The 88063-nt window shown below is 44.7% G+C and carries 64 protein-coding genes, 3 tRNA genes and 1 pseudogene; 44 read left to right on the top strand and 24 right to left on the bottom strand.

Annotated features, from left to right (window positions below; translation table 11 throughout):
* Positions 1–92: 92 nt before the first annotated feature.
* Both F7D47_RS05870 and F7D47_RS05865 read left to right on the top strand, forming a co-directional pair.
* Positions 93–404 (top strand): helix-turn-helix domain-containing protein, encoded by a 312-nt coding sequence (locus F7D47_RS05870; protein ID WP_008656559.1) that lies wholly within the window; start codon positions 93–95, stop codon positions 402–404.
* Between the two features lie 82 nt (positions 405–486).
* On the top strand, positions 487–795 hold the full coding sequence (locus F7D47_RS05865; RefSeq protein WP_008628594.1) for a helix-turn-helix domain-containing protein: 309 nt from the start codon (positions 487–489) through the stop codon (positions 793–795).
* Positions 796–1167: 372 nt separating this feature from the next.
* Here F7D47_RS05865 and F7D47_RS05860 read toward each other — a convergent pair whose 3' ends face one another.
* Together F7D47_RS05860 and F7D47_RS05855 are read right to left on the bottom strand one after the other, a co-directional pair.
* Positions 1168–1542 (bottom strand): hypothetical protein, encoded by a 375-nt coding sequence (locus F7D47_RS05860; protein WP_153085610.1) that lies wholly within the window; start codon positions 1540–1542, stop codon positions 1168–1170.
* Positions 1539–2762 carry a site-specific integrase gene (locus tag F7D47_RS05855; RefSeq protein ID WP_153085608.1) on the bottom strand — a complete coding sequence of 408 codons (1224 nt, stop codon included), beginning with the start codon at positions 2760–2762 and terminating at the stop codon, positions 1539–1541. The genes F7D47_RS05860 and F7D47_RS05855 overlap by 4 nt, the downstream gene beginning before the upstream one ends.
* A gap of 434 nt (positions 2763–3196) precedes the next feature.
* Between F7D47_RS05855 and F7D47_RS05850 the strand changes: the two genes are divergently transcribed.
* Both F7D47_RS05850 and F7D47_RS05845 read left to right on the top strand, forming a co-directional pair.
* Positions 3197–5821 carry a glycoside hydrolase family 88 protein gene (locus F7D47_RS05850; protein WP_153085606.1) on the top strand — a complete coding sequence of 875 codons (2625 nt, stop codon included), beginning with the start codon at positions 3197–3199 and terminating at the stop codon, positions 5819–5821.
* A 96-nt stretch (positions 5822–5917) separates the two neighbouring features.
* Complete coding sequence (locus tag F7D47_RS05845; RefSeq protein WP_194252588.1) at positions 5918–7738, top strand: pectate lyase; 1821 nt, start codon at positions 5918–5920, stop codon at positions 7736–7738.
* A 78-nt stretch (positions 7739–7816) separates the two neighbouring features.
* Here the strand turns inward: F7D47_RS05845 and F7D47_RS05840 are convergent, their stop codons facing one another.
* The 3 genes and pseudogenes from F7D47_RS05840 to F7D47_RS05830 all read right to left on the bottom strand — a co-directional run.
* Complete coding sequence (locus tag F7D47_RS05840; protein ID WP_153085603.1) at positions 7817–8485, bottom strand: hypothetical protein; 669 nt, start codon at positions 8483–8485, stop codon at positions 7817–7819.
* Positions 8486–8765: 280 nt separating this feature from the next.
* A complete protein-coding gene (locus tag F7D47_RS05835) occupies positions 8766–10331 on the bottom strand; it encodes an ATP-binding protein (protein ID WP_153085601.1) in 1566 nt (521 codons plus the stop codon).
* A gap of 505 nt (positions 10332–10836) precedes the next feature.
* Positions 10837–11166, bottom strand: a pseudogene (locus F7D47_RS05830) (transposase); the annotation flags it as partial.
* A 152-nt stretch (positions 11167–11318) separates the two neighbouring features.
* Here F7D47_RS05830 and F7D47_RS05825 point away from each other — a divergent pair.
* The 11 genes from F7D47_RS05825 (at position 11319) to F7D47_RS05770 (ending at position 37285) form a co-directional block, all read left to right on the top strand.
* On the top strand, positions 11319–15059 hold the full coding sequence (locus F7D47_RS05825) for a glycosyl hydrolase family 95 catalytic domain-containing protein (protein ID WP_153085600.1): 3741 nt from the start codon (positions 11319–11321) through the stop codon (positions 15057–15059).
* A 231-nt stretch (positions 15060–15290) separates the two neighbouring features.
* Positions 15291–18701: an Ig-like domain-containing protein gene (locus F7D47_RS05815; protein WP_153085598.1), complete on the top strand. Its 3411-nt coding sequence runs from the start codon at positions 15291–15293 to the stop codon at positions 18699–18701.
* Between the two features lie 434 nt (positions 18702–19135).
* Positions 19136–22372 carry a SusC/RagA family TonB-linked outer membrane protein gene (locus F7D47_RS05810; RefSeq protein ID WP_153085596.1) on the top strand — a complete coding sequence of 1079 codons (3237 nt, stop codon included), beginning with the start codon at positions 19136–19138 and terminating at the stop codon, positions 22370–22372.
* 18 nt (positions 22373–22390) lie between these two features.
* The gene (locus F7D47_RS05805; RefSeq protein WP_153085594.1) at positions 22391–24328 is read left to right on the top strand and encodes a RagB/SusD family nutrient uptake outer membrane protein; all 1938 of its coding nucleotides are present in this window, start codon (positions 22391–22393) and stop codon (positions 24326–24328) included.
* Between the two features lie 64 nt (positions 24329–24392).
* A complete protein-coding gene (locus F7D47_RS05800; RefSeq protein WP_153085591.1) occupies positions 24393–25991 on the top strand; it encodes a DUF5123 domain-containing protein in 1599 nt (532 codons plus the stop codon).
* A gap of 71 nt (positions 25992–26062) precedes the next feature.
* Positions 26063–26560 carry a PD-(D/E)XK nuclease family transposase gene (locus F7D47_RS05795; protein ID WP_153085589.1) on the top strand — a complete coding sequence of 166 codons (498 nt, stop codon included), beginning with the start codon at positions 26063–26065 and terminating at the stop codon, positions 26558–26560.
* A 57-nt stretch (positions 26561–26617) separates the two neighbouring features.
* Entirely contained in the window at positions 26618–26935 is a 318-nt protein-coding gene (locus F7D47_RS05790; protein ID WP_153085586.1) for a hypothetical protein, read from the top strand.
* Positions 26936–28213: 1278 nt separating this feature from the next.
* Positions 28214–31489, top strand: a complete 3276-nt coding sequence (locus tag F7D47_RS05785) for a SusC/RagA family TonB-linked outer membrane protein (protein ID WP_153085585.1) — start codon at positions 28214–28216, stop codon at positions 31487–31489.
* 24 nt (positions 31490–31513) lie between these two features.
* Positions 31514–33223 (top strand): RagB/SusD family nutrient uptake outer membrane protein, encoded by a 1710-nt coding sequence (locus F7D47_RS05780; protein WP_153085583.1) that lies wholly within the window; start codon positions 31514–31516, stop codon positions 33221–33223.
* Positions 33224–33466: 243 nt separating this feature from the next.
* Positions 33467–35473, top strand: a complete 2007-nt coding sequence (locus F7D47_RS05775; protein ID WP_153085581.1) for a glycoside hydrolase family 28 protein — start codon at positions 33467–33469, stop codon at positions 35471–35473.
* A 21-nt stretch (positions 35474–35494) separates the two neighbouring features.
* Positions 35495–37285 (top strand): glycoside hydrolase family 43 protein, encoded by a 1791-nt coding sequence (locus F7D47_RS05770; RefSeq protein ID WP_153085579.1) that lies wholly within the window; start codon positions 35495–35497, stop codon positions 37283–37285.
* A 112-nt stretch (positions 37286–37397) separates the two neighbouring features.
* Here F7D47_RS05770 and F7D47_RS05765 read toward each other — a convergent pair whose 3' ends face one another.
* From F7D47_RS05765 to F7D47_RS05755, 3 genes are read right to left on the bottom strand one after another with little or no spacing between them, the layout of a single operon-like run.
* Positions 37398–38846 (bottom strand): glycoside hydrolase family 57 protein, encoded by a 1449-nt coding sequence (locus F7D47_RS05765; RefSeq protein ID WP_153095768.1) that lies wholly within the window; start codon positions 38844–38846, stop codon positions 37398–37400.
* A gap of 37 nt (positions 38847–38883) precedes the next feature.
* On the bottom strand, positions 38884–40152 hold the full coding sequence (locus tag F7D47_RS05760; RefSeq protein ID WP_117587346.1) for a glycosyltransferase family 4 protein: 1269 nt from the start codon (positions 40150–40152) through the stop codon (positions 38884–38886).
* 18 nt (positions 40153–40170) lie between these two features.
* Positions 40171–42114 carry a glycogen debranching enzyme N-terminal domain-containing protein gene (locus F7D47_RS05755; RefSeq protein WP_153085575.1) on the bottom strand — a complete coding sequence of 648 codons (1944 nt, stop codon included), beginning with the start codon at positions 42112–42114 and terminating at the stop codon, positions 40171–40173.
* 212 nt (positions 42115–42326) lie between these two features.
* Between F7D47_RS05755 and F7D47_RS05750 the strand changes: the two genes are divergently transcribed.
* The gene (locus F7D47_RS05750) at positions 42327–43031 is read left to right on the top strand and encodes a Crp/Fnr family transcriptional regulator (protein WP_022121646.1); all 705 of its coding nucleotides are present in this window, start codon (positions 42327–42329) and stop codon (positions 43029–43031) included.
* 77 nt (positions 43032–43108) lie between these two features.
* Here the strand turns inward: F7D47_RS05750 and F7D47_RS05745 are convergent, their stop codons facing one another.
* The 3 genes from F7D47_RS05745 to gap all read right to left on the bottom strand — a co-directional run bounded on the left by F7D47_RS05745 (position 43109) and on the right by gap (position 46279).
* Positions 43109–44038, bottom strand: a complete 930-nt coding sequence (locus tag F7D47_RS05745) for a diacylglycerol/lipid kinase family protein (RefSeq protein ID WP_022121645.1) — start codon at positions 44036–44038, stop codon at positions 43109–43111.
* 107 nt (positions 44039–44145) lie between these two features.
* A complete protein-coding gene (gene miaA / locus F7D47_RS05740; RefSeq protein ID WP_153085574.1) occupies positions 44146–45114 on the bottom strand; it encodes a tRNA (adenosine(37)-N6)-dimethylallyltransferase MiaA in 969 nt (322 codons plus the stop codon).
* A gap of 133 nt (positions 45115–45247) precedes the next feature.
* On the bottom strand, positions 45248–46279 hold the full coding sequence (gap, locus tag F7D47_RS05735) for a type I glyceraldehyde-3-phosphate dehydrogenase (protein WP_006846296.1): 1032 nt from the start codon (positions 46277–46279) through the stop codon (positions 45248–45250).
* A 353-nt stretch (positions 46280–46632) separates the two neighbouring features.
* On the opposite strand from gap, the gene mscL reads away from it, so the two are divergent.
* Positions 46633–47061, top strand: a complete 429-nt coding sequence (gene mscL / locus F7D47_RS05730; RefSeq protein WP_153085572.1) for a large-conductance mechanosensitive channel protein MscL — start codon at positions 46633–46635, stop codon at positions 47059–47061.
* 45 nt (positions 47062–47106) lie between these two features.
* Here the strand turns inward: mscL and guaA are convergent, their stop codons facing one another.
* From guaA to F7D47_RS05695, 7 genes are all read right to left on the bottom strand, one after another.
* Positions 47107–48717 carry a glutamine-hydrolyzing GMP synthase gene (gene guaA, locus F7D47_RS05725; RefSeq protein ID WP_022121641.1) on the bottom strand — a complete coding sequence of 537 codons (1611 nt, stop codon included), beginning with the start codon at positions 48715–48717 and terminating at the stop codon, positions 47107–47109.
* A 74-nt stretch (positions 48718–48791) separates the two neighbouring features.
* A complete protein-coding gene (locus tag F7D47_RS05720) occupies positions 48792–49541 on the bottom strand; it encodes a nucleotidyltransferase family protein (protein WP_153085569.1) in 750 nt (249 codons plus the stop codon).
* Between the two features lie 76 nt (positions 49542–49617).
* Positions 49618–51162 (bottom strand): RapZ C-terminal domain-containing protein, encoded by a 1545-nt coding sequence (locus F7D47_RS05715; RefSeq protein ID WP_118085972.1) that lies wholly within the window; start codon positions 51160–51162, stop codon positions 49618–49620.
* Positions 51146–51361, bottom strand: coding sequence for a hypothetical protein (locus F7D47_RS05710; RefSeq protein WP_006846290.1), 216 nt, complete (start codon positions 51359–51361; stop codon positions 51146–51148). The genes F7D47_RS05715 and F7D47_RS05710 overlap by 17 nt, the downstream gene beginning before the upstream one ends.
* Before the next feature lie 365 nt (positions 51362–51726).
* Positions 51727–53355, bottom strand: coding sequence for a chaperonin GroEL (groL, locus tag F7D47_RS05705; RefSeq protein ID WP_006846289.1), 1629 nt, complete (start codon positions 53353–53355; stop codon positions 51727–51729).
* Positions 53356–53444: 89 nt separating this feature from the next.
* Complete coding sequence (locus tag F7D47_RS05700; RefSeq protein WP_006846288.1) at positions 53445–53717, bottom strand: co-chaperone GroES; 273 nt, start codon at positions 53715–53717, stop codon at positions 53445–53447.
* Positions 53718–53867: 150 nt separating this feature from the next.
* Positions 53868–55211, bottom strand: a complete 1344-nt coding sequence (locus tag F7D47_RS05695; protein ID WP_117586678.1) for a sugar phosphate nucleotidyltransferase — start codon at positions 55209–55211, stop codon at positions 53868–53870.
* Positions 55212–55643: 432 nt separating this feature from the next.
* On the opposite strand from F7D47_RS05695, the gene F7D47_RS05690 reads away from it, so the two are divergent.
* The gene (locus F7D47_RS05690) at positions 55644–57071 is read left to right on the top strand and encodes an undecaprenyl-phosphate glucose phosphotransferase (protein ID WP_194253034.1); all 1428 of its coding nucleotides are present in this window, start codon (positions 55644–55646) and stop codon (positions 57069–57071) included.
* A gap of 303 nt (positions 57072–57374) precedes the next feature.
* On the opposite strand, the gene F7D47_RS05685 is transcribed toward F7D47_RS05690, so the two are convergent.
* The gene (locus F7D47_RS05685; protein WP_228113355.1) at positions 57375–58184 is read right to left on the bottom strand and encodes an alpha/beta hydrolase; all 810 of its coding nucleotides are present in this window, start codon (positions 58182–58184) and stop codon (positions 57375–57377) included.
* Between the two features lie 264 nt (positions 58185–58448).
* Here F7D47_RS05685 and sppA point away from each other — a divergent pair, with 264 nt between their 5' ends.
* From sppA to F7D47_RS05655, 6 genes are all read left to right on the top strand, one after another.
* On the top strand, positions 58449–60233 hold the full coding sequence (gene sppA / locus F7D47_RS05680; protein WP_153085567.1) for a signal peptide peptidase SppA: 1785 nt from the start codon (positions 58449–58451) through the stop codon (positions 60231–60233).
* Between the two features lie 65 nt (positions 60234–60298).
* The gene (gene lpxK / locus F7D47_RS05675; protein WP_119229665.1) at positions 60299–61474 is read left to right on the top strand and encodes a tetraacyldisaccharide 4'-kinase; all 1176 of its coding nucleotides are present in this window, start codon (positions 60299–60301) and stop codon (positions 61472–61474) included.
* On the top strand, positions 61359–62168 hold the full coding sequence (locus tag F7D47_RS05670; RefSeq protein WP_082231209.1) for a purine-nucleoside phosphorylase: 810 nt from the start codon (positions 61359–61361) through the stop codon (positions 62166–62168). The genes lpxK and F7D47_RS05670 overlap by 116 nt, the downstream gene beginning before the upstream one ends.
* A 23-nt stretch (positions 62169–62191) precedes the next feature.
* A complete protein-coding gene (gene thiL, locus F7D47_RS05665; protein WP_117727746.1) occupies positions 62192–63304 on the top strand; it encodes a thiamine-phosphate kinase in 1113 nt (370 codons plus the stop codon).
* Between the two features lie 111 nt (positions 63305–63415).
* Positions 63416–63488: transfer RNA gene (locus F7D47_RS05660), tRNA-Phe, on the top strand.
* Positions 63489–63622: 134 nt separating this feature from the next.
* Positions 63623–65026 carry a glycoside hydrolase family 28 protein gene (locus tag F7D47_RS05655; protein WP_153085566.1) on the top strand — a complete coding sequence of 468 codons (1404 nt, stop codon included), beginning with the start codon at positions 63623–63625 and terminating at the stop codon, positions 65024–65026.
* A gap of 25 nt (positions 65027–65051) precedes the next feature.
* On the opposite strand, the gene tsaA is transcribed toward F7D47_RS05655, so the two are convergent.
* Positions 65052–65732 (bottom strand): tRNA (N6-threonylcarbamoyladenosine(37)-N6)-methyltransferase TrmO, encoded by a 681-nt coding sequence (gene tsaA / locus F7D47_RS05650; RefSeq protein WP_153085565.1) that lies wholly within the window; start codon positions 65730–65732, stop codon positions 65052–65054.
* A 112-nt stretch (positions 65733–65844) separates the two neighbouring features.
* Between tsaA and F7D47_RS05645 the strand changes: the two genes are divergently transcribed.
* From F7D47_RS05645 to F7D47_RS05565, 17 genes are all read left to right on the top strand, one after another.
* Positions 65845–66720: an FAD-dependent thymidylate synthase gene (locus F7D47_RS05645; protein WP_153085564.1), complete on the top strand. Its 876-nt coding sequence runs from the start codon at positions 65845–65847 to the stop codon at positions 66718–66720.
* A gap of 333 nt (positions 66721–67053) precedes the next feature.
* A tRNA-Ser gene (locus F7D47_RS05640) sits at positions 67054–67138 on the top strand.
* Positions 67139–67319: 181 nt separating this feature from the next.
* Positions 67320–68222, top strand: a complete 903-nt coding sequence (locus F7D47_RS05635) for a radical SAM/SPASM domain-containing protein (RefSeq protein ID WP_228113354.1) — start codon at positions 67320–67322, stop codon at positions 68220–68222.
* Between the two features lie 8 nt (positions 68223–68230).
* Complete coding sequence (thiD, locus tag F7D47_RS05630; RefSeq protein ID WP_153085562.1) at positions 68231–69052, top strand: bifunctional hydroxymethylpyrimidine kinase/phosphomethylpyrimidine kinase; 822 nt, start codon at positions 68231–68233, stop codon at positions 69050–69052.
* 41 nt (positions 69053–69093) lie between these two features.
* Positions 69094–69774, top strand: a complete 681-nt coding sequence (locus tag F7D47_RS05625; RefSeq protein WP_153085561.1) for a thiamine phosphate synthase — start codon at positions 69094–69096, stop codon at positions 69772–69774.
* A 106-nt stretch (positions 69775–69880) separates the two neighbouring features.
* Complete coding sequence (locus F7D47_RS05620) at positions 69881–72454, top strand: endonuclease MutS2 (protein ID WP_153085560.1); 2574 nt, start codon at positions 69881–69883, stop codon at positions 72452–72454.
* Positions 72455–72646: 192 nt separating this feature from the next.
* Positions 72647–72720 (top strand) — tRNA-Thr (locus F7D47_RS05615).
* A gap of 208 nt (positions 72721–72928) precedes the next feature.
* Positions 72929–73543 carry a DUF4199 domain-containing protein gene (locus tag F7D47_RS05610; protein WP_006846268.1) on the top strand — a complete coding sequence of 205 codons (615 nt, stop codon included), beginning with the start codon at positions 72929–72931 and terminating at the stop codon, positions 73541–73543.
* Positions 73544–73578: 35 nt separating this feature from the next.
* Complete coding sequence (locus tag F7D47_RS05605) at positions 73579–74550, top strand: glycosyltransferase family 2 protein (RefSeq protein WP_153085559.1); 972 nt, start codon at positions 73579–73581, stop codon at positions 74548–74550.
* Positions 74538–75017, top strand: a complete 480-nt coding sequence (locus tag F7D47_RS05600; protein WP_118200465.1) for a DUF6452 family protein — start codon at positions 74538–74540, stop codon at positions 75015–75017. The genes F7D47_RS05605 and F7D47_RS05600 overlap by 13 nt, the downstream gene beginning before the upstream one ends.
* Position 75018: 1 nt before the next feature.
* Positions 75019–75663 (top strand): DUF6048 family protein, encoded by a 645-nt coding sequence (locus F7D47_RS05595; RefSeq protein WP_118140433.1) that lies wholly within the window; start codon positions 75019–75021, stop codon positions 75661–75663.
* Between the two features lie 21 nt (positions 75664–75684).
* The gene (locus F7D47_RS05590) at positions 75685–76704 is read left to right on the top strand and encodes an FAD:protein FMN transferase (protein WP_153085558.1); all 1020 of its coding nucleotides are present in this window, start codon (positions 75685–75687) and stop codon (positions 76702–76704) included.
* A gap of 6 nt (positions 76705–76710) precedes the next feature.
* Positions 76711–77385, top strand: coding sequence for a Crp/Fnr family transcriptional regulator (locus F7D47_RS05585; protein WP_119226870.1), 675 nt, complete (start codon positions 76711–76713; stop codon positions 77383–77385).
* 95 nt (positions 77386–77480) lie between these two features.
* Positions 77481–79568 (top strand): M3 family metallopeptidase, encoded by a 2088-nt coding sequence (locus F7D47_RS05580; protein WP_153085557.1) that lies wholly within the window; start codon positions 77481–77483, stop codon positions 79566–79568.
* Positions 79569–79572: 4 nt separating this feature from the next.
* The gene (locus tag F7D47_RS05575) at positions 79573–80025 is read left to right on the top strand and encodes a deoxycytidylate deaminase (RefSeq protein WP_119226871.1); all 453 of its coding nucleotides are present in this window, start codon (positions 79573–79575) and stop codon (positions 80023–80025) included.
* A 45-nt stretch (positions 80026–80070) separates the two neighbouring features.
* Positions 80071–81798, top strand: a complete 1728-nt coding sequence (locus F7D47_RS05570; protein WP_153085556.1) for a S41 family peptidase — start codon at positions 80071–80073, stop codon at positions 81796–81798.
* A 3-nt stretch (positions 81799–81801) separates the two neighbouring features.
* Complete coding sequence (locus tag F7D47_RS05565; protein WP_153085555.1) at positions 81802–82347, top strand: 5-formyltetrahydrofolate cyclo-ligase; 546 nt, start codon at positions 81802–81804, stop codon at positions 82345–82347.
* Between the two features lie 18 nt (positions 82348–82365).
* Here the strand turns inward: F7D47_RS05565 and F7D47_RS05560 are convergent, their stop codons facing one another.
* Positions 82366–82656 (bottom strand): DUF721 domain-containing protein, encoded by a 291-nt coding sequence (locus F7D47_RS05560; RefSeq protein WP_153085554.1) that lies wholly within the window; start codon positions 82654–82656, stop codon positions 82366–82368.
* A 4-nt stretch (positions 82657–82660) separates the two neighbouring features.
* Positions 82661–83758 carry a DNA replication/repair protein RecF gene (gene recF / locus F7D47_RS05555; RefSeq protein ID WP_153085553.1) on the bottom strand — a complete coding sequence of 366 codons (1098 nt, stop codon included), beginning with the start codon at positions 83756–83758 and terminating at the stop codon, positions 82661–82663.
* Between the two features lie 210 nt (positions 83759–83968).
* Here recF and F7D47_RS05550 point away from each other — a divergent pair, with 210 nt between their 5' ends.
* The 3 genes from F7D47_RS05550 to F7D47_RS05540 are packed head-to-tail and all read left to right on the top strand — an operon-like array spanning position 83969 to position 85606.
* Positions 83969–84664, top strand: coding sequence for a tetratricopeptide repeat protein (locus F7D47_RS05550; protein WP_153082383.1), 696 nt, complete (start codon positions 83969–83971; stop codon positions 84662–84664).
* Positions 84665–84692: 28 nt separating this feature from the next.
* A complete protein-coding gene (gene ribH / locus F7D47_RS05545) occupies positions 84693–85169 on the top strand; it encodes a 6,7-dimethyl-8-ribityllumazine synthase (RefSeq protein ID WP_006846254.1) in 477 nt (158 codons plus the stop codon).
* Positions 85170–85225: 56 nt separating this feature from the next.
* Positions 85226–85606, top strand: a complete 381-nt coding sequence (locus F7D47_RS05540) for a hypothetical protein (RefSeq protein WP_006846253.1) — start codon at positions 85226–85228, stop codon at positions 85604–85606.
* A gap of 222 nt (positions 85607–85828) precedes the next feature.
* Here the strand turns inward: F7D47_RS05540 and F7D47_RS05535 are convergent, their stop codons facing one another.
* A complete protein-coding gene (locus tag F7D47_RS05535; protein ID WP_118067151.1) occupies positions 85829–86056 on the bottom strand; it encodes a DUF4248 domain-containing protein in 228 nt (75 codons plus the stop codon).
* 14 nt (positions 86057–86070) lie between these two features.
* Positions 86071–87192 carry a replication initiation protein gene (locus F7D47_RS05530; protein ID WP_153085552.1) on the bottom strand — a complete coding sequence of 374 codons (1122 nt, stop codon included), beginning with the start codon at positions 87190–87192 and terminating at the stop codon, positions 86071–86073.
* Positions 87193–88063 lie beyond the last annotated feature (871 nt).

Raw genomic sequence — 88063 nt, 5'->3', positions numbered from 1 at the left:
TGCCTTATCTTTGCACTCACAAACGTGGAGCACAGCATATGCGTGGAGCTTTGCGACATATAACATAGTATTAACTTAGAAAAAAGAAAAGTATGGGATTCATCGTATTCGAGGAAGAGGCATTCAACTATCTTGATGCCCAGTTGGAGAACTTCGTGAAGCGCATGGACAGAATCCGTGAGCGCAGTGAGGACAAGACCATGAACAAGTGGCTCGACACGCAGGACGTGTGTCAGACGCTCAACATCTGCCCACGGACAGTGCAGACGCTTCGGGACAACGGAACTTTGGCTTATACGCAAATCAGCCACAAGACCTACTACAAGCCGGAGGACGTGATGGCTATCGTAGCAGTAGTGGAGGACAAGAAAAAGGACATGCGCTTTCGCAAGCGCACAGGTTAGGCTGTCAATATACAACAGCCACTTAATCCAAAGCAGCAAGTAAACCGAGTAACGTAAGTATCAACAATAAAACGAGACAACTATGAGCAATGAAGTAATGACAAGAAACAGCGAGTGGATGAACCACATCGTGAACCACCTCAACCGAATGGTTGACAATTTTGAACGTGCCGTGATGAACTACCGCCCCATGCTTGGCGGTGAGCGGTTCATGACGGACAAGGAGCTTTGTGCCAGGCTGCAACTGAGCCGAAGAACCCTGCAGGACTACCGAAACAACGGTGTCATCCCGTATATCCAGCTTGGCGGAAAGATACTCTACCGCGAGTCCGACATTCAGAAGATTCTGATGGCTAACTATCGTGAGGCGTACAGAATGAAGGGTGTGTAGGAGAAATACATGTCCTTGATGAGTGTGTGAAATGAACAAGGCGACAACGTATAACTTACCGAGTGTGGCTGTTATAGGTTGTCGCCTCGTTTTATTGGCTATACCGAGTTGGTCGTGTTTGCCGGGTATTCTCCGTATGGTCTGTATAAATCTAATACCATGCTAAAACACACTGCGGAGGTTCGCCCAAGTGGCTGGAGGCGCAAAGCCTCCAAGGAACGTTGCGGAAACATCTCTGAAAAAGAAAAAGTTGCCAATATCCCAAAAGGCATTTACCTGTTATGCCCCTCTATGCCCTTGCTGCAATCTTTGATACGACAGTGAATCAGTAAGTCAGTGCGTCAGTGGAAATCCATATATTCGAAACTTTGCTTAGCTGACTACATCCGTATTCCCATAGAGTTGTATAATAATGGCACTATTTTTCTCTTTTGCTCCGTATAGTCTCTTTGTAATCTCGTCACGAAACGATTTCGCACCATGCGAGTTGATACGGAAACAAATGGCGACTACCATCGGGAAACTATACAATGTTTGCCAAACACCTTTGGAAAGTTCTTGCCTTTGTTGGACTTCCGACATAAACAACATACCTTCTTTATATATGGTTCGTATCACAGAATGGAGTTTCTGAGCTGTGACATAAAGCATATCTATCAACTCGTTTTCACTCATCCACAAGTCCTCCAAATTGGACGGAATGGAAAGCATTCCATTTCCGTCCACGGTGATAGTTGTTCTTTTCATACCGCTCCTCCCATTGCAGGCAGATGCCCCTTGATTCTACTTTCAAAGACAGATATATCATGTTCAAGCTTGGTGCTTGTCACCTTTGCGTAAATCTGCGTTGTGGTGATGTTCGTATGACCGAGAATCTTGCTAACACTCTCTATCGGCATGCCATGTTCAAGGGCTAAAACTGCGAACGTGTGGCGTGAGACATGGAATGAAATTCGCTTCTTGATGCCACACATTTTTGCAACCCTCTTTATTCTTTTATTCACCATGTCGAGCGAGCCGATGGCAAACAAATGTTCGTCTTTTCGGAATGGTTTGTATCGCTCTATAATCTGCAAGGACGACTCCATCAGTTTTATCTTGAAGGGGACACTTGTCTTTTGACGCTGCGAAACAATCCAAGGAGCACCGTTTATGTTGACGATGTTATCTTCAGTCAGATTCTTGATGTCAATGAAAGAAATACCAGTCCAACAGCCAAACAAAAACAGGTCTCTCGCAAAGGCAAAGTTAGGGTTCTCCAGCTTTATCCCAGCAAACATGCTCAGCTCCTCTTCCGTCAAGAACTCACGTTCCTTGTGGTCTGGATCAACGTGATACATGGCAAAAGGATTTCTTGGAATCTTGCCATTGTAGTGTGCTGCCGTCACGATATGCTTCAGCGGTATGGAGTAAATCCAAATGGAGGATTGCGCAAGACCTACCACGTTCTTCAAGTACAGGCAGAAATCGTGGATAAATTCCTCGGTCAACTCATTCATGGACATATCGCTGCGCTTGTACTGATATTTGATGAAATCCGCAACATACTTTCTCACTGTAAGATACTTGCGATAAGTTCGTACAGCTCTGTCCTTTCCCACACGTTGTGAGAAGGCTGCATTCTCCTTGTCAAAGGCTCTGAGCAATGTCTCGTACTCCGTGCCGATTCCTTGATAGGCGTTTCTCACCATTTCAGCGGTAACGAATGCCTCACGGTCTGAAAGACGTTGGTAGTGCTTGGTTATTTGAGCCTTGATGTTGTCAAGTGCAAAGTTCACCTCCTTGGCTTCCTTGCTCTTGCCGATGGCTCTGTTGCCCTTGGCATCCCAAATAGCCTTGGTAACGCTCTGCTTGCAACTGAACTGTGCGATAGTTCCGTTGATTGTCACTCGTCCCATGATTGGGACAATTCCGTTTCTCTCCTTGCTTCCATTTACATAGAAGACAGTCTTAAAAGTACTTCTCATAATTCCTTACATTTTGTTTGTGCAAAATTAAATCATGAGAGTCGCATGACGAAATCAAGACCTGTGCAGAATGGAGAAGTCTGAACCGAGACCGTTAAAAAGACTTATTAGGGCGTTTCTTTGAGGTAATGATTTGAAAGCGTTTCCACTTCTCAAATCTGCTTTTTCCGCAGTTTCTCGCCAATGCCACTTAAAGCCAACGACTACCACAACCACTTGAAACTCAAAATAAAAGCTCAAATCTGCTATTTTTTGCCTTTTGAGGCATTATTTTTCCTTAAAACATTTAATTTTAACATTACCAGCACCTGTTTTACAAATAAAATTCGTATCTTTGCAGCGATGTGTTAAACGTCAGACCCAACAAACGAATAAAACAGATCAATACAAACGAATTCATAAATACAAATAATCATAAAACTAGAACAAAGACAATGAAGAAATTCTTTAAGACCTTACTCGTTGCTCTGCTTCTCATCCCATCCTGCGCTTGGGCCGACGGATGGAACGATGCTGAATATCAGCGCATTGAACAGAGCATACAGTTGCCAGGCATCAAGCAGGCAGCTAAGAAGTATGCTATTTCTGCCTATGGAGCCAAGCAGAACGCTTCGGCTGCACAGAACCAGAAGGCTATCAACAAGCTCATCGCCCTCGTTTCTAAGAAAGGTGGCGGTACTGTAGTCATCCCGAAGGGTACCTGGCGCACAGGAGCCATTGAGATGAAGAGCTTCGTAGAACTGAATCTCGAAGAAGGTGCCGTACTGCAGTTTGCCTTCGAACCGAAACTCTATCCGCTGGTACGCACCTCATGGGAGGGCATCGCATGCTGGAACTATTCTCCATGCATCTATGCCTACAAGGTTACCGACATCGCCATCACTGGTAAAGGTACCATCGATGGAGGTGGTAACAACGATACATGGTGGCCAATGAACGGTAATGCCAGATTCGGATATAAGGAGGGCGTAACCAAGGAACACCAGAAGATGGGATCACGTGCCAGACTGCTGAAGATGGCTGAAGACGGTGTGCCTTTTGACGAACGCAAGTTCGGCATGGGACAGGGCCTCCGCCCTCAGCTCGTCAACTTCGTACGCTCTGAGCGCATCCTCATCAAGGATGTCAAGATGATCAATTCACCTTTCTGGGTGATGCACCCTCTGCTCTGCAAGAACATCACAGTAGACGGCGTAACCGTATGGAACGAAGGACCTAACGGAGACGGATGCGACCCTGAAGCATGCGAGAATGTACTCATCCAGAACTGTATCTTCCACACCGGTGACGACTGCATCGCCATCAAGAGCGGACGAAACAACGACGGTCGTCTCTGGAACCAACCATCCAGAAACATCATCATCCGCAACTGCCGGATGGAAGACGGACATGGTGGCGTAGTCATCGGTTCCGAGATTTCAGGCGGATGCGAGAATGTATACGCCGAAAACTGCGAGATGGACTCTCCTCATCTGGAGCGCATCCTCCGCATCAAGACCAACAACTGCCGCGGCGGACTCATCCAGAACATCCACATGCGTAAGGTTACCGTAGGCCAGTGCAAGGAAGCCGTGCTCAAAATCAACCTCGACTATGAGCCAAAAGAGGCTTGCTACCGCGGATTTGAACCTACTGTGCGCAACGTGAGCATGGAAGATGTTACCTGCCAGAAGAGCAACTACGGTGTGCTCATCATCGGTGGAAACAAAATAGAAAACGTATACGATATCCATGTTAAGAACTGTAAGTTCGATGGTGTCATCAAGCAGCCTGTCAAGATGACCGGCAAGACCCGCGATGTGAAGTTCGACAACCTCATCATCAACGGTTCCCTGGTTCTCAACAAGGAAGACCGTCCTTACCAGACCTATTCAGAGTGGCTCACCCACAGCGAGATGCAGCGCACTCCCCACCCATACAACCTCGACTTCAGCCCGAAGAAACCTCGCTGGAGCTACGTGATGGGCATTGAGATGGAAGGCATGCTCGACACCTACCTCCACTACAAAGACGGAAAGAGCACCTTCAAGGGAGCTGATGCCGAAGCCAACAACGAGGCTATCATCAACTACCTGAAAGAATATCCAGCCAAGATGATTGACGAAAAAGGAAACATCACAGGCTACCAATATGAGGATTTCAACCTCGACAATGTGCGTACAGCGAAGTTCATCCTCCGCATGCACAACCTCTTCCCTAGCAAGAGCAGCGAACTGGCACTGAAGACGCTCTTCAAACAGCTTCAGAACCAGCCTCGCACCAAGGAAGGCGTTTACTGGCACAAGGCTATCTACGCCAACCAGGTATGGCTCGATGGCATCTTCATGGGGCTGCCTTTCTACTGCAACTACGCCGTACAGAACCTCAAGCCTAAGAAGGCGAAGAAGATTCTCGACGATGCGGTAGACCAGATTGTGAAGACCGACCTGCGTACCTACGATGAGAAGACCCAGCTCTGGAAGCATGCATGGGACGAAACCCACAGCCAGTTCTGGGCAAACAAGGAAGACGGAAAGAGCCAGCATACCTGGGCAAGAGCCCTCGGATGGTACGTCATGGCAATGACCGAATGCCTCGATGCCATGCCTGAAGATTATGCTCGCCGCGGCGAAATCATCACCTTATTAAATAAGGCAATGAAGAGCGTGGTGAAATATCAGGATAAGAAGACGGGTGTATGGTACGATGTGATGGATGTAAAGGATCCTCGCAACTACCTCGAGAGCACCGCTTCAAGCATGTTTGCCTATGTTCTCCTCAAGGGTTACCGCAAGGGATACCTCGGCAAGGAATATCAGGAAGCAGGTATCAAGGCTTATGAGGGAATCCTGAACAACTTCATCCAGGTAAATCCTGACAAGACCATCAGCCTTACCCGCTGCTGTGCTGTCAGCGGACTCGGTCCTGGCCCTGGTCCATACGTCAAGAAGCCAAACTTCAAGCGCGACGGCAGCTTCGACTATTACATGAGCGAACCTATCCGCGACAATGATGCCAAGGGCGTAGGTCCTTTCATCTGGGCTAGTCTGGAAATGGAAATGCAGGGACTGAATAAGTAAAACTTAATTAATAGTTTAAAGTTAATAGTTTACAGCGGCTTAGCCGTATAGCAAGATTGCCCTATAAACTATTAACTATAAACTGAATTCTCACCGATGGAAAAGAAAATATTTACAACAATGGCAGCAGCACTCATGAGTGCTGCTGCTTTGGCACAAGCTCCAGCCTTTCCGGGCGCAGAAGGTCACGGAAGATACGTTACCGGCGGAAGAGGCGGAAAAGTAATCCACGTAACTAATCTCAACGATAAGGGTACTGGCTCTTTTCGTGCTGCAGTCAGTGGCAACAGCAAGAAAATCATCGTCTTTGATGTGGCGGGCGTCATCCCTTTGGCTTCTGACCTAACCATAGGCGCCAACACCACCATCCTCGGACAGACAGCTCCTTCACCAGGAATCACCCTGAGATATTACACCGTTCGCCCGGAAAGCAACTGCATCATCCGATTCATCCGCTTGCGACGAGGTCAGGAAAAAGACATCAATGATGGCGCAGATGCTACTTGGCAACGCAACGAGACGGGAATCATCTTTGACCACTGCTCTTTCAGCTGGAGTATAGACGAGGTAGCTTCTTTCTACGACAATAATAATTTTACCATGCAATGGTGTACCATCGCAGAAAGTCTTACCAATCCGGGACACTCAAAGGGTGCCCATGGTTACGGAGGTATTTGGGGAGGAAAGCTCGCCAGCTTCCACCACAACTTCCTAGGGCATCTGATGAACCGTGGTCCCCGCTTCAACGGTGCCCGTTACGGATGGACCGGTTACACTAGCAATCAGGACTACGCTACCTACAAATGGAAGAACCCCGTCCAGGCAGAGAATGTAGATTTCCGCAACAGCGTCATCTATAATGCACAAGGAACCTGCTATGGTGGTCCTGGAGGAGGACAGATCAACATCGTCAACAATTACTATAAGGCAGGTCCTAGTCAGAGTTTGAAAAGTACAACCCAGAACGGCATCAAGGTAGATGTAAGCACTGGCAAGGAAAGAGGAAACCAAGACCGAATTACCCTGGTAACCGTATCCACCAGCAGTAATTCAGACAAGAAGCATCCTGAGTTCTACGAAATGACCAGCAGATACTTTATCAATGGCAACACCACGGAAACCACCAAAGGATCTGTTACAAAAAACAAAGACTGGAAGGGCGTAAGCTATGACAAGGGTACTTATACTTACAATGATGAAATTTATTCAGCCGATAAGAATAATTTTTATGGTGATGCAGTAGAACATAAGACCATCAACGGAGTTTCGTGCGTCAAGATCAAAATGGACGAACCGGCTCCTACAGGCGTGATTACAACTCATACAGCCGATGAAGCTTTCAGCAAGGTATTGGCTAACGCCGGAGCTTCACTCTTCCGCGACGAGATTGATGCCCGCTACATGGAAGAGGCCAAGACGGGAACGGCACAGTATAAAGGAAGCATCACCCGTTCGCCTGGCATTATAGATAAGGTATCAGACGTAAACGGTTATACGGAGAAGACCTTCGCAACCGGTAGTCGTCCTGAGGGATTTGACTCAGACAATGACGGAATCCCTGATGATTGGGAGACAGCAAACGGCTTGAATCCGAACGATGCGAGCGATGCGCTCACCTACTCTCTTGATGAGAAAGGTTACTATACCAATCTAGAGGTCTACGCTAATTCGCTGGTTGAGGACATCATGAAGCAAGGAAATGCTGACGCAGAGAACAAGGTAGATGAATACTATCCTGCATGGAAGAATCCTACAGGCATCTCACAAATCACCGGTTCCAATCCAAGTGAGTTGGTCAAAGTAACGTATTACAGTCTCAACGGCACCCTCCTTTCTGCTCCTCAAAAAGGAATCAACGTCCGCAAGATGTTGTTTAAGAACGGAAAGACCGTAGTGGATAAGGTAATAAAGGAATAAAACAAAACTTCTTATAAACAAAAAGGGCATCCCCTCCATTTGGGAATGCCCTTTTGTTTTATCTGTTTACACAATCTGTTACTTTACATACTTCTTACCGTTCTTGATAATCAAGCCCTTTGCAGAAGAAGAAACCTCCTGACCAGCCATGTTGTAGGTCTTACCATTCTTCTTGGCAGCAGCAGCGCTTACTGAAGAGATGCCGGTAGATGTAGAAGGAACGAACTTAACACCATGCAAAGCAATATCTGCACCAGATTCTTTATCACCCTCTTTAACACCAGTGAATACTACTGTATATTTCTTAGCAGCATCCAATTCAAGAGATGCAACTGCAGTAACATTAGGCTCAGAAGAAGCACTAATCTCAACAGCAGCGCTACCATCATTTGGAGTAGCAACTACATACAAATCTCGAGTTTCACCTGAACTTGTCGTTGCACCATAAGCAGTAAGACTTGTCAAACCAGTTACATAAATACTGAAAGTCTTAGCAGGGTTGCCCTTCTTTAAATCAAGACCAGGCTGCTTATATGTCTCTTCTTCACCAGTCTCCGGATTAATACTACCAGTCTTAGTTGTTGCGGTCTTTCCACTACCTTCAGCAATCCAGCCCTCAGCAATACCAGCAGTAACATTCTCCTGATTTGTAATAAACACAGTAGTCTTGTCAAAAGACTTAAAAGTCTGAGCATTAACACTAGCAGCCAAAGCTACGGCTGCGATAAGAGTAAAGAATTTCTTCATAATCGTTTTATTTTAAGTTTATAAATTAAATTTAGTTGATGAATAACTGTATTGTAGTTTAATTCATTTGCTAGTTTATTTCGGTGGCAAAAATAATAAATCATTTTGAGAAATGAAGAAAAACATGAACCAAAATAAACTAAATCTACGAAAACGATTACGTAAATTCAAACGTCAAGTACCAGGATATAAGAGAGTTTTAGCTAGCAGACACCAAACGGGCTGAAGAGATAGCAGTCCCTTCAGCCCGTTGCAGAACTATATACTAAAGTACAGTATTTTATCCTTTCTTTATCTTCCAATCACTAATTGTCCGCTGATTACTATCGTAATTAACACCAATTTTGAACAAGCGTTTACCATCTGCAGAATATGGAATCAGATATCCCTTTTCATCTATCTGTTTGATTGCTTCTTCGGCAGAACCATCATACTTCAATTCGAAAACAAATACAGCATCAGGCATATACACCACTGCATCAGCCCTGCCTATTGCACTATCCTCCTCTACCCTCATGTGTGCTCCCATCAGGTTGAAGATAAGATAGAACACCGTCTGGAAATCCCGTTCGTTCTTATTGCTCAAACGGTTGGAGATGCTGGCAAGATACGCTTTCAATCGAATCATTGCTCCCTCTACATCTCCATCATAAAGCATTTCCAGGAAATCACCCACCAGGCTGTTATTATCCAAAGATATTGGTGAAAGATAGTTAGGTGCAAGACTCTTGAGCATGCCAATCTTTACCTCCCTGTTAGGATATTCCAAAGTATAACGATGCAGCATCGGATTATACTTCTTGATGGTGAGATAACCGCTCTGATAGAGCAACGGAAGCGCAGAAGTCATCATTTCCGGCGAAACATCAAAGTCATCCACATCACATGATTTCTTCTCAATATCCATCACATTGACGTGATACTTCTGCAATGTCTTAATAAGATAAGACGGAGTACCCGAGCCAAACCAGTAAGGAGCAATCTTTCGTGCATTCAGTGCCTTTACCAGACTGAACGGATTGAAAACATCCTCTGATTTCTCACTGAAATGATAACCGTCGTAGAATCTTGTCAGCTCTGCCAGGCACTCCTCATACGTCATACCCAGGTCTTCTCCCAATGCCTCAATATCCGGTTTCATCTGAGTGGTAAGTTCCTTTTTGCTGATACCGCAGATAGCCGAATACTGGTCGAACATGCTGATATTGTCGAGGTTATTCAGTTCGCTGAAGATGCTGAGCTGCGAGAACTTGGTGATACCCGTGATGAAGGTAAACTCCAGGTATGGGTCGAGCTTTTTCAGAGGACTGTAGAAGTTCTGCATGATACGGCGGAGGGGCTGCAGGTTCTCCTTCTCATGTACCACATCCAGCAATGGGGCATCATATTCATCGATGATGACAACCGCCTTTTCGCCCGTTTGCTCATAAGCACGCTTTACGATACCATCCAGTCTTTCATTAGGATATTTTTCACCTTCTCCCTTACCGTATAGCTTTTCATAGGGCAAAAGCTGTAGATTCAGATAACTGTTCAAAGCATCAGCATCAAAGTGCTTGGCACCGCTCATATCAAAATGAAGCACAGGATGCTTCACCCAATCCTTCTCATAATCAGCTATTGCCAATCCCTCGAAGAGTTCCTTTCTACCCTCGAAATAAGCTTGAAGAGTAGAGGCAAAGAGCGACTTTCCGAATCGTCTTGGACGACTCAGAAAGACATACGACATCTGTTTTTCTCTGAAATCCACGATATATTGGGTCTTATCTACATAGAGATAACCTTTCTCACGGAGTTTTTCGAATGTCTGTATCCCCACAGGGTATTTATTTACTATTTTTGCCATAATCTTACAAACTTTACGTTTTGCGCGGCTAAATTACAAAGAAAATCTGAATTAACCAAAGAAAATATCAAATAACTTAACTTTCACTTATCAAGAAATGAAAGGAGATAAGGAAGTACTATAAAGATAGCAAGAGAGTGCGCCATAACTTATGACGCACCCTCTATATATCTTACTGAACTTTAGCAAGTATTGCCCCACACGCCCTGGGCTAGGAGCTTTTGGGCCTTCAGCCCGTTCTTGAACCACTTGCGAAAGTTCTGTGATTTATTATTATAATTTGGTTTGAATTTCGTTAGTTTTCGCCTGCAAAAGTACAACACAATTTTCATTTGGCAAAAGGAAAGAGAGATAAAAAGGCGGAAATGTACGAAAACGATTACGTAACTTTTGCACCGAAACCGAAACGAAAATACCTTAAATAAAAATAATAAGTGTATTTTTGCACCAACAAACTTAAAAATGTAAACATTAGTGTCCCGTTAAAATTGGGACGAGTTTAATATTAATCAAATAGCCCCGGAATGAGGGGACCAAATTGCTCTTTGACATCATTGGAATAAGTCTTATCGAACAGTTCCCTGAGCGGTGTTTTGTCCGTCAATGATATGCTGAGGATTTGCAAGACCTCGTAGGCCGAGCGTTTCAACTTCATATCGTGCTGGACAATCGCCACAAGGCAGTAGGCAGTAATAGCAGCCGCTATCTGTATTCTGACAGCGTTCTCGGTAGTTCCCCAGAACTTTTTGATCTTGAGGTGCTGCTTGAGCCACTTGAAGAACAGCTCTATCTGCCAACGGTTCTTGTAGAGGTCGGCTATCTGCTGGGCTGTCAACGCAGCCGTGTATTTGGCTGCAAAGTTACGAATTCAAGTCCGTTGACTCTAGAAACTGCTCATAAAAGACTTATTTTCAACGATTTCAAAGAACGATTAGTCCACTTTAACGGGACGGTAGTGTAATCTAAAAACAATTAAAAAGTAAAATTATGAAAAGAATGATGAGTCATTTATTCCATGTGGCTCTGATGCTTTTGGCTTTTACCTTTGCGAATCCTGTTATCAGCCATGCGCAACAGACAGCTGTTGCGTCATGGGTGTTCTCGGAGGGATGGGAAAGCTCAAGCAGCGGAACTGTTGTGACCTACACTCCGGATGGCAGCGGATGGCAGGCGATAAGCAATACCGCATGGAAAAGTAAACAACCGGTGTTTCTGCCGAACACATGTTCTGGAGTACGGACCAACTATAAGCTTTCGCTGAAGACAAGTGACGGCAAGTGGGAGGTAAAGCAAAGTTCGGACAGCTATGTCTTGCGTCTGAACACAGCTTCGATAGATAAATTTACACAAAAGGAAAACTATGGTGATGCCTCAACACATGACCAATATTTCGAAGTGAATTTCCCTACTGTAAACCTGAACAACGTGAAACTTAATTTCGCTATAGGCGACGGCTCAAGTAGCTCCACACATTTTGGTGTGGCGTATTCCGTTGATGGAGGGACGACATGGACAACACTTGATGACTATGTCAGCGGCAGTCATTGGAATAAATATAATGATGCTGTTTACTCTCTTGATGCCGACAATAAGGAGAATGTCATAGTGAGACTCTTTATTGTCAGTGCCACGAAGAAAAGCAATTACAATCTGAAATATGTAAAGGTGCTTGCTGACGACCATGAAGCACCGGCATTCGTATCAAGCCGTCCAAAGGATAATGAGGATAATGTCGTGACAACAGGAACCATTGCTTTGAACTTTGACAAGAGTGTGCATGTGGCGGATGGGGCAGCGGCAACGCTTACGAATGCAAATACAAACAGTGTTGTCAAGCTTGCTCCAACAGTAAACGGCAATGTAATTCGTTTCATCTATTCTGCTCTTGACAAAAGTGCGAAGTATAACTTTGAGCTACCGGCAAATACAATAAGTGACCTTTCTGGAAATGTGCTTGCGAAAGCCTTGACGTTCAGTTTCATCACCGCCGATACCGATCCGATACCTGCTCCTACAATAGAAAGCAAGAATCATTTGTGGTACAACAAGCCAGCAGGCTATTGGGAAGAAGCTCTACCGTTGGGAAACGGTCGTCTTGGTGTTATGCACTCCGGTAGTGTCGCATGCGATACGCTCCAGCTCAACGAAGATACATTCTGGGACCAGGGACCGAACACGAACTATAATGCAAATGCTTTTGGAGTACTCAACAAAGTACAGCAAGGCATCTTCAATAAAGATTATGCTTCGGTACAGAATCTTGCTGTTACGAACTGGATGTCGCAAGGCTCGCATGGAGCAAGTTATCGTGCAGCAGGTGTTGTCTTGCTTGGCTTCCCGGGACAGCGTTTCGATGATATGGAAAGTGCACAGACTTCGGATGCTGTTGATGCACAAGGCTATGTTCGCTATCTTGATATGAATACTGCAACAAGCAATGTGGAGTATCATGTGAAAGGTGTAGGGTATAAGCGTACAGTATTCACTTCTTTCAAGGATAATGTCACAGTGGTGCGTCTTGAAGCGGACCAGAAAGGTAAACTCGACTTCAATGTGGCTTATGCCGGTTGTAATAAGTCGAATATAGAGAAGCTCACGTCTAACGTCCTCTATGACGATCATACTGTCAAGGCAACGATGGGACCGGCACGTGACAAGTGTGAGAATGTGGAAAACAAGCTCAACCTTTGTACTTATCTGCGTATTGTGGACACTGACGGCGATATTACAAACGACAATGTCAATATCTATGCTCAGGGAACAGTGGGAGCCGCTACAAATGCTCCGCGTCTTAATGTGACAGGTGCTACATACGCTACAATCATTATTTCGCAAGCCACTAATTTCAAGAAATATAATGATGTAAGCGGTGATGCAAGTGCATCAGCTCTTGCCTATCTGGAAGCTTACGAGAACAGCAAGAAAGATTATGTTACAACGCTTTCGGATCATGAATCTGTCTACAGGGCACAGTTTGACCGTGTGGACCTGACTCTTGCAGGTAATGCTACACAGGAGTCCAAGAACACGGAACAGCGTATAAAGGAGTTCCATAAGACTTCTGATCCTCAGTTGGCAGCCAACTACTTCCAGTTTGGACGTTACCTGCTCATATCTTCTTCACAACCAGGTACACAGCCAGCTAATCTGCAGGGCATCTGGAATCCTGATGCACGTCAGTATCCGGCTTGGGATTCGAAATACACATCAAATATCAATGTTGAGATGAACTACTGGCCTGCAGAAGTCACAAATCTTGCAGAATGCCATGAGCCGTTTGTCGAGATGGTCAAGGATGTAAGTGTTACAGGTGCGGAAACAGCTAAGAAGATGTATGGCGCACGTGGATGGGCTTTACATCATAATACAGATATTTGGCGTACGACAGGTGCGGTAGACAATGGCACCGTAGGAGTATGGCCTACATGTAACGCATGGTTCTGCTCTCACCTTTGGGAGCGTTATCTCTTCTCTGGCGACAAGACATATCTTGCAGAGGTCTATCCTATAATGAAGGGAGCGGCAGAATTCTTCCAGGATTTTCTTGTGAAGGATCCGAATACAGGGTATATGGTTGTTTGTCCGAGCAACTCACCGGAGAATCATCCTGGTATAGGCTCTTATACCAAGTCTGACGGTAAAACTGCAAGCATTGCCCTTTTCGGAGGAGTTGCCATGGATAACGAGATGGTCTATGACTTGTTGAAGAATACAGCTCTTGCAGCTCGTGCTCTTGGTGAGGATGCGGATTTCGCAGATGCTCTTGATGCTCTGAAGGCACAGATTACTCCATGGAAGATTGGTAAATACGGACAGGTACAGGAATGGCAGGAAGACTGGGATAAAGAGAATTCGTCTCATCGTCATCTGTCTCATCTCTGGGGCGCTTATCCTGGCAATCAGGTTTCTCCATACGAAAACGCTACACTTTATCAGGCAGTACACAAGAGTCTTGTCGGACGTGGCGATGCTGCCCGCGGATGGTCGATGGGATGGAAGGAAGCCATGTGGGCACGTATGCTTGATGGAGACCATGCCATGAAGATTCTTAAGAACCAGCTTGTCCTGCTCGACCCTAATGTGACAATCGCTTCTTCCGACGGCGGCTCGTATGCAAATATGTTTGATGCCCATCCTCCATTCCAGATTGACGGAAACTTCGGAGCTACTGCAGCTATAGCAGAGATGCTTGTGCAGTCACATGCCGGCTTCTTGCATGTTCTTCCTGCATTGCCTACGGAATGGAAAGCCGGTGGCGAAGTGAAAGGACTGTGTGCCCGTGGCGGATTTGTGGTGACAGATATGAAATGGGTTGACGGCAAGATAGAGAAGCTTGCAGTGAAGTCTACTGTCGGCGGAAACTTACGTCTGCGTACTGCAACACCATTGACAAATGCCGATGGTACAGCTCTTTCTGTAGCAGAAGGCAATAATACCAATTCTTTGATGCAGCCTTACGGCATGCCGGAGCCTATAGTCAAGGATGCAAGTAAGATTCCTGCCACTACGCTTCCGGATACTTATCTCTATGATATTCCAACTAATGCAGGTGAGGAGATAACGCTTGTTGGAGGCCTTGCTACTATTGTTCCTGTATTAGGTCTTTCCAGAGAATCTGAAAAAGATAATGCTATATATAATCTTAACGGTCAGCGTGTTGGAGAAGGTTATCATGGCGTAGTTGTCGTTAAGGGAAAGAAATATGTTAAATCATTAGAGTCCCGTTAAAATTGGGACGAGTTTAATATTAATCAAATAGCCCCGGAATGAGGGGACCAAATTGCTCTTTGACATCATTGGAATAAGTCTTATCGAACAGTTCCCTGAGCGGTGTTTTGTCCGTCAATGGAAACTGCTCATAAAAGACTTATTTTCAATGATTTCAAAGAACGATTAGTCCACTTTAACGGGACGGTAGTGAATAAAAATAATAAGTACAACAACCTAAAAGGCAAACAAATGAAAAGAAATCTACTAAGATTTGGGCTCTCACTCATAGCCCTGTTTGTTATGGTAGTAGCAAATGCACAAACCTACCAGAACGAAGAAGCTAGTGTTTCATGGCCGTTTAATGACGCCAACTACGCTACGCAGTACACAAAATCACCAGAAAAAGGTTTTAGTCTGGTTTCCGTAAACACCGGTGACTTGGAGTATGTTGCCAAGAAATCAACGAAAACACTGGATGAAAACGGCAGCCCGATGGTCATGGCAGGTTTCAGTCCTGTTGGTTCAACAAAAGCCGTAGAATGGACCATTAAACCAAGCAAGGGTCTTACATTCACCCCAACATCTATCAGTACCTATGTAAACCGATTCGGTACAGATGCAGAAAATGGAGTAACCGTAACCGCAAAACTTAGCAACGGAACTTCGGTAGATTTGGGCAATTTCACTGCATTAAGAGAGACCAAGACAACAGAGACTGACAAATTTTCGAAAAATGAAAACCTAACCAACCACATCGTCATCCAGCTCACTGCCGAGCAGCAAGCCCAACTGACATCAGCTGAAGGCTTCACGCTAAGTTGCACTGTCGGCGTTGGCTCTACTAAGCAGCAAGGCTTTGCCGATGTACACATCAACGGTCTCTTGAACGGAACCATTCAACAGGTAGAACAGTATAGACTGTCAGCTGTTGTATCAACTGTAGGAGCAGGAACCGTCAAGGTATCTCCTGCAGGAACCGTATTTGATGCAGAGACATCAATCACCGTAACAGCAACAAAGAATTTCGGCTACAAATTTGTCAATTGGACAGATGCCAATAATAAGGTAGTATCTACAGATGAAGCATATACCTTCTCTATCTCTGCCAACACAGCATTGAAGGCAAACTTTGAGAAGATAAACACCTACGCTTTGGATTACAAGGTAGAAGGTGGTGCAAAAGACTATATGGTAAGCGCAACTCCTGCCCCAACCATTGTTAACGGAAAGAATATGTATGAAGAGGGAACAGAAGTAACCCTCACAGCCAGCAGCAACGACATCCTCACCTTTACCAACTGGAATGATGGTGAAACAGGAGCAGAACGCAAAATAAACATGAACGCCGACCAGTCATACACTGCTGCATATTCTGCAAAAGACTTCATCGCAGGCTGGGACTTCTATAAGTCAGCAAGAGAAGGTCGTACAGCAGACTTCGCTGCAGAAGACAACGATGTAGACCAGCTCATCCTGCGCGATGCAGACGGAAATACATACACATGGCTCGACAAGAGCAACAGTGCTGGCGGCTACGAAGGAAAGAATGCAGCTGTAAACTGGACCTCCAAGAAAACCAAGGCACTGGGCGAAACCTATTGGCAGACCAAGGTCAACGCAACAGCCTTTACCGACATCAAGGTAAAGAGCAGCATGCTCTACAATTATAACGCATACGAAACATATAATGTAGAATACTCTCTCAACGGAACCGACTGGACCAAAGTAGGTGCCATCAAAATGGCAGAAGCCAAAGCCTGGAAAGACGGAGAGTTTACTCTCCCATCCGATGCCAACAACAAGGCAGAAGTATACATCCGCTGGATTGCCGACAAGACTTCTTCCATCAAGGGAGCAACAGGCGACAACGACGGAATCTCTATCACAAATATCTACATCACAGGTACTGCCCAGCTCGTAAACGACGGCAAGGCACCTGTACTCGTAAGCACCATACCAGCAGAAGGCGCAACCAACGCATCTGCCAACGGCAAGATTGTACTGACTTTTGATGAGAAGGTAAAACTCACCGACAAGGCAAACGCTACACTCGGCACACAAAAGATAGAAGGAGTTGTGTCAGGCAAGACCATCACCTTCGCATACAAAGGTTTGAACTACGCTACAGCTTACACCTTCACGCTCGCTGCCGGTTCTGTAGCCGACCTGACAGACAATGCAACAGACCAGGCAATTGTTCTGAACTTCACTACCAAGACCAAGCCAGCTGTAACCAAGGCACTCTACGACTTCATCGTACCAAACGACGGTGACTTCAAGGCAGCACTTGCAGCAGCAGCCAAGCGTACAGATACCAGCAAGCGCTTCCGCATCTTCATCAAGCAGGGCGACTATAAGATTCCTGCTGACGAAAAGAGCGAGGTAAAAGGTAGCGACGGCAAGACTTACGCTAATCCTACCACCTATATGAATACGCCAAACGTATCAATCATTGGTGAGAGCATGGACAACACCTCTATCACCAATACAGTACCTGCAGTGGAGTGCGACAACGGATTCGGCAAGGCAAACGTACTGGAAGGTATCGGAAAAGGTGATGTATTGAGCTTGGAAAGTGGTGCTGTCAACACTTACTTCCAGGACATCAAGATGTATAGCAGCATGGGCGACAAGAAGGGTCGCGATATCGTTCTCAACGACAAGAGTAACAAGACCATCTGCAAGAATGTCAACCTCTGGGCTTATCAAGACACTTATGTATCCAACAACCAGAAGGGCCGCTTCTACTTCGAGGGTGGTATTCTGCGTGGTAACACCGACTTCCTCTGCGGTAAGGGTGACGTATATTATAATAATGTGGATCTCTTGATGTGTGGCACAGGCTATCTCGCCGTACCTTCACAGCCTACCCAGTATGGCTACATCTTCAAGGATTGTACTATCAAGGACGGTTCAAGCACAGGTATCAATGGTAAGTACAAGCTCGGTCGTCCTTGGGGCAAGGGCACTCCTATCGCCCTCTTCATCGACACCAAGATGGAAGTGATTCCTACAGCAGCTGGTTGGGATGAGATGAGCGGTGGCTATCCTAAGCGTTTTGCAGAGTACAACTCTACTACAGCTACAGGTTCAGCAGTAGACCTAAGCGGAAGAAAGCTGGTGTACGATGCTTATGATGCAAAGGTTGGAGACAACTATACCAACCGTCGCAACGAGACAGCAGGAAGCCCTGTCCTCACAGCAGAAGAAGCTGCATCCTACAGCATTGAGACCGTCATGGGCGGTGATGACGACTGGGATCCTACTGCAGCTACCGAGCAGGCATCAGCACCTAGCAACGTTAAGCTGAACGGTACAACCCTCGCTTGGGACAACAACGACTACGCTCTTCTATGGGCAGTATGCAAGAACGGCAAGGTAGTTGACTTCACCATCAAACCAACCTACCTCGTAGATGATGCATCAGCAACATGGAGTGTTCGTGCAGCCAACGAGATGGGAGGACTGAGCGAAGCAACAGCAGCAGTTCTGGGCACCGGCATCCACAACATCGCCTCAGCTACAGATGCAGCAGCCATCAAGACCGCCATCTATGCAGCCGACGGCACCCAGCTCTCAAATCTTCAGAAGGGTATCAACATCATTGTGAAGACCCTGGCAGATGGCAGCAAGAAGACAAGCAAAGTCATCGTAAAGTAAAGAAACAGAGACATTAAGTAAATAGATTGACAGATAACATTCGGAGTGCAATATCCCCATCCTCGTTCAGAAGGGTGCCGGATATTGCACTTTTTTTGTTCCCTCAACACCCGAAACAGCAGAAATGAAAACAGAGAAAAACGGACCGTCGAAATGTAAAAAGCAGAGTATTTACGCAAGAACCTGTAAACGTTTACGTATATTTTTATCTCAAATATACCCATAATCTCATATTTTTTATATACTTTTGCATCAAGAAAACCAAGACTTAGCTGACGCTACGCATCAAGGTTGCCCTCCCCGGAGCCTTCGGGTGCCAAGAGGAACAGCCTTCAGAAAGCAACTGCTCAGGACTGGGATTCTACTTAAAAACATTAAGAAAAAACATTAGAATATTAGTAATTTAGAATAAGTTTTATCTAAACCTAAAGTGTATGTCTGGTAATTTTAGAAAAAAGAAAATTGCTTTGGCAGGCGCACTGATGTTCATAGTAACAAGTGTATCTGCACAAACAGTAAAAGGCGTTGTTACTGACAATACGGGCGAGCCAATCATCGGCGCATCTGTCATGGAGGTAGGTGTAGCTGGCAATGGTGGCGTGACCGACATTGACGGTAACTTCACAGTAAACTTAAAAGGCAAAAGCAAGAAACTGAAGATTTCATACATTGGTATGAAAGCTAAGGAAGTAAGCGTTGCAGGTAAAGAATCAATCGATGTAAAGCTTGAGGATGACAACACCACCCTCAACGATGTCGTAGTAATCGGTTATGGTACGATGAAGAAGAAGGACCTTACCGGTTCTGTGGCTTCCATCGGTTCCAAGGAGCTTGCTGACATCCCTGTCTCAAGCGTGGGCGAGGCCATGACTGGTAAGCTTGCCGGTGTAAACATCACAACTACAGAAGGTTCGCCTGATGCAGACATCAAGATCCGCGTGCGCGGTGGTGGTTCTCTTTCGCAGGACAACTCACCTCTCTACATCGTTGACGGCTTCCCTGTAAGTTCTATCAGCGATATCGCTCCAAGCGAAATCGAGACTATCGACGTGTTGAAGGATGCCTCTTCAACAGCTATCTATGGTGCCCGTGGTGCCAATGGTGTTATCATCGTTACTACCAAGAGTGGTAAGGAGGGTAAGACCCAGGTAAGCTTTGGTGCATCTTTAGGTTTCAAGAAGATGGCCAAGGAGACCAAGGTTATGGATCCTTACAACTACGCTCTCTATCAGTATGAAGTAGGTAACACTGAGTATGGTGACTACGATGATATGGAGATCTGGAAGTCTGTAAAGGGTAACAACTGGCAGGACGACCTCTTCGGCCGCACTGGCTTGCAGCAGATTTACAACGTAGCTGTAAACGGTGGTACCAAGGAGACCAAGTACAACATCAGCTATGCCCGCACTGATGACAAGAGCATCATGAAGGCTTCTGACTATACCAAGGACAACATCAACGCTAAGCTCAACAGCAAGTTGAACAAGTGGTTGACATTGGACTTCAATGCCCGCTTGGCTTATACCAAGATTAACGGTTTGGGTTCAGGTGCTGATACCAACGAGAGCAACGCCTCTAACTCTATCGTAGCCAAGACTGTTACATTCCGCCCAGTAGATCCTTTGTTCATCAGCGGCGATGACGATGATGAAAGCTCAAACAGCACAGAGGCTAGTCCTACACAGCGTATGGACGATACCTACAAGCAGCAGCGCCGTTTCCGTCAGAACTACAATGCCGGCTTGAACTGGAAGCCATTCAAGGGCATCACCTTCCGTTCTGAATTCGGTTATTCATGGAGCTACGAGAAGACAAACCAGGCTTGGGGTACATACGCTTCACGCAACTCTAAGTTCGGTTATTCAGGTCAGCCACAGACACAGATTATCCGCAAGGACAACAAGAACTGGCGTAATGCCAATACCTTGACATACGATACAAAGAACGCCCTCCTGAGAGGTGATAAACTCAATGTACTCGTAGGTCAGGAGTGGTCGTCATCACAGGATGAGAGCTACACATCTACAACCGTAGCCTTCCCTATCACCTTCAGTGTCAAGGAAGCTTTGGCTAACCAGGCAGCTGGTACAGCTCTCCCTAATGATAACACCATCAGCCGTAAGGACAACCTCTTGTCTTACTTCGGCCGTATCAACTACTCTTATGCAGAGAAATATCTCTTCACAGCTACCCTCCGTGCCGATGCATCTTCTAAGTTTGCAGCAGGCAACCGTTGGGGTTACTTCCCATCAGCAGCCTTCGCATGGCGTGTAAGCGAGGAGGAATTCATGAAGAGTACAGCCAGCTGGTTGTCAAACTTGAAGTTCCGTCTCTCTTACGGTACTGCAGGAAACAACCGTATCAAGAGCGGTTTGATTGATGCAACCTATTCATTGTCTGATGCAACAGCAAAGTTGCCATTCTTCGATGGCAATTTCTCTACTATGCTGGAGCACAAGACTTTATCTAATCCAAACTTGAAGTGGGAGACAACCATCACCCGTGACCTCGGTCTCGACTTCGGCTTCTTCAACAGCCGTATCAATGGTACCCTTGACTTCTACTGGAATACAACCAAGGACTTGCTGATGCAGACCAATATCCCATCTATTTCGGGATATGCTTATCAGTATCAGAACTTCGGTCAGACATCCAACAAGGGTTTCGAGTTCACCATCAATGCTGATATCATCAACAAGAAGGACTTCACACTCGGTTTCACTGGCAACATCTCTTACAACCGCAACAAGATTGACAAGTTGAACAGCCAGGCTGAGTTCCAGGAGTATAAGTGGGCAGGTTCACTCTGCAATGACAACCAGAACTTCCGCCTCGTAGAAGGTGGCCGACTCGGTGAGGTTTGGGGTTACAAGATGAACGGTTTCTACACAGTTTACAACCCAGAGACCGGCACAGGCGACTTAAAGTGGAACGGTACTGCATGGGAGTTGGCAGATGCCAGCATCGCCAATACCGTAGGTACAATCGGTGGAACATTGGCTCCAGGTGCCATCAAGTTGGAGGCAGACGAGAACGGCAAGGCTATCAAGCAGCGCTTGGGTAACACCATCGCACCTTGGACTGGCGGTTTCGGTTTCAACGCAACCTTCCATGGCTTCGATGCATCTGTATTCTGCAACTACTCATTCGGCAACAAGATTGTGAATGGTACCAAGCTGGCTTCAAGTTTCTACCAGGGTTCCCGCAAGGGTTACAACCTGAACAACGACTTCATCAACCGCTACACATGCGTTGATCCAGCCACAGGTGTCAATCTGACAAAGCCTTCTTCAACTGTCATTGCTCAGTATGGTAGTATCGAGAACATCTATAACACCCTGAATGCAATCAATGCTAACGCAAGTATATTCAATCCTTGTATAACAGGTACAATGGCTATCACAGACTATGCTGTAGAGGATGGTTCGTTCCTCCGTTTGCAGACATTGACATTGGGCTACACCTTGCCAAAGAACCTTATCAAGAAGGTATATTTGAGCAATGTACGTTTCTATGCAACAGCCTACAACCTGTTAACCATCACAGGCTATTCAGGCTCTGATCCAGAGACAGATACAAGTTCTAAGAAGAATCCAATGTGCCCAGGTATCGACTATGCAGCTTATCCAAAGAGCCGCTCATTCGTATTTGGTGTGAACGTTTCATTCTAATTCAAGGAGGATATAACAATGAAGAATAAGAATATTTTTAAAGCATTATTGATAAGCGGATTGTTGCTCGGTACAACAACATCATGCAGTGACTTCCTCGACCAGCAGTCACCCTCGGAGCACACTCCTGATGCGGTAGCAACTTCACCATACTATACAAGTCTTGTTTTGAACAAGGCATACGGTGAACTGACAGAAGAGGGTATCTACGGCCAGTTGATGGCTATCACCCTCGGTACCAACTCTGATATTGAGCTGATAGATGGTCAGGACGCATCTACCACATCACAGACCAACAGTGAGCGTGGTGCTTGCAACTTCAACATGGTAGCAGGTAGCTGGTCTAAGCTTCAGACCACCTGGGACAAGCTTTACGAGGGTATCGAATACAGCAACAATGTAATCGAGCTCGTAAACAACTTCGACACACAGAGTGGCAATGAAACCAAGAGCAACATCAAACTGATGCATCGCTACCGTGCAGAGGCGATCACAGTAAGAGCACTCCTCTACTTCAATTTGGTAAGAAACTTCGGTGACGTGCCAATGAAGCTGGAAGGAACCAAGACTGACTTGAACAACATCTACGTAGGCAAGACCGACCGTGATGAAATCATGGACAGCATGATCGTAGAGTTGGAGCGAGCTATCCCAGACCTTTGCTGGGTTGGAGAGAACTCATATACCACAGAGCGCATCACCAAGGGCTATGCTCACGGCTTGCTCGCACAGATTGCCTTGCAGCGTGCAGGATGGGCTATCCGCGAAAGTCAGAAAGACGGATATGAGACTGCTACAGAGAATAGCGACCCAACCTATCCTACACAGCGTCCAGGTGCAGCTGAGCGTACCAAGTATTATCAGTTGGCACAGACTCACCTCAACGAAATCATCGGCAAGGGCATTCACCAGTTGAACCCAAGCTATGAGAACGAGTGGTATCTCATCAACCAGAACAAGCTTGATGACAAGTACTACGAGAACCTCTTCGAGGTAGCACTGGGTGTTAACAGAAGTGGTGAGTTAGGCTATACCATCGGTGTTCGCATCAATGGCTCTTCTTCACGCTACGGTAAGAAGGGGAACTCATCTGGTAAGGTTAAGATGACTGCTCCTCTCTTCTGGTCATACGACCACAAGGACCAGCGTCGTGACGTAACCTGTGCTCCTTACACCCTGAAGGAGACTGATGGTGTAATGAAAGAGGCATTCGACAAGAACTCACCATTCGGTATCTACTGCGGTAAGTGGGATATCCGTAAGATGAGCGAGGAATGGCGCCAGGCTGCCCTGGGTAGTACAGAAAAGGTTTGTACAGGTATCAACTTCGTTACACTCCGCTACTCTCAGGTTCTCTTGATGTACGCAGAAGTAATGAACGAGCTTAACGGCAATCCTGATGCTACCACAGGTGGCGTGAATGGTTTGAGTGCCCGCGATGCTCTCGGCATGGTACATGAGCGTGCTTTCGCTGATGCCAACAAGGCTGAAGCTAAGGCATACGTTGCAGGTATTTCTTCAGACAAGGATGCATTCTTCAATGCCATCGTTGACGAGAACGCCTGGGAGTTTGCCGGTGAGTGCGTACGTAAATATGAGTTGGAGCGCTGGAACCTCCTGAGCAAGAAGATTGACCAGTTCAAGGCTGATTACGAGGCTCAGCTCAATGAGTATCCTACTAAGCTCTATTACAAGACCATCAAGACTGCTACAGATGAAAAGATTGATATGAATTCTGTATGCTGGTATGAGGCTCCTGAGAACACTGCTGGCTACGAGAGTGTAACCTGGTGGGGTGCTGAGGTAACCGATAAAGACCAGAAGAATCTGAAAGGTAAACTGCCATTCATCAGTTCATATCTCAATACAACTGTAAAGAATCGCTACCTCTTCCCTATTGCGACATCAAGTATCGCCGATTCACAGGGCAAGTTGAGTAATTCTTATGGTTATTAATAAGCGATTGCTATAGAAAAGCAATTCATCAAACATTCTAATAAAAGATAAAATTTGAATAATAATGAATTTATCTAAAATTAATAAAAGCGCAATCTCTGGAGCATTCATGCTCCTGGGATTTGCCTCATTGACATCTTGTACCGATGACAATGACTGGAGTGTTGACGCTAGCTACGACCGCTTGTTCCACTCTATCGAACTTTCGGTTACTCCTCTGGACGACCGTGCTGAGGTGAGCTTCAAGAAGATGCCAAACACTGACTATTACATCGTTGAGTACAGTACAGACTCTCTCTACAACGATATTCCTATGGGCGGCACCGAACATAGCGTTGTTGACTCTTCATTTGTAGATACTCCTGACAGCATCTACAATCTGGATGGAAACACAGAGTACTACATCCGTATAAAGGGCCGCAGTTTAGACGGAAAGTCTTCTAACTGGAGATACTTGGATAAGTTTAAGTTCAAGACCAAGGCAGAACAGATCATCACAGGCGTTGATGTAACATCAAGCACTGCTACCGTCAGCTTCATTGCTGGTAAGACCATCGATGCAGTTTACTATTACAAGAGTTCAGAAGATTCTACCAAGGTTGACTTCACTGCCGAGGACGTAGCAGCCGGTAAGCTGACCATCACTGGCTTGAAGGCTAACTCTTCATACAAGGTGAAGTTGTGGAACAAGGAGAACCTGAGAGGTACTTACTCATTCAAGACTACAGAAGCTTACCCAGAAGGCTATGATGTCATGACTCTTGCCGAGGGTGAGGACTTGGGTACCATCTTGAAGGAAGCTACATCAGACAAGGTTGTCATTGTGATGCCAAAGAATGCAACTTACCAGATGACAAGTTCTGAAACAGGCGAACAGAAGGGACTCACTATCCCAGCCAACATCAAGAGCATCTACTTCTGGGGAGCATCTGGCGCCGTTTCTACATGGAAGGTAAAGGAAATCAAGATTGAGGGCGCTAAAGACCTCATCCGTTTCTACAACCTTAACTTGGAGAACAAGGACAACAGCGCAGACTACATCATCAACTTGAACACAGACGATAACATCGGTTCTATTCAGTTCGACAAGTGTAACATCAAGAATACCCGTGGTATCATCCGTCTGCAGAAGGGAATAAAACCTGCCATCAACAGCATCAACTTCAAAGACTGCCAGATTAACAAGATTGGTTCTTACGGTGTGTTGGCAGCAGGCAAGGATACTCCGGAAGCACAGCTGGGTGAAGTAAACCTCACCAACTCTACCATCGCAAACCTCTCAGGTGGTCCTATGATTGCTGTAGCCAACAGTATGACAAAGGTGAATGTAGACCACTGTACTTTGTATGACGCTGTTGTGGGCGGTAAGTGTCTCATCGATACCAACAAGAACAACAATATTGTTCCTAACGTAAGCAACACCCTCATCGGTCAGAGTGCTGCATTGACAGATGCTACAGCAACAAGTTACAAGAACGCTCCATTCGTTGATGTATATTATACCAAAGAATACACTTGGAAGTCAAAGTTGCAGATTGGTGATCCTGCAGATATTTCATCTGCTGAACTTTGGGTATCACCTTCAACAGGTGATTTCACTATCCAAGACAAATACCAGAGTAAGTATGGTACCTTCGGTGACCCACGCTGGATAGTACAGTAATAGTACTTACATCCGACAGATAAATAAATTAATATAATTAAAGGTGCAATGTCCTCATCAAAAATCGGGCATTGCACCTTTTTTTACTTTCTCCTATTCTCTATCTCATTTTTACAGCTAATTTCTTGGAAGTTACGAAAGAAAAGCGTATCTTTGCAGCGATAGTACCTAAGGAAGAGTGTACTACGTTTTTAGATTGTTGGATTTATAATTTGAAGCATATGGAGACATTGGAAAAAATGCCTTTCGAGGCTCAGCATAAGATATTCAAGAGACTGGCAGAAATCGCCGACTCCAAGAGCCTGACCAAAGAGGAACAGGAGAAATACGACAACAGCATGATGGTCATGTGGGACAATTATGCTGTATATAAGCATGCTGAAGAGAAAGGAATAGAAAAAGGTCGAAAAGAAGGCAAAGAAGAAGGTAGAATAGAAGGTAAGAAAGAGGGCAAAGAAGAAGGTAGAAAAGAGTTTGCTTTGAAGTTGTTGGCGCACAACTTTCCATTAGACGAAATTGCCAATCTCACCGACTTATCTATCGAAGAGATTAAGAAATTGGAACAATAAAATGAGTTCTAAACGTGTACTACGTTTTTAGATTTTTGGATTTATAAATTGAAATATATGGAGATAGTAGAACAATTCCCTTGCGAAGCTCTTGATAAGATATTCAAGAAATTGGCTGAATACGCTGACTCCAAAACCCTGACCAAAGAGGAACAGGAGAAATACGATAACAGCATGATGGTCATGTGGGACAATTATGCGGTATATAAACATGCTGTGGAGAAAGCCTATAAAAAAGGATACGAAGAAGAGAGGAAAAAGGTAAGTAAAAAGGTTGCTTTGAAGTTGTTGGCATACAATACTCCAATAGACGTCATTGCAAAATCCACTGACTTATCTATTGAAGAGATTAAGAAATTGGGACAACATAATTAACAAAACTTTCGCAAGTTTTGCCCCACACGCCCTGGGCTAGAAGCTTTTGGGCCTTCAGCCCGTTCTTGAACCACATGCGAAAGTTCTGAAAGTAAAAAAAAACGCAAGCCCGCTAGGCGTAAAAAGAACGCCTGGCGGGCTTGCGTTTATGGTTGTACAACTAAATAGGTTATGGTTGTACGACTGAAAGGGTTATGGTCGTACAACTATAGGGTGTATGGTTGTACGACTGAAAGGGTTATAGTTGTACAACTAAAGGGTGTATGGTCGTACAACTATAGGGTGTATGGTTGTACGACTATAAGGGTTGTAGTTGTACGATTAAAAGGTGTTGTCACTAGGCTCAGCAGAGCTGCTGACTAGGCTCGGCAGAGCTGCTGAGCCTAGTGGCAACCTTCGAGAAGCTGTCTCCTTCAACCTAAGAAACTATCTCTTTAAACTAAAAGAGACGTCTCCTTGAACCCAAAGAGACGTTTCATTCAGCCAACTCAGCCGCTACATTCTATCAAATAAAGTGCCTCATTCGAGCTACGAATACACCTCTTCAAGCCAACGCAGTCGAATCTACAAGCCAACGCAGTCGAATCTTCAAGCCAACGCAGTCGAATCTACAAGCCAGCGCAGCCATATTTGGGTGCCAGCACAGCGGTATGTAGCGACTCTATGAAACGTAAGAACTCATGCTATGAAGTGCATGGTTTCATCAGCTTACTTCAAAGCCCGAATTTATTGAACCGTTTTTTCTTCGATTCTGTTGTCACATCTGCTACTCTTACTATAACACTCTGATTATAAATGAATAACGGGTGGAAATAAGCGGTATTTTTATTATCACCTATTGTCACCTATTGCCACGCCCCATGGTAAGCGGCTCCGCTTACCATGGGCTGCTGAAATTACGTCACGACGTAGCATTTGCTGCGTCCCGACGTAATAACCAGTGCGTCGCGACGCAGCAACAGATACGTCGTGACGTAATTCCGGCTACCTCCTGCCCCATCAAATAAGCCTCACTTGCAAGCCAGAATCAACACCATTAAAGGCTATATTGTAAAAACAACACTTCCGAAAACGTTTACGTTAGATTTTTCGTTTATTTTATTCAACATTTAAAAATTTTAATTACCTTTGTAGCAGAAATCTAAGATTATAACCAAAAATCGAAGATTCCTTATGATCTATTGAGAATCAAACACGACAACAACTAATCGCTAGTAAGTTCAATTAGACCAGAGAAACTTAACAAGATTAATAATAACCTACAAAACAAACATCGTTATGTATCAACAACTGAAACGTGCCAGCATGGCACTGACCTTGAGTTCGGTTTGTTTCCTCGCCTTTGCGCAGAAAACAATCCAAGGTACCGTTAAGGATGCTAATGGCGACCCAATGATTGGTGTAACCATTACTGACCAGAATGGTAAGGCAGGTGGCATCACCGACCTTGACGGTAAGTTTACCATTCAGAACGCAGACCCTAATACGGTCTTGACTTTCAGCTACATCGGCTGCAAGCCTAAGAAAGTAAAAGTAGGAAGTCAGAAAACATGGAACATCGTACTTGAAGATGACAATGCAGCTCTTGACGAGGTCGTTGTCGTTGGTTATGGTACTATGCGTAAACGCGACGTAACTGGTTCTATCGCATCTGTCAACTCAGAAAAGATTGCCGCTCGTGGTACTACCAATCTTGCAGAGTCTCTGCAGGGTTCTGTTCCTGGTGTCAACATCACCCAGTCTGGTAGCCGCGCAGGTGCAGGCTTCAATATTCAGGTTCGTGGACAGGCTTCCATCAACAAGCAGGCACAGCCATTGTATGTTATCGATGGTGTAGTTTGCGACAACATGGACTTCCTCAACCCTGACGATATCGACCGCATCGACGTATTGAAAGATGCATCTTCTACCGCCATCTATGGTTCCCGTGCCTCTGCCGGTGTCATCATGATTACCACCAAGGGCAGCAAGGGTGCAGACAAGGCACAGAAGGCAACTATCTCTTATGACGGATATTATGGTATCAAGAAGTTGGCGCGCATGCCTGAGTTTATGGATGCCAACGAGTTTATGGATTACCGATTTGCCAGATATACCACGCTCGATGGTAAGAGCTACGATGGCTCTAGCCGCAAGGGTGTTGATGCCGAAGGACATCCACACTACATCATCAAGAATACCGACTTGAATTCTGCCTTCCTTGCCCGCAAGGGAGCAACCAGCTACAAAGACTCCAAACTTTATGATCTGATGATGGATCCAAGTTTCGACGGTTACGACTGGAAGAAGATGGTTACCCGCACTGCCGCCCAGCAGAACCACTTTATCAGTGCTGCCGGTGCTACAGACAAGATCAACTACCGTGTAGGTATGGGTTATCAGGGAGAAGAGAACGTATTCAAAGGCAACGACTATGAGCGTTTTAACTTCAAGGGAGCAATGGATGCCAAGCTCTCCAAGATATTCGAGGCAGGTTTCTCTACCAACATGTCAATGAGCCGCACCCAGGACGTATGTACTGATGGTACTTATTCTCCATACGTGAATGCATTCTATTTTAACCCATTCGTATCTCCAACAGATACAGATGGCAACCTGATTCCTAACCCGGGAGCAAAGGCAGCCTTTGGTTCAGATGCACAGTTTACATCTACATATAACCCACTCATCGATTTGAATGACGGCAACTACACCAATGAGACTAAGATGTACCGATTGATGGGTAACTTCTACCTGCGTGCCAACATCATCAAGGGATTGAAGTTTACAACCACCTTCTCCCCAAACTACTCTCACAAGCGCCAGGGTATCTTCTATGCAACAGGTCTGAACGAGGGTAACGACGTAGGTTCAACTTACTACCAGAAGAACAAGACCAACTTCGGCTCTGTTGCCAATACAACCCGTGTAGACTGGACTTGGGACAACCAGTTTGACTACAACCGCACATTTGGCGACCATACCGTTGGCGCCATGGCACTGTTCTCACTGTACAAGAGTAACACAGAATATCAGTACGAAGAAGGCAAGGGTATCGCCAGCGACCACACTACATTCCACAATCTGGGAACAGCCAGCGGCGACAAGACGCTCTCAAGTTCTTATACTGAGTCATCACTGGAGTCATTCGCTTTCCGTGCCAACTATTCTTATAAGGGCCGTTACATGGCTACAGCTACACTCCGTACCGATGGCAGTTCACGCTTTGCAGACGGCAACCGATGGGGATGGTTCCCTTCTGTAGCTGCAGCATGGCGTATCTCTGATGAAGCTTGGATGAAGCAGTTCAACAACTGGCTTGATAATGCTAAACTCCGTCTTTCATACGGTGTTACAGGTAACAACAATGTGGGTGACTATGTAACCATCGCTTCTGCTACAGGTCCATCTTACGTAACCATTGACGGCAAAGAGGTACAGGGTTATTATCCTAACGGATTGGTGAACACAGCCCTCATTTGGGAGAAGGTGAAGGAGTTTGATGTAGGTCTCGACCTGAGTTTCCTGAAGAATCGCATCAATGTAACAGCCGACTTCTACAACCGTCTTTCTGATGGTCAGATTATGTCACGTTCAGTGCCTATCGAAACTGGTGAGAAGACTTCAACCTTCAATGTAGGTTCTGTCCAGAACAGAGGTATTGAACTCGGTTTGAACTTTAACATCATCAACAAGAAAGACTTCTCCTGGAGTGCGAATGTAAACTTCGCCCGCAACTGGAACAAGATTAAGGAGTTGAGTAATGGTAAGGTTGATGAGGTAGCCAACAACTGGTTTATCGGCGAGCCACTGAACGTACTCCGTGACTATACCCATACCGAAGTCATCACCGATAAGGGTGTAACCATGCACACCATGAATGGTGACAAGCACTATACCCTGAAGGAATTGTACGACAGATATGGCAAGACATATAAGTGGTATGAAGGTCAGGTAGCCGTTAACGACTGGAACGATGACGGTAAGATTGACGACAACGATAAGCAGATTTATGGTTGCACTGACCCTCGCTGGACCGGCAGTTTCTCTACCAATGTTTACTTCAAGGGCTTCGACTTCTCCATCATGTTCTATACAAAGAGCGGATTCTGGTCACGCAGCTATTTCCACGAGAAGTACATGAAGTATAGCGACCGTGGTAATGCCCACATGAAATTGGATTACTACATACCAAAGGGAGCACCTATCATCGACCATGCAACAGGTGAGATTACAACCGCCACCGAGACCCACTACGGAAAGTATCCTTATCCAAACAACAGCGATTCATCCTTTGGTGGTTACTTCGGCGACAAAGGTTCAGCCAAGGGCGAAGGCTTCCAGTATCAGAAGACCTCTTTCACGAAGGTTAAGAACATCACCCTGGGTTACACCTTGCCAAAGAACGTAGTGAGCAAGGCTGGTATCAGAAATCTCCGTGTTTATGTAAACATTCTGAACCCATTCTGTTTCACCAACTATAAGGGCTTCGACCCAGAGTGGGCATCACAGAATCTGCAGAATGGCGGTCCATCATCTGTAACCTACCAGTTTGGTGTAAATCTTAAGTTCTAATCTCATTAAATGAAGTAAACAATTATGAAAAAGATATTATATAGCGTAGCATTGGCGGCCTGCTGCATGGGAACCATGACAAGTTGCAGCGACTTCCTGGATGCCAGCAACAAGTCGAATGTAACTGATAAACAGACATTTGCAACAAAAGATGGCTTCAATAGCCTCGTCAATGATGCCTATCAGCATCTGCAAAACGTTTATGCAGCTCCTCTGTTCACAAGCTGTTTCTCAGCAGGTACAGATATGTATGCCGATGCCCGTAACAAGATGAATGAGGCATTGAACACTTACGAGACCTTGACTCCAGAAAATACGGATATCAAGAATCTCTATACTTACCTCTATTCAGGTATACGTGCAGCCAACTCTGTGTCATATTATGCACAGACAGCCCAAGTTGATGAAAAGACTAAGGGGCAGCTTGTAGGAGAAGCCCGTGTATTGGCTGCTTACGAGTATTATCTCCTGGTAAACAACTTCGGTGGTGTCCCTATCATGAAGGACTTCCTCACCACAGCAGACACAGGATATCCTAAGTCTTCTGCTGCAGATGTATATGCCTATATCATCAGCGAACTCGAAGATGTTATCAGCAAGAATGTGCTCCAAGCTTCTACAGCTACCAAGGGTGGCGGCAGAATCAGCCAGGAAACAGCCAAGGCGATCCTTGCCAAGACCTACCTTTCTGCTGCATGGGACCTCAACAAGCAGGAATACTTCTCCAAGGCAGCAACCCTTGCCGATGAGGTGATTGCAGGCAGAAGACTGACTACCCCATTTGCCAAGCTCTGGAAGGCAGACGGATCGGGCGATGACAACGAAGAGTTCCTTTGGGATGTGGAATATGATTTGGCTACAGCCAACAATACAACATCAGGTGGTACAGAATGGAGCGGTTACTACTGCAACTATCTGGGTGGAAACGAGGATAATATCAAGGCTACAACCTCCAGCTATGTACCAACCCTCTATGCCTTGCATTGTTTCAAGAAGGGAGACCAGCGTTACGATGCTACCTTCATGAAGGAATTGCCAGATATAAACAAGGGAAATGCTGCAGGTACCGGTTACTGGACCTGGTACAAGAATGGTGAGAGTCTGGTAGGTAAGCCAGTAACGCGATACTATTCTGCATGGTATGAAACAGATGCCGACTTTGAAGCATGGAAGGCAAAAGATCCTGCTAACAGAGCAAATACCTATCGCATTCCGATGGATTCACAGAGCAAGGAAGCACAGAATATGGACGGCAGAGATATGGAATATTACGATAACCAGCAACTGGTATATGGTTCCAGTCCATGCAAGAAGTTTGACGATAGCAAGACTGCTAAGACAGAGAAGAACACCTGCTATCGCGACATCCATATCATCACTTTGCCAGAGATGTATCTCGTAGCAGCTGAGGCTTATCTGAAGGCTGGTGATAATCCTAAGGCATTGGCACGACTCAATGAGGTTCACCAGCGCGCTGGTCTTTCTGCACTTACAGGAACTATCACTATCGATGACATCCTTGATGAGAATGCCTGCGAGAACTTCGGTAATGAGGCACGCTGGATGGATCTTCGCAGAACCCAGACCCTGGTAACACGTTGCACCAAGTATAACCATGAGATGGGAGACAAGGCTGCCCAGTATATCGGCAAGAAACTTCTTCGCCCTATCCCACAGGCTTCAATTGATGCCAATGACCAACTGACATTAGCCGACCAGAATCCTGGTTACTAATCAAAGTCATTATGTTGATAAGAAAACCTATCAAGACATACGTTAATCATTAGGTTTAAGACCGTATTCTAGGGAGATAATTCCTGATGGATACGGTCTTTCTTTTGGTTCTATCGGCAAGGTATACGTAATCGTTTTCGTACTTTTTCATTCACAATCTGCATGTGATAAGCAAAAATGTCGTAACTTTGCAGAAAATCTTATAGAAAAAGAAAATAATAAAATAAATAAACCTAAGAAGAAATGAAGAAATCAATCATTAAGACAGTCGTGCTGGCTGCATTCATGGCTCTGCCTATGTTCGCTAAAGCACAAACTTTCGCAGGTATCACAGCCGAGCAGAATGCGCAGAACACTCCTGAAGGATGGACTGCTGTAGAACTGCCAAAGTTGCCTGCTATCACTTCGGCAAATACGTTTAACATCAAGGATTATGGTGCCTCTACATCTGCAGCAGATAATACCAAGGCTATCCAGAAAGCTCTTGATGCTGTGCCTTCTACCGGTGGTATGGTCGTGATTCCTGCCGGTACCTGGATGTTTGGTAGTACCGACCAGATGACAAGCCAGACCGAGGTACTCAGCATCAAATCAAAGACTGTGCTCCACCTTTGCAAAGGTGCTACATTGAAACTCGTTGAATATGGTAAGGCGCCAAATACCAAGATTGTCTTCATCGGCGGAAAGAACAAGGGCAAGAACATTACCGATATTGTAATCGAGGGTGAAGATGAAACATCCATCATCGATGGTCAGGGTGCACGCTGGTGGTTGGCAAAAGAGCAAGGTGAGACCTTTAACCCTGGTGCGATGATTCGCTTCGAGCAGGGCAAGCGTTTCCTGCTCCGCAACTTCAAGATTCAGAATACTCCAGGTGTTAACATCACCATCAGCAACAGCGGTAAGGCTAGCCATGCTACCATTCATGATGTAACCATCAGCGAACCTGCATCAGAAGCTGGTAAGGGCAAGGCATCGCACAACACCGATGGTATCTCTATCTGGGGACCATACGTAAATATCTACAACTGTAATATCAGTAACGGCGATGACAACGTGGTTTGCGACAATGATGCACAGTATATCCATGTATGGAACTGCGACTTCGGTACAGGTCATGGCGCTTCTATCGGAAGCTTTACCGTAAACATCAAGCATGTATGGTTCGACAACATCACCATGAACGGTACTACAGCAGGCATCCGCATGAAGACGGGTCAAGATGTAGATAAAACAACCAAGAAGGTGACACTTCGTGGTGGTGGCGAGGAAGACTGGAAGTTCACCAACTTCACCATGACAAACGTGAAGAATCCGCTCTCTATCGACTGTTTCTACGACAAGAACTACAACAGCGACCCTGCCGTAGACAAGGCAAATGCAAGAGCTCTTGATAGCACTACCCCAACCTACACCGACATTCTGCTTCAGAACGTGAAGACTACAGATGTTTGCGAAGGTAACGCTATCTTCCTGATTGGCCGCCCAGAGAGCCACATCAAGAACGTGACTCTCGACAACGTGCAGATTTCTGCCAAGAAGGGCATCGATATCCGCTTCGTAGATAATCTCGTATTCAAGAACAACTCTAAGATTACCGTAAGCAGCGGTTCTATCTGGCTCAAGAAGTTTGATTCTACTTGGACAGACGAGTGTGATGCTACATCTACCGGTTCAGGAGTAATAGATACAAAGGGTCCTTTCACATTAAACTCAAAAACTTTGACTGATAAGACAGCCGGTTCTTTCAGTAACGGCTTCGCTATCAGCAATGAGAAGGGAAAGACATACGATGCTGGTTCTGGTACCAACTATATCAAGTATAGCGCAAATCAATATACCATCATCATTCCTGACGGCATAAAGATTGTCAAAATGGATATCGAGGGAAAAGACAATTACACAGATGCAGATGCCTATCTCGGCGAGATAAACGGCACAAGCTATGATGCTTCTACCTATGTTTTTCCAAAAGACAAAAGTCTGAAAAAATATACAGTAGAGTTTGATTCACCTGTAGAGCACACGCTTACTTTCACTCCAAAGGTAAAGCAGTGCATCTTGCAGTTCACTCTCTATACTGAGACTTCTACAAGCATTCAGAACATCACTGCCATCGCCAAGGTAGACAATAACAACATTTACGACCTCAGCGGTCGCATGGTAAAGCTCAATGCCAAGGCAGAAGACCTGCAAGGCCTCAAAAAAGGCATCTACATCTACAACAACAAGAAATACGTAGCTAAATAATTCATTTAAACATCGGTAACAATGAAAATAAAATCTCATTCACTCCTGTGCATTCTCGCCACTATCGCATTGAGTTCTCCGCTCTCTGCGCTGAGCGTGAATGCCCAGAAAGCGCTATCCAAGACATGGAATCCGAACCTGAAGAACGGAATGTACCGCAACCCGGTTATTGACGCCGACTACTCAGACCCTGACGTATGCCGTGTGGGCAATGACTACTATATGACCTCCTCTTCCTTCCAATGTTTCCCAGGCTTGCAGATTCTGCACAGCACCGACCTGGTAAACTGGGAGATTATCGGTGCTGCCCTACTCGATGACTATCCTGTTTTTCCTGAATACCAGGGCACCGAACTGGATTGGCGCAAGAAGGTTCAGCATGGTAACTACGTATGGGCACCATCCATCCGCTACCATGACGGATGGTTCTACATCTACTGCGGCGATCCTGACCAGGGTCTCTTCATGACCAAGACACAAGACCCACGCGGTCCTTGGGAGCCTATCACCTGGGTGATGAAGGGAAAAGGTCTTATCGACTGCTGCCCTCTCTGGGATGAAGACGGCAAGGCTTATCTTTCGCATGGATGCGCCGGTTCAAGAGCCGGTATCAAATCGGTACTCTTCGTAGCTCCGTTGTCACCTGACGGCACCAAGGTTATCGGTCCTTCACGCATCGTATATGATGGCCATGAAGACCAGCCAACCATCGAGGGAACCAAATTCTACAAGCGCAACGGATATTATTATATCATGAGTCCTGCGGGCGGAGTAAAGTATGGCTGGCAGGTAGAACTGCGTTCCAAGAATCCATACGGTCCTTACGAGGAGTATGTGGGTATGGCACAGGGAAAGAACAAGAAGGTAAACGGCCCTCACCAGGGTGCATGGGTAGATACCCAGAACGGAGAAGACTGGTTCCTCCACTTCCAGGATAAGCACGCTTATGGTCGTGTGGTTCATCTGCAACCAGCCAAATGGGTAAACGACTGGCTCGTCATCGGTGACGACAAGGATGGCGATGGCTGCGGTGACCCTGTTCAGCAATGGAAGAAGCCAAACCTGCCATCAAGCGGTAACTTCCAGCCTAAGGAATCGGATGATTTCAACAGCGTAGATTTAGGTCTGCAATGGCAGTGGAACGGTCCTTACAGTCAGTACTGGTACTTCTGTGATGCCAAGAACTCCAAGTTGCGTCTCTATGGCGTGCAGCAGGCTGAAGATGTAAAGAACCTGTATGATTTGCCAAACCTCCTGCTCCAGAAACTCCCTACCGAGAACTTTACTGCTACTGCCAAGGTGAAGTTCATACCTAACCGCACCGAGGCTTACAAGGAAAAAGATAAGGTATTGGGCGAAAGCGCCGGCATGATTATGCAAGGCATGGACTATGCGGCACTCAAGTTTGTTGATACCAAGGAAGAAGGTGTCGTTTTGCAATATGTAACTTGCGAGAAGGCTGAGAAGGGACAGGCTGAGAAGGTGGTGAAGCAAGTTGCCATCAAGACCAGCAAGCAGCCTCAGCCTTACACCGTGAAGTATGCCGTAGATGATATTCCTTCTTCCCGCATCGCTACCCAGGATGTATGGCTCCGCGTGAAAGTTCATAGCGAAGGCATCGCCAACCAGATACAGGCTATCGCTGAATGGAGCTACAGTCTGGATGGCAAGAACTTCACCAAGATAGGCAACCCTTTCACTGTGCGTGAAGGCAAGTGGATTGGTGCAAAGCTCGGTTTCTTCAACACCCGCACAGCCAAGAAGAACGATGCAGCCTTCTTCGACGTAGACTGGATTCATTTCGAAAAATAACGCTTTCCAGCTAACGCGTTATTTCAGAGAATATTTTGGGAAATAAAAAAATCCCCCTCATTGCAAATCAATGCAGCGAGGGGGATTAATCATTATGAGTAATCTAAAAATTCTAATCTTTCTTTTCTTCTGCAGGCTCTGCCTTTGTTGTCTTCTTAGCTGGAGCCTTCTTAGCAGGAGCCTTCTTGGCTGCAGGCTTAACTGCGGTCTTCTTGGCAGGAGCAGCCTTAGCAGGCTTCTCGCCATGGTGCTTCTCTGCCTCCTTCTCTATCTTTTCAATCTTAGCCTGAAGACGGACAATCTCCTTGTCCTTTATCTCAATCTCTTCATCCTGATTCTTGATGGTAGTAAGCAGGCTCTCAAGCTGATCGTTATCAACATCAGTAGGATAGAGGTCGTTTACTCGGGTGATGAAGTCGCCAAGAATGTTCATATAGTTGGTGAAAGCATCGAAAGGACTTGAATAGATACCTCTGTCAAGACCCACATTGCTTGGCTTGGTAGTCATGAAACGGAAGTTGTTACTTGCCTGCAGGTAATCCCAGTCCTGATTGATACGTGGATCGTTGGCGATACGTACACGGTCTGCCACACTGTAAAGCTTGTTGAAAGCCTCACGCTGCATCGGGTTACCCAACCATGAACTTACATCACGCTCCTCGTCTACCCAACTCAAGGTATCAGGCACATTCACCTCGCCTACCGACTTGATCTTCTTGCAGATTTCTGAAGGTGTTGAGAAGGTGATGCCACGGTCCTTGGCACACTGAGGCAAAGCCTTCATAAACTCGAGGATATTGCTTGACAGAGGCTGGGCAATACCAAGAGCAGAAAGCTCCATGAAGATATTGATAACCTGCTCCTCATCTGGGAAGGCAGCAATCCGGTTCATATAGTTGTCGGCAAAGAGTGGATAACCATCCCAATCGCTGTTGCTGAAGCGCAGAGAGATATCATCGCTCAGGTTCACATCACGCAACAGGAGCTTCAACTTAGGGTTCAGGGCGCAATGGTAAACATAGTGAGGAGACTTCCAGCCGAGCACGTGCTTGGCACCCTCGGTGAGCATACCAATGAATCCCATGTTGGCAACATCGTTACCGATATCATCGCTGTAGATGAGCGAAGAGTTGCGCAATACGGTAGGTTTCTTTCCGAAATATTCCTCAATCTTAGTACACTGGCGCATCACCTCATCCTTGAAACTTGCCTCATTAACCAGAGAAGCAAGTCCGTGAGAGTAAGGCTCAGCCAGGAACTCTACACAACCCGTATTGTTGAGCTGCTGAAGCTTCTCCAGTACCTGAGGAGCATGAAGTTCCAACTGCTCCATACCCACACCCGAAAGCGAGAAAGCTACCTTGAAATACTTGCCGTTCTTTTCAATCATCTCCTGAAGGGCATTCAAGGCTGGCATATAAGAGCGCTCAGCAATCTCGTTGATGCTACGGTCGTTCTCGTAGTCATCATAGTAATAATGGTCGGTACCGATGTCGAAGAAGCGGTAGCGTTTCAGATGGGTAATCTGATGTATCTCGAAATATAAACAAATTGTTTTCATAATTATTAATTATTAATTTTTAATTATTAACTGCCCATTACTTCCACCCTAAGGTCTTGAGGTACAGGTCTTTGATGCGGGCTCCCACTTTTTCCCAGGTAATCTGGTCTACTTCTTTCTTGCCTTCCACTGAGAGATAATCGAAAAGACTCTCGTTGTGACAGATGCTGTAGATGGCATCGGCAAGGGCATGGATATCCCAGTAGTCTACCTTGATACAGTTGGACAGGATTTCTCCACATCCACTCTGCTTGGAGATAATGGTTGGTGTGCCGCACTGCATAGCTTCCAAAGGTGAGATACCGAACGGCTCGCTCACAGATGGCATCACGTAGACATCACTGTCTTTCAGACATTCATAAACCTGTTTGCCGCGCATAAAGCCAGGGAAGTGGAACCGGTCGGCAATGCCTCTTTCGGCAGCGAGATAAATCATCTGATCCATCATATCGCCCGAACCTGCCATACAGAAACGCACATTGCGGGTACGGTGCAATACCATGTTGGCAGCCTCTACGAAATATTCAGGTCCCTTCTGCATGGTAAGACGTCCTAGGAAGGTTACTACCTTCTCCTTGCCCTTATGATTTGGGCGTGGAATATCCTGCCACTCCTGCTTCAATGGGTATACGGCATTGTGCATGGCAAAACACTTGCGTGGATCCTGATGATACTGGTGAATCACCGTCTGACGGGTCAGCTCGGATACACACATGATGCAGTCGGCATTATCCATACCGTCTTTCTCGATAGCGTAAACGGTAGGGTTCACCTTTCCACGGCTACGGTCGAAATCGGTAGCATGAACGTGGATGCACAATGGTTTGCCACTCACGCGCTTGGCATGAATTCCGGCAGGGAATGTAAGCCAGTCGTGAGCATGGATAATATCAAATTCTTCTGAACGGGCTACAACTCCGGCAATGATGCTATAGTTGTTGATCTCGTCATGAAGATTTGACGGATAACCACCGGCAAAGTCCATACAGCCGAGGTCATTTACATGCATATAGTTAAAATCGGCATAGATGTGGTCACGGTAGCGGAAATAATCGTCCGGATTCATGATATTGCCTACGCGCTGCTGCACATAGTCGTGATTTACATCTCGCCAGGCGATAGGCACACTGTTCATTGCCACAATCTTGCAGGCACTGCGGTCCTCATCACCGAAAGGATGAGGCAGACACAATGTGATATCAACATCGCCCTGGGCATGAAGTCCCTGGGAGATACCAAAGTTGGCAGTTGCCAAACCACCAAATACGTGAGGAGGATACTCCCATCCAAACATTAAAACTTTCATATAGCAGTCCTCCTATTATTAATATTGATATTTTTCAAGTAACTCGAGCGCACGCAGAATCTCAGCCACATTCATGGCGAAAGAGATGGCACCACGACCTGCGAATGGAGGGTTTCCATCGAAGAGTTCGCTGATGGTACCTAGACAGTGGTAAGACATTTCGTCCTCATAACCTACCATCTGGCGTTCGATAAAGCTCAAGCGGGTACGCTTATAGAGTTTCAGACTTGCCTCCATATAGAAGCCACCGAGCCATGGCCATGCCGTACCCTGATGGTAAGCATAGTCGCGCTGGGTCTGCGGACCTACATAAACAGGATTATATCCTCCGCTCTTTGGCGAGAGTGAACGCAATCCCTTAGGAGTAAGAAGTTCGCGTGTACAGATATCAAGTACCTGCTTCTTCTGGTCTTGCGACAATGGAGAATAGTCGAAAGCCACTGCAAATATCATGTTCGGACGAACGCTCCAGTCCATCATATTGCCATCTACATAATCGTAAAGATAGCCATATTCATTGAGGAAGGTATCGAGGAACGCCTGCTTGGTCTGCTCAGCCTGAGCCAGGAGTTTCTGCTGGTTGTCTTCCTCGCCTACTGTTGCAGCAAGAGAAGCACAGAAACACAAGGCGTTATACCACAGCGCATTAAACTCTACGATATAACCTGTACGTGGAACCACTGGTCTGCCATTGGCTGTAGAGTTCATCCAGGTTACAGCCTTATCCTTACCGTCAGTATAGAGCAATCCGTTCTCTTCGAGTTTCAGGTTCGGATGCTTGTTATCCTGGATAAAGGAGATGACATCCTTGATAAACTGTCCATACTTCTTGAAGCATTCTTCCTTGCTGGTTTCCTTGGCATACTGCTGCAAAGCCCAGATAGCCCACAATGGCACGTCAGGCTGCTCTATCTCAGCAATATGAACGCTGACCGGCTTGCCTTCCATAAACTCGTAGTATCCCTTCATGGCAGTCTTCATCACCAGTTCGAAGTAGTCATCTTCCTCGATAGAGAGGGTGAGACCAGGAAGAGCGATGAATGTATCGCGGGCACGGCACTTGAACCAAGGATAACCTGCCAGGATATAACGGTCATCGTTCTTTTCACGACGATGGAACTGATGAGCCGCATTGACCAGACAGTGGAAGAAATTGTCACGAGGCGAACGCTCATCCACTTCCTTGTCGAAGAGCTTCTTCAGGCTGACCGCCTTGATTTCTGATGTAGAAGCAGCAAAGACGATGGTTTCGCCTTTCTTGATATCCATTTCAAAATAGCCAGGAACATAGAGGTCTTCGTTAGAAGCATAACCTCTCTCCTGCTCCTTTGGATATTCCACGCCACGATACCAATCTGGACAGAATTTAAACTCGTTCTTCTTGGAGAACTGCATGTAGAGATCTGGATAACCTGCATACATACAGGTCTTGATGCCATGATCTACCTCAGCATAATCACGAGATGCGGTAGCATTCTCATGAGTAAACTGACGGACACTGCGGAAAGCCAGGAATGGACGGAAGCGAAGGGTTGTAGCCGAATGGCCGTCTACCAGGGTATAGCGAATCAGAATGCGATTCTCATAATGCTGGAATACAACTTCCTTTTTCAGGATAACACCACCTACGCGATAAAGGGTAGTTGGCACTTTATCACAATCAAACTCACGAATGTACTTGTGGCCCATCGGACTGTAGTTGTTGCCCTGGTACTTGTGCAAGCCGAGGTTAAACTCAGCTCCATGCTGAATCACCGTAACATCCAGCGAACTCAAGAGCACATGATTCTCATCGTCCAGTTCTGGAACCGGCACGACAAGTAATCCGTGATACTTGCGGGTATTACAGTCTACAATCGTTGAGCACGAATATGCACCCGAGCGATTTGTCCTCAACAACTCCTTAGGCAACGACTCTTGAAGATTCGTCATAAGGGCCTTTTCGAATTTTAGATAACTCATAGATCTATATTAAGGTTCTATATTTTTGTTGACTAAATTAATTGCTTTCAAAGGTAACACTTTTTTGTGGTATAACAAAGCTTTTTGTATGCCATTTTTAGAAAAAATTGCCTTTTTATGTTCTAAAACATATTTTTAGACAAAAATGCTTGATTATTTCGAGAAAAAGCATTACTTTTGCACTCAGTTTTCAGTTTAAAAGATTTGTACACATGGCAGCTAGAGGAAAATACGATAAAGAAAATATAGCAATGCTGATTGCTAAGCTATGGGGAGGCATCACTGATGACCAGTTCGATTTACTGAAAGAACATCTGGAAATCAAGAAGTATAAGAAGAACGAAATCATCTACAAGAACGAGGGTACTCCCGAATATGCACTATGTCTCATAGCGGGAAAAGTGAAGATATACAAAGAAGGTATCGGTGGCAAAAGCCAGATTATCCGTGTTATCAAGCCGATTGAATTTTTTGGTTTCAGAGCCTATTTTGCGGATGAGATATACAAGACGGCAGCCATGTCGCTGGAAAACTGCGTCGTTGCCCAGTTCCCGCTGGCAGTTCTCATGAAACTGATCTCCAAGAGTTTCAACATCGGCTTCTTCTTTATCAAATATCTCAGTGTGGAAATAGGTAAATCGGACGACCGTACCGTGAACCTCACCCAGAAACATATCCGTGCCCGACTTGCCGAGGGACTGATATTTCTGAAAGACTCTTATGGGTTAGAAAAAGACGGAAAAACTCTTGACATCCGATTGAGTCGTGAAGATCTGGCAAATCTCTGTAATATGACAACGAGCAATGCCATCCGTACGCTCTCAGCCTTTACGGCAGAAGGACTCATCAATACTGAAGGAAGGAAAATCAAAATCTTACAGGAAGAAGAAATCATAAAAATAGCAGAACTCGGATAAAGTTCTGCTATTTTTTATTTATATGTTTTACATTATACGTTTTTCTTGATACATTTCCCTTATTACGGGCATACTGGTTATACGGGTATCAGGAAGTTGATAACCTCCTGAATTACAGTAATCTGGAATGGGCCAACCGGTGTATTCATCAATCTGCCATCAATACCTATCAGGGCATGCTGGGCATCGAGCACCTCTACCTCTCGGGTACGGTAAGGATGCACACTCTTATGGTTGAGGAACTTACCTTTCACAAAAAGATAGATTCCCTCGAAGAGCTGGGTTGTCTTAGGATGAGATACCACCGACACATCGAGCAGTCCGTTATATGGCACAGCATTCGGAGTCTGTCCATATCCTGTTCCATTGCCTATACACATCGTCATCACTCTACGCTTGATAACATCCGAATTGATTTTCACATGCATCTTATAGTCCAGACGCTGGAATATCATCAGGATGAAGGAACAGAGAAACGACAGGGTACGTGAACCGAAGATATGATGGGTTTTTCGTCTCAGGTTCATGATGGCGGCGATGAGTCCGATATTGATACAGTTGAGGAAATAGCGACGGCATTTCTCCCCCTTCTTGTTCACATAGCGGATACAACCGAGGTCAATCTTTCTGATACGACGTTTTTTCAGCGACGCCACCGTCTTCTCGATATCGCTGTCGCTGAATCCCCAGAAGTGGGCAAAGTCGTTCATCAGTCCGTTAGGAATAACCCCCAGTGCCACCTCTTCTCTTTCTTTCGGATCTATCTGCATCAGACAGTTTACGGCATCATTGAGCGCAGAATCTCCACCAACGATGACAATGGTCTTATAACCATTGTTGATAAACATTCTGATGAGCCGTTCTACGCTCTTCTGATTCTCGCTCTGCACAAAGTCGTAATCCACGCCCTGCTGCTTGAGCACCTTCTCTATTTTTTCCCAGCGCTTGTTACTTCGCCAGCCTCCTCTAGGGCAATAAAGCAGCCCCCATTTATTCTCGTTTACCATTGTCTCTTCTTTGTAATTTGAAAGTTGTATAAAATATGACTTCCGCCCAGCCACCGTTGCATCCGATTCCATCGGATGCCAGCCCTAGCCAGATTCCAGGCCGCAGCCTAGCTCCTCATCAGCTCCAAAACCGTCTCCACCTTTTTCTCCATTGGCTGCAATGCATCTACCCAATGGATAGTAAAGCCTCTGCGCTCCATACCTCTGAACCACGTCATCTGCCTTTTGGCAAACTGATGGATTGCTATTTCCAAACCGCGATACATCTCATCGTATGAAGTCTTACCGATCACATATTCTGTAATAAACTTATATTCCAAACCATAATAGATGAGATTTTCGGCAGAAATACCACGATCTAGCAGTCCCTTGATTTCATCTACCATTCCCTCATCCAATCGCTGTTTCAGTCTCCGTGAAATTTTTTCCCTTCTTGCGTCCCGGTCTATGCTGACACCGATAATCAGCGAATCAACCGCAGGGAGTTCACGTTCGGGCATCGGATGCTCCAGATTATAGCTTTCAATCTCTATCGCCCGGATAGCTCGCTGTGCTGTATCCACGTCTGTGCGATTGTGCATATTAGAACCCGTTTTCGCCTTCAGCTCTTTCAGTATCAGCGTAAGTTCCTCTAAACTCTTATGAGCCAATGACTCACGGAGTTCCGGGTTCTGCGGAACAGGTGAGAGATGATAACCTTTCAGCACCGACTCAATATAGAGTCCTGTACCTCCACATAATATCGGAAATGCCCCTCTCTTCTGAATATCCTGATAGGCATCATAAAAATCCTGCTGATATTCAAAGAGATTATATTTCGTACCAGGCTCACAGATGTCAATGAGGTGATAAGGTATCTGCTTGCCATGGATGGTATAGTCAGCCAGATCCTTACCCGTACCTATATCCATGCCGCGATATATCTGGCGGCTGTCAGCACTAATGATTTCAGCGCCCTTGGCAGGGGTACCCGACAAATGGGCACCCAGGCTATTGATCCTGGCTGCAAGAGCGGCAGCAAGACTCGTCTTACCACTCGCCGTAGGTCCCAATATGGTTATCATCGAATATTTCATGCCGCAAAGTTAAATGAAATTATTGAGAAAACAAAATAAAATGAAAAGAAATTCTCACTTATAAAAACAAAAAGCCGTCCAGCATTGAAAAAATGCTGGACGGCCATATACTTAATCGTTAAGAGACAACGAATTAACCGTTGTGCTTCTTCATGATCTTGATCAACTCAACAACCTTGTGTGAGTAACCAATCTCGTTGTCATACCAAGAAACAACCTTAACGAAGTTGTCTGTCAAATAAACACCTGCGTTAGCGTCGAAGATAGATGTCAAAGCGCAACCCAAGAAGTCAGAAGAAACAACAGCATCCTCTGTGTAACCGAGTACACCCTTCAACTCACCCTCAGAAGCAGCCTTCATAGCAGCGCAGATAGCCTCCTTAGAAGCAGCCTTCTTCAAGTTAACTGTCAAGTCAACAACAGATACGTCCAAAGTAGGAACACGCATAGAGATACCTGTCAACTTACCGTTCAACTCAGGGATAACCTTACCTACAGCCTTAGCAGCACCTGTAGAAGAAGGGATGATGTTGCCAGCAGCTGCACGGCCACCACGCCAGTCCTTCATAGATGGACCGTCAACAGTCTTCTGTGTAGCAGTTGTAGAGTGAACAGTTGTCATCAAACCTGTCTCGATACCGAAGTTATCGTTCAATACCTTAGCGATAGGAGCCAAGCAGTTTGTTGTACAAGAAGCGTTAGAAACGATCTTCTGACCATTGTACTTGTCAGTGTTAACACCGCAAACGAACATATCAGCCTGGTTACCGTTAGCGTCAGCCTTAGAAGGAGCAGAAAGTACTACGTACTTAGCACCAGCCTTCAAGTGCTTCTCAGCCTTGTCATAAGCGAGGAAGAGACCTGTAGACTCAACTACGTACTCAGCACCAACCTCATCCCACTTCAAGTTCTCAGGATCACGCTCAGCAGTAACACGGATGTGGTTACCGTTAACGATCAACTCGCTCTTCTCAACGTCAGCCTCGATAGTACCGTCGAAATGACCGTGCATTGTATCATACTTCAACATGTAAGCCATGTAATCAACTGGGCACAAGTCATTGATAGCTACTACCTGTACTTCCTTTGCGTTCTCAGCCTCAACTGTAGAACGGAATACGAAACGACCGATACGGCCAAATCCGTTAATACCAATCTTAATCATTGTTCTTAATATTTAAATTAAAAGTTTAATAAAAATTACTTTTTTAACTGCTTTCGAGCGTTCATCCGATGCTGAAACATTCAAAATTTTACGCCTTAGAGCATTTTTCTTCTTTTCGAGCGCAAAGTTACTAATTTTTTTCTAACTTTGCAACCAGAATGAGTATTAAATAAGTTAAAAAAGAATAGTAGAGCTTTAATATTGGCATTATTTTCACTCATTACATGCCATACTGACAACTCCATATTGCAAAAAGCAAAGAAAAAACTCTGCATTCTATACCTTATTATATATATAAGAAAAGAGAAAAAGAAAAACAATCAAACTATAGTTATAATTAAAAAGATAAAAGTATGAGTAAATTTTTGAATGAATTCAAGGAATTCGCCATGCGTGGCAATGTGCTCGACATGGCTGTCGGTGTCATCATCGGTGGTGCCTTTGGCAAAATCGTAAGCTCCGTTGTAGATGATGTCATCATGCCTCCTATAGGATGGCTGATTGGCGGCGTGAATTTCGCCGACCTCAAATTCACCCTACCTACCGTCAATGTAGCGGGTGAGGAACTGAAGGCGGCTACCATCAACTACGGTAACTTCCTCCAGACCTGTTTAGACTTCCTCATCGTTGCCTTCTGTATCTTCATGCTCATCAAAGTGGTGAACAAGATTTCCAAGAAGAAGGAAGAGGAAAAACCGGCAGAAGCTCCTAAGGCTCCGGAGCCAAGCAATGAAGAAAAACTCCTCATGGAAATACGTGATCTCCTGAAGAACCAGAAATAAGAATAAAAAAAAGTCGCCCTCTTTGAAGGCGACTTTTTATTCTGTTTATTCCCACTCAATTGTCGAAGGTGGTTTTGAAGAGATGTCATAACATACACGATTTACACCCTTCACCTTATTAATAATCTCATTACTTACCTTAGCCATGAAATCATAAGGAAGATGTGCCCAGTCAGCAGTCATCGCATCAGTACTGGTTACAGCACGCAAGGCAACCGGATGCTCGTATGTACGCTCATCACCCATCACACCTACTGAACGGACAGTAGAAAGCAATACGGTACCAGCCTGCCAGATCTGATCGTAGAGAGAAACCTCGATCTCGCCATTCTGCATGTCAGCAGGAACACCGGCAGCCAGAACGCGACGAGCTTCCTCACCACTCAACTTCACCTTATACTCACGCAAGCCACGGATATAGATATCGTCAGCATCCTGAAGGATACGTACCTTCTCAGGAGTGATATCGCCCAAGATACGGACAGCCAAACCAGGACCTGGGAATGGGTGACGAGTAATCAGGTGCTCTGGCATACCCATAGAGCGACCTACACGGCGAACCTCATCCTTGAACAGCCACTTCAAAGGCTCACACAACTGAAGGTTCATCTCCTTAGGAAGACCACCTACGTTGTGATGACTCTTGATCACCTTACCGGTGATATTCAAGCTCTCGATACGGTCAGGATAGATAGTACCCTGAGCCAACCACTTGGCACCAGTCTGCTTTTTAGCCTCAGCATTGAAAACCTCTACGAAGTCGCGGCCGATAATCTTACGCTTCTTCTCAGGGTCAGTAACACCAGCCAGATCAGCAAAGAACTTCTCTGATGCATCCACGCCGATTACATTCAGACCCAAACACTTGTAATCCTCCATTACATCACGGAACTCGTTCTTGCGGAGCATACCATGATCTACGAAGATACAGGTAAGGTTCTTACCGATAGCCTTGTTCAGGAGAACGGCAGCCACACTGGAGTCAACACCGCCAGAAAGACCGAGGATAACCTTATCGTCACCCAACTGTTCCTTCAACTCAGCAACTGTTGTCTCAACAAAAGAGTCAGCACTCCAGTCCTGCTTACTTCCGCAGATATCAACCACGAAGTTCTTCAAGAGCTGTGTACCCTGCAAAGAGTGGAACACCTCTGGGTGGAACTGTACTGCCCATACAGGCTGTTTGGTAGAAGCATAAGCAGCATACTTCACATTAGCAGTAGAAGCGATGCACTTGTAATCATCAGGGATAGCAGTGATGGTATCACCATGGCTCATCCAAACCTGAGAGTTCTCGATGAATCCCTTGAACAAAGGATTCTCCTTATCGAAATGCTCCAAGTTGGCACGACCATACTCACGGCTGTCAGCAGCCTCCACCTTACCGCCCTGGGCGTAAGAAAGGAACTGAGCACCGTAGCAGATGCCGAGTACAGGAATGCGGCCGATAAACTGGCTCAGATCTACCTTGAAAGCTTCCGGATCATGAACGGAATAAGGGCTACCGCTCAAGATGACACCAATGACAGATGGGTCATCCTTTGGAAACTTGTTGTAAGGCATGATCTCGCAGAAGGTATCGAGTTCACGGACACGACGGCCGATGAGCTGTGTGGTCTGTGAACCGAAATCCAAAATAATAATCTTCTGTTGCATAATATCTAATTTTAATTTACAGTTTACAATTTATAGTTTATAGTAATCTTGCTATACGGCATAGCCGCTATTAACTATAAACTATTAACTAACGATTTCAGGAATGCTTCCGCCTCTTTCAGCGTCTCCTGCTTTCCCACATCCATCAGCTTGAGGTCGTTCTTTACATATCCCTCTATGCGCACCTTGTCGCAATGCTTCAGATAGAAGTCCATGATAGGGAACTTGCCCGGTTCCTCCTCCATCAATGGAAAGAGCGATGGGGCAACCATGTGGATGCCCGAGAAAGCATACATCTTATAATCTTTGGGATTGAGATCAGGATAAGGACTCTTCACCTCGCCCGTTTCTATATTCGTCCATCCCACCAGTCGCATGCTGTCATCAAAGAGCAGATAGCGCTTGGTCTTGCGTTCGCTCACCATCAGGCGGGCAGCAATCATATCCCTGCTCTCCATCTGGTAGAATTTCTTCAGATCTACATTACTCAGAATATCCACGTTGTGGATAAGAATAGGCTCTGACTGGTTGAAGAGCGGCCATGCCTTCCGGATACCTCCACCCGTTTCGAGCAGCTTTTCACTCTCATCACTGATACGGATGTCCATACCGAAGTTATCATGTGCTCTGAGATAATCGATAATTTGTTGGGAGAAATGATGCACGTTCACTACAATGCGAGTGAAACCGGCATCCTTCAACTGAAAGATGACACGTTTGAGCAAAGGTTCTCCCCCGACACTTACCAGAGCCTTCGGAATGCGGTCGGTAAGTGGCTTAAGGCGAGTGCCCAAACCTGCTGCGAATATCATTGCTTGCATCATTGCTAAATAGCTATTTTAAAATGTGCGTGCAAATTTACTAACTTTTTGCGAGATAGCCAAATTTGCACGCTATTTTCTATTGTTTTGCCGGCAAAACCTGTTCAATATGCTGTTCACGATGACAAATCTGCACTTCTACACCAAACTTCCGGTGAATATGTTCGGCAAGATGCTGCGCAGAATATACACTGCGATGCTGACCGCCTGTACATCCGAAACAGAACATCAGAGAGGTGAAACCACGCTGCATGTAGCGGTTTACATGATGGTCGGCAAGTGCATAGACATGATCCAGGAACTTCAATATCTCACCATCATCCTCCAGGAATCGGATAACAGGCTCATCCAGACCCGTCAACTTCTTATAAGGCTCGTATCTGCCAGGGTTATGGGTACTTCTGCAGTCGAAGACATAACCTCCACCATTGCCCGACGGATCCTCTGGAATGCCCTTACGGAAAGAAAAACTATACACTCTTACCACCAACGGTCCCTTACCATCATATTTAGAATAGGTGGCAGGTCCGTCCTGCGGATGCGCACGATAGATATTGTTGTCGGTAGTCTTATAGCCGTCTGCACGACTCAGCGCCACACTCTCTATCACCTTGAACTGTGGCAATTCGGTCAGTCTTCTCAACATATCCATCATATAAGGATAAGGGAATACCTTGTCACCCATCTTCAGAAGATCGCGCAGATTCTGGATAGCTGGCGGAATACTGTCGATGAAATGCTTCTTGCGTTCGAAATAGCCGCGGAATCCGTAGGCGCCCAAAACCTGTAAGGTACGGAAGAGCACAAAAAGACTCAACCGGTTTACAAAATGGCGCACCGATGGTACCTCGGTATAATGCTTCAATGACTGGTAGTATTCCCAAACCAGTTCTCTGCGCAGTTTGAACGGATACTTAGCAGATGCCTGCCAGAGGAATGAGGCGAGATCATAATAGAACGGTCCTTTTCTACCACCCTGAAAATCAATAAAGTATGGATTTCCCTTATCATCCAGCATGATATTGCGCGCCTGAAAATCGCGATAAAGGAAACAATCCATCGGTTCTGATGTCAGATCCTTGGCAAAAAGCCGGAAGTTGGCTTCGAGCTTCAGTTCGTGAAAATCCAAATCGGTAGGCTTCAGGAAACAATACTTGAAGTAGTTGAGGTCGAAGAGTACACTGTCTACATCGAATTCTGGCTGCGGATAGCAGTTCTGCCAATCCAATCCTCTTGCACCGCGAATCTGGATATTCGGAAGTTCACGAATGGTTTTCTTAAGGAGTTCCTTCTCTTTCTGATTGTAACGTCCGCCCGCATCTCGTCCGCCCTTGATGGCATCGAAAAGCGAAGTACCGCCAAGGTCTGTCTGAAGATAGCAGAGTTCATCATCGCTCACCGCCAGAATCTGGGGAACAGGCAACTGTCTGAGTTGGAAATGCTGAGCCAGATATACAAAGGCATGATCCTCATCACGACTGGTTCCTATCACACCAATTACCGTATCACCATCATGCCCAATGATACGGAAATACTGCCGGTTACTCCCCTGCCCTGCCAATTTTATGACATCAGCCGGTTCTTCACCCGCCCATTTCTTATATAGATCAATCAGCTTTTCCATCATTATTCAGTTTACGTCGTTTCCGATCATCATCAATCTTCTGTGCGAAGTTATCTCCGATAAAGAGAAGCAATAAGATACCCAGCGTAGTAAGGAACGAGTTTGTAGTAGTCATTCCCAACTCTGCCTTTGTAATATAAATGAGTCCTCCGATAACAATCAGAAAGACCACTGCTTTTTTCCAATCAATATTGTTCATGCTATGAATTTTCTATTATGCTGCAAAATTACACAATTAAATTGAGAAAACAAAATAAAAACAAAAAAAAATCGGATGTCTCACGACAACCGATTTCCAAAAACAAACTACTTAAAAACTAATCTACTAAAACAAATCAAAAAAATATCTTTGCCATCCCTTAGGATGATACTTTCTTTTATTTACGATGCAAAGTTACAAAAAAAGATTATTCGAACCAAATAATTTTGCTATTTTTTGCATCTTTATGACTAAAAAAACAAAAAAATAGGGATAATTCGCTGAGAATCACCCCTATTTGATATTTTCGCTTTGCAAACTCGCAGTCTTACGATGTGCTTTGTTTGCTCAAATTATTCATCTAATTACATCATGCCACCCATACCAGGTGCTGCAGCTGGTGCAGCTGGTGCAGGCTCTGGTTTGTCAACCAACACACACTCTGTTGTCAGGAACAAGCCTGCGATAGAAGCAGCATTCTCCAAAGCTACACGCTCTACCTTGGCAGGATCTACGATACCAGCCTGACGCATATCTTCGTAAACGTCCTTGCGGGCATTGTAACCGAAGTCACCCTCGCCCTCGCGTACCTTATTTACTACTACAGAACCCTCGCCACCGGCATTGGCAACAATCTGACGGAGAGGCTCCTCAATAGCACGCTCTACGATACGGATACCTGTTGTCTCGTCAGCGTTATCGCCCTTCATATCCTTCAATGCCTCGAGAGCACGGATATAAGTAGTTCCACCACCAGCAACGATACCTTCCTCGATAGCGGCACGGGTAGCGCAGAGTGCATCGTCAACACGATCCTTCTTCTCCTTCATCTCAACCTCAGAGTTGGCACCTACATAGAGGACAGCTACACCACCGGCGAGCTTAGCCAGACGCTCCTGAAGTTTCTCCTTATCATATGAAGACTTGGTATTCTCAATTTCGTTCTTGATCTGAGCTACGCGATCCTGGATATTAGCCTTCTCGCCATGACCATTAACGATAGTTGTATTGTCCTTGTTGACGGTAACCTTGTCTGCTGAACCCAGCATATCCAAAGTTGCCTGCTCCAACTTCAAGCCCTTCTCCTCAGAGATAACAACACCGCCTGTCAATACTGCGATATCCTCCAACATGGCCTTGCGACGGTCACCGAAACCTGGAGCCTTCACAGCACAAATCTTCAAACCGCCACGCAAACGGTTAACTACCAAAGTAGTCAAAGCCTCAGAATCAACATCCTCAGCGATAACCAACAAAGGACGACCACTCTCAGCAGCAGGCTGGAGAATTGGCAAGAACTCCTTCAAGTTAGAAATCTTCTTATCATAAAGAAGGATGTATGGGTTATCCATTACACACTCCATCTTGTCTGCATCAGTCATGAAGTAACCGCTCAAATAACCACGGTCAAACTGCATACCCTCAACAACACCGATGTTGGTATCACGGCTCTTGCTCTCCTCGATAGTGATGACACCATCCTTAGAAACCTTGCGCATAGCGTCAGCCAAGAGCTTACCAATCTCAGCATCATTGTTGGCAGAAACAGTAGCCACCTGCTCAATCTTATCGTAGTTATCGTCTACCTGTTCAGCATGTTCCTTGATAAAGGCAACAACAGCAGCCACAGCCTTGTCGATACCACGCTTCAAGTCCATTGGGTTTGCACCTGCAGTAACGTTCTTCAAGCCCTCTGTTACGATAGCCTGAGTCAGGATAGTAGCAGTTGTTGTACCGTCACCGGCATCATCACCAGTCTTGCTGGCAACGCTCTTAACAAGCTGAGCACCAGTATTTTCGAATTTATTCTCCAACTCTACTTCCTTAGCCACGGTAACACCATCCTTAGTAATCTGAGGAGCACCAAACTTCTTTTCGATTACCACGTTACGGCCCTTAGGACCGAGAGTTACCTTTACTGCATTTGCCAACTGATCAACACCCTTCTTCAAGAGGTCGCGGGCATCCATATTATATTTAATATCTTTAGCCATAATATATTCTTTAAAAAAATGTTTAAATATCGCGAAAGGTATTTTTACCTTTTTACTTTTTTACCTTTTTACTTTTTTACCTTTAAGAATTACTCTTCTACTACAGCGAGTACATCGCTCTGACGCATCATGATATATTTAGTACCATCGAATTCGAGTTCTGTGCCAGCGTACTTACCATAGAGTACGGTATCACCTTCTTTGAGAATCATCTCTTCGTCTTTCGTACCCTTACCTGTAGCAACGACCTTACCACGCTGTGGTTTCTCTTTTGCTGTATCAGGGATAATAATTCCACCTACTTTTTCTTCAGCTGGTGCAGGAAGTACCAGCACTCTGTCTGCTAATGGTTTAATGTTCATGATTCTATAATATTTTAATTGTTATACGTTTATTTTGCCAACAGGTATTGCTACCCGTCACCCCGCCAGTATACGAAAAACGTGCCAAAGCATCCATACTGACACTTTGACACGTTTAAATACTGACATTATATCACAAAAACTTGTGTTTTATTTCATTTTCCATTGATAATCGAATCTTTCAATATCCTCCTCAACCAGTGGATTACCATTCTGAACTTCGATGAAAGTCAGCTGTGTAATCGCCTTGATGGCATGATAATGCTCCAGAGGAATCACCACGGTATCACCAGCCTTCACATGTTTCTCCTCACCATCAAGTACAAAGATGCCATCACCTTCTACGAATGTCCATACCTCTGAACGATGGTGATGAAGCTGATAACTGATATTCTTACCTGGCTTCAAGGTAATACTCTTGGTGAGCGAATGATTGCCGTCAGCATACTCAGAATCGTCAATCACCCGATAAGTACCCCACCTTCTTTCCTCATACATCGGACGCGGAGTAAGATGTTCTACCGCCTTCTTGATGTCCTCGGAATATTTCTTTGCACAGACGAAGATGCCATCAGGACTCGCTGCAACAACAGCATCCTTCAAGCCATCCACATACAGAGGCAACTGGAGTTCGTTGATGACATGCGTATTTTCGCAATGACTTCCCATCACCGCATTACCGATGCTGGCATGGTGCAGCTCATCAGTGAGTGTATTCCAAGTACCCAGGTCCTTCCATTCACCATTAAACGGTACTACCGCTACCGATTCAGCCTTCTCCGCCACCTCGTAGTCGAAAGAGATTTTTGGAAATTCGCTATATCTTGCACGAGTATCTTCAAAGTTCTCACTCTGCATATACTTACGTACAATCTGCATCATATAGCCCAAACGGAAAGCGAAGACACCACCATTCCAGTAAGCACCCTCCTCCAGGAGTTTCTCTGCTGTAGGCACATCCGGTTTCTCGGTAAATCTCTTCACTATCTGATACTTCTCTCCTTCAGCAAAAGGAACCACATAACCATATTTTGCACTTGGATAAGTAGGTTTGATACCCATCAGCACGAGGTCGGCAACGTTTTTCTCCACACACTCCACCATACGGGCTATGGTATGGAAATATTCCAACTCGGTATAAGGATCACAAGGCATAATAACCACAACCTCATCATCCTCACATTTCTTCTTCAGTTTCAGATAACTTGCAGCTAAAGCGATAGCAGGGAAAGTATCACGCCTCTCCGGTTCGGTAACCACAGAAACCCGCTCTCCCAGCTGGTTCTGGATGATATCCAGCTGACTGGCGTTTGTAGCAAGCGTAATATCGTTGGTCAGATTTGCTTCCTGAGCCTGACGTACCACGCGCTGAACCATACTTTCCATCTCCCCATTCTCCTTTTCGAGCAATGGCAAGAACTGTTTGCTTCTAGCATTATTGCTAAGTGGCCAGAGTCTTTTACCCGAGCCACCCGATAACAAAATTAATTGCATATTATTACTATCTAAATCGTTTATTGTTCATACTTAAGATTTCACAAATTACCAGTGAGAGACTGCATCACATCAGGAGTTTACTCCCAGTACCAACAGGTCTCAAAGAAGAATCATCCGTGATAATCCGGCTGCAAAAGTACGTTTTTCTTTTGAGACCACCAAGCAATTTCTAAAAAAACTACCTATTCATATAAAAATACCTAGATATGCGTAAGAAAGTAAAAAGGAAGAAAAAACATCATTTAAACAGATTAAAAATAAGAAAAGTTAGTTCAAGTTGGTTCAAGTTGGTCTATTTCGATATTTTTTTGCTGATTTATTTCCGATTTTCAACTATTATTATTACCTTTGCGACCAAATATCAATTTAAGCATACCTCAATAACTTAAAAAGATATATAAATAATAGGAGTATAAAAAACATAAGCAAATGACGAACAAGCATTATAAAGGAAATGAAATGATAAGGAGACTGGTGATAGGTGCCGATTTCGTTATTCTCAACATCGTACTGTTGTTCTATACCCAATATGGTCAAGAACTCATACCCGCGTATTTCGACAAAGCAACAAAGATTACCTTTTTTGTTGCTAATGCAGCCTTGTTCCTAGGCGAATACTTCTATTCCACCATCATTCATGTCAGAAAGATCGGGTTCCTGCAGGTTACAAGGCGTACTTTATATCTGGCTGCAGCAACAACATTCTGTTTCTTTACATTCTCAAGACTACTCGGTCACGGGGGAAAGATGTTCTCCTTCAGCATTATCTTCGGCATAACATTCTATTTGTCTCTCATCATAAGCCGACTCTGCGAGCTCAAATTACTAAAGCATTTCCGCTCTAAGGGCCTCAACTCACGCACCGTCATCTTTGTAGGTAACGATCCTGCCGTGAGCGAGATGTACAAGACGATGACAGAAGATTCCTCGGCAGGTTATATCGTAAAAGGATATTATGCAGATGAAGACATCACTGATAATCCGGAAGGGTTGAAAAGAATAGGAAACATGAAACAGCTCAAAGAGATTATCTCTTCTACCATGAATGATACCATCAATGGTGAACCTTCCAATATTGACGAGGTTTTCTGCTGCCTGTCGCATAAAGATCCTGAAATCATCAATATCATGCACTTCTGTGATAAGAATGTGATACACTTCTACTACCTGCCACGTGTGTTTGGTGAGTACAAATTGCATCTTGATGCCCAGAATTTTATGGGAAGGACGGTATATTCAAACCGCATAGAACCCCTAACAAGCATGTCAAACCGCATTATCAAGCGTAGCTTCGACATCGTGGTGAGCGGGCTTGCATGTTTGTGCGTTCTACCATTCATTCCATTCATAGCTCTCATCATCAAGATTCAGAGTCCTGGTCCAATTTTCTTCAAACAGGCAAGAACGGGTCTGAATGGTGATACCTTCTACTGTCTTAAATTCCGTTCCATGCATGTGAACAAGGATGCAGACAAGGCACAGGCAACAAAGAACGACCCACGTAAATTTGCTTTCGGCAACTTTATGAGAAAGACGAACATAGATGAGTTTCCTCAATTCTTCAATGTTCTTAAGGGAGACATGAGTATTGTGGGTCCGCGCCCTCACATGCTGCATCATACAGAGGTGTATGGAAGCCAGATAGATAAGTATATGGTTCGCCACTTCTCCAAGCCGGGTATCACAGGTTGGGCTCAGGTTACAGGGTTCCGTGGTGAGACCAAGGAGCTCTGGCAGATGGAGGAACGTATCCGCCGTGATATCTGGTATATAGAGAACTGGTCGTTCTGGCTTGATATCAAGATTATCTTCATGACAGCCAAGAGCATTATCTGCCCTGACAAGAATGCTTATTAGGAGTCTAGAAAAAGAGGATGTTCCATAAGTTTGGAAAATAGTTGGCGCACAACAGTTGGCCACCGCATGCACATCAGCTGTTGTGCATGCGCATATCAGCTGTTATGCAAGCGCACAACAGCTGTTGTGCGACCGGAGATACTAACTGTCTCAACAACAGATTCCATCTCTTCCAACAACATATTCTATCTCTTCCAACAACATATTCTATCTCTTCCAACAACATATCCTAGCTCTTTCAACAAAAAGAAGAGGATGTATCATCAACTTATGATACATCCTCTTTTTAGATATTCTCTTTACTTACTTAGACGGAAGCCTGTTGAGCCAACAGGTAAGATCATTCAACATTTGGTCGTGATATGGGAAACCATGGGCAGCATCTCGGAATCCCCATCCATGTCCGGCAGTCGGATAGATGTGCATGGTACACTCGTTGCCCGCCTTGCTCATGGCAGAATAATAGGCTACGCCATTGGTTACAGGAGGAACAACCTTATCATCAAAAGACATCAGTATGATGGCACGAGGGGTAAGATTAGGACGAACAGCCTTGTCGTTAGACCACTCTTCTACCAGTTTCTTATTGGTATTACGCTCTTCACCCAAGAAATTCACACATGATCCCTTATGAGAGATACGCTCATCCATTGAAATCACCGGATAGAAAAGAATAGAGAAATCAGGTCGCACAGCCGCCTCTGCATGGGTACTGACGGAAGAAGCTAAATGACCACCGGCAGAAAAGCCCATAATTCCGATATCTTCCTTGTTTATTTTCCATACTGCAGAACTGTCACGAACGGTTCGCATCGCCTGATAGGCATCACTCAACGGAATATTGCGGTTTCCCTTAGGCATACGGTATTTCAAGACGAAGAAAGCGATACCCTGTTTGTTGAAATATTCTGCCCACTGATGTCCCTCATGGTCCATTGCAAGATGAGAATACCCACCTCCAGGACAATCAACTACAGCTCTTCCTGAAGGATTCTTAGGAAGATAACAGGTAAGTTCACTCTGTCCGTCGCTACTGTTCTTCAATACGAACTTGCGAGCGGTAGATTGAGCTGATGCTGTAATTGCTGTCAGCATCAGAAGAAAAAAAATCATTGTCTTTTTCATTTTTCTTTTTTGTTATGTTGTTTATATCTTTATTCTGTTTTGCTAAGATAATGCAAAGATAGGCATTTTTTCGTTAACCCTATGTTATTTTTTCTTCTTTTTTTAGTGTTTTTGTTCCAATCGCTTTGATTATTGGTTCTTTTTTGCTATATTTGCAGAAAAATTGCTGTAAACGGCAATCGGAGAAAACATCTCTCTTCTGCCGCTGGCATTTATTTAGGAGTCTCACTTATAAAATATTGACATAGAATAATGAAGGATTTTTTCAAGAACGTGGCAGCCACTATCGTAGGACTGTTTGCCTTCGGGCTGATCATGACCATCCTGGGATTCATCTGTATCATCGGAATGGTGGCATCGAGCAACAGTAAACCGGCACTGAAAGACAATGCGGTGATGGTGATGAAACTACAAGGACAGATTGAAGACCGTACTGAAGACAACTGGCTCGGCGAGCTGACAGGCGAGCAGTTTAACAACATAGGCATGAACAGGATTCTCTCTTCTATCCGCAAGGCAAAGAATGAGGATAAAGTGAAGGGCATCTATCTGGAAACAGGTATCTTGGAGACAGATTATGCCACTTTGCAGGAAATCAGAAATGCACTTGCTGATTTCAAGAAGAGCGGCAAATGGATTATCGCATATGGTGATGCTCTCTCACAGGGTGGATATTATCTGGCTTCGGTTGCCAACAAGGTATATGTAAACCCAGAAGGCAATGTGGACTGGCATGGTATTGCATCGCAGCCACAATATATCAAAGATGTAGCAGCCAAGTTTGGCGTTCACTTTACGGTAGTGAAGGTAGGCAAATACAAAAGCTATACTGAAACATACACCGAAGACAAAATGTCGGATGCCAACAGAGAGCAGGTTTCACGCTATATTAGTGGACTCTGGCAACAGATGTTGGGAGATGTGAGCAAAAGCAGAAACATCAGCAAGGATTCACTGAACCGCTATGCTGACGGGCTGATGGTGTTTGATGATACCAAACTACTGAAATCTCGAAAGATGGTAGATGGATTCTGCTATTATGATGAAATCAGAGACGTGGTAAAGAAACAGTTAGGACTGAAGGCAGACGAGACCATCAATCAGGTTGACTATAACGACGTAGATATGACTATAGACGACTCGAATCTGATGGGCGAAGAGATTGCCGTATACTACTGTCAGGGATCCATTGTCAGGATGGAGACTCCTAGCATCTATGATTCTGAGCAACAGATAGTAAGTACAAAGGTCATCAAGGACCTTCAGGAACTTGCAGATAACAGTCAGGTAAAGGCCGTAGTTCTGCGTATCAATTCGGGCGGTGGCGATGCCTATGCTTCGGAACAGATCTGGAGAGCAGTTAAAGAATTAAATAAAAAGAAGCCGGTAGTGGTTTCTATGGGTGGTATGGCAGCATCGGGTGCTTATTATATGAGTATGGGTGCCCAATATATCATGGCACAACCTACAACATTGACCGGCAGCATCGGTATCTTTGGAGCCCTGCCAGATTTCAGTGACCTGATGACAAAGAAGTTAGGCTTCAAGTATGATGAAGTGAAGACTAACCGCAATAGTACCTATGCCTCTGCAGGCATGTCACGCCCATGGAGTGCAGAAGAGATTGCCACCATGCAAAACTATGTGAACCGTGGATATAGCCTCTTCCGCAATCGTGTGGCTGAGGGCAGAAAAATGAGTACCGAACAGGTTGAGAAGATTGCTCAAGGAAGAGTATGGCTGGGTACAGACGCCAAGAAGATCAAGTTAATTGATGGATTCGGCGGCTTGAGCGACGCCATCGACAAGGCTGCAGAATTGGCTAATCTCAGCAGTTATCAGGCGGTAGAATATCCGGCATTGGCTGGATGGATGGAACAGTTGCTGGATATGGCGGGCGGAAACAAGAGAACCTACCTCGACGAACAGTTGCGTCTGGCATTGGGTGATCTCTACCAGCCATTCATCATGATACGCAATATGAAGGAGAAAGAGCCTATACAGGCTGCACTTCCTTACGTACTGAACATACAATAACATTTATAATAAGGTATGCGTACATTAATATATAGACATACCGGATTAAGAGAAAGGAAACAGACATGAGAACAGAAGGCGATCTTATCAAGATCAACGACTGGCTGCTACCACTGAGTTGGATTTATGGCGGCATGGTCAGATTTCGCAATTGGCTCTTCGATATCGGACTGAAAAAGAGTCAGTCATTCTCAATCCCGATCATTTCTGTGGGTAACATCACGGTGGGCGGATCGGGCAAGACTCCCCATGTAGAGTATCTGATACGCTTGTTGCACGACAAGGTAAAGATAGCTGTGCTATCACGTGGTTACAAAAGAAAGACCAGTGGCTATGTGCTGGCAGATAAAGATACGACAATGTCAGAGATTGGCGATGAACCCTTCCAGATGCACAGCAAGTTTGACGATATCTATGTAGCCGTAGACGCTAAGCGGGTGAGAGGAATCGAAAAGTTGCAGAATGAAGAACCGACCAAGGATGTAGATGTTGTATTACTGGATGATGCCTTTCAGCATCGCTATGTGAAGCCAGGTATCAACATTCTGCTGGTAGATTACCACCGTCTGATCATCTATGACAAGATGTTGCCAGCAGGAAGACTGAGAGAACCTCTAAGCGGTAAGAACCGTGCAGACATTGTGATTATCACTAAATGTCCAAAGGACCTGAAGCCAATGGAATTTCGAGTACTCACCAAGGCTATGGACCTTTACCCTTTCCAGAAGCTCTACTTCACCTGCATCAACTATGATACGCCAAAGGGAGTTTTCGAAGACCAGCAGATAGCCAAGGAGGAGTTGAAAAACTACCATGCTCTGCTGGTTACTGGTATCGCATCGCCTAAGCAGATGGAACACGACCTGAAGCCAATGGTCAAGAGTATGCAGTCGCTGAGTTTCGGTGATCACCATCGCTTCAAGAGCAAGGACATCACACGCATCAACGAGGCGTTTGAACAGATGCCAGAACCCCGTCTGATTATCACGACAGAGAAAGATGCCGTGAGACTAAAAGAGACAGAGGGACTCTATGAAATAGTTAAGAAAAGCATATATGAACTGCCTATCAAGGTTAGTTTCATGCTGGAACAAGAAGATAATTTTAACGACAAAATCATTAGCTATGTACGAAAAAATTCAAGAAACAGCATCCTGGCTAAAAGAAAGGATGACAACAAGTCCGAAGACAGCAATCATACTGGGAACCGGTCTCGGACAATTAGCTTCAGAAATAACTGACAGTTATGAATTTCCATATAGTGAAATACCAAACTTCCCAGTATCTACCGTTCAAGGTCATGCAGGCAAACTGATTTTCGGTAAGTTAGGAGGTAAAGATATCATGGCTATGGAAGGAAGATTCCATTACTATGAAGGATATGACATGAAGGCTGTAACCTTCCCAGAACGTGTGATGTACGAGTTGGGCATTGAAACCCTCTTTGTAAGCAACGCTTCGGGCGGTATGAATCCGGAATTCCAGATTGGAGACCTGATGATTATCGATGATCACATCAACTTCTTCCCAGAACATCCATTGCGCGGAAAGAACTTCCCTACCGGTCCACGTTTCCCGGATATGCACGAAGCATACGACAAGAAACTCCGCGACCTTGCCGACGATATCGCTAAGGAGAAGGGAATTGATGCAAAGCATGGTGTATATGTTGGCGTTCAGGGACCTACCTTCGAGACACCGGCAGAGTATCGCATGTATCGTGTATTGGGTGGTGACGCTGTAGGTATGAGTACTGTACCTGAAGTGATTGTTGCCCGCCATTGCGGAATCAAGGTTTTCGGCATCAGCATCATCACCGATCTTGGCGGTTTCGATGTACCTGTAGAAGTCAGTCATGAGGAGGTGCAGATTGCAGCCAATGCCGCACAGCCTAAGATGACAGAGATTATGCGAGAAATCATCCGCAGATCTTAAGTATAAATTATAAACTATTATTTATTTTGGATATCTCAAAGTTAGGTGAATTCGGTCTTATAAACCATCTCACCAAAGGTTATGAAAAGAAAAACGAGTCTACAGTTTATGGTGTAGGCGATGATTGTGCCGTGATGCATTATCCAGACAAGGAAGTGCTCATGACTACAGATATGCTGATGGAGGGCGTACATTTCGACCTTACCTATATTGACATGGTTCACTTGGGTTACAAGAGTGCAATGGTAAACATCAGTGATATCTTTGCTATGAACGGAACCCCACGTCAGATGGTAGTAAGCATAGCATTGAGTAAACGATTCAAAGTAGAAGACATTGATGAATTCTATAAGGGTCTTCGAATGGCATGCGACAAATGGGGAGTAGATATCGTGGGAGGTGATACTACCTCTTCTCTCACCGGTTTAGCCATCAGTATTACTTGTATCGGAGAAGCAGCAAAAGAAGAAATCGTATACCGCAACGGAGCCAAGGAAACAGACCTGATCTGTGTGTCGGGTGACTTGGGCGGTGCCTATATGGGACTTCAACTGCTGGAACGCGAAAAGGCTGTATACTACGGACAGATAGAAGATATCCGAAAGAAGATGGCTGAGGCTAAAGCAAATGGTGATAACGAGAAACTGGCTCTTCTGAACAGAGACTTAGAGAATATGCGCAACTTCCAGCCAGATTTCGCCGGCAAGGAATATCTCCTGGAAAGACAACTGCAGCCTGAGGCACGCGGAGATGTGATAGCACAACTGCGTGAGGCAGGTATCCGTCCTACCGCCATGATGGATGTGAGCGATGGGCTGAGCAGTGAATTGATGCATATCTGCGAACAGAGTCATTGCGGATGCAGAGTATATGAGAAGAACATACCTATCGACTACCAGACAGCCGTGCAGGCAGAAGAATTCAATATGAACCTTACCACCTGTGCTATGAACGGCGGCGAAGATTATGAACTTCTCTTTACCGTACCTATCGGTGACCACGAGAAGATTGAGGCAATGGAGGGTGTAAGGCAGATTGGCTACATCACCAAAGAAAATCTGGGCAAGTTCCTCATTACCAGAGACGGACAGGAATTTGAACTGAAAGCACAAGGTTGGAATCCGCTGAAAGATTAATTTCAAGCAAGGGGATATTTAGTTAATAAACATTAAGCAAGAGAAAATATTTCGTTTTCTCTTGCTCAATTAAAATATTTATTGTACCTTTGCAACCGCAAAAAGCAAGATGGTGCCATAGCTCAGTTGGTAGAGCAAAGGACTGAAAATCCTTGTGTCCCCGGTTCGATTCCTGGTGGTACCACTCCTCCTTTCATAAAAGGCGGTTACTAACTGTGGTTAGGGCCGTCTTTTTTTTATATCCACACCTTAAGGTAACAGATATTACAAACAAGACAAAGTATAGGATTTATTAAACAAACTAAACTTAAAAAGCTTATGAAGAAGATTTTAACAGTTTTATTGGTCTGTTTCTCATTTGTGACAGCCAATGCCAAAGATTACAGTAAGTATTATCAGAACTTACCAGTTCAGATGCAGCAACCAACATTGCCTAGCATCCCAGACAATCATGTCAGTATCTTAGAATGTGGCGGTAATGGTGACGGACTCACCATGAATACCCAGGCATTTGCCAAAGCCATCAGCAAACTGAACAAGATGGGCGGCGGTCATCTTAATGTGCCTGCAGGTATCTATCTTACCGGTCTCATCTCACTGAAGGACAATATTGACCTGCATCTGGAAAAGAATGCCATCATCGTTCTTTCTGAAGACAAGAACGACCATTTCAAGATAGACAAGACCACAGGTAAAAAAGAAAGCCGTGCTACTCCAGCCATCAATGCCAGCAAGAGAAAGAATATCTCCATCACAGGCGAGGGCACTATTGACGGAAACGGAGAATGGTGGAGACCGGTAAAGCGCAGTAAGGTTAGTGACGTAGAATGGAAAGAATTCCAGGCTATGGGCGGAACACTGAATGAGAAGGGTAACATCTGGTATCCTTTCAACCTGAAGCACGAACCTAATGTGGCTGAGAATATGGACGAACAGGAGAAAACCCGAACACACATGATCAGATTCACCAGTTGCGAGAATGTGCTCGTACAGGGAGTTACACTTCTGAATAGTCCTAAATTCCATATCATCCCTACCCGATGCAAGAATGTGATTATCGACGGAATCACCGTAAAATGTCCATGGAATGCCCAGAACGGTGATGCGATTGATATCTCCAGCTGTAAGGATGTACTCATCGTAAACAATGTGATAGATGCCGGTGATGATGGTATCTGCATGAAGGGTGGCGCAGGCGCAGCAGGTGTGGCAGCTGGTCCTTGTGAAAACATTAATATCCAGGACAACACCGTATACCATGCCCATGGAGGTTTTGTTATCGGCAGCGAGTTCTCTGGCGGCATGAAGAATATTGTTGTTCGCAACAATACTTTCCAGGGAACAGATACCGGTTTACGCTTTAAAAGTGCAGTGAAGAGAGGTGGAACATCAGAGAACATCTATATCGACCATATCTACATGACCGATATCAAGGATGCAGCCATCACCTTTGAGACCACTTATTTTGACAACCATGTTGGTGCCCAGAAGCAGACAACTCCCGTAAAGCAGGAATTTCTGCCAAACTTTCAGGATATCCACATGAGCAACATCTACGTACGAGGTTGCGAAACAGGTATTGAAGCACATGGTGCAGAAGGTATGGTACACGATATCACCATCAAGAACTCCAATATCTTCTACACCAAGGAAGCCAAGAATATCGATGCTGCCTGCAAAATTCTGTTGGAAAACGTACGTTTTGAAAGTTTCGCAAAGTAAATTTTCTACTCAACATTCAAGAAATCTACTTGACAACAGTAAGCGTATGATCGCAAACCGTGAAATGAATATCAAGACCCTCATAAGGCATTCCATAGACCTTATGAGGGTCTTTCTGGTAATGCGGACGGGGATCTTGGGCAAGTACCTCTTTCAATATTTCAATCTTTTCTGCATTCAATCCCTGCAGACGCAGATGCCTGTCTACATCTTCAGAAATCTCCACATCAAGTTTCTGCCATTTGCGGTCATCAACAAAACCGCTCCTTGCCCCAGGATGAGAATCGGCATACACCACATACGGCTTGATGTCAAATATCGGTGTCTTGTCCATAAGATCAGCTCCCTTAACATGAATGACAGGACCATGAAGAGTCTCCCATTCGATATGAGAAATTTTTACCGATGAAAGACCTATATTATTGGGACGGAAAGGACTTCGAGTGGCAAAGACACCCACTTTCTCATTGCCTCCCAACACAGGAGGACGAACAACCGGACTGTGCGCTTTGTGCCTATTGGCAGAAAATTCCCAAATCAGCCAAAGATAATCAAAGCCCTCCATGCCACGCAGCGCATCAGGGTTACGAAATTCGGGTTCAAAAACAATCTGTCCTTCCAGTTCTGCTACCAATCCAGCCTGTTTGGGTATGCCAAACTTGCTACTGAAGGGAGAACGAAAATATGCTATTGGTTTTATCTCCATATTTACTAATTATTACACCTTAATTATATATAAGACGAAAAAAGCCATGAATTATTTTGCCGTATGCACAAAATAATGTACCTTTGCAGACAGAACAAAAAAACAAAAAGAAATGAAAATACAAAGACCATCGTATGAAATCTGGTTACAGAAACCAGGTGAGCTCGGTATCTACCAGCAGATAGAACGAGCAGGAAGAGTATGCTATAAAAGTGAGAATAACACCACAGAGGAATCTGCCAAGCCTTTCGTGGATCGGATGGTGCAGAGTGAACACTTTGCCATGTTGGAACATGGAACCGTGTATCTAGTATGCAAACATGGAGAGTTACCACTCTATACCCACAACAAGTTCTCACGTCTGAAAACTTTAGACGGCAAAGACTATATTACAACCAATCTCCGAGTATTGGCAGAAAACAAGGCGATGGATGATTTGAAATACCTCAGCAACTATGAAGAAGGTAAGCACGAACTCCGTATTACCGTTCATTTTACTACTCAGATTTCCATAACCCGAGAATATAACCGTCATCGTGCCAACTCTATGGCAGAGCAGAGTACCCGATACTGCAACTATTCGAAGAATAAGTTTGATAACGAGATTACCATCAACCTGCCTACATGGGTAGAAGCAGAAGGTTTCGATGGTTCACAAGATCCCAGCGACTACCGAATAGAAGATATGTGTGCTGACATTGCAGAAGGAAGAACTGCAGAATGGAGTAAACTCACAACTTGGATATTCGCCAATCAGGCTGCCGAATATGCCTACATGAAACTGATAGAGGCAGGTTGCAAACCACAGGAAGCACGAGCCATCCTACCATTGGACTGCAACACAGAACTGGTTCATACCGCTTTCGTGAGTGACTGGAAACATTTCTTCGACCTTCGCGCATTAGGTACTACCGGTGCACCACATCCTGATGCCAAGATTTTAGCCTTGCCACTGATGGAAGAGTTTAAGCAGAAAGGTTACCTCTAAGGTTTAAAAAATATTAAAGCACCCTTTCAAAATAAAGATTTTCTATTCTTTTGACATAACGAATAGATTTATTTCGTATTTTTGCGGTGTGTTTTTCATAGTATTAGATTTAAGGTTATCAAGATTGGGGCTACGGCGGTAGCCCTTTTTTATTGTCTTTTTCAGCCTTACCTCTCTATTTTTTGCCGATTTTGCCACTTATTACCCCCAAAAACGCATTTTTTTGAAGAAAAATGAAAAAAAGTTGGCGAAAAATTTGGTGGAACCAGAAATTAGTAGTACCTTTGCAACCGCTTAAGAAAACCAAGCTATAGTCATCCAGACCAAAACAATGGAGAGATGGTAGAGTGGTCGATTACAACGGTCTTGAAAACCGTCGTACCGAGAGGTACCGGGGGTTCGAATCCCTCTCTCTCCGCAAGAGCCTTCTGAAAGAAATTTCAGAAGGCTTTTTTTATTTCCGTATTTGTATATTTCCTTCATATTCATTCACTATCCACGACAAGAAGACTTCAAATGCAAAATTATGCTATATTATTTGGTCATATCAAAGAAAACATGTAACTTTGCTAAAAAGTAAGCTATATGCAAGAAAAGACATGACAATGATAGATCGCTGTTACATAGAAATCACTAATACATGTAATCTCAACTGCCACTTCTGTCCAAAACATACAAGGAAGAAAAGACAGTTGAGTGCTGAGGAATTCGACCTGCTCACCGATAAGATACGCGGGAAGGTCTGTTTCCTATATTTCCACATTATGGGCGAACCCCTACTACACCCTCTTCTACCCGAGTTTATCAATATGGCAAGAGAGAAAGGTTTCAAAACCGTACTTACATCCAACGGCACTCTGCTACCCAAAGCTATGGATCTCCTTGACACACTTCCCCACAAAATACAGCTCTCGCTCCACTCGCACGAGAGTAATGCCAAGGGAGAGCTTGACAGTTACATGAACGAGGTGATGACTTTTTCAACCCAAGCAGCAGAGAAAGGAACCTGCATAGTTCTCAGACTTTGGAACCAAGGAGGAAAAGACCGGGAAAATGAAGAAGTAATGGAGCACATCGAAAAATTTGTTCCCAAACCCTGGAAAGAACGACCTGACGGTTACAGACTTGCCAATAATCTCTATCTGGAGTTTGACAGGAAATTCGAATGGCCCAACTTTGATAACCATATCGAAGAAAAGGAAATGATAAAAGGAAATCAGAAATCAGGTATCAGAGAAGAAAAAAGAGAAGTTTTCTGTAAAGCCCTACTCAAACAGATAGGCGTATTGGCAGACGGAACATTGGTACCCTGCTGTTTGGACCACAACGGAGATGTAGCACTTGGGAACCTGCTTGAACAATCGCTGGAAGAAATTCTGGCTTCACCCCGTGCCCAAGCCATGATAGAAGGTTTCAAGCACCATCAAGCCACAGAACATCTCTGTGAGACCTGTGAATCAGCCCTGGTAAGAAACAGTTTTAGAGGAAAAGCAAGAAGTTAATAGGAATTATGAAATATTATACAGCAATGACAATAGCTGGCTCAGACAGTTGCGGAGGAGCCGGCGTACAAGCTGACATCAAGACAATGTCAGCACTAGGCGTATATGCCGCATCGGCCATTACAGCCATTACCGTACAGAACACCCTGGGAGTTTATGCCATCCAAGACATCAACCCCGAAATAGTAAAGGGCCAGATAGAAGCTGTGATGGACGACATCCACCCAGATGCCATCAAAGTAGGTATGGTTAACGACCGTACCACTATCCAGGCTATTGCTGAAGCCCTGAAAAGATACCAAGGGAAATACCAGCATCTCATCATTGACCCCGTGATGGTTTCCACCAGTGGTTGCAGACTCATGCAGGAGGATGCTCTCAGCATTTTCATACAGGAGTTATTACCACTAGCTACCCTGCTAACACCTAACATCCCGGAAGCAGAGATACTGGCAGGAATGAAGATACAGAATAAGGAAGACATCCAGAACGCAGCTTTAGCCATCAGCAAGTTAGGCTGTAAATATGTACTCATCAAAGGCGGCCATTTCCAGGGAGTAGAAAAGATTGATTACCTCTTCGAAGACGGAAAGCCTATTACCAGTTATCGGGGCATTAGCGTAAACACACGCAATACCCACGGTACAGGTTGTACCCTTTCCTCAGCCATCACTTCTTATCTGGCAAGAGAAATGGATATGAATACAGCTATCGCCATGGCAAAAACCTATCTTTCAGGCGCAATTCTGGCAGGAAAAGATGTACAGATAGGAAAAGGGCATGGTCCGGTGAATCATTTCTATGAACCCAAGGCACTGTTTATCAAATAACAGCCAACACCTTTATATAAACAAATAAAATCACAACGAATATGAAATGGATAGTAATCACTCTGCCCGATTTTATAGAGAATGAATCAACCTATATCAACCAACTCTTTAAAGCAGGTATAGACCTGCTACATCTGCGCAAACCAGAATCAAATATAGAGGAGTGTAAGCGACTGATACAGGAAATCGACAAGAAATGGCATAAAAAGATCGTAGTACACGATCACTTCGAACTTTGTCAGGAATTTCATCTTCATGGTATTCATCTTAACAGAAGAAACCACGAGATTCCAGAAGGCTTTCAAGGAAGCATCTCACAATCCTGCCATAGTTTTAAGGAAGTAGAACAAGCTCTCCAGCCTATATCACCAAAGAGCAAAGACGAAAAGAGCGCGATTCTCAAGCCTACGTGTCAATATGTTTTTCTCAGTCCAATCTTTGACAGTATCTCGAAGAAAGGCTACAAGCATTCCTTCTCTAACAAAGACTTAGAGGAAGCAGGCATCAATGGAATCATCAATGAGCGAGTTGTCGCATTAGGAGGTGTCACCCCTGAATATATTCCACAATTGAGAGCATGGAACTTTGGCGGAGCTGCATTCTTAGGTGACATCTGGAACAGAAGAACAGATGCAAAATGGACAGAATATCTTGCCGTAATCAAGCAGAAACTTACACCCAGAAATGCCCAGAATACGCTTAACAGTTCAAACATTTGGTAGAGGGAAATACACTACTTTCTAATAAGACAGGCCGAATCTCAACAATAAAAATAAAAAAATGCTTTTTTATTTTGTATTGTCTTCGATTTGCACTACCTTTGCACCCATGATATATCCAGATAATTTTGAAAATAAGATAGGATTCAATGAAATCCGCAAGATGCTGCGCGAAAGATGCCTCTCTCCACTCGGAAAGGAACAGGTAGACAAGATGGCATTCAGCAGCGATGCAGAACAAGTTAACGAATGGCTCATGCAGGTGCGTGAGTTCCGCAGACTGATGGAGGAAGTAGAAGACTTTCCCCTACAATATTTCTATGACGTAAGGGAGAGCATCCTCCGTATCCGTGTAGAAAACAGTCACCTGGAGGAGGACGAGCTGTTTGACTTGCGACGTTCACTGTCTACCATAGCAGATATGGTGAAAATATTGAATCACAGCGATGACGATGACGAGCCGGAAGACGGATGGAAAAGAGAGAAAAAATATCCCTACCCAGCCCTACATCGCCTTTCGCAAGATGTAGTTACTTTTCCACAACTGATTCAGCGCATCGACCAGATACTTGACAAATTCGGCAAGATAAGAGATAACGCAACCCCTGAACTTCTTCAGATTCGCAGAGAACTGGCAAAGACAGAGGGCAGCATCTCACGTACCTTATATAGTATATTGCGCTCGGCACAAAGTGAAGGCATCGTAGAAAAAGATGTTACCCCTACCCTGCGTGACGGCAGACTGGTTATTCCCGTCATCCCTACTCTGAAGCGTAAAATCAAAGGTATCGTACACGATGAGAGTGCCACAGGTAAAACAGTCTTTATAGAACCTACCGAGGTGGTAGAGGCGAACAACCGTGTACGTGAACTGGAGGGTGAAGAGAGAAAGGAAATCATTCGCATCCTCACCGACTTTACCAACAAGGTACGTCCATACTCCAAGGAAATTCTAGACAGTTACCGTTTCCTTGCCATCATTGACCTGATACAAGCCAAGCAAAAACTGGCTGATATCTTCAAAGCCATAGAACCCGAGGTAGAAGACCACCCACACATAGACTGGACCCGTGCGATGCACCCATTATTGCAGCTATCTCTACAGAAAAAAAACGAGAAAGTAGTTCCGTTGGATATCATGCTTACACAGGACAAACGCATTCTTATCATCTCCGGTCCAAATGCAGGCGGCAAATCTGTCTGTCTGAAAACCGTCGGATTATTACAGTACATGCTGCAATGCGGTTTGAGCATCCCTGTAAGTGAGCGTTCAAAGACAGGTGTTTTCCAAAACATCATGATTGATATCGGTGACGAACAGAGTCTGGAGAACGACTTGAGTACCTACTCATCTCATCTTCTGAACATGAAGAATATGATGAAGGCAGCCAATAGCGAGACCATCATTCTGATAGATGAGTTTGGTACAGGTACAGAGCCAGGAATCGGAGGAGCTATCGCCGAAGCCGTACTCGACAAGTTCTGCAAGCAGCAAGCTTATGGTGTGATTACCACCCACTATCAGAACCTGAAGCATTTTGCCGACAGCCATGAAGGAGTGGTTAACGGTGCCATGCTCTACGACCGCCATGAGATGAAAGCCCTCTTCCAATTAGCCATCGGCAGACCTGGTTCTTCCTTTGCTATTGAAATTGCAAGAAAGATAGGATTACCCGAAGAAGTAATCAAGGAAGCATCAGATATCGTTGGTTCTGAATACATTCAAAGCGACAAGTATCTGCAGGATATTGTTCGTGACAAGCGATATTGGGAAAACAAACGCCAGAATATCCATCAGCGTGAAAAAGACATGGAGAAAACAATCTCCAAGTACGAAAACGACATAGAGGATATTGAGCGAAGCAGAAAGGCAATTCTCAAAAAGGCAAAAGAAGAAGCCGCAGAACTTCTGAAAGAAAGTAACAAGAGAATCGAAAACGCCATCCGGGAAATCAAAGAAAGCCAGGCTGAAAAAGAAGAAACCCGCCGTATCCGTCAGGAACTTGATACCTTCAAGCAAGAGGTTCAGGAAATTGATACCAAGGAGACCGATGACAAAATTGCCCGCAAGATAGCCCAGATTCAACAACGCAAAGAGCGCCATGCCAAGCGCCAGGCTGAAAAGAAAGAGAATCAGGAAAAGGCTGCAGCAGCACTGAGGAATGCACAGAACAAGACTCAAGAAGATAGTAAACGTGATATTCAGATTGGCGATACGGTGCGCATCAAGGGACTGACTACAATCGGAAAGATAGAAAACATTACTGGAGATACAGCAACTGCCGTATTTGGAGGAATGAGAACCAAGATGCGCCTGAACCGTCTGGAGCATGCCACAACTCCTGTTGAAAATGCAGACAAGACAGAAGAGCGCAAGGAAAATCTGGCTTCATACGGTATCAGTAAGGAAACCAGAAAGACCATTGACTCTCATAAATCCAACTTCCACCAGGATCTGGACGTTCGCGGAATGCGAGGCGATGAAGCACTTAATGCGGTACAATACTTCATCGATGATGCTATCCTGGTAGGAATGCCACGAGTCAGAATCCTTCATGGAAAGGGAAATGGCATCCTAAGACAGCTCATTCGCCAATATCTGAGTAGTGTGCCTAATGTGACCCATTATGCAGATGAACACGTACAATTTGGCGGATCAGGCATTACGGTAGTTGATTTTTAGCAAACAAACGTTAAACAACTGAAGTTTTTCGGCAAAACATTTGGCGGGTTCAAAGAAAAACCGTACCTTTGCACCCGCTTAAAAATTGAGACGGACAAGTCTCATACGACCAGCTCCCTCGGAATCCCCCAGGATGGGAACATAGCAAGGGTACTTGGTTGTAGCGGTGCGATATGAATCGCTTGTCCACCCGCCTCTTTAGCTCAGTTGGCCAGAGCACGTGATTTGTAATCTCGGGGTCGTTGGTTCGAATCCGACAAGAGGCTCAAAAAGGAATCTTCTTTTAGAAGGTTCCTTTTTTTTATTTACATACATTTTACTTCTATATTTCATAACATGACAGTTGAAACCTCTATTTCACGAGGATTTATCTTTAATTATATATAAATATTTCCACCCTTTACACCTTATATAATAAAAAAGTTGTATTTTTGCAAATTGATATGTTACATCCGTAGAAATACAATAAAAACAATGAATACAGAAAATAACGAGAATCAGGAAGAAAAGAAAACAAGCCAGCAAATGCATAAGGTTAAAACGATTATCATCGACACAGGCAAGATAAGACAAACCAAAGCATTTGCCCGGCAAGATGGTGCCATCCTCGGAGCTGTCTGGATTGTCAGTTTCGTATGTACCATGCTGGCAGTAGACCCGCAATACCAGATGCTGGGATTCATTTCCAACATTCTCATCATAGCAACCCCATTTGTTGTGGCCAAGCGACTGAAGGCATTCCGTGACTATGCAAGAGACGGACATATCTCTTTCCGTCATGCATTCTACTATTGCATCCAGACATTCTTCAATGCAACCCTTCTGCTTACCCTTGTGCAATATCTTTGGTTCCGTTTTATGGATACGGGTCTATTCATGAACCAACTGCAAACCAACTATCAGATTGTAGCACAAGCGTATCAGTTAACTGCAGGGGAATCTAAAGCCCTTCTTGATGCCGTCAGTATGATGAAACCGATAGCCTGGGCTTCCATGTTTATGATTACCGACCTGGTAGCAGGTGCTGTACTCAGTCCGATTATTGCTGCTGTAATGGCAAAGAAGGATAAACAACAGCATACAAAATAACAATAAATAAGAAACAAACAGATAAATACAAGATAATGGATATTTCAGTAATAATTCCTCTTTTCAATGAGGAAGAGTCGTTACCAGAGCTCTTCGCCTGGATAAAGCGAGTAATGGACTCAAACGATTTTACTTATGAAGTCATCTTTGTGAACGACGGTTCTACCGACCGTTCATGGAACGTCATAGAAGAACTTGCCGAGAAGAACGAGCAAGTGAAGGGTATCAAATTCCGCAGAAACTATGGAAAGAGCCCAGCACTCTTCTGTGGTTTCAAAGAAGCGCAGGGCGATGTTGTCATCACCATGGATGCCGATCTGCAGGATTCTCCAGACGAGATTCCGGGACTCTACCAGATGATTAAGAAAGAGGGATACGACCTCGTGTCAGGTTACAAGCAGAACCGTAAAGAAGGAGACCCTCTGAGCAAGACCATCCCTACCAAACTCTTCAATGCTACTGCACGCAAAGTAAGCGGCATACACAATCTGCACGACTTCAACTGCGGTCTGAAAGCTTATCGCCTCGACGTAGTTAAGAATATCGAGGTATATGGTGAGATGCATCGCTATATTCCATATCTAGCCAAGAATGCAGGCTTTGCCAGAATTGGCGAAAAACCTGTTCATCATCAGGCAAGAAAGTTCGGAAAATCAAAGTTTATGGGATGGAACCGTTTTGTAAATGGTTATCTTGACCTGATGACTCTCTGGTTCCTGAGCAATTTTGGCAAAAAGCCAATGCACGTATTCGGCTTCCTGGGTAGCGTCGTATTCTTCATAGCCTTCCTATCGCTCATCGGCTTAGGTATAGACAAGGCCATCGACCTGCACAATGGCATCTACGGACATCTCATTACCGATTCACCTTACTTCTTCATTGCTCTTGTAGCGATGGTTTTGGGTAGCCAGCTGTTCCTTGCCGGATTCCTGGGCGACCTTATCAGCCGCCAGAACCCAAACCGTAACGATTATCAAATAGAAAAAGAAATAAGATGCGGAAAATAATACCTTTCGTCGTTTTCATGGTTCTAGCCATGATGGGATGTACATCTCTCGACTGCCCACTCAACAATACCGTATATACCAAATACAAGTTGATGGGCGACAACAAAACGCTAAAAGACACGCTAACGATTTCTACGAAAAAGATAGCAGGAACAGATAGTGTGCTGATCAATAAGGATGTAAACGTAGACAGTTTCAGTCTGCCTATGAGTTACAGCCTGGATGAAGACGTATTGTTTTTCGAGATACATACCCTATCGAAGCAAGTATTCAAGGACACCGTGACTGTATCAAAGGAAAACCGCTCTCATTTTGAGTCGGTAGACTGCAGTCCATCGTTCTTCCATACGATAACCGGTGTTAAGACTACTCACAATTATATTGACTCAATAGTCATCAATCAAAAAGAGGTAAATTATGATGCATCCAAAGCACATTTCTACATATATTTTGGCAGCCGCAACTAGTATGCTATCCCTATTTGCTGTTCTCCCCTGTCAGGCCCAAAGCAAGAAGAAGATCATAGAGCAGCAGCCTGATACCATACCTTTTTTTAGAGGTATGGCTGTGGGAGTTGACCTGATAGGTCCCGTACAGTTGATGGTTAGCGACTATGGGCAGTACGAAGCATCTCTCCGTATCAATCTGAAAGACAAGTATTATCCTGTTTTCGAATTGGGTTATGGAAAGGCAGATGCCAGCGATGAGGCAACCCAAATCACCTACAAGACCAGCGCTCCCTATTTCAGATTAGGTGTAGACTGGAATCTTCTGAAGAACAAACACGACGACTACCGTCTGTTTGGCGGTTTCCGTTATGCCTGCACCTATTATGAATATGACCTGAGCGCCCCACCCGTTACAGACCCAGTATGGGGCGGTGAAACGCCCTATGGAGGTAACGGCATTTCCTGCAACTATCATTGGCTGGAAGGCGTAATAGGTATTGATGCCAAAATCTGGGGTCCCGTCCGTATGGGCTGGAGTTTCAGATACAAACGCCGCCTCTTCAAGAACGATGGAGAATTAGGCAACACCTGGTATGTGCCAGGCTACGGTAAGCAGGGAGGTTCACGCCTTGGCGGAACATTCAATGTAACCCTAGAGATTTAAAGACTTCATAATGTGTAAAGAATGAAAAAAAAGAAACTTATCTGGCAAATTCCATTTCTGTTGATACTTATCGTTGGTACCATCGTTATCATACGTCAGCAGCATAATACGCCCTATCAGAAAGATACCGGCTTTATCTTTGGCACCATCTATCACATTACCTATCAGAGTGATACCAACTACCAGCAAGAGATAGAAGCAGAGCTCAAGAAGGTAGACCAATCTTTGTCTCCCTTCAACAAGACCTCTATCATCACACAGGTAAACCAAGGTAAAGATATCGAAGTAGACGAAATGTTTACCGAAGTATTCCGCATGGCAGAAAGTATCTCAAAAGAAACCAATGGAGCCTTTGATATCACGGTTGCCCCAATGGTAAACCTCTGGGGCTTTGGATTCAAGCAGGGGGTACCTCCTACGAAAGCCAAGATAGACAGTATCAAAACGCTGGTTGGTTATGAGAAAGTAGCCCTGGAAAAGGGACGCATCATCAAGCAAAATCCTAAGACCATGCTTGACTGTTCTGCTATCGCCAAAGGATATGGCAGCGACATTGTTGCCAGATTCCTGAAAAAGAAGGGTATCAGCAACTTTATGGTTGAGATTGGTGGAGAAATCGTAGTAAACGGTGTTAGCGAGAAACAAGTACCTTGGCATATTGGTATCAACAAGCCAACAGACGATTCAACCAATACAAGCCAGGAGATACAGGATGTACTTGATATTACCGACATCGCCATGGCTACGAGTGGTAACTACAGAAACTTCTATTATAAAAACGGCAAGAAGTATGCACATACCATAGACCCAAAAACAGGCTATCCTGTACAGCATAACATCTTATCAGCAACGGTTTTAGCCAAGAACTGTGCTACAGCCGATGCCTATGCTACCTCGTTTATGGTAATGGGAATGGAGGGTGCAAAACAGATTCTGAAAAAGCATCCGGACCTCTGTGCATATCTCATCTATGCTGACGAGAAAGGACAAAACAAGATATGGTATTCACCGTCTCTCAAAAACAAGATATTAAATAAATAAACTTACATGTCAACCAATAGACTATACGACAGTTTATTATCACTCCCATTATTCCTGGGAATGACTTGCTATGACTTCCAAAATGTAGCTGGTAAAACCCGTTTTGACTTTCAAAAACTGGAAGCGGGTGAAACTATAGTTGAAGAAGGCACCAGTTGTACACGTCTATATTATTTAATCAGTGGAGACATTAAGGTGATAACCCAGGCAGATGACTACGGCTATCAGGTAGAAGAAGACATTTCGGCACCGGAATCATTCCAGCTGGAACGACTTTTCGGTCTTACCCAGCGTTTCACTCACACTTATGTGGCAAAGAACAACTGCAGCATCATGTCAGTCAGCAAGCAAGAGATCATGAAGTTATCCGATGAATATGAAATATTCCGCATCAATCTTCTGAACTTGGTCTGCACCCAATCCCAGAAGAACAACCGCAGACTGTTCAGAGTTCCTGCCAAGACACTGAGTGAGCGTCTGATCCGTTTCTTCGAGAGCCACAGCGTCCGCCCGGCAGGCGAGAAAATCTTTCATATCAAGATGACCCGTTTAGCAGAAGAGATGAATGTAAAGCGCATCTATGTATCCAAAGCCCTCAACGAACTACAGTCAGAAGGACTTATCCAGCTAGAACGAGGCAGAATCTATATCCCTGCACTGGAAAATCTCATCAAACGATAAAGAAAGTATAACGACCGATAAATATAAGTTAAAAACGTTTATTATCAAGGCAATAAGGCATTTTTTTGCTAACTTTGCAGCTAAAAAGTAACAATATGCAAGACAATACAAAACAAAATAGAACCAACCCATTCTTCGTGCCTTACAATACACCGCACGATACAGTACCATTCGAACGAATCCGTCTCGAAGATTATGAGCCAGCATTCATGGAGGGAATCCGCCGTGATGACGAGGCTACAGACAAGGTTGTAAACGATCCGGCAGAACCAACCTTTGAGAATACCATTGCAAGAGTTGATCCCGATAAGGGCGAACACTATTACGACCTCTTGAGCCGTGTATCTAACGTATTCTCTTGCATGATGAGTGCTGAAACCTGCGATGAGATGGAAGAGATTGCACAGAAGATGAGTCCGATTCTCACCAAGCACGCAAATGACATCACGCTGAACAAGAAACTCTTCGAGCGCATCAAGTTCGTTCACGATCATCCCAACAGAGAACTGACTCCTGAAGAGAAAATGCTTCTGGACACCAGCTATGACGGATTCGTACGCAGCGGTGCACTCTTAGATGAAGAAGGTAAAGAGAAACTTCGCAAACTTACAGAAGAAGCCAGTATGCTCACTCTGCAGTTCTCACAGAATCTCTTAAAAGAAAACAAGGCTTTTACGCTCCATATCACAGACGAAGCTCAGCTCGACGGACTTCCAGAAACAGCAAAAGCTGCCGCTGCGCATACCGCCAAAGAGCAGGAAAAAGAAGGCTGGATCTTCACACTCGATTATCCAAGTTATTCTCCATTTATGACCTACTCTACCCAGCGTGAACTCCGCAAACAGATGTATATGGCACGCAATACGGTATGTACCCATGATAACGAGCAGAACAACCTGGAAATCTGCAAACGACTGGTAAACCTGCGCAGAGAACTCGCCCAGTTGCTCGGTTTCGAAACCTATGCCGACTATGTTCTTCGCCACCGTATGGCAAGCAATACAGAACATGTATATAAACTTCTCAACGACCTGATAGATGCTTATAAGCCAACGGCAGAAAAGGAAGTGGAAGAAGTGGAAGCCCTTGCCAAGAAGTTGGAGGGTGAAGATTTCGAAATGAAACCATGGGATTTCGGCTTCTATTCTCATAAACTCCAGATGGAGAAATATAATCTCGATGCAGAAATGCTTTGCCCTTATTTCCAGCTGGATAAAGTGATAGACGGTGTGTTCGGACTCGCCAACAAACTGTATGGCATCACCTTTAAGGAGAACAAAGAGATACCGGTATACCACCCAGACGTCAAGGCATACGAGGTATTTGATAAAGACGGCAGCTATCTGGCTGTATTCTATGCCGACTTCTTCCCTCGCAAGGGCAAGCAAGGAGGTGCCTGGATGACAGAGTTCCAGGGACAGTGGATAGACCATAAGGGCAACAACATACGTCCTCACGTAAGTGTGGTAATGAACTTTACCAAGCCAACAGAGGAAAAACCTGCTCTCTTGACATTAGGAGAAGTAGAAACCTTCCTCCACGAGTTTGGTCACAGTCTTCACGGCATGTTTGCCAATACCCGCTTCGAGAGTCTTTCGGGAACCAACGTATGGTGGGACTTCGTAGAATTGCCATCACAGTTTATGGAGAATTATGCAATAGAGAAAGATTTTCTCCGTACATTTGCCTTCCACTATCAGACAGGTGAACCATTGCCAGATGATCTCATAGAGCGCATCATAAAGAGTCGCAACTTCATGGCAGCCTACGGTTGCTTGCGCCAGGTAAGTTTCGGATTGCTTGACATGGCATACTACACCCAAAAGAAAGAATTTACTGCCGACATCATACCTTATGAAAAGGAAGCCTGGAAAAAGGCGATGATATTGCCACTGTTGCCAGAAACCTGTATGACCGTACAGTTCTCACACATCATGGCAGGAGGTTATGCCGCAGGATACTATAGCTACAAATGGGCAGAAGTATTGGATGCTGATGCTTTCAGTGTATTCAAGAAGAATGGAATCTTCGACCAGAAGACGGCTCAAAGTTTCCGTGACAACGTACTCTCTAAGGGTGGAACAGAGCATCCTATGACTCTCTACAAACGATTCCGTGGACAAGAGCCAACCATCGATGCACTGCTGGAACGTAACGAAATCAAGGTACAACATAAAGGATAAGAGGATGGCAAACGAACTTTCCAAACAAACCAAGCTCGACCTTCGCTATTTGCGAATGGCACGTATATGGGCTGAAAACAGCTATTGCAAACGCCGACAGGTAGGTGCACTGGTTGTAAAAGATAAAATGATTATCAGTGATGGCTACAACGGTACACCGAGCGGATTTGAAAATGTCTGTGAGGATAACAACGTAACCAAGCCATACGTTCTCCATGCAGAGGCGAATGCTATCACGAAACTGGCTCGCAGCAGCAATAACAGTGAGGGAAGTACGCTTTACGTCACCGCCTCTCCATGTATAGAATGTGCCAAACTGATTATACAGTCGGGCATCAAGCGTGTTGTATATGCAGAGAAATACCGTCTGGACGATGGTATCAAACTGATGCAACGCGCAGGAATCAAGGTAGAATACCTCAATCCTGATGAAAAAACATCTTCTGAAGAAGATTAGAGATAAGATAGATAAAACGTTAGTAAAAAGAGAATTGTTATGAACATGAGTAAGAATAAGACCAACCGCTTTATGCCATTCATCATGGCATTCTGTGTTGTGATAGGTATTATCATCGGAACATTCTTTTCCAACCATTTCTCTGGAAATCGCCTCAACGTTATCAATAGTGGAAGCAACCGTCTGAACAACCTGCTCCATCTTATTGATGACCAATATGTAGATGCCGTGAACATCGACTCGCTGGTAGATAAGGCAATTCCACAGATTTTGGCAGAACTGGATCCACATTCCGTATATATCAGTGCTAAAGACGCAGCTCAGGCCACCGACGATCTGAAAGGCTCGTTCTCGGGTGTAGGCGTAGAGTTTGTCATCCGCCAGGATACAATACATATACAGAATGTGATACAGAATGGTCCTGCCGAGAAAGCCGGACTTTTGGCAGGAGATAAGATTGTAGCCGTAGACGGCAAACCTTTTGTAGGAAAGATTGTTACCAACCAAGAGGCTATGCATCGCCTGAAGGGTCCAAAGGATACCAAGGTAAAAATCGGAGTTATACGATATGGAAGCAAGAAGGTTCAGACCTTTAACGTAACCCGAGGTGAAATACCGACAAAGAGTGTTACTGCTGCTTACATGCTCAACGATAAAACGGGCTATATCCGTATCAAGAACTTTGGCGAGAACACCTATCCGGAAATGCTGATTGCTCTTGCCAAACTCTCACAACAGGGATTCACCAACCTCTGTATTGACCTTCGCGATAACTCTGGAGGTTACCTGACGGCTGCAGTAAACATGGCAAACGAATTCTTGCCAGACAAGAAGCTCATCGTTTACACCCAGGGACGCAAGTCGCCTAGACATAACTATATGAGTGACGGTAAGGGTGCCTACCAGAAGATTCCGATGGTAGTTCTCATCAATGAAGGTTCTGCATCATCTGCAGAAATCTTTGCGGGTGCCATGCAGGATAATGACCGTGCTACCATCATCGGACGACGCTCGTTTGGTAAGGGACTGGTTCAGCAACAGATAGAATTCCCTGACCACAGCCTCATCCGTCTGACCATTGCGCGCTACTATACTCCTTCAGGAAGATGCATCCAGAAGCCATATACGCTGGGCGATGACAAGGATTATGAGCAAGACTTGCTTGACAGATATCAGCACGGAGAGTTCTTCTCACAGGATAGCATCAAGCATACAGGACCAGCTTATCATACAAATAACGGCCGTATTGTCTATGGTGGAGGTGGTATCACCCCAGACATCTTTGTTCCTGAAGATACACTCGGCATGACATCCTATTTCAAGGAGGCAAGCATGAGTGGTCTCATCTTGCAATTTGCCTTCACTTATACAGACGATAACCGTCCGAAGTTGAACAACTTCAAGGAGATGATGGAACTTGCCGATTATCTTGACAGTCAGAACATGGTTGAACAGTTTGTCCGCTATGCAGATAATCATGGCTTGAAACGCAGAAATCTCTTAATCAAGAAGTCACACAAACTCCTTGACCGCGTCATCGACAGCCGCATCATCTACAATATGTTGGACGAGCAGGCATGGACCCAGTACATCAATCTTGATGATCCAGTCATCAAAAAGACGCTGGATGTATTTGAGAACCATGCAGCATTTCCAAAGAAACCAGAGCCAGCAAAAAAAGGCGCTGCGAAGAAAGAAAAGATAGCTATGGCGAATACGCCCTACAACTATTCTTCCTTACACCATAATAATTGTATGATAGCAAATGCTTAAGGCATGGACAAGAAAGAATTAAGAAAAATCATAAAATACAGAAAGCGACAGTATTCCTCAAGACAGCTTGAGGAACTGTCGCTTTCTGTATTATCACGTTTAGATTCCAATCCGCATCTTCAGAATGCCCAAACCATACTGATGTACTATTCGCTTCCTGATGAAGTGGACACCCATCATTATATAGACCAACTTGTTTCCAGGGGCAAACGGGTGATACTGCCCGTTGTGCTGGATGATACGAATATGGAATTGAGAGAATATACTGGAGTTAAGGACCTGAAGGAAGGAGCCTATCATATACTTGAACCGAAAGGTAAGATTTATCCGGAAGAGAAATATCCTGAGATAGAACTTGCCGTAATCCCAGGTATGAGTTTCGATATGAAAGGCAACCGGTTAGGAAGAGGAAAAGGCTATTACGACAGATTTCTTGTCCAGATTCCACATGCATACAAAATAGGAATCTGTTTCGACTTCCAGAAGATAACAGAGGAAGGACTCCTTCCTGTTACACCTACAGATATATGCATGGACGAAATCATATAGCATATAGAGCGGGGAATATTAATAAAAGCGTATATCTGCAATAACCTGTGCACCAACCTGTTCATTCAAACGGTGAACAAGGTTAGCACGGCTCATCGTGAGGTCAGCCCTCAATGCAGCATTCTCTATCTTTACATAGAGAGTCTGGTTCTTGATAAACTTATCACCACAATATGCAGCAATATTTTCCCCTACAACAGAATCCCAACTCATGATCAGGCGTTTCTGCTGTAAAGGAGTCTCCAACCCTTCCTTTCTCAGAAATTCGGGCAAGAGTTCTGCTATTGACTTAACTTTTCTTTTAAACATATTCTTACTTTATTATTTCCCCATTCTCTACATAGAATATCGTATGATCTCCCTGCATGTTCTGGAGAATCTTATCCAAATGATCACGGTTCGTATCAGTAATAAAAATCTGTCCGAAATGGTCACCGGCAACAAGTTTTACTATAGACTCAACCCGCTGAGCATCCAACTTATCGAAAATATCATCCAAGAGGAGCAAAGGAAGCGTATTGGAACTCGTGCGCTGCAGGAAAGTAAATTGAGCCAGTTTCAGGGCAATCACGAAAGTTTTGTTCTGCCCCTGACTTCCCTCTCTCTTCATCGGATAATCACCCAGCAAAAACTCCAGGTCGTCACGGTGAACACCATGCAGCGAATACCCTACGGCACGGTCCTTAAACCGGTCGCGCTGGATAACATCCAACAGAGGGCCTCTCTGACAATGAGAAACATAGCGAAGACGGACCTGCTCCTTATCACCCGAAATCTGCTGATAAATCTGCTGAAACAGCGGAACCAGTTCGTCAACGAAAGCCTGCCGTTTCTGGTACAGCAATTCACCATTGCTCGCCATCTGCTGCTCCCAAAGTTCCAGCAACGTAATATCAGGCTCCTCCTCCATTTTCAGCAAAGCATTTCTCTGTTGCAAAGCCTTATTATAGTTGGCTAAAGCCTCTATATAAGAGTAATCATACTGAGAGATGACCACATCCATCAGTTTTCTGCGCTCTTCACTTCCTCCTTCTATCAGAGAAACATCAGATGGAGAAACCAGAATCAGAGGGATAAGTCCAATATGTTGCGAAAGACGCTTATACTCCTTCTTGTTTCTCTTGAAATGCTTCTTAGTACCCCGTTTCATGCCACAATAAACATTCTCTATCTCCCCCTTATCATTATCATAATTTCCCTCCAGCATAAAGAAAGGCTCATCATGAGTAATAATCTGGGAATCGATAGAATTATAGGCACTCCTACAGAAAGAGAGATAGTAGATGGCATCAAGGAAATTAGTCTTTCCCATGCCATTATGTCCTATCAGACAATTGATTTTGGGCGACAACTCCAGATTGGCGCTCTTTATATTTTTAAAGTTAATAATGGAAATATTCTTTAAAATCATAGTCTCTTTTCTGCTTTTATAGTGCAAAGTTAGCAGAAAAAGAGGAAAAAACAAAAAAAATAGGCTAGAAATTTCAATAATTGAATAAAATTGAGTAAATTTGCAGAAGTTTAGCGGCATTCCACAATTTGAAAGCTAACTTTCTATTGAACAGATTGCCCCAAAGCCAGAAACTAAAAAGTATAGAATAATAAAAAAAGCAAAATAAAAATGGCAAACAACAACGTACAGGCTCAGGAAACAGAGAGCCTAAACATTCGTGAGGCCTTCTTCTTGAAGTACAAGAAGGCAATTATCATTGCAGTAGTAGCTATCATTGTTATCATTGCAGGTGTATTCGGTTATGTATCTCAGATCTCAGGTCCTCGTGAGGACAAGGCTAGCACTATGCTTGCTAAGGGTCAGACCTACTTTGCTAACCAGATGTATGAGCAGGCATTGAAGGGTGATGGCGCTGGCTATGTAGGTTTTACTAAGATTGCTGACGAATACAGCAGCACAGATGCAGGTAACCTGGCAAACCTCTATGCAGGTCTTTGCTATGCAAACCTCGGCAAATGGGCAGAAGCTCAGAAGAGTCTGGAATCTTTCTCTTCAGAAGACGACCAGATGATCAGTCCTGCTGCTGAAGCTGCTTTAGGTGATGCTTATGCGCATCTCAACCAGCTCGACAAGGCTGTAGATGCTTTCAAGAAGGCTGCTTCTATGGCTGACAGCAAGGCCGAGGATGGTACAAACAACAGTCTTTCTCCTGTATTCATTATCAAGGCAGGCGAGATTCTCGAAAGCCAGGGTAAGAAAGACGAAGCTTTGAAGCTTTATCAGGATGCCAAGAAGAAGTATGTTAACGCTATGCTCGTACAGAGTGGCGAAATCGACAAGTACATCGAGCGCGCTTCTAACTAATCTGTACTGATAACAATTCGAAATCAATATGGCAACAGCACTTCATAATTTATCTGAATACGACTTTACTAAAATACCAGACGCCAGTAACATGTGCTTTGGTATCGTTGTAGCAGAATGGAATCCTGAGATAACGGGCGCTTTGCTCGACGGAGCAGTAAAAACACTCGAAAAACATGGAGCTCTCACTGAGAACATCCATGTGAAAACTGTTCCAGGCAGCTTTGAACTTATCTACGGAGCCCATCAAATGGTTTTGAATGGCGGCTATGATGCAGTCATCATTTTAGGTAGCGTGATACGTGGTGAAACTCCTCACTTCGATTACATCTGCGAGGGTGTTACCTACGGAATTGCCCGTCTGAATGCTACTCAGGAAATTCCTGTTATCTATGGTCTCTTGACTACCAACGATTTGCAGCAGGCTAAGGATCGTAGCGGCGGCAAGTTGGGTAACAAGGGTGATGAGTGTGCTATAGATGCTATCAAGATGGCTAAGTTCTAGTCTTCACAACGAGAGTTGATAAACTGAATGTTATATATATAATAAGGTATAAGCATATGAAACTCTACCAGCTATTGCAGTCGTTTGAATTTGAAGAGATATTTCCAACAGTCAATGTGATGTTTCCAAATGCACAGTTGCATCGCGATATTTTTGAAAAAGCATTCGATATGCTTTGCAATATCCAACCTATCACATCCAAAAAGGTTATCAAGTTTGAACTGATGGAAGATCCTGACTCAAATGATATGTTTGTTGGAGCAAATGATAGCTGTTTCCAGTCCACATGGGATGTATGCCTGGGAAAGGAAGTCAAAAAAGGCAAAGGCGCTGATCTCAATGATGTAGAACTGGCAGCCAACTGCTTACTCAATGTTCTTTTCATCGGACGTCATCCTCAAGGATTTGACAAGGACTACAAAAAGTTATTGAAATAAACTATCTTTAAAGGGTAAAAAGGTAAAAGGGTAAAAAGGTAAAAAAGCCTAACCCCCTTCGTGCCCCCGTCCCCAGCGATTCCATCGCTGGTCCCCTAAAAAAAAGGTAAAAAGAGCACCCTAGCTTAACATTCCGCTAGGCTCTTTTTACCTTTTTACCTTTTTACCTTTCAACATTCACCATTCAACATTCAACATTCAACATTCAACATTCAACATTCCCTATTCCGCCCCCGGCTCGCCCAGATATTCGAAGATGGTGGATACCTGGCGGGGAGGGAAATACTGGCTACGATTCTGGTAGCCTAAACGCTGCAGCTCGTTCCAGAGGGGCTCGCAACGCTTAATCCAGTCCATGATATGACGGCGCGCTGTCGCCCCGTCGGTTGTGTCGGGAAAGTAGAGCAGACCGAGTTCGGTCTTGCTGTACATACGTTGGGGATAATTCATAAGCTTTATATTTTTTACAGTCCTTCTACACCATGATCCTTAAAGAAACCTACCATGGCTGTGGTCATATAGCCACCCGTGTTCATCTTCTTGTTCGAACGCCTGCAGTTGGCTATGTAATAATCCTTTCGCTGGAAGAAGTCCTCCAGGTCGCCAATCATATCTAACCTGAGATAGCCGCTCAACTGCTCAGCCTTCTTCTCGCTCACATCATAATTGCATTGCAGCCGGAGTTTCAGTTTGCTCCGCTGCCCTCTCAGTTCGCTGCTCACTTCTCCACCCTCTGCAGTTTCGCATGAAGTGCGACGGTCGTGCAGAGTAAAGGTGATGTGCTCGGGCAGGTGATGCTTCACTTTTTCACCCTCTTCCAGAAAGAAAGGCTTATAGGTAATATACTGGTCGATGATGCGGTTACGGTAAAGGCGTTTGAGGTCTTTGCAGGCAGTTACCAGACATTTTCTGTCCAGTTCCGACCAGGTCTTGTAATAATCAGCCCTGCCATGCATCAGTTGCTGGAAGTGCGCCGTTTTGCAGATAGTGAATCCCTTTGCACCCCAGCAGTTCATGATGATATATAACTTGATGCTCGATGCACTGCGGCATTGCTTGATGGCATTGAGGTCGATATGGCTGACTCCCTTTTCATAACTGTAGAAAAACCGTATCACGTTGTTGTCGAAGCGGAATTTTACCATCCAGTTCTTGTGCCGGTCTTGGTATATCTCACTCTTGAACAGGCATGCAAATTTCCGGTATAATGTCTGTTTTTTCAGCTTGAACGGCAGCAGGATGGGCTGTGATTCTATACGCTTGATGGCATCGCGCAATTGCGGATAATGATGAGCACCATAAGGAAACTCCGACAGTTTCATGATGACATCGGTGTGGTCTGCAGCTCTCTGTTCTGCGGTGAAGCCATTAAAAGTTTGTGAAGTTGTATGATAAGGCACTACATAGTCTTGAATAACTTTCTGGGCATGCCTGATAATCTGTAGAACGATTTTGAGTTCTACCACCGAATAGTTCTGGTAAGACAATCCCTGTACGCCAAGGATGGCTATCAGTTGTTTCTCTTGTTGATTTGTCTGAGGGAAGGACTGCTGCCCGCCCGGAGGCTGTTGCTTAAATTGTTCCATTTCCGTTTTCTGTTAAAATCGTTAGAGGCCTACCGATTGGGGCAAGTCATTGTTGTTGTTTATTGAAAACCGGCATGGAATTGGAGTAAGGATAAACATCGCAAGATAAAATATTTGCCACAAAGGGCGTTTCCCATCATCCATCTTGCTTCAAATAGACCTTACTCTGCATCCATGCCGATAAATTTTTATCAAATTTATCAGGCATAGAATGCCCTGTAAGGATTACTATTTGATCACTCACTTTTCGGGATGGGAAGTCCTACTCAATGAGCTATGTTCTAATCCTTAACCGAAAGCATATCCCGGTGTCCTTCATCGGGAGGAGAAATGCATTCTCCGCGCTTTCATGATGCAAAAATAATATTTATTTCAGACTTATGCAAATTTTTGAAGAGAAAAAATGCATTTTAATAGCTGATTTGTTGAAAAAAAAAATCTTTTTCTTCCCGTATTACGTATAGTGTAATTGATGTAAATGTATATATATAATATACTTGGTATAGTATAGGAAAGAAAAATTAGCATTTAACTGTCTGATATTCAAAGTCTTGCATTTTTAAGATTTGCCAAGATAGTCATTCGGGCATATCAGAAAACACATGATTGGCCCTGATGGTACCTATTATTGGCCCTCATGGTACCCTCTGAAAGACTAAATTGCCCTGATAGTCATTGCCCACCCAAATGAGGTAAACAAACGATGTTCTTCCGTTTACCAACTGATGTGGCTGCGTCGGGTTAAGGATATGGCTGAACTGGGTTACGCAGACGGCTGGATTCGCTTACTCAGACGGCTGGACTCGCTGATTGAGCCACTTGAGTAATCTGACAGAGCCACTTGAGTAAGCTGATTGAGCCACTTGAGTAA

Source organism: Segatella copri (assembly GCF_009494835.1).
GTDB lineage: Bacteria > Bacteroidota > Bacteroidia > Bacteroidales > Bacteroidaceae > Prevotella > Prevotella copri_F.
Note: the sequence above shows the minus strand (reverse complement) of the source record. Positions and strands in the feature narration are given on the sequence as shown.

Coding starts and splice junctions, on each gene's coding strand:
- sppA (WP_153085567.1), top strand. CDS start 58,449: ATGAAGGATTTTTTCAAGAACGTGGCAGCCACTATCGTAGGACTGTTT.
- F7D47_RS05580 (WP_153085557.1), top strand. CDS start 77,481: ATGCAAGACAATACAAAACAAAATAGAACCAACCCATTCTTCGTGCCT.
- groL (WP_006846289.1), bottom strand. CDS start 53,355: ATGGCTAAAGATATTAAATATAATATGGATGCCCGCGACCTCTTGAAG.
- F7D47_RS05620 (WP_153085560.1), top strand. CDS start 69,881: ATGATATATCCAGATAATTTTGAAAATAAGATAGGATTCAATGAAATC.
- F7D47_RS05600 (WP_118200465.1), top strand. CDS start 74,538: ATGCGGAAAATAATACCTTTCGTCGTTTTCATGGTTCTAGCCATGATG.
- F7D47_RS05825 (WP_153085600.1), top strand. CDS start 11,319: ATGAAAAGAATGATGAGTCATTTATTCCATGTGGCTCTGATGCTTTTG.
- F7D47_RS05785 (WP_153085585.1), top strand. CDS start 28,214: ATGTATCAACAACTGAAACGTGCCAGCATGGCACTGACCTTGAGTTCG.
- F7D47_RS05595 (WP_118140433.1), top strand. CDS start 75,019: ATGCTATCCCTATTTGCTGTTCTCCCCTGTCAGGCCCAAAGCAAGAAG.
- F7D47_RS05605 (WP_153085559.1), top strand. CDS start 73,579: ATGGATATTTCAGTAATAATTCCTCTTTTCAATGAGGAAGAGTCGTTA.
- F7D47_RS05760 (WP_117587346.1), bottom strand. CDS start 40,152: ATGAAAGTTTTAATGTTTGGATGGGAGTATCCTCCTCACGTATTTGGT.
- F7D47_RS05560 (WP_153085554.1), bottom strand. CDS start 82,656: ATGTTTAAAAGAAAAGTTAAGTCAATAGCAGAACTCTTGCCCGAATTT.
- F7D47_RS05850 (WP_153085606.1), top strand. CDS start 3,197: ATGAAGAAATTCTTTAAGACCTTACTCGTTGCTCTGCTTCTCATCCCA.
- recF (WP_153085553.1), bottom strand. CDS start 83,758: ATGATTTTAAAGAATATTTCCATTATTAACTTTAAAAATATAAAGAGC.
- F7D47_RS05590 (WP_153085558.1), top strand. CDS start 75,685: ATGAAAAAAAAGAAACTTATCTGGCAAATTCCATTTCTGTTGATACTT.
- F7D47_RS05710 (WP_006846290.1), bottom strand. CDS start 51,361: ATGAACAATATTGATTGGAAAAAAGCAGTGGTCTTTCTGATTGTTATC.
- F7D47_RS05625 (WP_153085561.1), top strand. CDS start 69,094: ATGAAATGGATAGTAATCACTCTGCCCGATTTTATAGAGAATGAATCA.
- F7D47_RS05715 (WP_118085972.1), bottom strand. CDS start 51,162: ATGGAAAAGCTGATTGATCTATATAAGAAATGGGCGGGTGAAGAACCG.
- F7D47_RS05745 (WP_022121645.1), bottom strand. CDS start 44,038: ATGGTAAACGAGAATAAATGGGGGCTGCTTTATTGCCCTAGAGGAGGC.
- gap (WP_006846296.1), bottom strand. CDS start 46,279: ATGATTAAGATTGGTATTAACGGATTTGGCCGTATCGGTCGTTTCGTA.
- F7D47_RS05695 (WP_117586678.1), bottom strand. CDS start 55,211: ATGCAATTAATTTTGTTATCGGGTGGCTCGGGTAAAAGACTCTGGCCA.
- F7D47_RS05690 (WP_194253034.1), top strand. CDS start 55,644: ATGACGAACAAGCATTATAAAGGAAATGAAATGATAAGGAGACTGGTG.
- F7D47_RS05645 (WP_153085564.1), top strand. CDS start 65,845: ATGAAAATACAAAGACCATCGTATGAAATCTGGTTACAGAAACCAGGT.
- F7D47_RS05565 (WP_153085555.1), top strand. CDS start 81,802: ATGGACAAGAAAGAATTAAGAAAAATCATAAAATACAGAAAGCGACAG.
- F7D47_RS05865 (WP_008628594.1), top strand. CDS start 487: ATGAGCAATGAAGTAATGACAAGAAACAGCGAGTGGATGAACCACATC.
- F7D47_RS05585 (WP_119226870.1), top strand. CDS start 76,711: ATGTCAACCAATAGACTATACGACAGTTTATTATCACTCCCATTATTC.
- F7D47_RS05530 (WP_153085552.1), bottom strand. CDS start 87,192: ATGGAACAATTTAAGCAACAGCCTCCGGGCGGGCAGCAGTCCTTCCCT.
- F7D47_RS05805 (WP_153085594.1), top strand. CDS start 22,391: ATGAAGAATAAGAATATTTTTAAAGCATTATTGATAAGCGGATTGTTG.
- lpxK (WP_119229665.1), top strand. CDS start 60,299: ATGAGAACAGAAGGCGATCTTATCAAGATCAACGACTGGCTGCTACCA.
- F7D47_RS05635 (WP_228113354.1), top strand. CDS start 67,320: ATGACAATGATAGATCGCTGTTACATAGAAATCACTAATACATGTAAT.
- F7D47_RS05700 (WP_006846288.1), bottom strand. CDS start 53,717: ATGAACATTAAACCATTAGCAGACAGAGTGCTGGTACTTCCTGCACCA.
- F7D47_RS05765 (WP_153095768.1), bottom strand. CDS start 38,846: ATGAAAACAATTTGTTTATATTTCGAGATACATCAGATTACCCATCTG.
- F7D47_RS05550 (WP_153082383.1), top strand. CDS start 83,969: ATGGCAAACAACAACGTACAGGCTCAGGAAACAGAGAGCCTAAACATT.
- F7D47_RS05685 (WP_228113355.1), bottom strand. CDS start 58,184: ATGATTTTTTTTCTTCTGATGCTGACAGCAATTACAGCATCAGCTCAA.
- F7D47_RS05860 (WP_153085610.1), bottom strand. CDS start 1,542: ATGAAAAGAACAACTATCACCGTGGACGGAAATGGAATGCTTTCCATT.
- F7D47_RS05610 (WP_006846268.1), top strand. CDS start 72,929: ATGAATACAGAAAATAACGAGAATCAGGAAGAAAAGAAAACAAGCCAG.
- tsaA (WP_153085565.1), bottom strand. CDS start 65,732: ATGGAGATAAAACCAATAGCATATTTTCGTTCTCCCTTCAGTAGCAAG.
- F7D47_RS05845 (WP_194252588.1), top strand. CDS start 5,918: ATGGAAAAGAAAATATTTACAACAATGGCAGCAGCACTCATGAGTGCT.
- F7D47_RS05855 (WP_153085608.1), bottom strand. CDS start 2,762: ATGAGAAGTACTTTTAAGACTGTCTTCTATGTAAATGGAAGCAAGGAG.
- ribH (WP_006846254.1), top strand. CDS start 84,693: ATGGCAACAGCACTTCATAATTTATCTGAATACGACTTTACTAAAATA.
- F7D47_RS05835 (WP_153085601.1), bottom strand. CDS start 10,331: ATGGCAAAAATAGTAAATAAATACCCTGTGGGGATACAGACATTCGAA.
- F7D47_RS05540 (WP_006846253.1), top strand. CDS start 85,226: ATGAAACTCTACCAGCTATTGCAGTCGTTTGAATTTGAAGAGATATTT.
- F7D47_RS05570 (WP_153085556.1), top strand. CDS start 80,071: ATGAGTAAGAATAAGACCAACCGCTTTATGCCATTCATCATGGCATTC.
- F7D47_RS05750 (WP_022121646.1), top strand. CDS start 42,327: ATGGCAGCTAGAGGAAAATACGATAAAGAAAATATAGCAATGCTGATT.
- F7D47_RS05670 (WP_082231209.1), top strand. CDS start 61,359: ATGTACGAAAAAATTCAAGAAACAGCATCCTGGCTAAAAGAAAGGATG.
- guaA (WP_022121641.1), bottom strand. CDS start 48,717: ATGCAACAGAAGATTATTATTTTGGATTTCGGTTCACAGACCACACAG.
- mscL (WP_153085572.1), top strand. CDS start 46,633: ATGAGTAAATTTTTGAATGAATTCAAGGAATTCGCCATGCGTGGCAAT.
- F7D47_RS05755 (WP_153085575.1), bottom strand. CDS start 42,114: ATGAGTTATCTAAAATTCGAAAAGGCCCTTATGACGAATCTTCAAGAG.
- F7D47_RS05800 (WP_153085591.1), top strand. CDS start 24,393: ATGAATTTATCTAAAATTAATAAAAGCGCAATCTCTGGAGCATTCATG.
- F7D47_RS05655 (WP_153085566.1), top strand. CDS start 63,623: ATGAAGAAGATTTTAACAGTTTTATTGGTCTGTTTCTCATTTGTGACA.
- F7D47_RS05720 (WP_153085569.1), bottom strand. CDS start 49,541: ATGATGCAAGCAATGATATTCGCAGCAGGTTTGGGCACTCGCCTTAAG.
- F7D47_RS05790 (WP_153085586.1), top strand. CDS start 26,618: ATGGAGATAGTAGAACAATTCCCTTGCGAAGCTCTTGATAAGATATTC.
- F7D47_RS05775 (WP_153085581.1), top strand. CDS start 33,467: ATGAAGAAATCAATCATTAAGACAGTCGTGCTGGCTGCATTCATGGCT.
- F7D47_RS05810 (WP_153085596.1), top strand. CDS start 19,136: ATGTCTGGTAATTTTAGAAAAAAGAAAATTGCTTTGGCAGGCGCACTG.
- F7D47_RS05770 (WP_153085579.1), top strand. CDS start 35,495: ATGAAAATAAAATCTCATTCACTCCTGTGCATTCTCGCCACTATCGCA.
- thiD (WP_153085562.1), top strand. CDS start 68,231: ATGAAATATTATACAGCAATGACAATAGCTGGCTCAGACAGTTGCGGA.
- F7D47_RS05840 (WP_153085603.1), bottom strand. CDS start 8,485: ATGAAGAAATTCTTTACTCTTATCGCAGCCGTAGCTTTGGCTGCTAGT.
- miaA (WP_153085574.1), bottom strand. CDS start 45,114: ATGAAATATTCGATGATAACCATATTGGGACCTACGGCGAGTGGTAAG.
- F7D47_RS05780 (WP_153085583.1), top strand. CDS start 31,514: ATGAAAAAGATATTATATAGCGTAGCATTGGCGGCCTGCTGCATGGGA.
- F7D47_RS05535 (WP_118067151.1), bottom strand. CDS start 86,056: ATGAATTATCCCCAACGTATGTACAGCAAGACCGAACTCGGTCTGCTC.
- F7D47_RS05575 (WP_119226871.1), top strand. CDS start 79,573: ATGGCAAACGAACTTTCCAAACAAACCAAGCTCGACCTTCGCTATTTG.
- F7D47_RS05815 (WP_153085598.1), top strand. CDS start 15,291: ATGAAAAGAAATCTACTAAGATTTGGGCTCTCACTCATAGCCCTGTTT.
- F7D47_RS05870 (WP_008656559.1), top strand. CDS start 93: ATGGGATTCATCGTATTCGAGGAAGAGGCATTCAACTATCTTGATGCC.